General features: G+C 41.1%; 86 protein-coding genes, 2 pseudogenes and 1 CRISPR repeat array. Of the genes and pseudogenes, 70 read left to right on the forward strand and 18 right to left on the reverse strand.

From position 1 onward, the window contains the following. The first annotated feature begins 261 nt into the window (after positions 1–261). Positions 262–2,001: an adenine deaminase gene (gene ade, locus AC4J95_RS06755; RefSeq protein WP_494549185.1), complete on the forward strand. Its 1,740-nt coding sequence runs from the start codon at positions 262–264 to the stop codon at positions 1,999–2,001. Positions 2,002–2,047: 46 nt separating this feature from the next. Here the strand turns inward: ade and AC4J95_RS06760 are convergent, their stop codons facing one another. Further along, positions 2,048–2,305, reverse strand: a complete 258-nt coding sequence (locus tag AC4J95_RS06760; RefSeq protein ID WP_494549186.1) for a hypothetical protein — start codon at positions 2,303–2,305, stop codon at positions 2,048–2,050. A 240-nt stretch (positions 2,306–2,545) separates the two neighbouring features. Between AC4J95_RS06760 and AC4J95_RS06765 the strand changes: the two genes are divergently transcribed. After that, positions 2,546–3,076 (forward strand): 5' nucleotidase, NT5C type, encoded by a 531-nt coding sequence (locus AC4J95_RS06765; protein WP_494549187.1) that lies wholly within the window; start codon positions 2,546–2,548, stop codon positions 3,074–3,076. Positions 3,077–3,307: 231 nt separating this feature from the next. On the opposite strand, the gene AC4J95_RS06770 is transcribed toward AC4J95_RS06765, so the two are convergent. Then, complete coding sequence (locus AC4J95_RS06770) at positions 3,308–4,357, reverse strand: hypothetical protein (protein ID WP_494549188.1); 1,050 nt, start codon at positions 4,355–4,357, stop codon at positions 3,308–3,310. 590 nt (positions 4,358–4,947) lie between these two features. Here AC4J95_RS06770 and cas9 point away from each other — a divergent pair. The 4 genes from cas9 (at position 4,948) to AC4J95_RS06790 (ending at position 10,752) form a co-directional block, all read left to right on the forward strand. Beyond that, entirely contained in the window at positions 4,948–8,337 is a 3,390-nt protein-coding gene (cas9, locus tag AC4J95_RS06775) for a type II CRISPR RNA-guided endonuclease Cas9 (RefSeq protein WP_494549189.1), read from the forward strand. A 134-nt stretch (positions 8,338–8,471) separates the two neighbouring features. Next, positions 8,472–9,377, forward strand: a complete 906-nt coding sequence (gene cas1 / locus AC4J95_RS06780; protein ID WP_494549190.1) for a type II CRISPR-associated endonuclease Cas1 — start codon at positions 8,472–8,474, stop codon at positions 9,375–9,377. After that, a complete protein-coding gene (gene cas2, locus AC4J95_RS06785; protein ID WP_494549191.1) occupies positions 9,374–9,697 on the forward strand; it encodes a CRISPR-associated endonuclease Cas2 in 324 nt (107 codons plus the stop codon). Before cas1 ends, cas2 begins: the two co-directional genes overlap by 4 nt. Continuing rightward, positions 9,697–10,752: a P-loop NTPase family protein gene (locus AC4J95_RS06790; protein WP_494549192.1), complete on the forward strand. Its 1,056-nt coding sequence runs from the start codon at positions 9,697–9,699 to the stop codon at positions 10,750–10,752. Before cas2 ends, AC4J95_RS06790 begins: the two co-directional genes overlap by 1 nt. Positions 10,753–10,781: 29 nt before the next feature. Beyond that, a CRISPR array of direct repeats spans positions 10,782–12,599; the repeat unit is 36 nt; unit sequence GTTTTTGTACTCTTAAAGATTCAGTAACGGTAAAAC. 123 nt (positions 12,600–12,722) lie between these two features. Here the strand turns inward: AC4J95_RS06790 and AC4J95_RS06795 are convergent. Beyond that, positions 12,723–14,492 (reverse strand): Na/Pi cotransporter family protein, encoded by a 1,770-nt coding sequence (locus AC4J95_RS06795; RefSeq protein WP_494549193.1) that lies wholly within the window; start codon positions 14,490–14,492, stop codon positions 12,723–12,725. 262 nt (positions 14,493–14,754) lie between these two features. Between AC4J95_RS06795 and gad the strand changes: the two genes are divergently transcribed. The 15 genes and pseudogenes from gad to AC4J95_RS06870 form a co-directional block, all read left to right on the forward strand. Continuing rightward, positions 14,755–16,155: a glutamate decarboxylase gene (gene gad / locus AC4J95_RS06800; RefSeq protein ID WP_494549194.1), complete on the forward strand. Its 1,401-nt coding sequence runs from the start codon at positions 14,755–14,757 to the stop codon at positions 16,153–16,155. A 23-nt stretch (positions 16,156–16,178) separates the two neighbouring features. Then, positions 16,179–16,496 carry a DsrE family protein gene (locus tag AC4J95_RS06805; protein ID WP_494549195.1) on the forward strand — a complete coding sequence of 106 codons (318 nt, stop codon included), beginning with the start codon at positions 16,179–16,181 and terminating at the stop codon, positions 16,494–16,496. Positions 16,497–16,757: 261 nt separating this feature from the next. Beyond that, positions 16,758–18,683 carry a BglG family transcription antiterminator gene (locus tag AC4J95_RS06810; protein ID WP_494549196.1) on the forward strand — a complete coding sequence of 642 codons (1,926 nt, stop codon included), beginning with the start codon at positions 16,758–16,760 and terminating at the stop codon, positions 18,681–18,683. 4 nt (positions 18,684–18,687) lie between these two features. Then, complete coding sequence (locus AC4J95_RS06815; RefSeq protein ID WP_494549197.1) at positions 18,688–19,014, forward strand: PTS lactose/cellobiose transporter subunit IIA; 327 nt, start codon at positions 18,688–18,690, stop codon at positions 19,012–19,014. A gap of 29 nt (positions 19,015–19,043) precedes the next feature. Then, positions 19,044–19,382 (forward strand): PTS sugar transporter subunit IIB, encoded by a 339-nt coding sequence (locus AC4J95_RS06820; protein ID WP_316404416.1) that lies wholly within the window; start codon positions 19,044–19,046, stop codon positions 19,380–19,382. Between the two features lie 15 nt (positions 19,383–19,397). Next, positions 19,398–20,747 (forward strand): PTS sugar transporter subunit IIC, encoded by a 1,350-nt coding sequence (locus tag AC4J95_RS06825; protein WP_494549198.1) that lies wholly within the window; start codon positions 19,398–19,400, stop codon positions 20,745–20,747. 53 nt (positions 20,748–20,800) lie between these two features. After that, positions 20,801–21,880, forward strand: coding sequence for a M24 family metallopeptidase (locus AC4J95_RS06830; RefSeq protein WP_494549199.1), 1,080 nt, complete (start codon positions 20,801–20,803; stop codon positions 21,878–21,880). Further along, positions 21,867–22,913 (forward strand): M42 family metallopeptidase, encoded by a 1,047-nt coding sequence (locus tag AC4J95_RS06835; protein ID WP_494549200.1) that lies wholly within the window; start codon positions 21,867–21,869, stop codon positions 22,911–22,913. The genes AC4J95_RS06830 and AC4J95_RS06835 overlap by 14 nt, the downstream gene beginning before the upstream one ends. Further along, positions 22,900–24,090: a MalY/PatB family protein gene (locus AC4J95_RS06840; protein WP_494549201.1), complete on the forward strand. Its 1,191-nt coding sequence runs from the start codon at positions 22,900–22,902 to the stop codon at positions 24,088–24,090. Before AC4J95_RS06835 ends, AC4J95_RS06840 begins: the two co-directional genes overlap by 14 nt. A gap of 182 nt (positions 24,091–24,272) precedes the next feature. Next, the gene (locus tag AC4J95_RS06845; RefSeq protein WP_494549202.1) at positions 24,273–25,913 is read left to right on the forward strand and encodes a BglG family transcription antiterminator; all 1,641 of its coding nucleotides are present in this window, start codon (positions 24,273–24,275) and stop codon (positions 25,911–25,913) included. After that, entirely contained in the window at positions 25,910–26,356 is a 447-nt protein-coding gene (locus tag AC4J95_RS06850; protein WP_494549203.1) for a PTS sugar transporter subunit IIA, read from the forward strand. The genes AC4J95_RS06845 and AC4J95_RS06850 overlap by 4 nt, the downstream gene beginning before the upstream one ends. Next, positions 26,356–26,637: a PTS sugar transporter subunit IIB gene (locus tag AC4J95_RS06855; protein WP_494549264.1), complete on the forward strand. Its 282-nt coding sequence runs from the start codon at positions 26,356–26,358 to the stop codon at positions 26,635–26,637. The genes AC4J95_RS06850 and AC4J95_RS06855 overlap by 1 nt, the downstream gene beginning before the upstream one ends. A 3-nt stretch (positions 26,638–26,640) precedes the next feature. Continuing rightward, positions 26,641–27,891, forward strand: a complete 1,251-nt coding sequence (ulaA, locus tag AC4J95_RS06860; RefSeq protein WP_494549204.1) for a PTS ascorbate transporter subunit IIC — start codon at positions 26,641–26,643, stop codon at positions 27,889–27,891. Then, positions 27,892–28,629 (forward strand): sugar isomerase domain-containing protein, encoded by a 738-nt coding sequence (locus AC4J95_RS06865; protein ID WP_494549205.1) that lies wholly within the window; start codon positions 27,892–27,894, stop codon positions 28,627–28,629. A 162-nt stretch (positions 28,630–28,791) separates the two neighbouring features. After that, positions 28,792–29,271 (forward strand): annotated as a pseudogene (locus AC4J95_RS06870) (dienelactone hydrolase family protein); the annotation flags it as partial. A 37-nt stretch (positions 29,272–29,308) separates the two neighbouring features. Here the strand turns inward: AC4J95_RS06870 and AC4J95_RS06875 are convergent. Further along, positions 29,309–29,488, reverse strand: coding sequence for a hypothetical protein (locus AC4J95_RS06875; RefSeq protein ID WP_494549206.1), 180 nt, complete (start codon positions 29,486–29,488; stop codon positions 29,309–29,311). A gap of 74 nt (positions 29,489–29,562) precedes the next feature. Between AC4J95_RS06875 and AC4J95_RS06880 the strand changes: the two genes are divergently transcribed. The 4 genes from AC4J95_RS06880 (at position 29,563) to AC4J95_RS06895 (ending at position 31,228) form a co-directional block, all read left to right on the forward strand. After that, positions 29,563–29,742 (forward strand): hypothetical protein, encoded by a 180-nt coding sequence (locus AC4J95_RS06880; RefSeq protein ID WP_494549207.1) that lies wholly within the window; start codon positions 29,563–29,565, stop codon positions 29,740–29,742. 75 nt (positions 29,743–29,817) lie between these two features. After that, a complete protein-coding gene (locus AC4J95_RS06885) occupies positions 29,818–30,006 on the forward strand; it encodes a CsbD family protein (protein ID WP_494549208.1) in 189 nt (62 codons plus the stop codon). Between the two features lie 138 nt (positions 30,007–30,144). After that, positions 30,145–30,609, forward strand: a complete 465-nt coding sequence (locus AC4J95_RS06890; protein WP_494549209.1) for a cysteine hydrolase family protein — start codon at positions 30,145–30,147, stop codon at positions 30,607–30,609. 19 nt (positions 30,610–30,628) lie between these two features. Then, entirely contained in the window at positions 30,629–31,228 is a 600-nt protein-coding gene (locus AC4J95_RS06895; protein ID WP_494549210.1) for a short chain dehydrogenase, read from the forward strand. A gap of 155 nt (positions 31,229–31,383) precedes the next feature. On the opposite strand, the gene AC4J95_RS06900 is transcribed toward AC4J95_RS06895, so the two are convergent. Together AC4J95_RS06900 and AC4J95_RS06905 are read right to left on the reverse strand one after the other, a co-directional pair. Next, positions 31,384–33,477, reverse strand: a complete 2,094-nt coding sequence (locus AC4J95_RS06900) for an LTA synthase family protein (protein ID WP_494549211.1) — start codon at positions 33,475–33,477, stop codon at positions 31,384–31,386. Between the two features lie 241 nt (positions 33,478–33,718). After that, the gene (locus tag AC4J95_RS06905; protein WP_494549212.1) at positions 33,719–34,447 is read right to left on the reverse strand and encodes an epoxyqueuosine reductase QueH; all 729 of its coding nucleotides are present in this window, start codon (positions 34,445–34,447) and stop codon (positions 33,719–33,721) included. Between the two features lie 265 nt (positions 34,448–34,712). Between AC4J95_RS06905 and AC4J95_RS06910 the strand changes: the two genes are divergently transcribed. The 10 genes and pseudogenes from AC4J95_RS06910 (at position 34,713) to AC4J95_RS06955 (ending at position 44,021) form a co-directional block, all read left to right on the forward strand. Beyond that, positions 34,713–35,444: a GntR family transcriptional regulator, LSA1692 subfamily gene (locus tag AC4J95_RS06910; protein ID WP_494549213.1), complete on the forward strand. Its 732-nt coding sequence runs from the start codon at positions 34,713–34,715 to the stop codon at positions 35,442–35,444. A 32-nt stretch (positions 35,445–35,476) separates the two neighbouring features. After that, a pseudogene (locus AC4J95_RS06915) lies at positions 35,477–36,780 on the forward strand (M20 family metallopeptidase). Between the two features lie 180 nt (positions 36,781–36,960). Continuing rightward, positions 36,961–37,914, forward strand: coding sequence for a glycosylasparaginase (locus AC4J95_RS06920; protein WP_494549214.1), 954 nt, complete (start codon positions 36,961–36,963; stop codon positions 37,912–37,914). 21 nt (positions 37,915–37,935) lie between these two features. Further along, entirely contained in the window at positions 37,936–38,265 is a 330-nt protein-coding gene (locus AC4J95_RS06925; protein ID WP_494549215.1) for a PTS sugar transporter subunit IIB, read from the forward strand. Positions 38,266–38,288: 23 nt separating this feature from the next. Next, positions 38,289–39,632 carry a PTS sugar transporter subunit IIC gene (locus AC4J95_RS06930; RefSeq protein ID WP_494549216.1) on the forward strand — a complete coding sequence of 448 codons (1,344 nt, stop codon included), beginning with the start codon at positions 38,289–38,291 and terminating at the stop codon, positions 39,630–39,632. A gap of 11 nt (positions 39,633–39,643) precedes the next feature. Further along, a complete protein-coding gene (locus AC4J95_RS06935; protein ID WP_494549217.1) occupies positions 39,644–40,165 on the forward strand; it encodes a GrdB-related putative oxidoreductase in 522 nt (173 codons plus the stop codon). A gap of 22 nt (positions 40,166–40,187) precedes the next feature. Next, a complete protein-coding gene (locus tag AC4J95_RS06940; protein ID WP_494549218.1) occupies positions 40,188–41,252 on the forward strand; it encodes a M42 family metallopeptidase in 1,065 nt (354 codons plus the stop codon). After that, complete coding sequence (locus AC4J95_RS06945; protein WP_494549219.1) at positions 41,252–42,367, forward strand: M42 family metallopeptidase; 1,116 nt, start codon at positions 41,252–41,254, stop codon at positions 42,365–42,367. Before AC4J95_RS06940 ends, AC4J95_RS06945 begins: the two co-directional genes overlap by 1 nt. A 108-nt stretch (positions 42,368–42,475) precedes the next feature. Then, complete coding sequence (locus tag AC4J95_RS06950) at positions 42,476–43,285, forward strand: N-formylglutamate amidohydrolase (RefSeq protein ID WP_494549220.1); 810 nt, start codon at positions 42,476–42,478, stop codon at positions 43,283–43,285. After that, positions 43,278–44,021: a class I SAM-dependent methyltransferase gene (locus AC4J95_RS06955; protein ID WP_494549221.1), complete on the forward strand. Its 744-nt coding sequence runs from the start codon at positions 43,278–43,280 to the stop codon at positions 44,019–44,021. Before AC4J95_RS06950 ends, AC4J95_RS06955 begins: the two co-directional genes overlap by 8 nt. Before the next feature lie 31 nt (positions 44,022–44,052). On the opposite strand, the gene AC4J95_RS06960 is transcribed toward AC4J95_RS06955, so the two are convergent. Beyond that, a complete protein-coding gene (locus AC4J95_RS06960) occupies positions 44,053–44,595 on the reverse strand; it encodes a helix-turn-helix domain-containing protein (RefSeq protein WP_316404978.1) in 543 nt (180 codons plus the stop codon). A gap of 174 nt (positions 44,596–44,769) precedes the next feature. On the opposite strand from AC4J95_RS06960, the gene AC4J95_RS06965 reads away from it, so the two are divergent. The 13 genes from AC4J95_RS06965 (at position 44,770) to AC4J95_RS07025 (ending at position 59,946) form a co-directional block, all read left to right on the forward strand. Beyond that, a complete protein-coding gene (locus tag AC4J95_RS06965) occupies positions 44,770–45,549 on the forward strand; it encodes a glycyl-radical enzyme activating protein (protein ID WP_494549222.1) in 780 nt (259 codons plus the stop codon). A 26-nt stretch (positions 45,550–45,575) separates the two neighbouring features. After that, positions 45,576–47,978: a trans-4-hydroxy-L-proline dehydratase gene (gene hypD, locus AC4J95_RS06970; protein WP_494549223.1), complete on the forward strand. Its 2,403-nt coding sequence runs from the start codon at positions 45,576–45,578 to the stop codon at positions 47,976–47,978. Between the two features lie 693 nt (positions 47,979–48,671). Beyond that, positions 48,672–49,601 carry a thioredoxin-disulfide reductase gene (gene trxB / locus AC4J95_RS06975; protein WP_494549224.1) on the forward strand — a complete coding sequence of 310 codons (930 nt, stop codon included), beginning with the start codon at positions 48,672–48,674 and terminating at the stop codon, positions 49,599–49,601. Positions 49,602–49,742: 141 nt separating this feature from the next. Further along, positions 49,743–50,060, forward strand: a complete 318-nt coding sequence (gene trxA / locus AC4J95_RS06980; RefSeq protein ID WP_494549225.1) for a thioredoxin TrxA — start codon at positions 49,743–49,745, stop codon at positions 50,058–50,060. Positions 50,061–50,106: 46 nt separating this feature from the next. After that, the gene (gene grdA, locus AC4J95_RS06985; protein ID WP_494549226.1) at positions 50,107–50,571 is read left to right on the forward strand and encodes a glycine/sarcosine/betaine reductase complex selenoprotein A; all 465 of its coding nucleotides are present in this window, start codon (positions 50,107–50,109) and stop codon (positions 50,569–50,571) included. A gap of 82 nt (positions 50,572–50,653) precedes the next feature. Further along, the gene (gene grdC, locus AC4J95_RS06990; RefSeq protein WP_494549227.1) at positions 50,654–52,189 is read left to right on the forward strand and encodes a glycine/sarcosine/betaine reductase complex component C subunit beta; all 1,536 of its coding nucleotides are present in this window, start codon (positions 50,654–50,656) and stop codon (positions 52,187–52,189) included. A 4-nt stretch (positions 52,190–52,193) separates the two neighbouring features. Next, entirely contained in the window at positions 52,194–53,351 is a 1,158-nt protein-coding gene (gene grdD / locus AC4J95_RS06995; protein ID WP_494549228.1) for a glycine/sarcosine/betaine reductase complex component C subunit alpha, read from the forward strand. Between the two features lie 305 nt (positions 53,352–53,656). Next, complete coding sequence (locus AC4J95_RS07000; protein WP_494549229.1) at positions 53,657–54,982, forward strand: glycine/sarcosine/betaine reductase component B subunit; 1,326 nt, start codon at positions 53,657–53,659, stop codon at positions 54,980–54,982. Between the two features lie 19 nt (positions 54,983–55,001). Further along, entirely contained in the window at positions 55,002–56,321 is a 1,320-nt protein-coding gene (gene grdH / locus AC4J95_RS07005) for a betaine reductase selenoprotein B (protein WP_494549230.1), read from the forward strand. Between the two features lie 72 nt (positions 56,322–56,393). Then, positions 56,394–57,884 (forward strand): glycine betaine uptake BCCT transporter, encoded by a 1,491-nt coding sequence (locus AC4J95_RS07010; protein ID WP_494549231.1) that lies wholly within the window; start codon positions 56,394–56,396, stop codon positions 57,882–57,884. A gap of 194 nt (positions 57,885–58,078) precedes the next feature. After that, positions 58,079–58,777: a GntR family transcriptional regulator gene (locus AC4J95_RS07015; RefSeq protein ID WP_494549232.1), complete on the forward strand. Its 699-nt coding sequence runs from the start codon at positions 58,079–58,081 to the stop codon at positions 58,775–58,777. Positions 58,778–58,819: 42 nt separating this feature from the next. Beyond that, positions 58,820–59,377: a DUF3841 domain-containing protein gene (locus AC4J95_RS07020; RefSeq protein ID WP_494549233.1), complete on the forward strand. Its 558-nt coding sequence runs from the start codon at positions 58,820–58,822 to the stop codon at positions 59,375–59,377. Then, the gene (locus tag AC4J95_RS07025; protein WP_494549234.1) at positions 59,335–59,946 is read left to right on the forward strand and encodes a DUF3841 domain-containing protein; all 612 of its coding nucleotides are present in this window, start codon (positions 59,335–59,337) and stop codon (positions 59,944–59,946) included. Before AC4J95_RS07020 ends, AC4J95_RS07025 begins: the two co-directional genes overlap by 43 nt. A 43-nt stretch (positions 59,947–59,989) precedes the next feature. On the opposite strand, the gene abc-f is transcribed toward AC4J95_RS07025, so the two are convergent. Continuing rightward, positions 59,990–61,483, reverse strand: coding sequence for a ribosomal protection-like ABC-F family protein (gene abc-f / locus AC4J95_RS07030; RefSeq protein ID WP_494549235.1), 1,494 nt, complete (start codon positions 61,481–61,483; stop codon positions 59,990–59,992). Between the two features lie 567 nt (positions 61,484–62,050). Between abc-f and AC4J95_RS07035 the strand changes: the two genes are divergently transcribed. The 8 genes from AC4J95_RS07035 (at position 62,051) to AC4J95_RS07070 (ending at position 72,771) form a co-directional block, all read left to right on the forward strand. Further along, complete coding sequence (locus tag AC4J95_RS07035) at positions 62,051–63,799, forward strand: glycoside hydrolase family 13 protein (protein WP_494549236.1); 1,749 nt, start codon at positions 62,051–62,053, stop codon at positions 63,797–63,799. A gap of 75 nt (positions 63,800–63,874) precedes the next feature. Then, entirely contained in the window at positions 63,875–64,072 is a 198-nt protein-coding gene (locus AC4J95_RS07040) for a DUF1304 family protein (protein WP_494549237.1), read from the forward strand. An 11-nt stretch (positions 64,073–64,083) separates the two neighbouring features. Continuing rightward, entirely contained in the window at positions 64,084–64,260 is a 177-nt protein-coding gene (locus tag AC4J95_RS07045) for a DUF1304 family protein (protein WP_494549238.1), read from the forward strand. A 148-nt stretch (positions 64,261–64,408) separates the two neighbouring features. Next, positions 64,409–67,024, forward strand: coding sequence for a pyruvate, phosphate dikinase (ppdK, locus tag AC4J95_RS07050; RefSeq protein WP_494549239.1), 2,616 nt, complete (start codon positions 64,409–64,411; stop codon positions 67,022–67,024). Positions 67,025–67,652: 628 nt separating this feature from the next. After that, on the forward strand, positions 67,653–69,071 hold the full coding sequence (gene pepV, locus AC4J95_RS07055; protein WP_494549240.1) for a dipeptidase PepV: 1,419 nt from the start codon (positions 67,653–67,655) through the stop codon (positions 69,069–69,071). A gap of 85 nt (positions 69,072–69,156) precedes the next feature. After that, the gene (locus AC4J95_RS07060; protein WP_494549241.1) at positions 69,157–71,076 is read left to right on the forward strand and encodes an OPT/YSL family transporter; all 1,920 of its coding nucleotides are present in this window, start codon (positions 69,157–69,159) and stop codon (positions 71,074–71,076) included. Then, positions 71,069–71,434 (forward strand): PqqD family peptide modification chaperone, encoded by a 366-nt coding sequence (locus tag AC4J95_RS07065; protein ID WP_494549242.1) that lies wholly within the window; start codon positions 71,069–71,071, stop codon positions 71,432–71,434. Before AC4J95_RS07060 ends, AC4J95_RS07065 begins: the two co-directional genes overlap by 8 nt. A 176-nt stretch (positions 71,435–71,610) precedes the next feature. Then, positions 71,611–72,771, forward strand: a complete 1,161-nt coding sequence (locus AC4J95_RS07070) for an MFS transporter (protein WP_494549243.1) — start codon at positions 71,611–71,613, stop codon at positions 72,769–72,771. A gap of 18 nt (positions 72,772–72,789) precedes the next feature. Here the strand turns inward: AC4J95_RS07070 and AC4J95_RS07075 are convergent, their stop codons facing one another. Together AC4J95_RS07075 and AC4J95_RS07080 are read right to left on the reverse strand one after the other, a co-directional pair. Next, positions 72,790–73,287, reverse strand: coding sequence for a hypothetical protein (locus AC4J95_RS07075; RefSeq protein WP_494549244.1), 498 nt, complete (start codon positions 73,285–73,287; stop codon positions 72,790–72,792). A gap of 103 nt (positions 73,288–73,390) precedes the next feature. Then, positions 73,391–73,669 carry a zinc ribbon domain-containing protein gene (locus AC4J95_RS07080; RefSeq protein WP_494549245.1) on the reverse strand — a complete coding sequence of 93 codons (279 nt, stop codon included), beginning with the start codon at positions 73,667–73,669 and terminating at the stop codon, positions 73,391–73,393. Positions 73,670–73,917: 248 nt separating this feature from the next. Between AC4J95_RS07080 and AC4J95_RS07085 the strand changes: the two genes are divergently transcribed. From AC4J95_RS07085 to AC4J95_RS07100, 4 genes are all read left to right on the forward strand, one after another. Then, positions 73,918–76,308 carry a Xaa-Pro dipeptidyl-peptidase gene (locus AC4J95_RS07085; RefSeq protein ID WP_494549246.1) on the forward strand — a complete coding sequence of 797 codons (2,391 nt, stop codon included), beginning with the start codon at positions 73,918–73,920 and terminating at the stop codon, positions 76,306–76,308. A gap of 197 nt (positions 76,309–76,505) precedes the next feature. Beyond that, positions 76,506–77,414 carry a DMT family transporter gene (locus AC4J95_RS07090; RefSeq protein ID WP_494549247.1) on the forward strand — a complete coding sequence of 303 codons (909 nt, stop codon included), beginning with the start codon at positions 76,506–76,508 and terminating at the stop codon, positions 77,412–77,414. A gap of 79 nt (positions 77,415–77,493) precedes the next feature. Further along, positions 77,494–78,438, forward strand: coding sequence for a TMEM175 family protein (locus AC4J95_RS07095; RefSeq protein WP_494549248.1), 945 nt, complete (start codon positions 77,494–77,496; stop codon positions 78,436–78,438). A gap of 97 nt (positions 78,439–78,535) precedes the next feature. Continuing rightward, on the forward strand, positions 78,536–79,084 hold the full coding sequence (locus AC4J95_RS07100) for a hypothetical protein (protein ID WP_494549249.1): 549 nt from the start codon (positions 78,536–78,538) through the stop codon (positions 79,082–79,084). Positions 79,085–79,467: 383 nt separating this feature from the next. Here the strand turns inward: AC4J95_RS07100 and AC4J95_RS07105 are convergent, their stop codons facing one another. Next, positions 79,468–79,797: a hypothetical protein gene (locus tag AC4J95_RS07105; RefSeq protein WP_316404920.1), complete on the reverse strand. Its 330-nt coding sequence runs from the start codon at positions 79,795–79,797 to the stop codon at positions 79,468–79,470. Positions 79,798–80,034: 237 nt separating this feature from the next. Here AC4J95_RS07105 and AC4J95_RS07110 point away from each other — a divergent pair, with 237 nt between their 5' ends. Further along, positions 80,035–80,529, forward strand: coding sequence for an Lrp/AsnC family transcriptional regulator (locus tag AC4J95_RS07110; RefSeq protein ID WP_316404918.1), 495 nt, complete (start codon positions 80,035–80,037; stop codon positions 80,527–80,529). Continuing rightward, entirely contained in the window at positions 80,526–81,689 is a 1,164-nt protein-coding gene (locus tag AC4J95_RS07115; RefSeq protein WP_494549250.1) for an aminotransferase class I/II-fold pyridoxal phosphate-dependent enzyme, read from the forward strand. Before AC4J95_RS07110 ends, AC4J95_RS07115 begins: the two co-directional genes overlap by 4 nt. 187 nt (positions 81,690–81,876) lie before the next feature. Here the strand turns inward: AC4J95_RS07115 and AC4J95_RS07120 are convergent, their stop codons facing one another. Next, positions 81,877–82,632 (reverse strand): AI-2E family transporter, encoded by a 756-nt coding sequence (locus AC4J95_RS07120; RefSeq protein WP_494549265.1) that lies wholly within the window; start codon positions 82,630–82,632, stop codon positions 81,877–81,879. 313 nt (positions 82,633–82,945) lie between these two features. Between AC4J95_RS07120 and AC4J95_RS07125 the strand changes: the two genes are divergently transcribed. Beyond that, the gene (locus AC4J95_RS07125) at positions 82,946–84,073 is read left to right on the forward strand and encodes an AI-2E family transporter (RefSeq protein WP_494549251.1); all 1,128 of its coding nucleotides are present in this window, start codon (positions 82,946–82,948) and stop codon (positions 84,071–84,073) included. A gap of 98 nt (positions 84,074–84,171) precedes the next feature. On the opposite strand, the gene AC4J95_RS07130 is transcribed toward AC4J95_RS07125, so the two are convergent. Beyond that, the gene (locus AC4J95_RS07130; RefSeq protein WP_494549252.1) at positions 84,172–85,566 is read right to left on the reverse strand and encodes an amino acid permease; all 1,395 of its coding nucleotides are present in this window, start codon (positions 85,564–85,566) and stop codon (positions 84,172–84,174) included. A 400-nt stretch (positions 85,567–85,966) separates the two neighbouring features. Here AC4J95_RS07130 and AC4J95_RS07135 point away from each other — a divergent pair, with 400 nt between their 5' ends. Then, positions 85,967–86,935, forward strand: a complete 969-nt coding sequence (locus AC4J95_RS07135; RefSeq protein ID WP_494549253.1) for a hypothetical protein — start codon at positions 85,967–85,969, stop codon at positions 86,933–86,935. 17 nt (positions 86,936–86,952) lie between these two features. Here AC4J95_RS07135 and AC4J95_RS07140 read toward each other — a convergent pair whose 3' ends face one another. Continuing rightward, positions 86,953–87,918: a response regulator transcription factor gene (locus AC4J95_RS07140; RefSeq protein WP_494549254.1), complete on the reverse strand. Its 966-nt coding sequence runs from the start codon at positions 87,916–87,918 to the stop codon at positions 86,953–86,955. A gap of 273 nt (positions 87,919–88,191) precedes the next feature. Here AC4J95_RS07140 and ptcA point away from each other — a divergent pair, with 273 nt between their 5' ends. The 4 genes from ptcA (at position 88,192) to arcC (ending at position 92,747) form a co-directional block, all read left to right on the forward strand. After that, complete coding sequence (gene ptcA, locus AC4J95_RS07145) at positions 88,192–89,211, forward strand: putrescine carbamoyltransferase (RefSeq protein WP_494549255.1); 1,020 nt, start codon at positions 88,192–88,194, stop codon at positions 89,209–89,211. A gap of 122 nt (positions 89,212–89,333) precedes the next feature. Continuing rightward, positions 89,334–90,755, forward strand: a complete 1,422-nt coding sequence (locus AC4J95_RS07150; RefSeq protein WP_494549256.1) for an APC family permease — start codon at positions 89,334–89,336, stop codon at positions 90,753–90,755. Further along, positions 90,709–91,806, forward strand: coding sequence for an agmatine deiminase (aguA, locus tag AC4J95_RS07155; protein ID WP_494549257.1), 1,098 nt, complete (start codon positions 90,709–90,711; stop codon positions 91,804–91,806). The genes AC4J95_RS07150 and aguA overlap by 47 nt, the downstream gene beginning before the upstream one ends. 11 nt (positions 91,807–91,817) lie before the next feature. Further along, entirely contained in the window at positions 91,818–92,747 is a 930-nt protein-coding gene (gene arcC, locus AC4J95_RS07160) for a carbamate kinase (protein WP_494549258.1), read from the forward strand. 134 nt (positions 92,748–92,881) lie between these two features. On the opposite strand, the gene AC4J95_RS07165 is transcribed toward arcC, so the two are convergent. Both AC4J95_RS07165 and AC4J95_RS07170 read right to left on the reverse strand, forming a co-directional pair. Then, entirely contained in the window at positions 92,882–93,313 is a 432-nt protein-coding gene (locus AC4J95_RS07165; RefSeq protein ID WP_494549259.1) for a hypothetical protein, read from the reverse strand. A 76-nt stretch (positions 93,314–93,389) separates the two neighbouring features. Continuing rightward, positions 93,390–95,963 (reverse strand): transglycosylase domain-containing protein, encoded by a 2,574-nt coding sequence (locus tag AC4J95_RS07170; protein WP_494549260.1) that lies wholly within the window; start codon positions 95,961–95,963, stop codon positions 93,390–93,392. A gap of 180 nt (positions 95,964–96,143) precedes the next feature. Here AC4J95_RS07170 and AC4J95_RS07175 point away from each other — a divergent pair, with 180 nt between their 5' ends. Continuing rightward, a complete protein-coding gene (locus AC4J95_RS07175; RefSeq protein WP_494549261.1) occupies positions 96,144–97,094 on the forward strand; it encodes a hypothetical protein in 951 nt (316 codons plus the stop codon). A gap of 550 nt (positions 97,095–97,644) precedes the next feature. Further along, the gene (locus AC4J95_RS07180; protein WP_494549262.1) at positions 97,645–99,603 is read left to right on the forward strand and encodes a fibronectin type III domain-containing protein; all 1,959 of its coding nucleotides are present in this window, start codon (positions 97,645–97,647) and stop codon (positions 99,601–99,603) included. 134 nt (positions 99,604–99,737) lie between these two features. Here the strand turns inward: AC4J95_RS07180 and AC4J95_RS07185 are convergent, their stop codons facing one another. Together AC4J95_RS07185 and AC4J95_RS07190 are read right to left on the reverse strand one after the other, a co-directional pair. Then, complete coding sequence (locus AC4J95_RS07185; protein ID WP_316405472.1) at positions 99,738–100,274, reverse strand: prolyl-tRNA synthetase associated domain-containing protein; 537 nt, start codon at positions 100,272–100,274, stop codon at positions 99,738–99,740. A gap of 70 nt (positions 100,275–100,344) precedes the next feature. Further along, on the reverse strand, positions 100,345–101,796 hold the full coding sequence (locus tag AC4J95_RS07190) for a helix-turn-helix domain-containing protein (RefSeq protein ID WP_494549263.1): 1,452 nt from the start codon (positions 101,794–101,796) through the stop codon (positions 100,345–100,347). Between the last annotated feature and the right edge of the window lie 339 nt (positions 101,797–102,135).

Here is a 102,135-nt window from a genome sequence, read left to right on the forward strand (position 1 = left end):
CTTTTTTTCATCAAAAAGGATGTGTATCATGGAAAGAAAATTACAATATTCGCTGGTATCGACAGTCGCGTTTAGTCTCTGGGTGATCTTGTTGAAATACAATCTGGTGGAAAAAGCAGTAGTGTAAGATTTTTCTTGCCGATCAGAGCAAGCACTCCTCCATTAATTTAGAATTATTTCAAAAATAAAATGATTTGCTAATGAAACGCCAGAGCAACCCTGCTATAATAGAAAAAATATTTACAAAAGGGAGCGAAGGAAGTGGATAAAAAGGCATTAAAGCGATTGATCGATGTAGCAGCGGGGCGTGAACCGGCTGATTTAGTTTTAAAGAATGCAAATGTGATTGATGTGTACCAAGCACAAACGATTTCTGGAGATTTGGCGATCGTTGATGGAAAAATCGCTGGAATCAGCGGCGAGTATCATGGGAAGGAAACGATCGACCTAAAAGGAAAATTTGTGGCTCCGGGATTTATTGATCCCCATATCCACGTGGAATCTTCCTATGTGACACCGGAGGAATTTGGCCGGTTGTTGGTCCCTCACGGAACGACGACCGTGCTGGCTGATCCCCATGAGATTGTCAATGTGCTAGGTTTATCAGGCTTGGATTATATGGTGGAGGCGGCGAAAGAGACCGCTCTGGATATTCGTTATATGATGCCTTCCTGTGTGCCGGCAACGAATATGGAAAATGCCGGTGCAGTGGTGGAAGCAGCAGATATGATTCCCGCTTTTGAAAAGCAGCAGGTTGATGGATTGGCGGAATTCATGAATTTTCCCGGCGTAATCAATGCTGAAGATGCGGTGTTAGATAAGTTGTTAGCGGCAAAAGCTCGGGGCTTGCGGATTGATGGTCATTCACCGATGGTCTTCAATGAGGAGCTGAATGCTTATGCGGCGGCGGGAATCGCCAATGATCATGAGTGTTCAACGGTCGAAGAGTTGAGAGAGCGGATCGCTCGCGGGATGTACGTCTTCTTACGAGAAGGCTCGGTTACTCAAAACCTGCGGACTTTGTTAAAAGGTGTCACAGATAATAATTATCAGCGCTGTGTCCTGTCTGCGGATGATTTGCAGGCAAAAACGATGCTGGAAAAGGGACATCTGGACAACAGCATTCTCATCTGTATCGAAGAAGGCGTATCACCATTTCGGGCGATTCAAATGGCGACCATTAACGCTGCGCAATGCTGCCAGCTGAACGATCGCGGTGCCATCGCACCAGGATTGAGAGCTGATTTGGTGATTTTCTCTGATTTGGCTCAACTAGAAATCGAAGCGACCTATATTGCGGGTGAGTTGATCGCTGAAAATGGCAAGTATTTGCCAGCGGTCAAACGTGTTGCCACTGAAAATGTGCAATCCAGTGTCCATATTGATAAATTCCAGCCGGAACAATTGACGCTGACTTTGACCAGTGACAAAGCCCGCGCCATAGAAGTGATTCCACAAGAGGCTTTGACCAATGAAGCGATTGTTTCTATTAAAAGAGATGCACAGGGCCAGTTCGTTTATGACCCACAGCAGGATGTGACCAAGATCGCGGTGATCGAGCGTCATCACAATACTGGCAATGCCTTTGTGGGATTATTGAAGGATTATGGCCTGAAAAAGGGTGCGATTGGCTTATCGATCGCTCATGATTCCCATAATCTGATTGTGACAGGAACGAATGATGAAGATATGGCTGCAGCTGTTCAAGCACTCAAGAAACAAGAAGGCGGCGTAGTGCTGATCGAATCGGGAAAAGTCATCGGCAGTATGGCGTTGCCGATCGCCGGATTGATGAGCGACCTGACCGGCGAAGAAGTAGCAAAACAAGAAGCCGAGATCAATCGTCTGGCACATGAAGTATTAGGTGTGTCGGAAAAAGTTGATCCGATCATGACGCTAGGCTTCATGTCCTTAGCGGTGATTCCGAATCTGAAGATCACGGATATTGGATTGGTCGATGTGACGAAGTTTGAAGTCGTGCCGGTGTCGGTGGAAGACTAATAAAAAAGTTAGGCAAAAGATCCTCAAAAGAATCTTTTGACCTAACTTATTTTTTTGCTTTAAAGAGTGCTGGTAAGAAAATAAAGAATGAAAGAATCAGTACGCTCGCCCCAATCGTTAACAGTAAATTCCCTAAGTTCATCTGGGATACGCTGGCGATGTTGCCGTAAATATTTGTCAAAATTACTGCTAGACTCACAAGTAAGGTGGCGATAATTGCTTTTCCACGTTCTCCACGTTTTTCAAAATGATTAATCACTGAATAAAGTCCCCAACCCAACAAAACAATCGTAAATGTATCCATATTTAACAACTCCCTCTCTTTGATGTATTTATCATACCAAGGAATCGAGCAAGAAAATACTTACGAAAGAGTGGGTAAACTTACGATCGTGAAAGGTTCAAATGAAGAACTGAAAATTGGTACCGATCATTTGTTGACTAGGGCGGTCTATTAAGAGAAAATGTTCACAAATAGAGTATCTTGTTTAAGAAGAGCTGTTTTGTCAGCTCCGCATAGTCTAAATTTAGAAGGAGTGGGAAGATGGTACGGATAGCGGTTGATATGGACGAAGTGATCGCGGATTTTATTGCAAAGCAATTAAGACTTTTCAATGCTGCAAATGGAACGGAATATAGTGAGCAAGATTTAGCTGGTACAAAGCTGCGGCTAATGCACCCGGACCAAGCGGAAAGTATTCAAGTGATAGTAAGCGATGAGAGCTATTTCGCAGACTTGCCCGTGATGGAAGGTGCCAAGGAAGCACTGGAAAAATTGGCAAAGAAGCACGAGATATTTATTACTACGGCGGCAATGGAGTTTCCAACCTCATTCGATGCTAAATATGCTTGGCTGAAGGAGCATTTCAGCTTTATTCCAGAAACCAATTATGTTTTCTGCGGCGACAAATCAATTATTTCCGCGGATTATTTGATCGATGATCACATGCGGCATCTTGAAAATTTCCAAGGACAAGGCATCCTCTTCGCCGCCGCCCATAACTATTATGAAACCTACGAACCCAAAATGAAAAATTGGGATGAAGTGTATCGTTATTTTGAGGAGAGGTATTAGTATAATGGGTTGAAGCAGCACTAACATTCCTATTTACTTCATAACGTTTGGTCCAGCACGAAAAAACGGGTAGCGAGATACTCGTTTTTTCGTGCTGTTTAGTTATAGTTACTCCAGAGCATTAAAATGTAAACGATCAGCCGTAAAATTCCCCATACTAAATAAACCTTGTCCTCACGGCTTTTTTGATAAGAGTGAACGTTTAGAAAAGTCGGTGAACATCAGGAAACGTCACTTCTTCTTTCTGTTTCTCCAGCCTAAGAACCGTTCGAATTTCTTCTTCCTCTTCCTTGCCTCACGCTCTTCTTTGATCTGTTCCTCTGTCTTGCCATAGCGTAGGCTAGGAGTATCTAGGGGCTCAGGATGCTTGACTACCTTTTTGGCAGGTGGTTTCTCTGTTGTGGTTGGATTTGGTGCGGCAGAGCAGCTCTTTAGCTTAGCTGGCGGAGCTTCCTCTGGCAGCGAGAGCAACTTGTTTGAATTTGTGGCGAGCGATTTTTTCGTGCTGACAGTGGCTGATCCTGAACTTGGGGCTTTTTGAGATGTATTGTTTTCTTTATTAGTAGCAGCTTGCGATTGTTTGATTGTTGTTGGCTCAGCAGAAATTTGGGCAGAAGTCGCCGCTTTTGGTTGAGCTGCGGTTACTTCATACTCGACATCGGTACGAACTCGTTGACTTTTATAGGTCATGCATTCCGTAAACCGACGAACGCCAGCAGGAGTCTCAAAAATCGTCAAGGTCGTCATTATTTTCAATAACTCAGCGACCTCAGTCTGGTCTTTTTCAGAGTCTTTCGGGATTTTTTTCGTATTAGACAGAGTCCAAGTGTGTTTTTTCCCGGAGGCGTCCATAAACACCGAGACGATTTTGAACTGTTCTTCGGATTCTTCTGCTTTTATCTGACTTCTCTTCATCAAGAGTTCATTATATAAACGAGTCTCCTTGGTAGCTTCACGAAAATGTTCCTCGTTTTGAAAAAGGCGTGAGATGACGCTCTGCCATTGTTCTTCACTAAAGAATTTCTGGAAGTAAACAGCGTGTTGACACAGGACGTCATTGGGTTCTGAGGTAAGGAAGATCTGATGGATCAGGCCTACGACCAGATCAAGAGAATAGTCTCCGACACAAAGAGCCTCGCGTAAAAGAATCGAAACAAGGCACTCTACAACTTCCGCGGCATTGCCTGTTTGTTCATATGATGTATGAATTCGTTTCATGAGATTTTCTTTCTTTGTTCCAAATAGGGTTCTCTGTCCAATTTTCACGTTAACTAAAGTCATTTAATCCAACCTCCAATTTTTCATTTTCCAGCAAGCGGTTACATTCTTATCCACAGCGATAGGATAACACGTATTTTTTGGAAATTGAATAGTAAAACGTATATACCTTTATACTTTATTTTTTATAAAACTAGTGGGTTATGACTTTTATAACAGATATAATGGAATAAATAAGTTTTGGTTTTTAAATTATAAATAACAATAATTTGAATATTTATTATAGAATAAAAAGAGGGAGAAGATTATTTGATTTTTTCAAATCTTTCTACCGATTTAGCTAGGACGATTGTTAAAATTATGACAAAAAATTATCGGCAGTATCGACAAAAAAAGTTCCATTTTTATAAGATTTCTAATTGATTTCAAGCTTGTTTTGCTAATGCTGATTGAAAAACAGCAACAATTTAAAATAAATCAAAAAAAATGTACAAATATTTGGTGGATGCAGATGAAGTGAAAAACCATTAGAAAATTTATATGTTCATAGGTCAAGCTTCTTGAGTTAGGGGCCTTATTTTTAATTAGTGTTCTTATTTAGTGAGAACTTTGGTAAACTTTTAGTAAGCGGTTACTTTTCTAGGAGGAATATTATGAATAATTATGAAAATGCTGTAAATATTGGTTTTGATATTGGGATCGCTTCGGTGGGTTGGTCTGTTTTAGACACACGCACTGGGAAAATCATCGAGACAGGGGTAAGCGTATTTCCAAGTGCTTCTGCAGCAAAAAATGTCGAACGTCGAGAGTTTCGTCAAGCAAGGCGCTTGATAAGAAGACGAAAAACACGATTAAAGGATTTAAGATCATTGCTTGAAGAAAATAATCTTACAATCAGTGAAAGATTTGTTTCAAATCCATATGAGTTACGTGTGCGTGGATTGAAAGAAAAATTATCAAAAGAAGAATTGGCAACCGCCTTATTTCATTTGGCTAAGCGCAGAGGAATTAGTTACGCTTTGGATGATGTGGAGGACGAGGACAGTACGACTGGTTATAAAGAGAGTTTGTCCAAGAACAAACTATTATTGAAGGAAAAATTTCCTGCTGAAATTCAATTAGAGCGGCTACAAAAATTCGGTAAAGTTCGCGGACAGGTTAAAAATGAAAGCTTAAATCAAGTATTACTAAATGTCTTTCCAACGACTGCGTATTTGGCTGAGACTAGAGCTTTATTGGAAAAGCAAGCAGAGTTTCACAGTGAAATTACCTCACAATTTATTGAAGAAGTGTGTACTCTTATTGAACGCAAACGAGAATATTCCAAAGGGCCTGGAAAGATCAACTCGCCGAGTGATTACGGCATCTATAAAACGAACGGTGAGGTACTAGAGAACATTTTTGAAATTCTTATTGGAAGAGATAGTATTTTTCCAGATGAATACCGAGCGGCAGGAAGCTCATATACTGCTCAATACTTTAATGTTCTAAACGATTTGAATAATTTACGGATTGATTCTACTGAAGATGGAAAATTATCAAAAGAACATAAAGAGCAAATTATTCAAGAGTTGAAAGGCGCGACTAAAAAGCCCAATATGATGAAGCTGATCTCAACTGTCACTGGAACGAAAGTAGAGAATATTAAGGGATACAGAATTGATCGAAAGGATAAGCCAGAATTTCATACGTTTGAAGTCTATCGAGCAGTAAATAAAAGATTTATGGAAGAAGATATTGACGTAACCACTTGGCCTGTCGATTTATGGGATCGCCTTGGATATATTTTGACACTCAACACAGAAAAGGGAGAGATCCGACGTTCGATAGAAGAAAGATTATGTCCAGAATATGCATTTTTATCAGGAGAAGTGGTACAACTTATTGTTGATAATAGTGGTTTGTTCAAGGTAACTAGTCAAAATAAATGGCACCGTTTTTCTTTGAAAACCATGCATATACTGATTCCAGAAATGGAGCGTACTTCAAAAGAACAGATGACTATTTTGAATGAAATGGGATTACTGAAAGAGCACAAACGGGATTACCATAGTAAACAGCGAATCAACAGTAAAGATGTCTGCGCGGATATCTATAATCCTGTGGTCAGAAAATCTGTTCGACAAACGGTCAACATCTTTAATGACTTATTTAGAAAGTATCTTAACATCTCTTATATAGTTATTGAAATGCCAAGAGAATCCAATGAAGAGGAAGAACGAAAAAATAAAAAAGACTTTCAAAAGAAAAATGAAGAAGAGAAAAATGATGCAGAAAAGGAATTTTTAAAGCTTTCAGGAGTAAGCGAATCTCAGCTAGAAGCTCAGTATAGAAAATTTAAACAGCTAAGAACAAAAATTCGGTTATGGTATCAGCAAGAAGGAAAATGCCCATATTCAGGTAAAACAATCCGAGCAGATGATCTATTCTTCAAAAGTAATTTATTTGAGATTGACCATATCATTCCGTTATCTGTTTCATTCGATGATGGGCTTAATAACAAAGTTCTATGTCTATCAAGCATGAATCAAGAAAAAGGACAACAGACACCCTATACCTTTATGATTCATGGAAAAGGTCAAGGATTTTCTACAATGACAGCAATGATTAACGCCAACAAACGAATGAGCTCTGCGAAGAAGCGCAATCTGAAGTTCTCGGATAATTTAGAGGATATCGATGTTCGTAAGAGATTTATCGCTAGAAATTTAGTAGATACACGTTATTCATCGCGAGTACTCTTAAATGAATTTCAACAATTTGTTCAAAGCAAAAAATTAGATACAAAAGTAACAGTCGTTCGTGGGAAATTCACCAGCACATTAAGAAATAAATGGCATTTAAATCTTGAGAAAACACGGGATACTCACTATCATCATGCAATTGATGCCTCAATAATTGCTGCTTCGCCAATGCTAAAACTTTGGAAACGTAGTGAAACAATTGTTCCAAAAAAAGTTGGAGAGAATTTGGTTGATACAGAGACGGGTGAGATCATTGGCAATGCCCTATATAAAGAAGAGGTTTACCAGCTACCGTATGAAAGATTTGCGGATGAGGTACGTAATCAAGAAAAAATCGTGAAATTCTCCCACCAGGTTGATAAAAAGATGAATAGGAAAGTAAGCGATGCAACGATCTATTCCACTCGATCTGCTTCTGTAGGTAAAGACAAGAAAGAGCATGATTATATTTTAGGAAAAGTAACTGACATTTATTCTGAGACTGGCTTTAAAAAGTTTAAACAAGTTTACGAAAAGAAGAGTCAAGAATTTTTAATGGAAAAAAATGATCCAAAAACCTTTGAAAAATTAGTCAATATTTTACAAACCTATCCTGAATTTGATGAAGTTATTCAGGACAATGGTACTGTAAAACAGGTTGCAATCAGTCCGTTTGAATTGTATCGAAGAAAAAATGGTCCTATTACTAAATACGCAAAGAAAAATAATGGGCCTGCAATTAAACAGGTTAAATATTATGACAGTAAATTAGGATCGCATATTGATATCACACCAGAAGAAACTAAGAATAGAAAAGTAGTTTTACAATCTCTGAAACCTTGGAGGACAGATTTTTATTATAATCATGAGACCGAAACCTATGAGATTATGGGGATTAAATATTCTGATTTGAAGTATGGTAGAAAACAACAATATGGAATCTATTTTGAGGATTATAAACGTATTATGAAAGATGAAAAAATCTCTTCAAAATCAGAATTTGTTTTTTCTTTGTACCGAAATGATCGTATTAAGGTTATTGATACGATCAACAATGAGGAAATCGAATTACTTTTCGGGTCGAGAACAAAACCAGCAAATCTCGGTTATGTTGAGCTAAAACCAATTGATAGAGCGAAATTTGGTTCAAATGAAGTGTTAAATGTTTTTGGGAAAGTACCATCTAGTGGGCAACTACAAAAAAATATTAGTAAAAAAGGCTTCAAAATTTTAAAGGTAAATACGGATTCTTTGGGAAATCCGTTTTACATCAGTAAGGAACGTGAGTCGCCCAGAGATATTCTTGACAACGCTTTCTAGCGTTGGTATGATTATCTTGTGAGCGACGGCTCACCCGTTACTGAATCTTTAAGAATCTACAAAAATAAGGCTTTATGCCGAACTTCCCATTTCTGAAAAGAAATGGGTTTTTTGTTTTTTTAGGAGGGATAAATATGACTTGGCGAATTGTCCATGTAAAAGAAAGTGAATTCATGAAGTTGAAGCTGGATAATTTAGAAATTTCTAAACGGGGTCAAAAATACTATGTTCCATTATCAGATATCAGCATTCTGATTATAGAGGGAAACACTTCCGTAACAACTAATTTATTATCCGCATTTACCAAAAATAATATTGCTGTTGTGATATGTGATGAAAAATATTTACCAACAGGATTGCTGCTTAATTATGGGAATTATCATCGTGCCTCGAAGCGAGCATTGCAGCAAACATTGTGGGATCAGCAATGTAAAAAAGAAATTTGGCAAAGGATTGTTGGTCAAAAGATCGTGAACCAAATTGAGTTTTCAAGAGTTAAACAGGTTTCGGATGATCGTTTAGAAATTATGGTTGATCTATACAACCAGTTAACTCCTGGGGATGAAACAAATCGTGAAGGACACGTCGCAAAAGTCTATTTCAATTCACTTTATGGTATGGACTTTACGCGAGATGATTATTGTTTACAAAATATTGCGATGAATTACGGTTATGCAATCGTTCGTGCGGCAATAGCTAGACTGACAGTTGGGCAAGGACTTATGACTATGTTAGGGGTTTTTCATTGCAATGAATACAATAGCTTCAATCTAGTAGATGACCTGATGGAACCCTTTCGACCGATTATGGATTACTGGCTAGATAAAGAAATTTATTCAAATCATGAGTATCTAAGTTATGAATCCCGTTTAAGGATTATTGATTTTTTAAATCAACCTATGCGCTATAAATCAACCAAAAGTACTGTAGATCAGGTGATGAACAAGTACGTGAATAGTTTTACAAAAGCGATGATGAATAATACCCCGCAAGAAATATACGAGGTTTCTTTGCAAGATTTTATGGAGGTAGAAAGATGAGGTATCAACAAATGCGTGTTTTATGTATGTTTGATTTGCCAACTGAAACCAAAAAGGATCAGCGGAATTATAGAAAATTTCGCAAAGAGCTACTAGCAAATGGGTTTGTGATGCTCCAGTATTCTGTTTATTATCGAATAGTTCAAAATCGTTCGGCAGGAAAGAAATTTGAAGGAATTTTGAAACGTATGACACCACCATCTGGAGAAGTTCGACTGCTATATGTCAGTGAAAAACAATTTGAGGAAATGCAACTTTTAGTGGGCAATCGGAGTCATCAAGAAGAAACAGTCGGGAACAATCGATTGGTGGTGATCTAATGCAAATTTCTTTAGAATATGAACACGGGAAATTTATCGATCTAGAATTGCGTGATGTAAACTATTTCTTAGGACCAAATCATATGCTAAAATGGAAGCTTTATCGTGGTATTAAACGATTTAGTACAGGTAAAAATCTTTCAGATTTAGAGGAACATGTATATGGAGATGATGGCATCGTCATATACTGTGATGAAAAGAAGATGAAGTCAAAAGATTTGCCGATTTATTATCTAGATTGCAGAGAAAGCTTTTTAAAACAGTACCAACAAGGCAAAGGAAATTTAATGGATAATGAAATTCAGTCGATGGAAAATCTTTTCGAAGTGAATCGTGGATTAGAGACAATAAACAACGAGTTGTTGAAATTTGAGATGCAGTTCACTGATCTGTTTAGGGAGAAATTTGCTTACGTTCAGCCGAATCTGAGAGAAATGAATTTTACTGATGTCACTAAATACTTTCTTATGCTTAGTTTTTATGAAAACGAAGAAACCTATCCAGTTGAAATGATGGATATAGAAAAATTAATCGATGATTACTGTCAATTATTGACCGGTGAGTTAAGAAGAACTCAAAAGATGACTTGGTTATGGATAAGCAATCCCAATGCGTTTATGTCTAAAAAGGTCTTTAGAGTATTTCTACAAAAATTAGGAAAAATAGCTAATGATAGTGGGTTATTAAAGATTTTTATACTCAGTGAAGATTATTTAGAGCTGAATTATCAAGAAAATGACATTGAGGCTACTGTTCTATTGTATGACGAGTATCAACAGTTGCCGGATTTTTCGATATTTAGAGAAACAATCGAGCGTCATTATCCTGATGAGATTAGTCAAACAGATGAAATCATGATTTCTCAGCTTTTTCGAGTTTTTCCATATGTTGGACAATCAAGGAGTGAGGAAGAAACTATTTATCTGAGGGATAAAGATGTAGTATTATTAAGAGTAGTTGATGAGTTACTAGGGTATGATCATTTTCCTGAATTTCAAGCCGGGTATCAACCAATGACGGCGTTAGAAGAAAAATTTCTCATTGACAAAAAATAGTAAACCAAAAGTGGAGACGTCCATTTGAGGTTTTTGTACTCTTAAAGATTCAGTAACGGTAAAACATAATATTAAGAAGTGATTTATAATGATTGGTTTTTGTACTCTTAAAGATTCAGTAACGGTAAAACCTCTTGGGGAGAACATAATTTATTAGGTGGGTTTTTGTACTCTTAAAGATTCAGTAACGGTAAAACTATTGCCGATTACACGGCACACCTAGCAAAGTTTTTGTACTCTTAAAGATTCAGTAACGGTAAAACAATGGATACTTGTATTCTTCGGAAATTCCGGTTTTTGTACTCTTAAAGATTCAGTAACGGTAAAACATACCTAAGCGCCGCCACTCTTCACCATTTGTTTTTGTACTCTTAAAGATTCAGTAACGGTAAAACGATGGGTTCGACTATGTATATGGTAAGCCGGTTTTTGTACTCTTAAAGATTCAGTAACGGTAAAACAAGCGTAGCGGATGAAACCGAAAAAAGAGCGTTTTTGTACTCTTAAAGATTCAGTAACGGTAAAACTTTCAATTCCCTATGAGAATTTGAATGTCGGTTTTTGTACTCTTAAAGATTCAGTAACGGTAAAACTGTGATCGATCGATTCAAGAATGGCCAGATGTTTTTGTACTCTTAAAGATTCAGTAACGGTAAAACAGGTACAAATAATAAGTGACTACGGAGGTTGTTTTTGTACTCTTAAAGATTCAGTAACGGTAAAACTTTGCTAAGTGAATTAAATGAAGGCGCGCTGTTTTTGTACTCTTAAAGATTCAGTAACGGTAAAACAAAGTGGAATTAAGGAGGGAATCAATTGAGGTTTTTGTACTCTTAAAGATTCAGTAACGGTAAAACTGTACCTATCAACATGAATCTAACAAAAAGGTTTTTGTACTCTTAAAGATTCAGTAACGGTAAAACAGGCTGGTATCCGCCTGTGGCATCTACATAGTTTTTGTACTCTTAAAGATTCAGTAACGGTAAAACTTTACGGACAAATCGGGTTACATCAAATCGGTTTTTGTACTCTTAAAGATTCAGTAACGGTAAAACTGATCTACTGTTTGAATGTTTCTTGGGCTAGTTTTTGTACTCTTAAAGATTCAGTAACGGTAAAACGTTCTTCTCGCTGCTTGGTTTCTTCCTCTTGTTTTTGTACTCTTAAAGATTCAGTAACGGTAAAACCATCTGTCGTTTCTTCCGTTGGCTGTATGAGTTTTTGTACTCTTAAAGATTCAGTAACGGTAAAACATATCAACGGCTAAGCTAAGCAACTTTTCTGTTTTTGTACTCTTAAAGATTCAGTAACGGTAAAACTTTACAGCATTTCGATTTTCGTCACCTTCAGTTTTTGTACGCTTAAAGATTCAGTAACGGTAAAACTAAATTCTTGAATCAAATAGATCCAAATCTGTTTTTGTACTCTTAAAGATTCAGTAACGGTAAAACAGTATTTGAGACCTTCAACTTTGTTTTCCGGTTTTTGTACTCTTAAAGATTCAGTAACGGTAAAACTGCAGTTACAAATTATTGGTTCTGGCACATGTTTTTGTACTCTTAAAGATTCAGTAACGGTAAAACAGAAGACGAAACCTTTCGTGACCTTGTAGAGTTTTTGTACTCTTAAAGATTCAGTAACGGTAAAACCAGAAAAGATGGTTGATCTCAGCCTATCAAGTTTTTGTACTCTTAAAGATTCAGTAACGGTAAAACCCAGATGCGTTCAGAAAACGTCGCAGAATGGTTTTTGTACTCTTAAAGATTCAGTAACGGTAAAACATGTAACTAATCCGGAGTTACAGGAATCAGGTTTTTGTACTCTTAAAGATTCAGTAACGGTAAAACAATATCTAGTAAATAGAGTTAAGCTCTTTGGTTTTTGTACTCTTAAAGTTTCAGTTATATAATTGCACACCAAAAAACGCAACCTCCTTCTCTTTCAAGAAAAGCAGGTTGCGTTTTTTTCATCTAATCTAATACTTCACCATTACCGGTGATAGAATCATCAGAGGCTTCTTCCTCTGGTTCTTCGTAGTGGAAGTTGGAGGTATCGTATTTGAAGTTGTATTTGTTCCCTAAGAAATACTTGGCGATATGAAGGGTGCGGTCGCTGGAACGTTCAAGGTTGGAGCTGATATCGATCAGCAATACACCGTCCGCGGCACGTCCTTCACCGTTCGTCATTAGCTTGATATATTTCTTCCGCAGCAATTCAACCAGCTGATTGATTTCTTCTTCACGATAAAGCATTTTTTGTGCTAGTTCGATATCGTCGTTTTCCAAGACCTGCAGCGCATCGCGAATATTTTTCAGCACTTTATCAAAAAGGAGCTCTAGATGTTCATCATGTAGTAAGAAGGTTTGACGGTTGTTATTAGATTTGGTTTTATTGCGTTTATCTTTGGCCCGTTGTTTTTCTTCAAGGGCAATCGATTCTTCAACGTAGCGAATGATGTTCATGGAATGATCACCGATCCGCTCAAAGTCTTTAGTAAATTCTAAGAGCATCGCCTGTTCCTGACTTTGTAAAGGAGTCAGATAGGTTGCCGAGATCTTTACTAGATATTCGGTTAATTCGATATCGCATTGATTGATGGCATCTTCATATTGCAGAACATCGTCACGCCATTCTTCTTTGGTATCGTTGTAGTATTTACGTGCCGATTTGACGGAAGAAAGTACGTAATTTCCCATTTGAATGACTTCGCCTTTCGCTTGTTCGATCGCCATCACTGAAGAGGTATGGATGATCGGTTCACTTAATGTGACTGGGCGAATGTTCAGATTCTTCTCGCTGCCAGGTACGATCTTCTTCACTATCATCTCGATCTGCGGAATGAACCAGAATTGGATCGCCAGATTTGAAAGGTTGAAGAGACCGTGAGCAAAGGCGAGCTGCATGGCGGGATTCAAGCCTAATGAGTCCGCGAAAAATACGACGACCGAAGTGAAGGGCGTCAATAAAATCGTAAATATCAGTGCTCCAACAAGGTTGAAGATTACGTGAGAGGCTGCGGTACGTTTAGCCGCGACACTAGCACCGAGACATGCGATGATCGCTGTGATTGTTGTTCCGATGTTATCACCAAAAAGAATCGGCAGGGCGGCACCTAAGGTAACACTGCCTTGCATGTATAACTGCTGCAGGATTCCGATCGTCGCACTAGAGCTTTGCAGAACCATTGTTAATAACGTTCCGATACCAACACCAAGTACAGGGTGATGGGAGACGTTAATCATCAATTGATTAAATTGCGGCAGCTCTTTCAAAGGATCCATGGCTTGTCCCATTAATTTCAAACCAAAGAACAGAGCGCCAAAACCAAAGAGAATCTGACCGATGGATTGCAGTGAATTACGTTTTGCAAAAAAGAGTAAAATCGCTCCGACACCGATGATCGGCAGCGCGTATTCGCTTAAATTAAACCCGATAATGAAAGCGGTAACGGTTGTTCCCACGTTCGCCCCCATGATGACACCAATCGCTTGTCTGAGGGTCATAAAACCGGCACTAACCAGTCCGACAGCTAAAACGGTTGTACCAGAGCTACTTTGAATCAATCCGGTTACAATGATCCCAGCTAAAACGGCACGAAAAGGCGTTGAGGTGAATCGATTTAGGATTTCTCTCAATCGGTTTCCGGCAGCTTTTTGTAAGCCGTCTCCTAAATACTTGATCCCGAAAAGGAAAATTCCCAGTCCACCTAAGAAGGTGAAAAGCATTTCTTGATAAGACATAATGCGTCCTCCGCTAAATTTTTTTGCATGCTACTACCAAAATAATAGATTCACAAGTAAAAAGAAAGTCTTTTATTTAAAAAAGCGCTAATTTTTTTGAAATAGTCCATTTATTCTGCCTTGAATCGAATTAAATCTAAGAGCAATCGGATAAAAGGAAGGAATTCTTTTGAATTTTTTAGCGCTTTCAGCTACTCTTAAAGTAGAAGGAAATTTTGTAGGATCGGATAAACGGGGCAATTTTAACAGAGGACGTGATCGGATGCTTTATGGAAAAAAAGATCGGCGGGAAGCAAGCTATTTGGAACCGATTTTTGGTTCAGCCAATGAAGATGAGGTGTTGCCATCGTATCATTTAGGGGAGAAATCGATCGAACCGCGGATCGCCTATCAAATGATCAAGGACGGTTTGTTAGATGAAGGGAACTCACGACAAAATCTTGCGACCTTTTGTCAAACGTTTATGGAGCCGGAAGCGGTCAAGCTGATGAGTGAGACCCTCGATAAGAATATGATCGACAAGTCGGAGTATCCACGGACAGCGGAAATGGAGAATCGCTGCGTGAACATCATCGCCGATCTGTGGCATGCGCGAGGACCGGAGAAATATATCGGAACCTCAACAATCGGTTCATCCGAAGCCTGTATGCTGGGCGGGATGGCGATGAAATTTGCTTGGCGCAAACGAGCGGAGAAGCTGGGTGTAAATATCCATGCGAAGAAGCCGAATTTGATCATTTCTTCAGGTTATCAGGTTTGCTGGGAAAAATTCTGTGTCTATTGGGATATCGAGCTGCGGGAGATTCCTATGTCAGAGAGTCAGCTATCATTAGATGTTGAAAAAGCATTGGAAGCAGTCGATGAGTACACGATCGGGATCGTTGGAATTTTAGGGATTACTTATACAGGTCAGTATGATGACATCAAGAAGCTGGATCAATCAGTCGGAGAGTACAATCAGCAGACGGAGCATAAGGTCTACATCCATGTAGATGCGGCATCAGGCGGATTGTATGCGCCGTTTGTCGAACCGGAGCTGGAGTGGGATTTCCAATTAAAAAATGTCATTTCTATCAATACTTCGGGTCACAAATATGGATTGGTCTATCCCGGTGTTGGTTGGGTCATCTGGCGGGATGAACAATATTTACCAGAGGAATTAGTCTTCAAGGTCAGCTATCTAGGTGGAGAAATGCCGACGATGGCGATCAATTTCTCACATAGTGCTTCGCAAATGATTGGTCAGTATTACAATTTTGTCCGTTTTGGCTTTGACGGCTATCAAAGCATCCATCAACGAACCCACGATGTAGCCGTTTATTTAGCAAAGGAGATCCAAAGATCCCGTCATTTCGAGATAATTAATGATGGCAGTCAATTGCCATTAGTCTGCTATAAACTGGCACAGGATGAGGATCGCAGATGGACGCTTTATGATCTGTCAGATCGGTTATTGATGAAGGGCTGGCAGGTGCCTTCTTATCCGTTGCCTAAAAATTTAGACAACCAAGTGATTCAGCGTGTCGTGGTGCGTAGTGATTTTGGCATGAACATGGCTCATGATTTTATTGAGGACTTAAAAGAAGCAATTAAAGAATTGGAACATAGTCACTTAGTTTTTCACGAGGAGATCGAAATAAAAAATTATGGCTTTACCCATTAGGAAAATCAAAGGAGGAGTTACAGATGAAAGTAGTTTTTCATGTTGATGAGTTAGGAATGATCAGAGAGGCGCGCCATGATATCGAGCACATCCTATTATCGGAACCCAATGCGGACATCGTGCTATTAATGAATGGCGAAGCGATCCAGGGATACTTGCTGCCGCGAGTGATCAAGTTTATGAAGGAGTATCCAAACATCACTTACCAAGCCTGCCATCATTCGATGCGAACCTTCCATGTCCGTTCTAAACAAATGCATGAGCAAGTCGAGATCATCGAGTCTGGTGTGATTGGTCTAGTTGAGCTGCAGGAAAAGGGATATTCTTATATTAAGTGTTAATTTCTACGCTACTAAATAGGAAAAGATTAAACTATAGACGACATTCGTTTTATCAATGTTGTCTATTTTTTTGCAATTGTTTTAAACGGAAGGATAATAAAGGGAATTACAGTATTGCTGTAAGGTAATGAGTCAGGTAATATGTGAACTTGCACACGAATTTTTCAAATCAGTTTATTTTTGCATTTTTAATTTGAAAAAGTTGCCATTTTAAGTAAAGGGCTTACATTGTATAGTTTTATTTGTAAGCGGGAGGTAGTTATGAGACAAGAAAAAATTGTTGAATACTTATATGCGAAGAAGCAAGCGATTGCTCCCAAGGCATTGGCCGCTGCATTTCAAATATCGGAGCGAACCCTCGCGAATGATATCAAATGGTTGAAGGAGATCGGTTCAACAGAAGGGTTTACCATCGAGCGGGTTCGTTCGGCAGGTTATCAGTTGAAAATTCTCGATAAGACCAAGTTCCGAATCTACTTGTCGCAATCAAAGCAGCAGGAGCAGGTGGACAACTCAAGTCCGCAGGAGCGAATCAAAAACATTGAGCTGCTGCTGTTGTTTCATGAGGAGTACATCACGATGCAGCAGATCGCGGAGTGGCTGGATGTCAGCCTGTCAACAGTCAAGGCGGATATCAAACAGGTCGAGCAGTTTTGTGAAGACTACGAGCTGTCACTTTTCAGCAAGGCCCATTACGGCTTGAAGATTCTGGGGACGGAAAGCAAAAAGCGGCGGGCGATTTTATATTTAATCCGTAACACTATCCATACACCGGTGCTGACGGAAAAATATAAAGAATTCAATTTCGTTTTTGACGAAGCTGATCTGCGGTGTTTTTTACAGGAGCAGCTCCAGAAGAATCAACTGAAGATCAGTGACATCGTATACGAGAACATCGTTCAGCATATTCGCTTACTGAGTTTTCGAATCATGCAGGATAATACGTTGAGTAATGATGAGGCTGAAGACACGACGATCATCGACAGCTACGATCGTTTGACGGAAGAGTTGGTGGCGTACTTAGAAGCAACCTATGAGCTGGCCTTTTCAAATGCCGAAAAGAATTATTTGGAAGAGCAGCTGCGGGGAAAATTCAATGTTCTTGAGGCGGCCGATGGGAATCAGCAGCTGAAACAGGCGATCGAAAAAGCCTTGGAGCATGTGGATCGTCATTACCATACAGCATTTCGCGAGGATCAGGATTTGGCGAATGCACTACTGATGCATGTGGCTCCGTTGCTGCAACGGTTGTATACCGGACACCAGCTGGAAAATCCGATCATTGAAGACATTTACACCCAGTATGCCAATGTATTCAATGTGGCGCTGGTCTTCATTAATGAGTTGAACAAAGACTTAGATGCAGATATCAGTAAAGATGAGATCGGTTATGTCGCCATTTATTTTGCGGCAAGCTTGGAAAAGCAATCCAACCAAGTGATTGATGATTATCAGAAAATCGCGGTGATCTGTTCGACCGGCGGCGGGGCGGCCTACTTATTGAAAGTCAATTTGGAACGGCTGTTCAGCAACGCCGAGGTTGAAACCTTTGCCTTAAATGAAATCGAAAAGATTGATACAAGCTTTGATCTATTGATTTCGACGGTACCACTTGAACAAAAGGATTTTGCGATCCCGATTATTTACACAAAAACGATTTTGAGCCAAGCGGAAATTACGAAGATCGAGAAGGATCTGAATCTGCTGCGAGAATCACAAAATAGAGTCTTCGATGTACATCAATTTATTCTCAGCTTATTCGATCCCAAGTGGTTCGAGATCAAAGAGCAGGCGAATGACTACCTGCATGTTTTGAAAAATGAAGGCGCTCGCTTGGAGGAACAGGGCTGGGTCGAAGAAGGGTTTAAACAAAGTGTTTTAAATAGAGAGAAAATGATCGATACGATTTATCAGCAAGGGATCGCCGGGCCCCATCCGATGGAGCAGATGGCAGTCAAAGAGGTCATCGATGTGATCCTGTTGAAAAAACCGCTGACGTATCGCGAAAAACAAGTAAGAGTCATTTTTCTGATCAACATCAAAAAGGATCACCTGAATCTGCATAAAGAAATCAGCCGTTTGATGATCAAGATGATGGATGATCCGCTGCTAGATACACAGTTAACGAAAATTGCGAGTTTTCAAGACTTTAAGTCTTATATGAAAAGCTTAATGAAAGAAGGATAACGAAATGAACGAGCAAGAAATGGATATTTTTAAAATTATTTCCGCGGCAGGTGATTCACGAGGATCCGCGTTTGAAGCGCTGCGCTTGGCCCGCAAAGGAAAATTCGATGAGGCAGAAGCAAAGATGCAGGAAGCCAAAGAAAAAAGCATCGACGCCCATGATGTGCAGACCAAATTGATCACAGGTGAGATCAACGGCGATAAGACGGAGACGAGCTTATTGATGGTGCACGCACAGGATCACCTGATGACCAGCATCTTGGCTCGTGATCTGATTGAAGAAATGATCGGTATGTTAAAGGAACAAAGCGAAGCAAAGGCTTTGCATTAAGATAAAAATTTAGTAGGAGGATTTTGAACATGAAAACATTACTAGTTTGTGCAGGCGGCTTCTCAACCACCATGATGATGGAGTCAATGAAGAAGGTGGTCAAAGAATCAAAAAGCTTGGACGAAAAGGACTATCCAATGGAAGCCATCGGAGTCGACAAGTTGGAGCGCTACATCAATGATTACGATGTGATCTTGGTTGGTCCGCAATTAAGCCACAAATATGATTTTATCAAAGGCGAAGCAGAGAAGGTTGATAAACCAACTGTTCTATTAACATCAGATATCTATGGTTCAATGGACGGTGCTACGGTAATGAAGCAAGCGTTAGTTGCTTATCGAAAAAATCAAGCGTTAAAAACAAAATAGTTAGGAGTGTAAAAAATGGAAAATCCTAAGAAACAGGGTGCTTTTGAAAAAGTAGAAGCATTTATCCGTAAAACATTGGTTCCAATTGCTAACAAGGTTGACAGCAATCCTTACTTAACGGCTATTAAAAAAGGAATGGTCGTGATGACTCCGGTACTGCTGTTGGGTTCGATTGCGGCAATCTTTCCATCGATTCCAGAGTTTATCAAAACGCAAGGGGTTGCGAATTGGTTTGAGAATTATGGCTATGTCTTTAGCATTATTTCTAAAGTTTCATTAGGTCTTGTTGGGTTATACGCAGTGTTGGCGATCTCTTATTTCTTAAGTGAACACTACAAATTGTATACCGTTGGCTCCATGATGCTCTCAGCGATTGCCTTTCTCATCGTGGCGATGGATGTTGATGAGAATGGGAACATCATTGCCGGCTATCTGGATTCAAAAGGACTATTTACGGCAATATTCGTAGCAATTATTTCTGTTAAGCTGTATCAGTTCTTTACGAAGCATAAACTGGTGATCAAGATGCCTGAAGGGGTACCGGATTTTGTTTCCAGTTCTTTCGAATTGATCACACCAACGGCAGCGATTGGGGTCTTGTTCATCGCTATACGTGCGATTACTGACAGCTTGTCTGGCGGTATCTTGCTGCCGCAGGTGATTATGAACGTATTGGCACCGGCGATCGGCAGCCTTGATTCATTAGGCATTATTTACTTGGTCTTAGTATTGCGTTTGGTTTTCTGGTTCTTCGGGATTCACTCAGCTGTATTGTCTCCGATCCTTTCACCGATCGCTGTCCAATACTTGTCAGAAAATATTGCTGCGCATGAAGCTGGAAAGTCATTGACACATGTAATCACAGGTGGAACATTATCTACCTATGCGAACTTTACTGGCTCAGGGGTGACGATCGGTTTAGTGATGGCGATGCTGATCAGCAAATCCATGCGCTACCGCAAAGTTGGAGCAGTAGCCTTACTGCCATCACTATTCGGGATCAACGAACCAGTGCTTTTCGGGGTTCCAATCATTTTGAATCCGGTCTTGATGATTCCGTTCATTTTTGGCGGTGCGTTAGTGGGAATGTTCCCAATGATCTGCATGAAGCTCGGCTTGCTGAACTTCCCAATCTTTGATCCGCCATATGTTCCGGTATTTATGGAAGGATTCCTGACCGGCTTTGACTGGCGCTCCATTATTATTCAAGTGATTCAAGTTGCGATGTCCTTTGGTTTGTATCTGCCGTTCTTCAAAGTCTTGGAAAAGCAAGAATTAGAACGCGAAGCATTATTAGAAGCTGAAAAAGCCAACTCTGTCATTTCAGATGACGATGAACAATATTTAACAGATATTGATTTCTAGCCAAAAGGGACAGTAATCACTGTCCCTTTTGCCATTTTGAGGGGTACGATAGTATGAAAATTGAAGAATTACGGAAAAGATTAGCTGAAAAAAATCTAGCCGGATTGCTGGTAACAGACAAGATCAATCGCCGTTACTTATGCGGCTTTACCGGCTCAAACGGTCTACTTTTGGTTACGGAAAACAACCTGCGCTTATTTGTCGATGGCCGCTATACCCAACAGGCTCAGCAGCAAACGACCGAGGTAGAAATATGTGAGATACCGGTTGGCGGAAGTCTGATCGAAACGCTGCGACCATTTGTAAAAGGGTTGTCGTTAGGCTTTGAAGCTGGAACGATCTCTTACCAAGCCTTTACAGAGTTTCAAGCGTTGATAATAGAGGTTAACGGTGAGTTAGTCGCAACGAAAAATTTCATAGAGGGCTTGCGAATGATTAAAACAGCGGAAGAAATCGCCGCAATCAAACAAGCCGCTGCGATCGCCGACCAAACATTGGAAATGATATTACCGATGATCCGCGTCGGAATGACAGAATTGGAATTAGCCAATGAAATTGACTACCATAGCAAAAAATTAGGCAGTGAGGGACCGGCGTTTGAAACGATCGTGGCTTCAGGTGCGCGTACTGCTTTGCCTCATGCCCATGCCAGTCAAAAGAAAATCACAGCTGACGAATTGATCATGATCGATTTTGGCGCGATTTATCAAGGCTATTATTCAGATATTACACGTACCTTTGCTTTTGGCGAGGTCCGTGAAGAGATCAAGGAAACCTATCAAAAAGTGCTGACCGTTCAAAAGCAGGCGATTCAAGCAGTCGCGTTAGAGAAAATATTAGGCGATATCGATCATACCGCGCGACAGGCTTTAGAACAGGAAAATCTAGCCCAGTATTTTAGCCATAATTTGGGGCATGGAATCGGGTTGTCTTGCCATGAGTATCCGGCTTTAGCACCAAAAGAAGGCTTACCCATTGAGAAAAATATGACCTTCACCATTGAGCCGGGTGTCTATTTGCCTGATTCCGAATTTGGTATTCGGATCGAAGATGACATCGTGGTAAATGAGGCAGGACATGCTGAGCTTTTGACGCATTTTAACAAGGAGTGGATGACAATTGACTGCGACTGATGAATTATTGATGAAACTATCCAATTTAGACGCTTTGCCAGGACAGGAAGCTCAGGTGCAGCAGGCGTTGCAGGACGTGATCAAAGAACCGTCTACGCAAGATGCTTTCGGCAATCTTTATTTTGGCGATCTCGCAACCAATAAAAAGAAAGTGGCGCTATACGCCCATATGGATGAGGTAGGCTTCTTCGTTCATCGTATCACGGACGATGGTTTTGTTTATTTCTATCCAATTGGCGGATGGTGGGGACATGTGATTTTAGGTCAGCAGGTCAGGGCGACCTGTCGCAAAAATGGGGCTGTTTTGGAAGGAGTCGTGGGAACACTGCCCAAAATCAGTCACAAACTGTCCGAAGTTGTTCCAATCAGTGAGATGTACATCGATTTTGGGGTACATTCAAAAGCTGAATTAGCAGAAGCCGGTCTGCAAATCGGGGATATGATCCTGCCGAATACCCAGGCCAAGAAAAGCTTCAATCAAAAGAAGATCATCGGCAAAGCCCTAGATGATCGGGTGGCTTGTACTGTGATGGCGCAGGTCAAAAACCAAGTAAAAACAAAGAATATCGAAGTCATCGGTGTTGGAACAGTCCAAGAAGAAGCCGGAACACGCGGCTCAAAAGTTGCGGCGGCACAGGTCAAAGCAGACATCAATATCGTGATCGATGTCGCGAACGGAAAAGACACACCAAAAGCAGCAGAATTTCCCAACCGTATTCAAGGTAAAGGCCCCGGTTTAGTTTTAGCAGATAAAACCGCACTGGGAAATATCAAGTTGCTAGATTACTGCAAAGAAGTGGCGGAAAAAAATCAGCTCCCGTGGCAATATGATTTGTTGGGTGGCGGCGGCACGGACGCCGGTTCGGTCCAATTATTCGCTGGCAAGCCAACTTTAGTTTTCTGCGTTCCGACTCGCTATTGCCACTCATGGAATTCCATTGTCGAGATTTCCGATGTGGAAGCGACGATCGATCTGCTATCGGCGGTAATTGGTTCATTGGATGAAGGAGGAATTAGCCTTGAGCAATTTTAATCAGCAGCGTTCTCGTTATGGTACCTATTCGACCCAGTGGGATTACGTTCAAGATCGTTTTGGTGAAAAGGACCTACTGCCCTTTTCTATTTCTGATACAGATTTTATGATTCCGGATGGGACGATCGACGTGTTGGATCAAGCGGTTACGCGCGGATTTTTTGGCTATACCCGCTGGAATCATTTGGATTATAAGGAGAGCATCAGTCGTTGGTTCCAACAAGAATTTGCTTGTCCGATTGATCCTGAATGGTGCGTTTATGCGCCGAGTGTGATTTACAGTCTCTCCGTTTGTATCCAGCTGCTGAGTCAAAAGGGTGATAAAGTCGTTACCTTCACACCCTGTTACGATGCCTTTTTCAATTGTATCAGCGGCAATGAGCGAGAACTGATCGCTTTTTCACTGACAAGCAAAGATGAACAGTTTTCGATCGATTTCACCGCATTGGAAAAAGTATTCGCGGCGGAAAAACCAGCGCTTTTCTTGCTGTGCAATCCCCATAATCCAACGGGTCGGGTGTTTACCGAGGACGAGCTTACCCGCTTGATTGCTTTATGTAATCACTATCAGGTCGCGATCATCAGCGATGAGATCCATATGGATGTGCGTCGACCAGGCAAAAAACATCTGCCGATCTTGACCTTTGCTGATCAGATCGACGTTCCAGTGGTGTTGCTATCTTCTGCCTCTAAAACATTCAATACACCGGGGCTAGGCGGCTCTTACGGAATCTTTTCTGATGAAACGCTGCGGGAAAAATTCTTGAGTATTTTAAAAGGACGCGATGGCTTATCTTCCATTCCATATCCGGCTTTACTGGCGACGATGGATTGCTACAACAATCAGAAAAAATGGGTGGAAGAGCTGAATCAGACCATTGATGAGAATTTCGCTGAACTGAAAAAAATCTTAGCCGACGATCCGCGGATTCACTTTGAGATTCCTGAAGCAACTTATCTTGGCTGGATCAATATTGAAAATCTGCCATTTACAATGGACGAACTCCAGCAGGTTCTAGTCAAACAGGAAAAAGTCGCCATCATGAAAGGCGAAACCTATGGCAAAGAGGGTGAGCACTACTTGCGTTTCAATCTAGGTGCACCCAAGGAAAAGATTATTGACGGCGCGGAGCGGTTGATGCGGGCGATACGATATTTAGATGAAAGATCCTCTTAGTTGAGGGTCTTTTTTAGTTTGGTGCTGAAAGTGAGATCAGCATGTTATATTTAAAGATACATAGTATAAACATTAGCAAGTTTATCTGAGTGTTCAGCGTTCTTTTATTCCAACACTTACTTTTTTTGGTCTACTTGCGAAATCTGGAGCGTGATACATTAAGGATGAAGGTGAGGATGATAATGACTAACGATTATATAGACAGTAAACAGCGGAAATTTTTGATTATCAAACGTTTGCTGAAACAAGAACATCTCAGTTATCAGCAATTATCAGAGGATTATTATGTTTCTCGAAGCAGCATTGCGAATGATATTTCTTATATCAAGGAGCTATTCGCAAAAGAGGATTTAGCTTTGAATTTTGACAATTCAGGGACCTTTTTTAAAGGCTCCGAGGTTCAAATACAAAAGATCATGAAGCGAATCGTCCTCAATCAGCTGAATAATGAAGAATCGACTGAGCTTTTTATCGATGAAAAGCTGATGGATCAGGTCTCCCATGGATTTTATCAAGCTTTGAATGAAAAGCAAATCGAGATTCCTGAAAGCTACACACAGAATATTATTGTTTCTATTATACTAATTATTCAGCGAGCAAGGGAAGGACATCATATCCATTTAGAAGGCACGAATCAATACGGGAAATTTTTCCTGGAGTTTGATAAATACCCATTGGTCTATGGTCTTTTAGACGAGCTGCAGGAACAAAAAATCTATAGCTTTTCGCAAGAAGAAATTCAACATCTAACCTATTTGATTGTTGGAAGCGGTCTGCGTTTCTTCATGAAGGAGGATGCGATCCCCTTTGCTTTTCGCGGAAAGGTTCGCTACCTAATCCAAAAAGTTAGTGAAGGGATGCAAACGGATCTGACCCAAGACGGGCGCTTGGAGGAAGATTTAGTGGTTCATTTGTATCAGCTGATTTTACGGTTGGAGGCACAATCCTCTGTCATCAATCCGCTGATTGATGAGATCAAACAAACTTATCCTGCTCTGTATGGTGTGGTCTGGTTCGCGATCGCCGATTTTTGCAAACCATATCAAATCGATCTATCTGATGATGAAGTAGGCTTTGTCAGTATCCATTTTCAAGCAGCGCTGGAACGAGTTAAAAAAATGCATAAGATTCTCTTTGTTTGCCCGAATGGGATTGGTACAAGTTCCTTTGTTTCGGCGAAGATTCGCAGGATTCTGCCTGATATCAACAGTATTGAGACTGTATCGACCGCAACCTTGGAAAAAATGGACCTTTCGGATGTGGACTTTATTATATCCACAGTAGAAATACCGATCACTAATAAGCCAATTGTTCGAATCAGTCCCATGGTGACCGTGAAAGACATGAAGCGAATCATGAATCATTATATCGACTTGATCGTCGCACGAGAGAAAAAGAATACACCTAAATTAGAGGTCGCCAGTGAAACGAAGAATTTTATTGCCAGAAATATTTTATTTCAAAATTTTACAACTAAGAAAGCGGCGCTGGATTATTTAATCGCTCAACAGGATTTTACGGATCAAGAATTGAAGGAGAAATTCAAAGCGTCCGTTTGGGAACGTGAAAATCTGCAGTCGACCTATTTAGATAATGGGTTTGCGATTCCTCATGGTTCACCTGAATTTGTTGAGAAAACAGCGATTTCGATCTTGATTTTGGACAAGCCGATCAATTGGGGGAATCAAAAGGTAGATATTCTTGTTTTATTGATGATCAAGGAAGAGGATGTTCGAAAAGTAGAGCCGGTGATGGAATTAATCATGCAGGGAATTGAGGATAAAAACTGGTTTATATCAAAGATGATGGAGGTTAAAGAATGAGTTCAGTAAAAACGATATTGCCAAGAGATCAAATTCAGGTTGCAGAAGCACTGGAGAATTGGCAAGCAGCGGTCAAACTTGCGGGTGGGCCATTGTTAAGACAGAAATTTATCACGGAGGAATATGTCCAGTCAATGATTGACAGTGTGAAAGAGCATGGACCGTACATGGTGATTGCTGATTATTTTGCATTGATGCATGCCAAACCGGGAGTCGGAGTTAATCAGCAAAGTATGAGTCTGCTGGTAGTTAATGAGCCAGTCAATATGTTGGAGAAGCCGGTGAAGATATTCTTAGTTTTAGCAGCCAAAGACAATCGGAGCCATTTGGAAAGTTTGCAAAGCATCATGGCGATTTTTATGGATGAAGAGAAATTTCAAGTGATTTTGGAGGGAAACATAGAAGCGATCGCACAGTTATTTAATCAAGGGGGAAATGAATGATGAAAATTTTAGCAGTATGTGGATTTGGTGTGGGCAGTTCAATGGTGTTGAAAATGTCGATCGATAAAGTTGTAAAGGAGCTGGGATTAAAAGCCACGGTAGAAAATACGGATCTTTCCACCGCCAAAGCAACACCGGCTGATGTTTATTTTACCAGTAATGAATTGTTAAATGAATTGAAGGCCTCGGTCAAAACACCCGTCTACCCGATCAAAAAATATATGGATGTCGCAGAGGTTCGCTCGCAAATGGAAAAATACTTAAACGAAAGAGAGGGTTAAAAAATGAGCTTTATTACAGATCACATTCTAAAAAATCCGCCCGTGCTACTAGGATTAATTGCCTTGATTGGATTAGTCATCCAACGCAAAACGATTTCTGAAATTATCAAAGGTTCAATGACTGCGGCTTTTGGGATGGTTATTTTAACGGCAGGAGTCAACATGCTGGTGGGAACGATCGCACCAATCAATGCAGCTGTTCAAACGCAATTAGGGGTAAAGGTAGCAGAAGGACTCTCTGATGTGACCTTTACCGCAGAATATGGCGGGACAGTTGGTTTAGCGATGTTCTTAGGTTTGATCATCCATCTGCTGATCGCACGCTTTACACCAATCAAGACAATTTTTTTAACCGGACACATGCTTTGGTGGTTCCCGTTTGTGTTAGTAGCTGGTGGAGTAGAGGCAGGATTGAAGGGTACGATGTTGATTGTTGTTAGTGCAGTTTTGTCAGCTGTCTATTGGTCAGTTATGCCATGGATTATGCGGAAATATGTTTGGGATGCGACAGGAGATGACTCGTTCTTGATTGGTCACCCGACTGGAATCTTATCGTTGATCTCTGGCTTCGTAGCTAAACGAGTTGGGAACAAGGAAAGATCAACAGAGGATTTGAATGTACCAGAAAGTCTGTCCTTTTTTAGAGAAATCTCGATCACTGGTGGTTTGGTGATGTTCCTGATGAATCTCGTGGTAGGAATTATTGCGCCTGTTTTGGTCCCAGAAGGTGGAAACTTAGTGATGTTTGCGATTGAAGCAGGCTTGAACTTTGGTGCCGGTTTACTGATCATGCTTTATGGTGTTCGTTTATTGATCAATCAAATCATCCCAGCCTTCCAAGGGATCGCTGAGAAAGTCGTTCCTGGAGCCAAGCCAGCATTTGATGTTCCAATCCTGTTTAACTATCGTCCAAATGCTGTAATCATCGGTTTTATCGTAGCGATGGTGACATCGACCATCATGGTGATTTTGGTGAACAGCTTTGATCTATTTGGTATTTTAATTGTTCCTTTAGTGATTACCAGTTTCTTCGAATGTGGCGGCGCGGCTGTTATTGGTGAAGGTCAGGGCGGACTTCGCGGTTCGATTATTGGAACGGTCGTGGCAGCGATAGTCATGGTGCTTTTAGTCGGATTCTCAGCTGTTATTTTCAGTACCACAATCCAAAACTGGATCTTGATCTTCGGCGGAAATGATTTGTCACTATGGGGAATAGTTGGAAAACTCATCGGCAGCTTGTTTGGAGGGTTATAGATGTTTCAATACTTTGAGCGGATACAGGAAATTTTAAAAAAAGTCGAAATTACTGAAGCCGATGCAATCAAGCAAACGGTGGAGTTGTTGACAGACGCGAACTTAAATAAAAAGGGGATCTTCATTTTTGGTGCTAGCCATGCCGGGATTTTAGCAGAAGAATTATATTACCGAGCTGGTGGAATGATGACAATCAATGCAGTCTTTGGACGCGAGTTGATGCTGGACCATTCACCGATCACTGTTACTAGTAAAATGGAACGCTTAGAAGGGTACGGAACGACACTTGCTTCAACGGTTCCTTTCAAAGCCGGTGATGTCTTGATTTTGCATTCAGTGTCCGGCAGAAATCCAGTGACGATTGATCTGGCGCTGGCGGCGAAAGAAAAAGGTGTGAAGATCGTAGCCTTGACCAATTTACAATACTCAAAACAGGTTTCTAGCCGCCATTCATCGGGAAAACGCCTGTTTGAATTAGCCGATATTGTTTTGGATAATCATGGCGATACTGGTGATGCGTGCTGCTCTATTCAGGGGATCGAGCAAAAAGTTGGTCCTAGTTCAACGGTGGTAGGTGCCACGATTCTAAATACCATCATTGTTGAAGTGACAAGGAAATTAATTGAACAGGGAGTCGAATATCCGCCGATCTTCTACTCGGCAAATCTTGATGGTGGTGATCAGTTGAATCAAGAACTGTTTAAAAAATATGAGAAAGTCATTCATTACAGCTTATAAGACTTTTCGAAAAGACCGCTGAAAAATTTTTTACCAGTTTGCTAAAATGGACTAAAAGTGTAGGTGATTTTTATCAGCAGAGCCATTCTACTTCTTCATGAAATTTACGGTATCAATGATTTTTTGATGAAGCAAAGCGAATTTTTTTAAAACGCCGGATTTACCGTCTATTGTCCGAATCTGTTGAAGCGTCCAGCATTTTCCTATCAAGAAGCTGAACAGGTTTATATCTATTATTATTCTCAGGATTATTCAAAAATGACGTCATACATTTTTGAATATATTGAGCAGTTATCTAAGCTTCACGATCAACTTTTTGTCTTAGGTTATAGTGTCGGAGGCACATTAGCATGGCTTTGCAGCGAAAAGGCTGAGTACAGAGGCATCAATGCCTGTTACGGTTCACGTATCAGGGATCAGCTTCAAATCGTGCCGAAGTGTGAGACGCTGCTGCTATTTTCTCAGAAAGCAACTTTTTCAATTGAGGAACTAGCTGTGGAATTAAGAAAAAAGCAGAATACTAGCGTTCATCTGTTTGATGCTAGTCATGGATTCTTAGATCCTTATTCAATAAGCTACAATCAAGCTATGGCAGAAAAAGCACAGACTGAAACACTTGAATTCTTCAAGTCAGTTGTCTAATAATCTAAAAGCAGAGAAGCAGCCAACAAATTTCGGCTTACTTCTCTGCTTTTTCGTTCCATTTTTTTGGGCTCCAGATATTGCCCTCCAGCGCGACCTGCAAACTTTCGTTGTCGTCTTCCAGCTGTTCAATATATTTGACCGCTTCAGCCACGATAAATTGGTATTTTTCCTCTGAAATTTCGGCTAATTGCTCTTGCAACCATGTGTTTCGCATTTACTTCACCTCAAAAGCAGTGTAGCATAGAATTAATTGATGGTCGGTGTGTGATGCTTGGGAGGAAATATACAATGGAGATAAATGAAAGCGTTCTTTCGGAAGTAAAGGCTGAATTAGCCGCAGCGAAAATTGAGCTTGAACGGTTAAAACAGTTAGAATTTTCTAGTGAATTAAAAGAAGAGCGAATCAAAACGCTAAAACAGGAAATTCAACAAGCAGAAAGTCTGCTAGCTTCACGAACAAATTTTTAGCCTTCTAATTTTTCGGGTGGTAAAATTAATTTAGAAACAATAGTGATTATTTTATCATATGAAGGAGGGTTCATTATGGCAAACTACGATGAACTAAAAGGTAAAGTGAACGAAGCAAAAGGAAAAGTTACCAACGATGAAACAACAGAATTAAAAGGTAAAATCCAACAAGGCTTTGGTAAAGCCAAGGACAAAGCAAAAGAAACAGCGGATGATGTTGCTGGTAAAATCAACAAAAAGCTCGACAAAGAAAAAGAAGATTAATGAATGAGAAAAGCCGGACAATCCTTTACTATCCAATTTCGATAGTAAAGAGGATTGGTCGGTTCTTTTTGTAAAGTATTCTTCCAAAAAACTTCACGACTACTATATAATAGAAAGAAAAGTGAAGGATGGGTTAAATTGTCGCAAACTGCGTTGTTGGTAATAGATATTCAAACAGGAACATTAGCGCCGCTGATCGGGAAAGAGCGGCTCGTGGAGAATGTGAATACATTGATCGATCATTTTCATAAAGAGCATCTTCCAATTGTTTTTATCAAAAAAGTAGGCTATGGCGAGCTTTCGCAAAAATTACATCGTGATGTGAATGATCTGGCAGTCACGAAAACACAGATGAATACATTCAAGGCGCCAGATTTTAAAACCTTGCTCTCTGAACATGATTTTACCGAGTTTGTGGTGGTTGGTTTGATGAGTAATGCCTGTGTCCAAGCCACTTGTAAAGGGGCTTTAGCGGAGAGTTTCCCGGTGACCTTGATTTCGGATGCCCATGATTCCGTGATTAAGCCGATGCGGAATGTTTGGAATAAGAAGCTGAAAAATGTTGGTGTGATGACTATGACAACAAAAGAATACATAAAGTAGTAAAAAGGAGCGAAATCTTGTGAGAATTTTAGTAGTTGGTGGTAAAGGAACGATCGGTCAAGCGGTCGTTGAAAAATTGAAAGACAAGCATGACTTGATTATTGCTGGCAGAACTAGCGGAGACGTAAATGTTGATCTGACTTCGGTAGAAAGTATTGAAGCAATGTTCAAAAAGGTCGGCCATGTCGATGCGATCGTGAATGCTTCGGGAGCTGCCAAATTTCAATTAATCGAAGAAATGACACCAGAAGATAACATGGTGGCGGTTCAAAGCAAACTGTTAGGACAGATCAATCTCGCATTGATCGGGCAAAAATATTTACGGCGGGACGGCAGTATCACACTGACCACTGGTATCATCAAGGATGACCCAATCCCTGGCGGGGCTTCTGCCGCAATGGCCAATGGCGGTGTGACAGCCTTTGTAAAATCAGCCGCGATTGATTTCACACAAGGAGTTCGGATCAATTGTGTCAGCCCAAATGTCTTAGTAGAGTCCTATGACAATTACCAAGATTCCTTCAAAGGCTTCGTACCAGTATTGGCTGAACGAGTAGCGATGGCGTATGTCAAAAGCGTGGAAGGCAAACAAACTGGTCAAGAATATCAAGTTTATTAGAAAAGAAGATCACTTTTGCATGGGCAAGAGTGATCTTTTTGCGAGTGCCACGGATGTGCCGATTGATCAAGCCGCGAAGGTGTTAGAAAAAATCCTTGACTAAGGAAATCAGAAAAAACGCGAAAACAGTCAAATCAAACTGTTTTCGCGTTTTGCTATTTATTCGCTTCTTCGGCATATTCCTTGAAGGATTTTGTCTTGTACAGTTCTTCTGTTGACTGCCGTCCGTTTTTGGAATAGATACTGGTGGATTTGTCCCCCAGTTTTTTCTCGATGCTGTTCAAGGTTTTGACCGAATTCTTATAGTCAAACTGTTCTGTTTTGACTGGGCTGAGGCCGCTGTCATAATAAAAGCGCAATAGATCGCCATTATTGATCTGATCGGAGGCATCCAACTGTTCATCAACTTTCTTTTTAACTTCCTTTGCTTCTTCAAGCACTTCCGGTCGACTAAAGTTCAACAGTTCTCCTGTTTCGTTATCATAGGCATCGCCTTTGTGATACGAATATTCCTTTGTAACAAAATCGCGGTTTCGAAAGGCGACTACTTCCTCTCTATTGGGAGAAAGCAAATCGTGGCCCAGCAGCATCAAGTCGCTTGGATCGTAACCGATCAAGTTCAACAATGTAGGCAGCACATCAATCTGACCGCCATAGGTATGGTTGACTATTCCTTTTTCTTGTCCAGGGATATGGATGATCAAAGGAACTTTTTGTGCCTCGATTGTGTCAAAGGTCGTCCAATCCTCTTTGCCAAACAATTCTTTGGTATCCTCGATTCGTGAATCTGAAATGCCGTAGTGATCGCCGTAAAGCACAATCATAGAATTTTCGTATAAACCGCTGACTTTGAGGTAATCGAAGAATTCCTTGATGGCGGTATCGGTATAATTCGCCGTGGCAAAATAGCCGTCGATCGTCGAATCGCCCGTATTCACTTTAGGGAAACCATTCTCCGCCTCTGGTAATTCCGAAAATGGATAATGGTTGGAAACCGCTAGAAACTTGGCATAAAAAGGCTGCTGCAGATGCTCCAAATACTTCACCGATTGCTGGAAAAAGGGCTTGTCATGCAATCCATATTGGAAGGAGTTTTCATCATTTAATTTATAGTAGCTTGAATCAAAGAAATGCTGGTAGCCGAATCGTTTGTACGTTTCATTACGATTCCAGAAGTTGCCGGCATTTCCATGAAATGCCGCCGTTGTATAGCCGAGTTTTTGATCCAAAATCGCTGGTGCGGCATTAAAGGTATTCTTTCCGCCTAACTGTGAAAAGAGCGACCCTTGGTTCAATCCAAATAGTGAATTTTCCAATAGTGTCTCAGCATCGCTGGTTTTACCGGCACTGACCTGATGGTAAACGTTATCGAAGCTAAAGGAGCTATTACTGTGATATAGACTGTTCACGAAGGGCATCACTTCATGCTCAACCCCGTTTTCATCCTTCACCTTATAGTCAATTAAAAATTGATGGGCACTTTCTAGGTGAACATAAATGATGTTCTTATCTTTGGCAATCCCGAAAGTAGTTGGATCTTTTTCCTTCGGCTGCTGCTTCAATTTTTCCGCTAAAACTTCCATGTCATTGGGGCTGGCCTGCGCCCGAATTTGCGAGACTTGGTAGGTCTTGATGCCGTCATAAACGGTATAGGCATTGATCCCTAAGTATTTCACCAAATAATCTCTGGAAAATGTTCGAGTTAGTAGACCGGGGCGACTTGTTTCCGCTAAGGCAATATTTCCCGCTAAAAATAGCAACGAAAGCACCGTTGTCGTAAAAGCCAGTTTTGCCCGAACCGGTTGGATGTCCAGAGGAAATTTCTTTAAAAGCAGGGCAGACAATACAGCGATACAATCTAGAAAGTACAAAATATCATGGGGTCGGAATAGACGAATCGCACTCTCACCAAGTCCGCTGGCGACTTTTCCCGCACCTAGAATCGTATCAATCGTCAGGAAATCCGTAAATTCCTGATAATAAACGACATTCGCAAACAGCAGGATGCTCAGTAGTAAATAGATGAGATAGCCTGTGATGTAAGCGGCTCGCGTTCTTCGAATAAATAAAAAGATCGATAAGAAGAGCATGGTCGTTGCCACTGGATTGATCAGCAGGATAAAGACTTGAAGCGCATTATCCAGTCTCAAGTCAAAATCGATAAAATAGGCAAACAGATTTTTTGCCCATAACAAGATGGTCAGTAGTAAAAAGAAGCCGAATCGTGAATTCAATTTGCGTTTGATCATAAAAGAACCTCTCTTAATCAGCTTTGTAATTAGTTCATTGTACCGAAGAAACCGCTATCGTGTAAAGGCTATCATAAATGTTGACAGCAAATATTATAAAAAAAGCAATGGTCAATGGCAAAAGGCTAGATTTACTATTGATTTTGAATTTTTGTCTTAAATTCATAGAAAAGGAAAATCCAAACTCGTCGTTTGAGCTTGGATTATTTTTTACTGACAATTATTTCTATGTTTCTGTTGGTTATTTCTGATGTTCTTTAACAAAGGCCTTTGCTTCTTTATTGATGCTTTTCAGATCACAGCCTTGTTGCTTCGCGGCAAACACACAGCCACAGTAGCATTGACGATAGACATCGTATTCTTTGCACAGCTCAATCGAACGCTGATAGCCGGAATTTTTCTTGAAATCACTCGGCAGGTAGTGAGTGTTGTAGATTTTTTGGATATCCATGCCGATTTGATTGATCAATTGGCTATTCTTTTTCGGGGAGATTGTCAGCGCGCTGCCGAAATAATCATACCCGCGTTCCAGTGCTTCCTTCGCCGCCAAATCCAGCCGCATATTGAAGCACGCAGTACAACGTTTGCCGCCTTCCGGTTCTTCGGTTAGCTCTTTTTGCTGCATCAATTGAATGAACTCATTGGGTTTGTAGTCGTCGATGATCAGATCGACCTGATTACCCGTCGACGCATTAAAGTCATTGATAAATTTTTCTTGGACTAGAACCCGACGCTGATATTCACTTTCTGGATGAATGTTGGAATTCGAAAAGAAGATCGTCACATCTGCATGTTGGGTCAAAAATTCCAAGGTATATGTACTGCAGGGCGCGCAGCATGAATGAATCAAAATGCGCGGGCGCACGTCTTGTTTTTCCCACGATTGAATCATTTTGTGCAGCACACGATCATAATTTATTTTTTGATTGTTCATTTTTTCAACGATTTCCGTTGCATCGATAGTATTCATAAAATCACCTGAAGATATTATAAGCGAGAGGATTTTAGAAAGAAAGGTTAGATAGGGTTCAAAAAGATTAGAATTGTCTGTAAGGCGGCTAAAAAAAGTGGAAAATGATTGAATTATCTTATTTTCTCGATATAGTATATACTATAAGGTATATACCGGATGGTTAATCAAAAAGTTCATCTAGCCAAGCGGATCAAGAATCAGTATAGTGAAATTGTAGATTGCTTCGTTAATAAAGAGATAAACATCCGGAAAGGGAGAAATTATGGAAGATAAGAAAAAAACAAAGGCCAAGTTTGATCAAGTGTCCGCTGAGATCGAAAAGCGAATCCATGATGGTGTGTATGTCAGCTCACAGAAATTACCATCTGAATACGATCTAGCAAAAGAGTTCGACTGCAGCCGCTTGACGATTCGTAAAGCCATTGATGATCTGATTAGCAAAAATGTTTTGGTGAAACGACGCGGCAAAGGAAGCTATGTGATGTCGCAGCCAAAAATCCAAAGCGGACGCTCCGGCCTTCAGGGGTTTACCGAAGCCGCGAAGGACTATGGGAAAACCAGCAGCACAGAAGTGATTTCATTTCAAAAAGTCAGTGAACCCTCAGAAGAAATTCTCGATGCTCTTCAATTAGAAGAAGACTACCCAATTTATGAGCTGGTACGGCGACGGATATTGGATGACGAACCAATGACCGTGGAAAAGATTTATTTGTCTGAGTATTATGTCAAAGGACTGAAGGCAGAAGACTTTAGCGGCTCTTTATTCAAATTATTGGAAGAAAAGACGGAAATCGCCTATTCACATCAAGAAGTGGAAGCTATTTTAGTTAAACCGGAGCTGTCAAAATTATTGGATGTTCCGATGGGTGATCCGTTACTTCAGGTTTTTTCAGTGACTTACGCCTTAGATGCAACGCCGATCTTTTACGATATTTCCTACTATCGTTCAGATCGCTATGTATTTAAGACGACACTTACGCGATATGGAAAATAAAAATAGCTCGTATTGAAACTAGGAGGCTTCTCATGTCAATTGATTTTAGACAAGTGATTGAAGAAAATAAAGAACAGTTTTATCAGGATCTTGATCAAGTGATGCAAATTGAAAGTGTTAAGGGGACACCAGCGAAAAATGCACCATTTGGCACCGGACCGAAAGCCGCATTAGAAACAGTGATAGCACTAGCTCAAAAATACGGCTTTAAAACAGCGATCGTTGATGATGCGGTGGGTTATGCACAATGGGGCGATGACGAAGATTATATTGGTGTGGTCGGTCATTTGGATGTTGTACCTGCCGGCGATGGTTGGTCGTTTCCGCCATTCAAATTAAGTAAAAAGGATCAGCGCTTCTATGGGCGCGGAATCCTAGACAATAAAGGACCGATCTTATCGTGTCTATTTGGCTTAAAATTGTTGAAGGACCTGAATCTGCCAATTAGTAAAACGATCCGGATCGTTTTTGGCACGGATGAAGAAAGCGGCAGTGGAGATATTCCACTGTATTTAAGTGAAGAAAAAGCACCACAATTCGGCTTCACACCAGATTGCAAATATCCCGTCGTTTACGGCGAACGTGGGATCGTCAATTACGAGATTTTAACACCATTTTCAGAAGAAGAACTGAAAAGTTTAGGCGATTTCACATCGGCGATCAAGCGCGGGATCATGTGCCTGATGAGTTGTCTGTGACTATTGACGGTAAGAAGGTCAGCGTAACTGGTAAAAGAGCCCCTTCCAATGCACCAGAGCTTGGGGAAAATGCTATTACGTTGTTGGCGGAGAAGATTTTGCAGGAGCAGGCACTATCAGGAAAGCTTGCTGAATACTTTTCGTGGATCGTGGCAAGTTTAGCTGAGCAGCATTATGGTGAAGGGCTAGGAATTGATTTTTCAGATGCTGACAGTGGAAGATTAATGATTACACCTTATGAATTAATCAAGAAAGATAATCAACTGTCACTGTCGCTCGCTATCCGTTACCCCGTTTCAGTTAAAGAAGCAGAAGTAACGACAGCACTGGAAAAACATCTGCCGCCTAAGAGCGAGTTGACGGTTGTTCGTCGTATCAAAAGCAGCCATTTTCCAAAGGAAGACCCTAACGTTCAAGTATTATCTGCTATTTATGAAGAAGTAACTGGATTAGATGGCACACCTGTAACGACTACAGGAGCAACCTATGCCCGTTTTGTTCCAAACATCGTCGCATTTGGCCCTTCGTTTCCGGGGCAGAAGGGGATCGCCCACAATCAAGACGAATATATGGATGAAGAAGATCTATTACTAAACATGGAGATCTATATGCAAGGAATGTTAAAACTAATTGAATAGTTGATTTATAAGGCTCAGCAGTGGCTTGCTGGGTCTTTTTTTTCGATTTTATCTTTTTTTGCTGAGAAAACGCTAAAAAAAGATAAAAAAATTTCAAATTTAGTATATACAAAACAGTATATACTATCTATAATGAATTCAGATTTTGAAAATGTAAACGGTAACGGAAGGAGCACAACGATGGCGTGGGGAGCAATTGCCACATGGCGAATGGCACACGATGGTGTAGCAGAAGCATTGCGTTTATTAGAAAAAAAAGAAGAAGCCGGTGACGCGGTGGAAACCTTGATCAAAACAGTAGAGGATTATCCTTACTATAAATCGGTCGGTTATGGCGGATTGCCAAATGCAGAAGGAATTTTAGAAATGGATGCAGCCTTCATGCACGGTGATACATTTGAAATCGGCGCAGTTGCTGGGATTACTGATGTAAAAAATCCAATCTCGGTTGCTCGCAAACTCAGTAAAGATAAGTTCAACAGCTTTCGCGTAGGGGAGGGGGCGACCAAATACTCCATGCTGGAAGGTTTTGAAAGGAAGAGTATGCTGACCGAACGTGCCCATAAAATTTGGGAAAAACGCCTGAAGGAGATTCACGAGAACAATCTGAATCCATACGATGGTCACGACACGGTCGGTGCGATCACACTAGACCAAATGGGGACCATGACAGCAGGAACCTCTAGCTCTGGACTGTTCATGAAAAAGCCAGGACGGGTAGGTGATTCACCATTATCCGGCTCAGGATTCTATGTTGATAGCAAAATCGGCGGAGCCGCTGCCACCGGCTTAGGGGAAGATTTGATGAAGGGCTGCCTATCCTATGAAATCGTCCGTCTGATGGGTGAAGGATTGGAACCGCAGGCCGCTTGCGATAAAGCCGTCTACGAATTTCATGATAAGCTGACTGCTCGCTATGGGAAAGCTGGGGCCTTTTCACTGATCGCGATGAATAAGAATGGCGACTGGGGCGTAGCAACAAATGTGGAATTCACCTTCAGTGTGGGGAACGATCATGAAGCACCTCAGATTTACATTGCTAACATGGGGCCTGATCATACCACCGATATCCAGCCTATTACACAGGAATGGTTAGAAGCATATGAAAAACGGATAAAAGCACCAATTAATTAGATTTAAGAAGGAGAGAGAATTATGAAGAAGAAAGTTTATTTATTTTGTAGTCAAGGAATGTCAACAAGTATGCTAGCTCAAAAAATGCAAAATGTTGCGGATCAGCACAATTTACCAATGGAAATTGCCGCGTATTCACATGGATTGCTTAATCAAATCATTACTGAGAAACAACCAGATGTCATTATGCTTGGTCCTCAAGTCAAATACTTGTATGAAGATACTATCAAAAACTTTGGTTCTTATGGGGCACCAATCTTAATGATCAGCCCAGAAGATTATGGTGTGATGAATGGAGAAAAAGTGTTGAAGCAAGCAATCTTGGCTTTAAAAAAGAAAAAAGCACAATAAAAATCATTTAAGGGGGATGTCCGATGTTTGATGCATTAGAGAGAACTATGATGCCGTTAGCAGAGAAATTAGGAAAGAACAAAGTTTTAGTCGCAATCAGGGATGGTTTTTTAATCACTACACCACTGATTATCGTGGGCTCTTTATTCTTATTATTCAGTAATTTTCCAATTCCGGGATGGGAAAGCTTCTGGACTGGAATTTTAGGTCCACAGTGGAGCTCTTGGTTTAGTAATGTCTCAGGTGCAGTTTTTGATGTTGTTGGTTTCTTGTCATGTTTAGGTACAGCTTATGCCTACGGTAGAGAGTTAGATGTTGATCCGATCCAATCCGCGGCAGTGGCAGTTGTTGGTTTCTTAATTTTAACACCAATGAGAATGACTGTTGAAGGAGCAACTGATCCTGCAGGTGCGATTGATTTACAGTATCTAGGAACTAATGGCATTTTCTTAGCTTTAGTAGTTGCGATTGTCTCTGTTCTAATCTATACGTTTGTATCAAAAAGAGGTTGGACGATCAAGATGCCTGATGGTGTACCGCCGGCGGTAGCGATGTCTTTTGAAGCGCTTATCCCAAGTGGAATCGTTATGTTATTATTTTTCTTCATAAGAATTGGATTTGAATTTACACCCTATGAAACAGTGCATAATTTTATTTTTGAAATCCTACAAACACCGCTAAAAGGTGCAGGAAATACTTTATTTGCACAAGTTATTTATTCAATCGCATGTACTGTTTTCTGGTTCTTTGGAATCAATGGACCGGCTGTAGCAAATTCTGTTTTTGCTCCAATCCTAAAAGTGTTGACGTTTGAAAACTTAAACGCTTTCCAAGCAGGCAAAGAATTGCCTAATATTTTCACTGATCCTTTTTCAAATTTCTTCACTAATTTTGGAGGCGGAGGCAGTACATTATCACTTGTAATTGTCATGGTTCTATTCTGTAAATCAGAACGGATCAAAAAATTAGGGAAACTTTCCCTTGTTCCAGGGTTCTTTGGTATCAATGAACCAATCATCTTTGGATTGCCGATTGTGCTGAACCCAATCATTATTATTCCATTTATTCTGACACCAACAATTAATTTATTACTATCTACTTTAGTGACTAATCTTGGTATCATCCCTTATACCAATGGCGTAGCATTACCATGGACCACACCAATCGGGTTTTCAGGATACTTATCAACGGGGAGCTTTGTTGCAGTTATTTGGCAATTCATGTTATTGACTTTGGGTTGTGCTATTTACTATCCATTTATTAAAACTTTAGACAAACAGTATTTGAAAGAAGAAGCAGAAGCCAGTAGTAAAAAAGACGAGGAAGAAGACATTTCATTTGATGACCTATCTTTTGATGACTTGTAGAGAGGTGTAGTATGAAAATTTTAATGATATTTGATCAGATTCAGGCAGGTTTTGGTGGGAAAGAGAACGGTGATCTGGAACTAGGTGGTAAAAAAATGCCGATTGGTTCGGCGAATATGTTTGAAAAGTATTTAGCCGATGTTAATGGGCAAATCGTTGCAACACTATATTGTGGAGATGATTTCTATTTGAATAATAAAGAACTGGTTACTAAAAAGTTAGTGGCAATGACCCAAAAAATTGATCCGGATGTCGTAATTTGCGGTCCAGCATTTAATTATGAAAAATATGGTCTGATGTGTTCCGAAGTTGGTTTCGCAATTGAACAGCATACGAATATTCCAGTTGTTGTTGCTATGTCGGCTGAATGTACAGATGCTATCGCTACGCATAAAGATGATGTAACGATTGTAAAGATGCCGAAAAAAGGTGGAATCGGTTTGACGGATTCACTAAAGAAAATCCTAGAGTTGGCATCATTAAAAGTGACGAACCAATCAATCGAAGAGTTTGCTCAAAAAAACTGTTATTAGCTTAAGAAGAGAGGAATAATTGATGACTTTAGATGAAACTTTACTTAACAAGTTGTGTGAGATTGACAGTGTTTCAGGAGATGAAAAGGATCTTTCACTTTCGCTAAAAAAAGAGTATGAACAGTTAGCAGACACAGTTATCTATGATAACTTGGGATCGATTTTTGCAGTAAAGAAAAGCAAACAAAAAAATGCTCCACGAGTAATGGTTGTCGGACATATGGATGAAGCTGGATTCATTGTCAAAAAAATCAATCAGAACGGTACAATAAAAGCGTTAGCTCTTGGAAATATTGTCGCTACTAGTCTTTTGGGGGCCACTGTAAAATTAAAAACAAGAGAAGGAAAAACAATCATTGGAACTCTGCTTGCTTATAATGAAGCAGGACACGTTTTAGATGAATCAAAAGAAGTTTTAGTAGATTTTGGCTTTGAAACTGAGGAAGCAGCCAAGAGAAGTAATGTAACTTTTGGGGACCGGTTGTCTTTTGTAAGCCAAATTAAAAAATCATGGAACCAACAACGGATTTTTACGAAAAATTGGGATGGTCGTTACGCTCCATTAATGGGGATTGAGCTATTAAGAGCTGTAAAGGATCTTGAGTTTGATTTCGATTTATATGTTGGCTGTACTGTTCAAGAACAGGTTGGGTTTCGAGGAGTACAAACGGCTACAAATCTTGTGAAGCCGGATCTGGGGATCGTTCTGGATACTAATAAAGCTTTTGATTATCAATCTGATCTTAAAGAGAAAAATGGCGAACTTGGCAAAGGTGTTCTAATTAATTTTTACGATACAACTGTTTTACCTAATCGTTTGTTGTTGAACACGTTAAAAAAAATTTGTAAAGAAAATGACCTATCGTACCAGTATTACTATTCAATGGAAGGCTCCGATGCGGCCTGGATCAATAAATTAAGAACAGGAGCACCGACACTTTTTGTAAATGTTCCAATAAGAAACATGAATACTCCGTGTTCGATTTTGGATGTCAGAGATTATCAAGCAGCTAAAGATGCTTTGCTTCTATTTTTAGAACACCTTAGTGTTGAAAAAATTCAAGAGTTCAAAGAAGAAAATCGTTGATGGAGGAGATTGGTATGACGAACTTCAATGAAATTGATCTCGATTTATTAAAGCAACTCTCTGAAGCGGATGGCATTGGTGGGATGGAAAGAGAAGTAAGCAGAATTGTTACCTCTTATGGGGGAAAAGATTGCGATGAAATTCAATACGATAATCTTGGATCGGTTATTCTGAAAGCAACTGGTGAAGCGGATGGCCCTAAAATAATGCTTTCCAGCCATATGGATGAAGTTGGTTTTATGGTTAGAAGTATAACTGATGATGGGTATGTTAATCTTTTGCCGGTGGGGGGCTGGTGGGGTCACGTCATGCCCGCGCAAGAAATGAAAATAACTACTGCTAATGGGGATAAAATCATTGGGGTAGTCGGTTCAAGAGCTCCCCATGGATTACCTGCTGAAATAAAAAATAAAGTCATTCAACCCATGGACCTCTATTTTGATTTAGGAGTTAGTTCAATTCAAGAAGTTGAACAATTAGGCGTTGAAATCGGTGATATGATTACACCAAGTATCTCTTTTAGAGAGCTGAATGATGCCAACTATCTTATGGGAAAAGCATGGGATGATCGTTGTTGTGTTGGTGTAGGATTGGAAGTTCTAAAAAATCTAAGCAAAAATGGTCATCGAGCAAATGTTTATTTTGCAGCAACAACTCAGGAAGAAGTAGGGATTAGAGGTGCTAGAACAGCAGTCCATACGATAAAACCTGATATTGCGATTGCTTTAGATGTGACGACAGCTACTGATACACCTTTTGATAAGAAAGGAATGAAACTAGGTGGCGGTGTCGTTTTATCAGTTTTAGATTCACTGACGATTGGTAATAGTGGGTTAGTCCAAATGATGGAGGAAATCGTAAAGGACTTAGACTTAGATGTTCGTTATGATTTTATGACTGTCGGCGGTACAGATGCTTGTAACATTCATAAGATGATGGAAGGTGTAGTGAGTATGACCTTATCCATCCCGACACGATACATGCATTCACCCCGACTGATTATCCACAAAGAAGACTATATTCAAACGATTAAATTGGTCACTGAGTTTTGTAGAAGATTAAACTGGGAAAAACTAAATCAGCTAAAATCTTCGGTAGGTATTTCAATTGATTAAGTTTTTAGAATCCGGCAAAGACTCATTTCTTTGTCGGTTTTTTGTATTCATAAAAACAGAGGAAACATTTATAATCAAGTGGAGCCTAAGAAGAAAGCTAGGAAGTCGATGAAACCATTCACTATTTATAATGAAGAAAAAAACGTATATCCAATAATTATCAGCCTGCCTCACAGTGGTACATGGCTTCCTGTGGAAATGCGAGAAAGCTTGCGGGAAGAGGCTGTTTTAGCGAATACCGATTGGTTTTTACCCGAGTTGTATCAGTTTTTAATTAAGAAAGGTTTCACAGTGATCGAGAATCAAGTGAACCGCTATGTTGCTGATCCAAATCGTGAGAGCCAAATGGCGGGAGAGAATTATCAAGATACGGTCATCTATCAGCAGAATACGTTTGGTAATCCTCTGTACTCCGAAACTTTGTCAAAAGAAGTTATTAACGAGCGGCTGGAAAACTATTATTGGCCGTATCATCACGCGCTGCAAGAACTGATCAATCAGAAGAAACAGCACTTCGCTAAAATCTATCTCTTCGATCTTCATAGCTTTGCGGAATATCCCAATAATGACGAGAGAGAACCAGCAGATTTCGTGATCGGCAATCAAGCGGACCAAACATCTAGTGCTGATTTGCGAGAGAAGTTGTCGCAATTATTGGAAGAAACAGGCTATAGTGTTTCAAATAATCATCCGTTTCGCGGCGGATTTATCACTTGTCAATATGGGAATCAAGCTGGAATTGAAGCATTACAGTTAGAAATCCGCTACAATCAATACATCGAGAAACGTTCATTTGGTGAGGAAGAATTGACTGAGTATAATCCAGAATTATTTTCAGCAACACAGGAAAAATTAGACCGGTTTTTTGAGAAGTTGGTAGCAAAACTTTCGAATAGAGGAGACTGGAACAATGAATGATCGCAATGCGTTTACCCGAAAATTACTGCTTGATTCGGGTTTAAAAGAAGGTATGAGAATTTTAGATGTGGGCTGCGGCAACGGTGAGGTTAGCTTTTTAGCACAGGACTTACTGAAGGGTACTGGTGAAATCGTTGGGATTGATATGAACGAAGGGGCAATTATCGCCGCACAAAAGACTGCTGCTAAGAAACAGCTGAGTAATACCCAATTCATGACAATGAAACTGGAAGAGGCGGCAGAAAAGTTAGGAACGTTCGACGCGGTCATCGGCAGAAGGATATTGATGTATCTGCCCGATCCGTTTCAGGCAATCAACGATCTGATCAAATGCTTAAAGCTTGGTGGGCAGATGATTTTTCAAGAAAGTGATGCGCTTGGTGCTGGAGCACTAACTGAAACATTTCCGTTGCACACAAAAGCTCAGCAATGGGTCTGGAAAACAGTAGCCCAGGAACAAGGAAATATCCACATTGGTTCAGAAATGTATTCCTTGTTTACAAAAGCCGGGCTGCAAGTAAAGGACGTTCGTGCTGAGGCAGTTTTACAGACGGCTGAGACCGGCAGCGATCTTGCGTGGCTGCTGCAGGTGATGGAAAAGCGGATTATTCAAGCTGGAGCAGCAAAAAAAGTTGAGCTGGAGAGTATCAATGAAGAAAAACTGACAGAAGAAATGAAAAGGGCACAAGCCGTCTTCATCAGAGATATGAATTTCGGGATTTGCGCCTCAAAATAAAAGCGTTCGATCATTTTTGATCGAGCGCTTTTTAGTAGTCATTTGGATAATGTACGACGATGAATTTCACGACATTGCTAGTTTGGTTATCCCAATTGTGGTCGATCGTCGAAAAATAATGAGCAGAATCACCAGGGTAAAGCTGATAGGTCTTTTCCTCGATCACTAAGGTCAAGATTCCCTCCAAAACATAAACGAATTCTTCTCCGTGATGCGGATAAGTGGTCGGCAATTCCCGCTTTTCATGAGGCATAATCTCGATCATCTTCGGCGCGATCTTCTTATCCTGCGGTGTGCGACTCAACTGTTTGTAAATCATATTGTTCAGTTTATGAATTACCGGCTGGTCGTACCCGCGAACGATCGGTTCGATCTCGGGTTCTTCTTCAAAGAAGTAATTGATCTTTACCTTGAATAAAGCCGCGATATTAGATAAATGCTCCACCGCAATAGTAGTGATGCCTCGCTCAAACTGAGACAAAAAGCCGGTCGATAAGCCAGTAGCTTCGGAAAGCTGCTTGAGGGTCATACCCCGTTCGTTGCGCAGGTTTTTCACTTTTTCCCCAATGTTCATGTCTGATCCCTCACCTCGATTAATTAATTTTAGTATACCCGAAAAGTAAGTAAATTTCTATTCATCATTTAAATGAAAAACTTAACGAAGATTAAAATAAAAAATTCATTATTATGAATAAAGCGCTTGCAACTGAATCTCTAGGACTTTATAATTAAGACGGGAGGGAAGTACGTGAAAAAGCCGACGATTTTTAATATTCAGAAGTTTTCGACTCATGATGGGCCGGGAATTCGTACGACAATTTTCTTCAAAGGGTGTCCCATCAGATGTGAATGGTGTCACAATCCGGAGAGCCAAGTGTTTGGCCCGGAAATCATGCTAAACAAATATGGCAAAGAAGAGCTGATCGGGAAAGACTATACGATTCGCGAGTTAGTAAAAAAGATTCAGGCCGACCAAATCTTTTATGACCAGTCAGGCGGTGGGGTAACCTTTTCTGGCGGTGAGGTGATGGCCCAAAATATGGATTATGTAGTCGAACTAGCCAAGGAATGTCAGCGACTAGGTATCTCAGTTGCGATCGATACCTGTGGTGTAGCGCCGACAGAGAATTATCGGCGAATTTTGCCGTATGCAGATTTATTTTTATACGATTTAAAGTTCATTGATTCACATAACCATCAGCTTTATACAGGCGCAGGAAATCAGCTGGTATTGGAAAATTTACGTTTCTTATCAGAGCAGCAGGCGGAGATCAATCTGCGTTTGATCTTATTAGATGAGATTAATGCCGAAGAAGTCGATGCAGAGGAAATCATTGAGTGGTTAGCAAAAGAAAGAATTCATGTGAGTGAAATATCCTTGCTGCCGTATCATGATTTTGGCCGTGACAAGTATGAGCGATTAAAACGGGTATGCACACAGAATTTTAGCAAACCAGCCGACGAGAAGGTTGAGCGGCTGCAGAAGGTTTATCAGGATGCAGGATATCAAGTAACGATTGGCGGATAATCGACCAAAAAATAGGAGGAAGATCAATGGCAGAATTAACACTGGAACCAACTAGAAGGGGCAGTACCGAACGAATCAAACGATTGCGGGAGATCAGCGACAAGGAATGTACACCAAGTATTTCGATGGAACGGGCAGTTCTTTTGACGGAAGCCTATAAGAAATGGGAAGGAAAAGTTTCTGCACCAGTTTTACGCGGAAAAGCCTTCAAGTACATCATGGAAAATCGGACGAACTATATTGAAAAAGGGTCGCTGGTTTTAGGTGAAAAAGGGGATAAGCCTTGGGCGGCACCGACATTCCCTGAATTATGCTGTCACACGCTGGATGATTTTGAAAACATGAACAATCGCGAAAAAGTTTTCTTCCGCGTGAGTGATGAGGACCGCAAGATTCAAGAAGAGGTGATTATTCCTTATTGGCATGAGCGGGCGATGATGACGCGGATGAATCGTTTATTACCGGAAGAGTGGCATTTGCTATTTGATGCTGGACTATATACCGAGTTCTTGATGCAGCGCGGTCCGGGACATACGGTAGCGGACGGAAAAATGTATCAAAAAGGCTTTGCGGACTTTAAGGCGGAGATTCAACAAGAAATCGACAACTTAGATTACAACAACGATATGGAAGCCTTGAATAAGCGGGAAGAACTAGAAGGCATGAAACTGGTTTGCGAAGGTATGATCATTTATGGCAAGCGCTATGCACAGGAATGTCGTGAGTTGGCTGAAAAGGAAACTGATCCGCAATGGAAACAGGAATTGTTAGATTTAGCAGAAGTCTGTGATGTGGTTCCAGAGCATGCGCCGCAAACCTTCCGTCAAGCGATTCAAATGTATTGGTTTACTCACATCGGAGTGACGGTCGAGATGAACAACTGGGATGCCTATTCACCAGGAAAATTGGATCAGCACCTAGAACCTTTCTATGAAAAAGATATTGACGAAGGGCGTTTGACCAGAGAAGAAGCCCGGGAACTATTGGAAAATCTCTGGATTCAGTTCAATAATCAGCCAGCACCGCCAAAAGTCGGGATCACCTTGAAGGAAAGTGGAACCTATACGGATTTCTGTAACTTGAACACCGGTGCTTTACGGCCAGACGGCACGAGCGGCGTCAGTGATGTGAGCTATTTAATCTTGGAAGTCATGGATGAAATGAAATTATTGCAGCCAAGCTCGAATGTTCAAATTTCTCGCAAGTCACCAGAAAAGTTCCTGCGTGAAGCATTGAAGGTTTCTCGTAAAGGCTGGGGTCAGCCGGCGATGTATAACTCTGAAGCGATCTTAGCAGAATTAAGCTATCTTGGAAAATCGGTTGATGATGCCAGAGAGAGCGGAATTTGTTCTGGTTGTGTTGAAGTTGGGGTGGCCGGAAAAGAGGCCTATGTATTGACTGGCTATCTAAACATTCCGAAAATCTTCGAATTAGCGATGAATCGCGGCTACGATCATTACACGGACAAGCAGGTCGGGATTGATGTAGGTGATTTCACCAAGATGGAAACTTATGAGGAGATCTTTGAAGCCTTCCATCAAGAACTGCAATATGTCGTGGATGTGAAGGTCGCAGGCAATAATTTAATCGAACGGATGTATATGGAATTCATGCCAGTTCCATTACTTTCAGTGATGTCTGATGACTGTATCAAAGTCGGTAAAGACTATAATGCCGGCGGTGCGCGCTACAATACCAGCTACATCCAGTGTGTCGGCATCGCAACAATTACCGATTCCTTAGCAGCCATCAAACACAATGTCTTTGAAGAGAAAACGATGACGATGGAAGAATTATTGGCTGCTTGTGAAGCGGATTTTGAAAATTATGATGAGATTTATGATCGAGTGTATAACGAGACACCAAAATATGGCAATGATGATGATTACGCGGATACGCTGTTACGCGATGTGGCAGCATCCTTACAAGAGGTAATCGCAGGGCGCCCAACACCAAAAGGATCAAAAACGGTTGTTGAATTTTTACCAACGACTTGTCACGTTTACTTTGGTCAAGTGATGGAGGCTTCACCAAATGGCCGCCATAAGGGGATTCCATTGCCAGATGGCATCTCACCAGAAAAAGGCGCTGACCGCAATGGACCGACCGCAGTGATCAAGTCTGCATCGAAAATTGATCAGACGAAAACAGGCGGAGCCTTGTTGAACCAGAAGTTCACCCCTAGTGTAGTAGCTGGAGAAGCAGGAATTACTAATATGGCCTCCCTTGTGCGCAGTTATTTCGCGTTGGATGGGCACCATATCCAGTTCAATGTGATTGACCGGGAAACATTGCTAAAAGCACAAAAAAATCCGAAAGAATATGAGAACTTGATTGTACGGGTAGCAGGCTATAGCGACTACTTTAACAATCTGGAAAAAGCTCTGCAGGATGAGATCATCTCAAGAACGGAGCAAGCATTTGGGTAAATAAAACACTTCAATAGAATGATTTAAGCCGGAGATTTGATGCTCCGGCTTTTTCTGCTGACTGCGCAAAATTTTATTAATTGATAGAAAATTTGAAACTAGAATAATCATAAGAAAATAAAAAAACGCTCTCTTTCTGTTTAAGAAAACAGAAAAAGAAAAGACAATTTACCGCCCAATCAATTATTTACCGATTACCTTTATAAAGGTTGCTTAATAATATACGAAAAGGGTCAGAACAAAAGGCCAATCCAGTCTTCTGATCGAAAAGTGAAAAGTTATAATTCAGTGGAATTAATTCTAAAGTGAAATCAATAACTAATAGGTGGAAAATGTATAACAATTTGAGCAATTTAAAATCCTGCAGCACATAAAAAAACATACGTAATATTAAATTGATAAAAAAATAACGGAAAAATTGAATTCAAAACAGATTGCATCACTTGCTTATAGCTGTTAGAATGGGTTTGAACAAATTAGTCGTTTGTCGACAATCGACTAATAATAAGGATAGACAACGTTTGAGAAAAAGGAATCTATTTTATGGTCATTGATCATCTGATCGCAATGAAAGACTCTCGTAATTTGCTATTTACGAAATATGAAAAAAGTAAACGCTATCAAAAAAGTGCGTTTTAGAAAATCACGATGATTAATCATCGTATTTTATAAAGAAAGGGATGGAGGATAGCTATGCAAGTGTATGACGTAATCATCATCGGTGCAGGACCAGCAGGTTTGTCAGCAGCCATTTATGCCGGTCGGGCGAGACTAAAAACACTACTGATTGAAAAAGGAAAGGATGGTGGACAGATTATTCTGACCTCTGAGATTGAAAATTATCCAGGGAGTCTTGAAAAGGAATCTGGTCGCTCGTTGATTAAGCGAATGACAGAACAGGTGGCCTCTTTTGGGGTTGAACGGGCAGCAGATACGATCGTTGAAGTGGATTTGTCGGATGACGTGAAGGTAATCAAAGGAAACAAAGAAGAATATCGTAGTCGTTCGGTCATTATTGCTTCTGGCGCGTTTCCGCGTCCGATCGGCTGCGAAAATGAGAAAGAGTTCATGGGTAAGGGCCTCTCTTATTGCGCAACCTGTGACGCAGCCTTTTTCGAAGACATGGAAGTCTTTGTGATCGGCGGAGGGAATTCAGCAGTAGAAGAAGCAATGTTCTTGTCGACTTTTGCCCGCAAAGTGACGATCATTCAGAACTTGGCCGAGTTGACGGCGGATGCCATCGCGATCGAACAAATAATGGCAAACGAGAAAGTCCACTATGTGTACAATTCGGTGGTGGAAGGTCTTGAAGGCGACGGTATCGTTGAGGCAATCACGATTCGTAATACCGAAACAAATGAAACGACCTGCTTCGAAGCTGACGAAGAAGATGGGCTGATCGGTATTTTCAGTTTTATCGGCTATTTACCTCAGTCGAAAGTATTTGAAAATGTCGTTGAGATGGAAAATGGCTACATCAAAACCGATGAAAAAATGGCGACGAATGTTCCAGGCGTATACGCAGCGGGAGATGTCCGTGTGAAAAATGTTCGTCAGGTAGTGACTGCCAGCGGTGACGGCTGTACGGCAGCTGTCGCAGTCGAAAAGTATTTGCATCATTAGAATTTTTCTTGAAGTGTGGATAAGAATTTGGAATCAGAATGTCCGTTCTGCCTTTTGCAGAATGTTATACGGCATGAAAATCAAATTCATTTTTCTCTGAGAAAAATGAGTACTTTAATCTGAATAAGGAGTAGTGAAGATATGAAAGTTTTAGATAAAAAGAATTTCGAAGCGGAGGTTTTACAGAGCGAAGGTACGATGCTAGTAGACTTTTTCTCAGAAACCTGCGAACCGTGTCAGGCGTTGATGCCCAGCATCGAAGAATTCGCTGATAAATATAGTGAAAATATTCCCTTCGCAAAACTAGATACGGCGAAAGCCAGAAGAGTGGCGATTGGACAAAAGATTCTTGGAATACCAGTCATTGCGATCTATCAGGATGGGGAAAAGGTCGAAGAATTAGTCAAAGACGACGCGACTCCCGAAAATATAGAAGCAATGATCAAAAAGTATATTTAACGGGTAAAACCGATTAAATAATATAAAAAAACAAGGAGGAATCAAGATGTTGCTGAAAGACAAAAAAGTTATCATCCTCGGCGACAGAGACGGCGTTCCTGGTCAAGCCATTGAAGAATGTGTGAAACCACTAGGCGCAGATGTAGTATTCTCATCCACAGAATGCTTTGTCTGAACGGCCGCGGGCGCAATGGATCTGGAAAACCAAAAGAGGGTAAAAGAATTTACAGAGGAATTCGGTGCTGAGAATATCGTTGTTGTTCTCGGTGCGGCGGAAGGTGAAGCTGCTGGTTTAGCAGCTGAGACTGTAACTTTAGGAGACCCTACGTATGCCGGTCCATTGTCAGGAGTCCAGTTAGGACTTGACGTATATCATATCGTGGAACCAGAAATGAAAGAAGCGATCGACTCTGAGCTGTATGAGGAACAAGTTGGAATGATGGAAATGGTACTAGACGTTGACGATATCATCGATGAAATGACTTCAATTCGAAGTCAAATAGGTGAATAAGTTCAATGTACAGCTTTTTTGATGATGCTGGACATTGACTTGTCCCGCATCATCCACAATTTTGAAAAGAAAGGATGTTTCTATGTATAGCGTATTGAAAGGGTCGAGCTATTTTCTTGCACATACCCCAGATATGGTAGTCCATAACGGCACTACTCAAACACTTCAAAGAAAAATTGATCCTGATTCAGAATACTTGAAAGAAATAAGCAACCATTTACGTGATTACGAAACTTGCGTATCCTATCCACCGAACCAAGTCTATATTGGCAATATGACACCAGAAGAGCTCGAAAAAATCGAGACTCCTTGGTACGACAAAAAGTCTGATGAGAAACGCCAAGGAGCTTTTGGTGAAATCATGCCTGAAGATGAATTCATCGGGATGATGAAATATGTCGATGTCTTTGACTTGGTCAAATTATCTGATGCGTTTAACAAATCAGTAAAAAGCAAACTAGATAACCATCCATTATTGGATAAGAAAATTTTGGCAAAGTTTTCAGAGGAAGTTTCTTCTGAAGAAATCTTAGGTTTCATCGAAAATGAAAACGCGGAACCGATCTATTATAACGGTGAAGTCGTAGGCTGTGTAAAAGCCGCTCATAATTTGGATGATACCTTATTTGCCCATGTCATTTTTGAGAATCTTGTTTCAAAAGCATCTTGTACGATCGCGATCTTGCATTTACTGCAGCAGACTGGCATTGATCCAAGCGAAGTTGAATATGTTTTGGAATGTTCAGAAGAAGCCTGCGGAGATATGAATCAACGAGGCGGCGGGAACTTTGCGAAAGCAGCAGCGGAAATGGCTGGCTTGGAAAATGCAACAGGCAGCGATGTTCGCGGTTTTTGTGCTGGACCAACCCATGCTTTGATCCAAGCAGCTTCACTGGTCAAATCTGGTGTTTTCAAAAATGTAATCGTTGCCGCTGGTGGCTCTACTGCGAAGTTAGGTATGAACGGAAAGGATCATTTGAACAAAGGTGTACCGATCTTAGAAGACTGTGTTGCTAGTTTTGCGGTATTGATCTCTGAAAATGATGGTGTCAGTCCAGAATTGAATATCGATATCGTCGGACGACATACCGTTGGAACAGGAGCGTCACCACAGAAGGTTATCTCGTCACTAACTAGCATCCCATTGGAAAATGCCGGATTAAAATTAACAGATATCGACAAGTATTCTGTTGAGATGCAAAATCCAGACATCACCAAACCAGCGGGAGCAGGGAATGTACCAGAAGCGAACTACAAGATGATCGGTGCTTTAGCGGTCATGAAAAAACAGATCGAAAAATCCGAATTGGCTGACTTTGTTAAGCAGCACGGAATGGTTGGATGGGCGCCGACTCAAGGGCATATTCCATCTGGTATCCCATATCTTGGTTTTGGGCGAAACGATATTATGGCTGGTAAGGTCAATCGAGCAATGTTTGTTGGAAAAGGCAGCCTGTTCTTAGGTCGAATGACAAACTTGTTTGATGGAATTTCATTTGTAATGCAAAAAAACAGCGGAAAACAGGAAGAAACTGTTTCCGAAGATCAAATTAAGCAATTGATCGCGGAATCTCTCCGGGATTTCGCGAGCCATCTTGCTGGAAAGATAGAGGAATAATCCTATGGCCGGAAAAGAAACAAAACAGATGATCGCTGATGTGTTTCAAGAACTTGCGGATACGTTAGAGACCGGCCGAAGTGTTTCATCAACGGTAGCCTTGACTGCTTTGGGAAGCGAACACGATGAAGCAGAGCTGATTGATGCAGCAAAAATGGCCGCGGATAAAGGGATCTCTGTGAAAGTCATCGGGACGCAGGAAATCGATTATTCAGGCATTGAAAGTCTTTTGGTTTCAGATGCAGATGAAGGGCATAAGAAATTAGAAGAGCTGTTGACTGAAGGCATTGCGGATGCAGGTGTTACGATGCATTATCCGTTTCCAATCGGCGTTTCCACCGTTGGCCGAGTGCTTACGCCAGCCAAAGGGAAGCACATGTATCTGGCAACGACGACAGGCACTTCTGCGTTAACACGAGTTGAAGCGTTAGTGTTGAATGCACTATACGGCATTATCACGGCTAAAGCCTGCGGGATTGCGGAACCTACCATAGGATTATTAAACATTGATGGCGCGCGTCAAGCGGAGATCACTTTAAAAAAACTGGCGGAAAATGGTTATCCAATTCATTTTGCAAAATCAAATCGCAGCGATGGCGGAGCAGTCATGCGGGGTAATGACGTGCTTGCAGGGACTTGTGATGTCATGGTGATGGATTCCTTAACGGGAAATATTTTGCAGAAGATCTTTTCTTCCTATAGTACTGGCGGAAATTATGAATCTCTAGGATTCGGCTATGGCCCCGGCGTAGGAGAAGGAATGGATAAGCTGATTATGATCGTATCCCGTGCTTCAGGAGCCCCTGTTGTGAGCGGTGCGATTGAATTCGCGGATGAATTGGTTCGTGGAAACTTCCAGCAAATTCAAGCAGCGGAGTTTGCCAAGCTGAAGCAGGCTTCTTTAGACACGCTGTTGAAGGAAGCGCAGCCGCAAAAGGAAGCGGTGGAGGAAGAAGTTGCCCAGCCTGATAAAGAGATCGTAACTGAGGAGATTCATGGAGTTGAAATTTTGGATTTAGAAGATGCTGTCCAACATTTGTGGAAGCAAGGAATATACGCTGAGAGCGGTATGGGGTGTACTGGTCCAGTGGTGATGATCGCGGAAAAACGCTTGTCTGAAGCGAAGGCTCACTTAGTTGATGCCGGCTATATCGGCAGCTGATCCAGCGCTCGTGATTTTTTAAACAAAAAAGTATCTGAATTTTACTCTATACAAAAGCATTCAAACGTTATGCATTGATTTGAGCTGGGATACCATTTTACCTGATTCAACCGGAAATAGTATCTAGCTCGAAATTGAGAAAGGATTTCAGTTCCTCTTTTCGCAGGATTCATAATCAAAAAAACGATTCATGAAAATGACGGACCTATGAATCAAGCGGTATAGAGGAATGACATACGGCTCGAAGATAAGACTAATTTTTCCCAAGAAAAATTATTTCCTCAAAATGAGAAAGGAGCAAGCAAATGAAATTAGATATCGCAAATTTTCACGTCAAAGATATTCAATTCGGTGAGAAAACAGAATATGTCGATGGTATCTTGACGATTAATAAAAAGGAAGCGTTAGAAGTTGTTTTAGAAGACGAGCACATCACAGAAGCAGAGCTGCATATCGTAAATCCTGGAGATGAAGTCCGGTTAGTTCCAGTCAAGGAAGCGATCGAACCTCGTTATCGTGTCGGAGGCGGTCCGGTATTTCCTGGTGTGACAGGAAAATTAATGCAAGCGGGCGACGGTGTGACTCACGCCTTAAAGGATATGAGTGTCCTAGTTGTCGGTCAGCATTGGGGTGGATTCCAAGATGGGCTGATCGATATGAGCGGAGAAGGGGCGAAATATAGCTACTATTCGCAGCTTAAAAATGTCGTTTTGGTCGCTGATACCGATGAAGAATTTGAATGGCATGAACAGCAAAAGAAAAATCATGCTTTGCGTTGGGCAGGGATGCGTCTTGCTGAATACATTGGAGCAGTGACCAAAGGTTTGAAATCCGATGAAGTGGAGACGTATGAACTGGAGCCAGTTACCAAACGTAGTGAAGCAGTGAATAAATTACCGAGTGTGGTCTTTGTCTTACAGCCGCAATCACAAATGGAAGATTCAGGCTACAACGATTTGAATTACGGCTGGGACTGCAATCTGATGCTGCCGACCTTCATGCATCCGAATGAAGTATTAGATGGTGCAATGATCTCCGGGTCCTTCATGCCATGTTCATCAAAATGGTCAACCTATGATTTCCAAAATTTCCCGATGATCAAACGCTTATATGAAGAGCACGGAAAAACAATTAACTTCCTAGGAATTATTATGTCGAATCTGAACGTTGCCTTGGAACAAAAAGAACGTGCAGCATTATTTGTCGCACAAATGGCGAAAAGCCTAGGTGCTGATAGTGCAGTGGTTGCTGAAGAAGGATACGGCAATCCGGATGCGGATTTCACTGCGTGTTATGTGGCATTGGAAGATGCTGGCGTGAAGACGGTCGGATTGACCAATGAATGTACAGGGCGCGATGGCGCAAGCCAACCACTAGTATCGATGGATGAAAAATGTGATGCGATTGTTTCTACGGGGAACGTGTCTACTTTGATCGAATTACCGCCGATGAAGACTGTTTTGGGAGAGTTGGAAGCATTGGCTCGCGATGGGCTTTCAGGCGGCTGGTCAAATGATGAGATCCTTGGCGCTTCAGTGAAAGAAGACGGATCGATCATTATGGAAAACAACGCGATGTTCTGCGGCGACCAAGTCGTTGGGTGGTCAACAAAGACAATGGTTGAATTTTAGAAAATAGAGGAGGGAAATTATGAAAGCGATTTTATATCTCAATCAATTTTTTGGACAGATTGGCGGCGAAGAATTCGCTGGTCATGAGCCTGAGATCAGAGCAGGAATTGTTGGCCCGGGTATGGCATATAACAAAGCTTTAAAGGGTGAAGTCGAAATTACTCACACCATTATCTGTGGGGACAATTTCATGGGTTCAGAAACAGATGAAGCAATCAAGCGTATTCTTGAATTTTTAGATGATAAAGAGTTTGATATTTTCTTTGCCGGTCCAGCGTTTCGTGCGGGACGTTATGGTGCGGCGTGTGGTCACATCTGTTCAGCCGTTCAGAAGAAATTTGGAGTACCAGCAATCACATCGATGAATGAAGAAAATCCGGGTGTTGAAATGTATCGTAAAGAAATGTACATCTTCAAAGGCGGAGCAAGTGCGGCAGCAATGCGCAAAGATGTGGCGAAGATGACAGATTTTGCGTTGCGTCTATTGTTTGGGGAAAAGCTGAATTCTGCTGCAGAAGAGGGCTACTTTGGTCGCGGTATCCGTGATCAAATTTGGCTTGACCCACCAGTACCAGCAACAGACCGTGTCATCGATATGTTGCTGAAAAAAGTCAATGGGGAAGAATATCAATCTGAGTTGATCATTCCTAAATCAGAGCGGGCACCAATCGCTCCAGCTATCCCAGCTGAAGAGTTAGCCAAGATCAAGGTTGCCTTAGTGACTTCCGGTGGAATTGTTCCGGTTGGGAACCCAGATCGTATCCAGTCAGCATCGGCAACGAAATGGGGCAAATACAATGTGGATGAGATGGACGAGCTGAAAAAAGGCGAATTCATGACGATCCACGCCGGGTTTGACCCGGCCGCAGCCAATGATGATCCAAACGTGGTACTGCCACTTGATGTAATGAAGGAGTATGCGAAAGAAGGAAAAATCGGCGGTGTGTATCCATACTTCTATGCGACAGTTGGAACTGGAACGACCCAAGCTGAAGCTACTCGGATGGGACAAGAAATTGCTCAGGAATTGATTGATGATGGGGTTAAAGCCGTTATCTTAACCTCCACCTGAGGAACCTGTACTCGTTGCGGTGCAACGATGACCAGAGAAATTGAAAAAGCCGGAATTACGATCGTTCAGATGGCGAACCTGATTCCTGTCGCTCGTACAGTAGGTGTGAACCGAATCGTTCCGACGATTTCGATCCCATACCCATTAGGAGACCCAGCTACACCGAAAGATGTACAACACAAGCTCCGTTACCATCGTGTGGGAGTTGCTTTAGACGCGTTATCCACTGAAATCGAAGAACCTCGACTCTTTGAAGTAAAAGTTTGATTGTCAAAAATAATGGCGAGCTGCCAATCAGCAGCTCGTCGAACAAAAAAACTTTGAAGAGGAGACGTTCGGATGAAAAAAAATATCGTTTTTTACGTATCTCTATTGATTACAGCTGTTATCGTATTGATTGGCCTAGTCGCACCAGATCCATTTGCAAAAGCGATGAATAGTACAAAAGCCTTTTTGGTAGACAAATTTGGTTGGTTTTATTTAATAGCTATGTTTGTTTTTGTCGTCTTCTCGTTACTGATTGCTTTTAGTCGCTTTGGCAAAATAAAACTGGGTCCTGATGATTCTGTGCCTGAATATAGCAATAAATCTTGGTTTGCGATGCTATTTGGAGCAGGGATGGGGATCGGTTTGGTTTTCTGGGGAGTTGCAGAGCCGCTGAATCACTTTACAACTTTTGGCGGAACTGAGGAAGCTGCAAATATGGCAATGCAGAAATCTTTCCTGCATTGGGGCTTTCATCCTTGGGCGGCTTACTCGATTATTGGAATGGCCTTAGCCTATTTCCAATTTCGGAAAAAGACTCCCGGATTGATCAGCAGCATTTTCCTGCCGATTCTCGGAGAAAAAGGAGTTCGAGGTCCGATTGGAAAACTAATCGATATCTGTGCGGTCTTCGCAACAGTAGCCGGTATCGCCACGTCGCTTGGTCAAGGAACCTTGCAAATCAACTCAGGATTAAACTATCTGTTTGATATTCCTACTACGCGTTTAGTTCAAATCATCATTATCGTCGGTTTGACAGTGATTTATACGTGGACAGCGGTCAGTGGGATCGATAAAGGAATCAAGCTGTTGTCTGATATCAATCTTTATCTGGCGATTGCTATATTGGCAGGCGCCTTCTTGATTGGTCCGAAAATTATGACCCTAAACATTTTTACCAACTCTTTTGGAGGGTATGTCAATAATATTATTTCAGAAAGCTTTTCGATCAATCCGTTCGGGGATAATTCGTGGTTTGGTTCATGGACGATCTTCTATTGGTCATGGTGGATTGCATGGGGACCATTTGTTGGGACCTTTATTGCTAGAATTTCTAAGGGAAGAACGATCAAAGAGTTTGTTCTTGGGGTTATGATTGCTCCTTCAATGGTCTCTTTCATCTGGTTCTCAGTTTTTGGTAGTCTTGGACTTAACCTTGATATCGGGATCATCAACAAAGCCAAAGAAGTAACTGAAACAGCTCTTTTTGTGGTCTTTGCAGAATATCCGATGGGCATGGTCTTTTCAATTATCGCTATTTGTCTTTTGTGTACTTTTTTCATCACTTCGGCCAATTCGGGGATTTTCGTTCTATCGATGTTTTCGTCGGAAGGGGACTTGAATCCGGGTAATGATAAAAAAATTCTGTGGGGTGTGATCCAAGCGCTGCTTGCATTGGTTTTGCTGATGACAGGTGGTCTAGATGCATTACAAACCTGTTCCATCGTAGCCGCGTTGCCGTTGACGGTGATTATGCTGCTATGTGCCGCCTGTTTATTCAAGGCCTTGATGCAGGAGAAAAACCAACCAGATAAGATATCAGAGCCGCCTGAATTAGAGCAATAGACCAAGTTAAATTATCATGTGAATAAAGATACAAGAAGAGAAGAAAATCAGCTGCTTCGTCAAATCAGTGGATTTGCTTGTAGACTCAGCAACGCTGAAGCGATTGAAACGATCAAATACCGAACGACAAGAGACTTAGTAAAGGCTTTCTGATATAATTAATGAGTTATATCGGAAGGAGTGCTGATTTATATATGGATATTATGCCTAGATACGAAAAACAAAGTTTAAGTGATATGGTCGTGTCCTATGTTAAAAATAGAATCTTGTCAGGAACATTAAAGGGTGGCGATCGTTTAATCGAGACAGATATCTCAACTCATTTTAATATTAGCCGAGCTCCGGTTAGAGAAGCGATGCGTATCTTAAATGAACAGGGATTGATCACCTTTTCCCCTCGTAAAGGAAATCACGTGATCGAAATGGAACCTGCTGAAATAATGGAAGTATTTGAAATTCGGACCTCACTAGAAACACAGATTCTGCGTAAATTATTACGCAATCAAATGATTAAGGAAGAAGATTTTCAACGGCTGACAGAAATTGCTTTAGAGATGAAGGATGGCGAGAATCGCTGTCGAACAGAAGAAGACAAGGTTTATCTATTGAACACCTTGGATATTTCTTTCCATCGATACATTTGGCAATTGTCTGGAAGTGTGAGACGAGCACAGATATTGGAAAGCTTGTTTTATCAGCTGCTGATTGTGATGAATGAAGATCTATCTTCTCTGGGAATCCTTGAGAAAAAATCGGAGGAGCATTTGGTTTTTGTCGAGGTTTTGCGGAAAAATGAACTGCCTTCTGTCGTTCGCGAATTTCATAATCATATTCAAAATTACGTGAAGGCTACTTTGCCGGAAGAGGAACAGAATTTTTGTTTGGATTGCTAAGAGCAAACTACCTTTAGCCTATTTCTGATTTTTGGAGGAAATATGACAAATAAAGTTAAGGTTTGGACCAAACAACACAAGAATATTTTGCAAGTATTGAAACAATCTGGCAGGTATATTGCGAAAAGGGAATATATCGAACAGAAGATGGAGGACCACAGTAATCTTTATTTAGGTGTGTATGAGTGGTATGTGCATGCGGCTTCACGATTTGTCCCACCGCCTCCAGATGTGAAATATCCTATCTGGGTCTCCTTGTCAAAAGAGGAGAGCATTCAAAATAGTGAAGGAAATGCTATTTTGGAGATTGAGCTTGATGAGGATCAGCTGATCATCGTGGACTTGTTGAAATGGGGCAATATCGTTAATCATCTGTACATTCCTAAAGATCTTGAGGATCAAAAGAAACACAATAAGATGCTGGAAAACTATGGAATTGATGACATTACTGCTTTTATGACGCCATTTTATCCTAATATTAAACGGAAAATCGAACAAAGCCATGAGCGGCTTTTTGATGATACCAGTGTGTTGGGGGATATGAAAGTGGGGACGATATGGGAAATTCGCGAAGAATGGATTACTCAGATAACCAAGTGACATTGTACACTTCTCAAAGCCAAGTGGTCGTTGATAAAATGCATAGATCAGGCAGACACGTTGTTGAGAACGCTTATATCAAAGAAAAGTATGGCGAAGCTTCGCACGTCTTTTTGCAAGCGTATAGCTGGTATCGTCAATATGCTGCGACTGTCGTAGAGTGGCCTTCTGATGCGGAGTCCGCCATCTGGACATTTTTGGATGTCAAGTACCTTGATTATTCCGCCGATTCGCAAATCATCAAGCTGCGTGTGCCAATCGAGAAGGTTGTTTTTTTTCGTATGTCTGATTGGAACAAGATTTTGAACTTGCGATTGCTGGGCACGGAAGAAGAGCAGGAAAAGTATTCTGAGAAGCTGAAAAAGTATCAGGTGGCCTATGAAGGTGATGTCTATACGACAGCATTTTACCCTCATTTAAAAACAGAGTTGGTTCGCAGCTGGCAAAAGTTGTTCCAATACGATCAAGCAATCAAGGAGACCAAAACACTGCCATTTGAAGATATTCAAGGCGGTATCTGGGAGCTTCGGAACGATTGGGTCGAATCCTTTATAGAATGGAAAATATAGGAATAAAAAGAACCGTCCAAAGCTGATTTTTGGACGGTTCTTTCTATTTTTGTAAGGCGATTTGATTGGCGTGAACATTAGTTAAAAAGGTTTGATCATGCTCCACAATCAGCATTGTTGGTTTTACTTGTAATAACAGGTCTTCAAGCTGCTTTTGGTTAAAGACATCTAGATAATTTAATGGTTCGTCCCAAATGTAGAGCTCGGCTTCTTGGGCCAGTGATTTGGCTAGCTCAACCTTTTTGCGCTGTCCCATGCTCATTTCCTCGATCTTATTTTGAAAGACATTCCGTTCCATACCAAGTTTTCGCAGATTGTTTAGAAAAGCAGAGTAGTCCAATTGATTTGCCTCAGCGAAATCTTGGAGGTTGCCACGATTGCTCTCATAATTTTGCCGAACATAACTGATTTTTGTGTTCGGTCGTAGAAGTTCGCCGGTTACTTCACCTGTGAATGTTCCCAATAAGTAGTGTAAAACGCTGGATTTGCCAATGCCGTTTGGTCCAGTTAGTGCCGTGATTTCTCCGCGTTTCAGCTCGAAAGACAGCGGTGCGAAGAGGGATTCTTGTTCTGCATAATTCAGAGCTAGATTTTCAACTTTTAGCAGCTGTGCGTGACGGCTTGGTTGATAGTTCATCGTCAGGTGATCAACATCTTCTAGATCTTTTAACAATCCTTCTTTGGCTTCGATTTGATCGTACATCCGATTTTCGATATTTTTTGAACGTTTCATGGTACGGGCGGCACGAGCCCCGATGAAGCCTGTATCGTAGATCCCACCACTGCCTTTTTCGGAGGGCTTGCCATATTTATCTGTTTCCCGTGAACGCGACCACTCCGCTTTTTCTGCGGCTGTTTTCTTCAAGCGTCCAACTTCTTTTTTAATTTTTCTGTTTTGGGCTAGTTCAAATTCGTCCCGCAGTTTTTTTTGTTCTTCATAGGTCGCGAAATTTCCTTGGTAAAGCACTAGCTGGCTTTTTTCGATCGCGAGGGTATGATCGGTGACTTGATTCAAAAATTGCCGATCGTGACTGACGACGATAAAGCCATTTTTGTTCTGCAAATAATTGGCGACGTGTTGGCGTCCTTGCAGATCCAAATGGTTTGTCGGTTCATCGATCAATGGGAAAAGGTCTTCTTGCGTAAACAATAGAGCTAATAGTACCTTGGTTTGTTCGCCCCCAGAAAGGGTTTGATACGGCTGCCATAAGACTTGCGGATCTAATTGGATCAGATTCATTTCCCGCTCAAGTTCCCAGAGTTCAAAATCAGCGACTTCCAGCAGCGCGTAATACGTTAATTGATCGGACTCGTCGACCGTTGCCGGAAAATAAACTGGACGTAGTGGAAATTGGATTTCTCCTTGATAAGCATATTTTCCTAGCAACAACTGTAACAGTGTCGTTTTTCCACGACCATTGCGACCGACTAGTCCCAGCTTCCAACTACTGTCGATCGTCAAGTTGGCATCTTCGAATAATAGATCGACTTGTTTATCAAAGCCGAAGGTCAAATGTGTGATTTTAATGGTAGACATAAAAATTCCTCCTTTTTGTTTCTCTAAGGAAACAAAAAAATCCTAACCAATTTTCAGGAAAGGATAGGAGGTTGATGGTTTTTGCGAAGTTAACCGTCGAACTGACAGCTAGCTCATTACGTAGAAATTATTTTTCGTACGCATATCATTTTCTAACCGGCTAAAGCAGGTTAGAAAAACTGACAAAGAGACCATCCCTTGAAATCCTAAGCCAATCCTGAAAATCTGCCCACTAATCCAGTTGATTCGATATCAATCAATCTATGATCGGTTTGCAGCTTCCAACATTCGCTTAGTTTTTCAATGGCATGATCCCTCGTTTCTGTTTTTATTAACTTTATTAAAACAAAATTTTCTGGCTTTGTCAAAAAAATACGGACGCAGCCGCTTCCCCAAACATGCTACGCCCTGGAGTGATCCTCGATAAACGAGGCGAAGAAAATTTTTCTTCTATCATTATATTAGCATATTTTGGCAAAAAAAATGTGTTGGAACCCTTGGGAAATGTCTGAGTGGAGACGCTGTCAAAGTTTTTGGTACAATGAGAACAGAAATGGAGGTGGAGGGATGAATTATGCAGGAATTTATCATCGTCCCGAGAGCGAGTTTGCCTATCTGTATATGAAGGATTCAATGCGGATTCGCTTGCAGACAGCACGAAATGAAATAAAATCCGTTGGGTTGATCAGCGGAGATTTTTATACGTTCGCTGAGGAAAAATGGTATCAAAAGCAGCAATCAATGAACAAAGCCTATACGACGGATAATCATGATTATTGGGAGATCGAAGTGACTGCTCCGCACCATCGTTTGGCATACGCATTTTGTATTACGGACTATGCGGGCAAGAAAGTATTTTACACCGATCAAGGAGCTTTTGATTTTGAGGAGCAACGCTTGAACCGCGACAATCTTTATTTTCGGATGCCTTATTTCCAAGAGATTGATCGATTTAAGGTACCGGACTGGGTGGCGAAAACGGTTTGGTATCAAATTTTTCCAGAACGCTTTTATAATGGCGATCCTTCGAATGATCCCGATGATGTTTTACCTTGGGGAAGTGAGAAGCCGACACGGGAGAACTTTTTTGGCGGTGATTTACAGGGAATCATTGATAAGCTTGATTATTTGGAAAACTTGGGTATAAATGGCTTGTATCTCTGTCCGATCTTTACTTCGCCTTCGAATCATAAATATGATACGGTGGATTATTATGAGATTGATCCGCATTTTGGGGACAAACGGCTTTTTCGTGAATTGGTGGAGAAGGCTCATGAACGGGGAATTCGGGTCATGCTGGATGCCGTGTTCAATCATTTAGGCGCGAGCTCACATCAGTGGCAGGATGTCGTGTTGCATGGGGAAGAATCAGCGTATGCGGATTGGTTTCACATCGATTCTTTTCCGCCGCGCTACACAGCAATCCCGGATTCGGAAATGGCAACAAATTTGAATTATGACACCTTCAGCTTCAATCCTCATATGCCAAAATTGAATACGGCCAGTCCAGAGGTGCAAAAATATTTACTGGAGATCGCGACCTATTGGATTCGTGAGTTTGATATCGATGGCTGGCGCTTGGATGTGGCGAATGAAGTGGATCATCATTTTTGGAAGGAATTTCAACAGGCGGTCTTAAAGCAAAAAGAGGATTTGTACATTTTAGGTGAGATCTGGCATACTTCTCAGCGCTGGCTGCAGGGGGACGAATTTCACGCAGTCATGAATTATGCCTTTACCGATAGTATCAAAGCGTACTTTGTTGAGCAGTCGATCTTAATCTCACAAATGATCTTCGGAATGAATCGCCAGCAATTGTTATATCGCGATCAAACAAACGAAGTAGCCTTCAATTTACTGGACTCTCATGATACACCGCGAATATTGACCTTGTGTCAAGGGGACAAAGCGTTGCTGAAGGCAGTCTTGACCTTCATGTTTATTCAAAAAGGGACACCATGTATTTATTATGGTACTGAGGTAGGCATGAAGGGCGGAATGGATCCCGATTGCCGCCGTTGTATGATCTGGGAAGATCAGGATGAAGAGCTTCTAACATTTGTGAAGCAATTGATCGCTTTACGCAAGCAATTTTCGGAGGTATTCAGCTATGGCTCGATGTCATGGCATTATGATGATGACAAAAAAGCCTTTTCTCTTACTCGCAGATACAAAGAAAAGACATTGATCGCAACCTTCAATGAGGGAGAATCCTTTGAAGTAGATAAGACGGGTCGCAGATTGTTTGCTCAGAATTATCATGAAGGGAACACCTATCAGTTATTGCGCCACGGATTTGTCATCGAAATGCAATAGCTGTAAGTCGTTTTGATTGGAAAAAGTAAAAAAGATGAATATAGTAGTAGAATCAGTTGAAAAGAGGTTACTACCATGGAATTTTTCATTATTTTACTTTCAGGAATTATCGGCGTACTTCATTTAGTGATTATGGGGTTGGAAATGTTCGCGCCAGCGGAGAAGCAGGCAAAGACACTCGAAATGCCAATGGAGTTTGTCAAACAAAAAAATGCTCAGATCGCCTTGAAGAATATGGGGATCTATAATGGCAGCTTTATAATGGCAGCTTAGGGTTAGCGTTATTGACAAGCTTGCTCCTGTTTCAAGGGGATGCCAGATTAAAAGTCCTGTTGCTACTAAATCTGTTTGTGGTGATCGTAGGGCTCTACGGTGGGAAAACGGTGACAAAATCGATTTATTTGATTCAAGCCTTGCCGGCGTTGATCACTGCTCTCTTGATTCTAATCCAAATCTTTTAAAAGAAGCTTCGACTAGGAAATCTCTTAGTCGAAGCTTCTTTTGCATATATGTGCGTAATTAAAATATATAAACATCTTATTGACTTTGTATAAGCGTCATATTACACTGTTGTTAGGTTAAATAAAACTTTTTTAAGAGGAGAAGCGCATGAATCGTTGGGTTTACTTATTTTCAGAAGGATCTAAAGAACAAAAGGATTTACTAGGCGGGAAAGGTGCCAATCTTGCGGAGATGACCAAATTGGGTCTGCCAGTTCCGACGGGCTTCACTGTAACGACAGAAGCATGTTTACATTATCTAAATCACGGCAATCAGCTGATCGATGAGATGAAAAATCAAGTCATGGCTGCCGTTGAAAAATTATCTATTAAAACAGGCAAGAGATTTAACGACTTAGCGAATCCATTATTAGTTTCTGTTCGAAGCGGCTCAAAATTTTCAATGCCAGGAATGATGGATACGGTCTTAAACTTAGGCTTGAATGATCAAACAGTGGCTGCTCTTGCTAAAAATAGTCAGAATGAACGCTTTGCATATGACTGTTACCGTCGCTTACTGCAAATGTTTGGCAATGTCGTGATGGGTTTGGATAATAATGACTTTGAGCATCGCATCACTGCGCTGAAAAAAATCAATGGTCTGTCCTTTGATAATGAACTGACCGCAGATCATTGGAAACAAATCGTAAGCGAATACAAAGAAATCTATCGAAAAAAATTGCAGCGGGAATTTCCGCAAGATCCGATTGAACAATTATATTTGGCGATCGAAGCAGTGTTCGGAAGCTGGAACAATCAGCGAGCCAAAACCTATCGCCGGCTCCATGATATCAGCGATGATCTGGGAACTGCTGTCAATATCCAAGAAATGGTCTTCGGGAACTTCGGTGAAACATCAGGAACGGGTGTAGTATTCTCGCGGAACCCATCATTGGGTGATCCCGGTCTATTTGGTGAATATTTAATCAATGCCCAAGGTGAAGATGTGGTAGCCGGTGTAAGAACACCTAAGCCGATCCTGGTTCTAGCTGAAGATATGCCAGAGCAATATAAACAACTAAAGGGTATCTGTGAAGATTTAGAGAAGCATTACCACGACATGCAGGATGTCGAATTCACGATTGAACGTGAAAAATTATTTATCCTGCAAACCCGCAGCGGGAAGCGTACCTCCAAAGCGGCTTTAACAATCCTGTTGGATTTTTATAAGGAAGGGATCATTGACGAAAAGGAATTAGTTAGTCGGATCGAAGCGAAGGATTTGGAAGCAGCCTTGCATCCGAACTTCGATGAAAAAGAATTGAAGAACCATGAATCATTTTTGTCTGGATTAGCGGCTAGCCCGGGCGCTGCTACAGGAGCGGCATACTTTACTGCCGAAGCAGCGACCGAGGCGAAAGCGCGGGGAGAGCGAGTGGTCTTAGTTCGTGAAGAAACATCCCCTGAGGACATCGAAGGAATCGCTGTTGCTGAAGCGGTAATCACTAGCCGTGGCGGCATGACCTCACACGCCGCAGTGGTTGCTCGCGGAATGGGTATCTGTTCAGTCGTGGGGTGTGAAGCACTGACGGTATTGGAAGGAAATAAGGCGACGGTTGGCGACAAGGTGATCGAAGAGGGGACAATCTTGTCTGTTGATGGAACTGCCGGGGACATCTATTTTGGCGAAATTCCGATGCAGGAAGTAACGAATACTGTCGCCTTAGACGAACTCCATGTGATTTGGGATCGTCACGCGAAGATCAAAGTTCGTGCCAACGCTGAAACACCAAATGATATCGAAACAGGAATGTCTTTAGGGGCAGTCGGTATCGGGTTGGCTCGGACAGAGCACATGTTCTTTGAAAAGAGCCGACTACTACAATTCCGCCAATTGATTCTAGCAGACAGCTTGGAAGAACGTTTAGCAGTGCTGAAAGAGTTGAAGGAGGTTCAAAAACAAGACTTCAAATTCATGTATGAAGCCGCTAAAGGTAAGCCAACAACGATTCGTTTACTTGATCCGCCGTTGCATGAATTTTTACCGAAGGGGGCTGACGAGTGCCGCGAAGTGGCGAAAGAATTAGGGAAGACGTATAATGAAGTGAAACGGAAAACCGATAATTTAGCTGAGGTCAATCCGATGCTGGGCTTCCGCGGTCTACGTTTAGGTGTTGCTTATCCAGAAATCTACCAAATGCAGGCAGAAGCAATCATTGAAGCGGCTTGCGAAGTAACCAAAGAAAATGAGTTTTCGATTCAACCAGAGATTATGATTCCATTCACTATAGATGCGGACGAGTTCGCTCGGGTACGTGCATCAATTGAAGAAGCGATCCAAAAAGGCCTGGAAGAAAAGAAACAAGCGATCGACTATCAAATTGGAACGATGATCGAGATCCCAAGGGCTTGCTTTGTTGCCGACGAAATCGCGAAGCATGCGGATTTCTTTAGTTTTGGTACCAACGATCTGACCCAGATGGCGCTTGGTTTGTCGCGGGATGATTCGCCGCGAATCATCAATCAATACATGGAAGCGGAAATTTTTGAGGATGATCCGTTCCAAGTCTTGGATGAAGCTGGGGTCGGAGCATTAATGAAGCTGGCGATCGAAGGCGGAAGAAAGGTCAATCCGAAGTTGAAGATTGGAATTTGCGGTGAAGCAGCAGCTCATCCTAAGTCCATTAACTTCTTAAATAACTTGGGAATTGATTATATTTCTTGTTCGCCATTCAGAATTCCGCAGGCGAAAATGACATTGGCACAAACTGCGATTAAAGATTAGGGTGAATCAGGAATAAAAAAACAGCTATATGAGTTTTTGATTAAAATATAATAGGAATTAAAAAAGAGATAGTCTTTTAATAGGCTATCTCTTTTTTGTTATTAACAAGTTAATCCAAAAACTTAAAATTAATGATAGATAACAAATGGATGAGAAAGAACGTAGTTAAATGAATGAATTATAATTTGTAAACGGATTCAGTCTTCGTTATACTTCTTGTAGGGTTTAAATGTGTCATGTCATAGTAGAAATACCTCTTTTTTTGACTTGCTTGAATAACATAAGTTTTTTAGAAAAAGCTTTATTTTTGATGAAAATCATCTTATTTCTGTTAAATGATAGTTTTTTCACAATGACTTATGAATAAAAATGCGGTATAATGCTGAACTGGGAGGTGAAACAAACTGCGGAATTAGGAATCATAGAATAACATTTCGGCATTCATAAACGGTCTTTTCCGTTGATTGTTTTGACGTATTGCATTCTCATAAAGGACGATGATTTTGTCTTTTTAAGGATATTTATTCTAAGCTGTCAAAATTTGAAACTATATTTAGACATGATCTTTCTAATGTATCTAACAGGTTCAAAAACTTGTTATAAAAAAAAGAAAGCAGGGATTAAAACAATGACAATTGATTGGCAAAAAGAAGTAGAAGCACGCAAAGACGACTTACTTAAGGACTTAGGCGATCTTATCCGTATCGACAGTGTTCGCGACGTGGAACATGGGACTAAAGAAGAACCTCTTGGACCTGGACCAGCGGCGGCTTTACGTAAAGTATTAGAATTTGGTGAACGTGATGGTTTCGTTACTAAAAATATCGAAAACGTAGCAGGCCATATCGAATACGGCGACGGAGAAGAAATGTTCGGATTATTAGGACACGTTGACGTAGTTCCTGTTGATGATAACTGGGATACAGATCCATTTGAACCAGTAATCAAAGATGGAAAATTATTTGCGCGTGGTTCAGCTGATGATAAAGGACCTTCAATCGCTGCTTATTATGCAATGCGTATCATCAAAGATTTAGAATTACCGATCTCTAAAAAAATCCGCTTCATCTTCGGTACTGACGAAGAAAGCGAATGGGTAGGGATCCACCGTTATATGGAAGTGGAAGAAATGCCTAAAGTTGGTTTTTCTCCAGATGCTCAGTTCCCAATCATCAACGGTGAAAAAGGAATCTTATCTTATGAGTTAACGTTCGCGCCTAAAGACGGTGCTGAAGCTGGTGACTTTGATCTAGTAAGCTTCAAATCAGGCTTGCGTACAAACATGGTACCAGGAGACGCAACAGCTGTTCTTAAGGTCAATGACGAAGCAAAAGTTGCTGATATGAAAGCTGCTTTTGACGCATTCATCGAAAAATCAGAAGTGAAGGGCGAATTTGCTGAAAACAATGGCGAAATCACCATCACTGTCATCGGTAAAGGTGCTCATGCCCAAGAACCGAAATTCGGTGTCAACTCTGCAACGTTCCTAGCTGCATTCTTAGTTGACTACAGCTTAGACGGCAATGGTGCCAACTATATTCATACAACCGCTGAATACTTGCACCTTGATTACAATGGTAAGAAATTAAATGCTTACACAAAACACGATGTAATGGGTGAAACGACTTCATCAGCGAACTTGTTCGACTATACTGCTGAAGGTGACAAGAAGATTACGATTAATGTTCGCCATCCAGAAGGTATCGACAAAGATACGATCTTAGCCAACATGCAGGAAGTTCTTAAAGACGCAGATGTTTCAATCGCGATCATTGGTGACGTGAAAACTCCTCATTATGTTCCAGCAACGGATCCATTAGTGAAAACTTTATTGGACGTTTACGAAGAACATACTGGTCTTGAAGGCCATGAAGAATCAATCGGCGGGGGTACTTACGGACGAATCTTGGAAAATGGTGTCGCATACGGCGCAATGTTCCCAGGAGAAGAAAATGTAATGCACCAACCAAACGAATTTATGCCTATCGATAGTCTGTTCAAAGCAACAGCTATCTATGCTGACGCTATTTATCGCTTAGTTAAATAGTCGGTAATGAGTGTTAGGAATCCTGATCTTACAGGATTCCTCCTCTCATTTTGGAAATGATAGTAAGGAAGGAATTTCAAAGATAATGAAAAAACTCTCAAAAGACGCTTTTGGTGGAGTAGCAGGGAAAGATTACGTCCCTTATGTAGCTGATAAGCCTAAAAAATCAGGCTCACCGATCATTATGATCTTAGGTATTTTATTAGCTGCACTATTTGCTGCGTCAACCGCTTATTCAGGTATGAAAGCTGGTTTGACCGTAGCTGCAGGTATTCCAGGCGCAATTATTGGTTCAGGGCTAGTCGCTCTGTTTGTAAAACCTAAAACCATTTTAGGCAAGAACTTATTGCAATTGATGTCAAGTGGTGGGGAATCTGTAGCATCAGGGATGATTTTCGTATTACCAGCCGTGATTTTAGTCGGCGGTAAAGTGAACTTTATCGAAGGTGTCGGAATCGGAGTTGGCGCTGTTTTACTAGGTGTCGGCGTATTCTCAATCGTTCAAGATTACATGCTGGTTAATGAGCACGGTAAACTAGTTTACCCTGAAGCAATGGCAATCTCTGAAACATTAGTCGCTTCTGATACTGGTGGTGATTCACTTAAATACATGGGAATCGGTTTTGGTATCGGCGGTATCTTAACTGCTTTAACTGGTTCTGTATTTGGTGTTATGAACAACGTCGTTAGTTTTGTAAATGAAAGCTTCTACAAATGGAAATTTGAAACAGAAGTAAACCCTTTGTTAACAGGTATTGGTTTCATCGTTGGGATGGACGTGTCTGTCTTGATGTTTGCTGGTTCAATCTTGGCAAACTTCGCAATCGCACCTTTACTTGGTTACTTCATGGGTATGGCTGACAGCAGCGCGCACGTTTGGGATAATGCTTCTCAATTATTAAGTGCTTCAAACTTTGCTGTGATCTCAGGCTCATATGTTAAATACATTGGTGCTGGTATGATGATCTCTGGTGGTTTGATCGGTGCGATCAAACTGATCCCAACAATCGTTACTTCGATCTCTGCAACCTTAAAAGGTCGTAAAGAAGGTGCTGAAGTTGAAGGCGGCGGTATGCTACCATTAGTTGTCGGTGCTGTAATGGGTATTGTAATGGGATTTGTGATTACTGGAAGCGTGGCAATGGCACTTGTTGCTGGTATCTTGTCAATCATTTTAAGTTTCCTATTCGTTATCGTAGCAGGTCGTTTGACTGGTACAATCGGTACATCAAACTTGCCAGTATCTGGTATGACAATCGCGTCAATGGTTATCTTGACGTTAGTCTTCGTTATGATGGGCTGGACTTCAGCTGAAAATACACAACAATTACTATTATTCGGTACATTCATCGTGTTAGCGATCTCTGTAGCGGGTGGTTATTCTCAATCACAAAAAGTTACTTTCGTAATGGGCGGAAACTTCTCAGAAGGTCGTCGTTACTTCTTGATTTCTAACATCGTTGGTGTCGTTATCGTTACTGGTATGATGGTAATCTTATCTCCACAATTAGCAATTACTGGATCAAATCCTCCATTTGGTTTGCCACAAGCGAACTTAATGGCGACATTGACTTCAGGTATCACTTCTGGCTCATTGCCATGGCACATGGTAATTGCCGGTATCGTGATGGGTATCGTGTTGCACTTCATGAAAGTGCCAATCATGACCTTCGCGATTGGTTTCTACTTGCCAATCTCAACAACTTCAATCATCTTGGTTGGTGCGTTGATCCGTCAATTGATCGATGTATTGAACAAAAAAGAAACAGAAGAAGTTGCTGAAGAACGTGTAACGCTAGGTGTCAGCTTGTCATCTGGTTTGATCGCTGGTGGTTCGATCATCGGTTTGATCGGAATCATTTTACAAGTAACTGGCGTGATCACTCCTGGAACTCCGACTGGATTCTTAGGTTCTAATGGAGCGGCATTCCTACTACTTGCAATCTTAGTAGTTGCGATCATTGTTCCTTTGTTAAGTGTAAAGAAAGTGAAACACAATGACTAATGAACAGCAAAATGCTGTAAACCCTGAAACAGAAGAGCTGCTACAGCGTGTTTATCGTCTTAAAGAAGACTTGCATTATGAAGTTCGTGATGGCATCGTTTTTGTCATCACCGAACAAAATGCATGGATCCAACGAGTCTTGCGTAAGATTCATTATAAGATCCCAGAAACCTCTGAGATGGAATTAGACAAGTACGGCAGCTTCATTCTTCAACAAGTCGATGGGAAACGGACGGTCAAAGAAATTGGTGAAAACCTTGGCGCAGCCATTGAAGAAGCCAATAATCAATTATATGATCGTTTGCTGATCTATTTGAATCATTTGGAGAAGAATGAAAAATATGTTGAATTAGTTTAATTCGGAGTCCTTCAAGCGTATTCGCTTGAGGGGCTTTTTTGTATGGACGTTTTTTCTGTTAGGAGAATCATTTCAATATCTAGCGAAAGTACCTTTTAAAAGTTGAAGGCTCAGGTACAATAGATAGTAGTGATTTCTCTTCAGTGAATTCTAAGAAGAGGCAGAGAGAGGGACGTATGAAGAAAAGTATTCTATTTTTAGGTTTGATTTATCTGATATTTATTAGCTTAGGCCTGCCGGATTCGATTTTAGGGGTTGCTTGGCCGAGTATGAACAATGAATTTCATGTCGCCGCAAGTTCTGCCGGAATCATTGCGATGGTCATTTCGCTCGGGACAATCCTGTCTAGTTTCCAGACCAATCGCATGATTCAAAAGATCGGTGTCGGCAACTTGATTGTGTGCAGTATCTTTTTCACAGTACTTGGCTTATGCGGATTTTCTTTTTCGCGAAATTTCTTCTTTTTAATCATCAGTGCGATCCCACTTGGTTTGGGCGCAGGAGCGATTGATACAGCGGTGAATGATTATGTCGCTCTGCATTATAAGGCTCATCATATGAATTGGCTGCATGGCTTTTGGGGGATCGGTGCAACGCTGGGCCCTATAATTATGGGTTTTTATTTGAAAAATCAGAACTGGCGGGGTGGGTATCTGATCCTAGCTAGTCTGCAATTTTTACTGGTTATTGTTGTCTTCTTTTCGCGAAAACAATGGCAGCAACCCCAAAAAACAACTCATTCTAGTGAGAAACAAGATTCCATGTTGAGATTAGTCAAGCAATCAGGGGTTCTTTTCTCTTTGCTTTGTTTCATTTTTTATATTGGCATTGAAGCCTGTATGGGCTTATGGGGGAGCAGCTTTTTAGTCAGAGTGAAGGGGATTCCGGTTTCGACAGCAGCATTTATGACATCAACTTATTATGCCAGTTTGACTTTTGGACGCTTGGCGGCGGGGTTCATCACGTTTGTTCTTTCGAGTCGGAAACTGCTCTATCTCAGTGAATTATTATTGCTGCTAGGTGTTGTTTTCTTATCTTTAGGCAGCGGAAATTTCGCAGTTTTAGGTTTTATCTTCACAGGACTAGGATCGGCGGCTATTTTTCCGACGATGCTTCATGAGACACCAGAACGCTTCGGAACAAAAAATTCCGCATGGATCATGAGCTTGCAACTGGCATTGGCGTATACAGGGACGACGTGTTTGCCGCCTTTATTAGGTTTTCTAGCCGATCGCTTCAGCTTAGTAATTTTTCCGTATCTGCTATTTTTATTCGGTCTTGTCTTGTTCTTTTCGACTATTGTTTTAGAAAAAAAGGTGAGGGATAATCGAAATTAGTCGATTGTCCTTCACCTTTTAGCTTATCATCTCTATCAATACCACAAAAAAGGCCGAGATAAGGGCCACAAAAAATCCGATTAAACCGCCTTTTAGAGCACCGATGATGTGATGTGTTGGATTTCTGTAGTCCTTGATCATATCTTCGGTACCTGGAATCATTAGTTTTTTACTATGACAGAAGATGATCAAATCAAGTACGATCAAATCATAAAGATTCACAGCTGAAAATAAAACAAACACGTGGACAAAGGCAGTCGTGAAACTTCTTTTTCCAGAATAGAATGCAATCACGGCAAATAGAAGGGTCACGAGCAGGCTGCCCAGAATTTTGCGTTTCCAATTTTTCTTCTCTATTTTATGAATGGAACTTTTGTATTGAGGCAGGCTGTAGACCCGCTGTCGGATCTTTGTTGGATAAGAGGCAAACTGGGAGAGTGGATCACGATATTGTGCTGGCAAAATAAGAACTGTAAACAAAATGCATAGTATCAGGTATTGAAGGAATAAAAGCATGATTTTTTTTCCTTTCCAAATCACGTAGTAGAAAATTGCGTTCTATCATAAAAATAGAGCTGCATTGAAAGAACCCATTCAATACGGCTCTATTCAGACTGTATTAGTTGGATTTTTTCCAGCGTTTCAACTCTGGGAAGAAGCTGTTCAAAAATTCTAATGTTTCCTCTTCGGTTTTACCTTGTTCCTCTAAAATCCCGGCTTCCTTCATGTGCTGCAGGCTGATGGCGATCATCTCTTCCATCGTGCAATCATCCACAAAAGCTCCGTGTTTATAGCAATAAAGGCAGTACTCGTTATTTTGAGAGCCATCGTGTTCCGTCCCGAACGTTCCTTTAGTTAAGGGCATCCCGCAACTTTGGCAGTAAGTCATTTTTTCCATTATGTCTCCTCCTTAAGTAAAATTAAGTAATCGTTTTCATTGGACTTTAACCGAACTTGTTGGTAGTATTTGTTATAATTATTCTATCAGAAAAAAAGCAATGCCAGACCTACTTTTTAAAATTCATTTATTAATGTGATCGTTTATATCACAACAAGGGTTAAAAAGCAGCTGGAGGGCAGAAAGAAGGACCATTGGACTTATTTTTCTGAAAAAATGACTATTACTATGAGCAAGGAGAGAAGTCAATGAAAATCAATCAATTTGGTTTAAAACGAGTCACGCTTGAGGAAGCAAAAAAGGAACTGACACAAGCGGGCTTTTTGACCATCGATTCAGCAAAGGATGCAACGAAATTATGGTTTGAGAGTTTGCGGAAAAGCTTTCTGACAGTTCGTGATGAGAGCGGCTTTATCAATAAACTTGGCAACTTTTTGGCGGATGAACAGACGGATCTTGCTGATTTTTATCAAGCGGGTTCTTCTTTGACGAAAGAAGTTTTTTATACAGTGGGTCTGCAATTATTGGAGTTTGAACCGACGATCGACTTTAAGCTGCAGAATGTGTTGGCAGAAGCAGAGAAGATCGGAATTCCCTTGATTGAAGGTGATTTTTCTACGAAGGAGACACTGATAGAGGCGTGGTATCTACTATTAACAAGTCATACGAAAAATGGCTTGACCTACTTAGATAAGTTAGCATCAGAAGGCTATTTTGAGGACAAAAAAGTGAGTAAGCCTTTCTTCTTCAACGGGAAAGCGCAGGCAGTCTTTGATACGTCCAAGCTGATCCGTGAAGTTGTTTATGTAGAGGCACCGTTGGATACCGATAAAGACGGAAAACGCGATCTATTAAAATTAGAAATCTTGCGACCAGCCGAAACGGAAGATGGGCTGCAGGTCGCGACGTTGTTTACCGCAAGTCCTTACAGCCAAGGCGTCAATGGACCAGCAGGGGAAGAGCTGACCTACGACGTCAATGTGCCATTGGAACGTAAAGAACCGACAGAAACGACTTATGAGGATATCCAATATCACTCACAACCAGTTGAACTGCCGCCGGAGCGAGAAGTGAAGGGCAAAAAAAATCACGCGACCGAGACATTTACTCGGGAAAACAGCCATAGCTTGAATGACTTTTTCTTAGCTCGCGGTTTTGCGGTAGTCTATGGGGCAGGGATCGGAACTCGCGATTCTGATGGGATTCAAACCTGTGGTTCGGTGGAACAAACGACTGCGATGGTAGCTTATATCGAATGGTTGGCCGGCAATCGTCGCGCCTTCACGAATCGCACGGATAACATTCGAATCAAAGCTTGGTGGAGCAATAAAAAAGTAGCCATGACCGGAAAATCTTATCTTGGTACCTTGGCAACGGCCTGTGCAACACGCCAAGTGGAAGGCTTGGAAACGATTATTTCTGAAGCAGCCATTTCTGATTGGTATCAATATTATCGTGATAATGGCCTTGTGATCGCACCGGGCGGATTCCCTGGTGAAGACGCGGATGTTTTAGCGATTGAGACCTTCAGTAAAATGCGCAATGCCGGTGATTATCTCCATAGTAAGAAATTTTTCTCGGATTACTTGAAGGAAATGGCCGAGCTGCAAGATCGCAGATTCGGCAATTACAACACCTTCTGGGATGAAAGGAATTACTTGCCATTCATCAAAGATATCAAGTGCGATGTGGTGATGGTGCATGGACTGAATGACTGGAATGTGAAGCCGCGCCAAGTTGCCGATCTATGGGATGCTCTGAAAGACGTGCCGGTAGCGAAGAAATTGATCCTGCATCAAGGGCAGCACATTTATATCAACAACATGCCGTCAATCGACTTCCAAGATATGATGAATCTCTGGCTGAGTCATAAGCTTTACGGCGTAGAGAACAATGCTAAAGAAATTCTGCCGGATATTGTTTATCAAAAAAATACAGCTGCTGAAATATGGTCTACCTTAAAAGACTGGGCACCTGCTGAAGAAAAGGTCTACCATTTAACTGAAAAAGGGTTAGCAGAAACACCAGCAGCAGGACAGTTCACCTTTAGTGATCAATTGCCGGAGCAACAATACCAAAGCTACACAAAAAATATTGATTTGTGGGAGAAAGAGCTTAAGGAAGAAGGTCCAATGGATGGGCATCGCTACTTAGCAAAAACAACAGCTTTAAATGAAGAGATCTTTTTAAATGGTCGTCCAACCGTCAAGCTAAAAGTTGCTTCAAGTGTAGATCTTGGCATGCTGAGCTTTGAACTGATCGACTTTGGTAACGCCAAACGGTTAAAACCTGTGCCGGATGTTATAGCTTTACATGGGTTGCCATTAGGTCGGAATTGGCGTGAAGACAATTTAGTGGAGTTCAAGCTAGGAGCAGAGGACGAGTACAAGTTGATCACTCGTGGACATATCAATCTACAAAATCGTGAGAATCCTTGGAAGAACGATGATCTGAAAGCCAATGAGTTTGTGGAGATTGAAGTGGTCTTGCATCCAACGATGTATCATTTGCCAGCCGGTCGACAAATCGGTTTGGCCGTTTATGGAACAGATTTTGGCATGACCGTTCGCGGCAATCAGGATATTGATTATACGATTGATTTGGCTGAATCTAAATTGATTCTGCCGATAGGAGAATAGGGAATAACGAAGAAGAACTTCAAAGATTAGTCACACCGACTGATCTTTGAGGTTCTTTTAATGATAAGGAAAACATTTTGTGTATGTCTGAAGAGCTCAAGACAATGCTATAATAAGAAAAATAAAAAGGATGGCAGTCCTACTTTTACAGTTGAAGCAGGGAAAAACTGCTATAAAAAATAGTTAAGGAGCAAGCAATGAAAATTAGGGGTGTGCTACTGGCCTGTTCGGCAGGTGCTCTGTGGGCGCTGTCGGGGATCATGTGTCAGATTCTTTTTGACGATTATCAAGTTTCGCCGGAGTGGCTGGCGAGTGTCCGGCTTTTTTCGGCAGGTGTACTGCTGATCGTTATCAGTCTTTTTCAGCGGAATGTACCGCGTAAGAAGTTCTCAATGAACGACCTCTTTAGCTTGGTATTGTTTTCGGTGATCGGTATGTTGGGCGTTCAATACACTTATTTCAAAGCAATCCAGTATAGCGGAGCAGCGATCGCCACGATTTTACAGTTCACGGGTCCGATCTTTATTTTCATTTATTTAGTCTTGAACAAAGAAAAGCAAATCAAGCTTATTGAAGTACTGCTGATGGCAGCAACCTTCATCGGAGTCTTTTTAATTGTGGCAGAAGGCAATCTTCAAACCCTGAATATCTCAACGATGGGCTTCGTGATGGGGATTGCCTCAGCAATTACGTTGGCATTTTATACGTTACAGCCGCGGAAATTATTAGTGAAGTATGGCGCGATGCGGATTTCCGGCTTGGGAATGTTTATTGGGGGAATTGCTTTTCAGCCAATACGTCCGATCTGGCAGCCGGGATTTCAAATGGACAGTTTTTCGCTGGGATTAGTATTAAGTATCGTCCTATTTGGGACCGCTTTGCCTTTTTTATTTCAATTATCCAGCTTGCGGTTTATCGAAGCGTCGCTAGCAAGTGTTTTGACTGTCGTTGAGCCAATTTTAGCGACGATCTTGAGTGTGCTGTTGTTTAAGAGCCGATTCGCCGGAATTCAGGTATTAGGTTTCGTGGTGGTAATCGGTTCGGTGATTCTTTTGACTCGGTTCTCAAATAAGAAGGTTCTACCAGAGGATGAACGAATGGACTAAAAACCGATTTTCTTAAGCCCACCTTATCAGTACTCTTTTTAATCGCTTTGGTATATGATTAGTCAGAGGAGTTGAGGATATGAAAGAACGTGTTGTAGTCTTTGGTGATGCGATCATCGCGATTATTCTGACGATCATCGTCTTGGAATTACCGATTCGAACAGCGGCCAATGGTGCCGTTGATATGTATTCCCTGCTTAGAGCAGTAGGGATTTATTTTATTAGTTTTTGTTTTGTGGCAAATCTGTGGTTTCAGACTGGATATGCGTTCAATAAAATCGATCAGGTGAAAAATAAAGCCTTGGTCGCCTATTTACTGCTTTTATTTTTCCTATCGTTAGTACCATCTGCTACGCGTTTGCTGATTGAGGACACGACAAAGCAAACACTGATGATTTATGGGGTATTGACTCTGATCGTGACCTTAATAATGAGACGTTTGATCGTCGCGTTAACGGAGCAGTCATTGAAGGACGAGGAGCAGCGCAAGCGTCGCATCAGTGAACTGAACAAACAGGATATGTTGGCAATCGGTTTTCGGATTGTATTATTGATTTTTGGCAATTTTTTTGTACGACCTGCTTTGATCATCTATTTGATTCTACCGATTATGGCTTTTTTACAAAACATTATTGATCGCGAAGAGGATAACCTGGTTGCTACTTTAGATGATGAACAGCAAGCGGACTATTTTCAAGATCGGAATCAGGTTTGGGGCAATTCAATGCGCAGGTATTCGAGCTTGCTGCGGGATTCACTGAAGGCCAATGACGATCAGGACCCAGATCGCTGGCAGCAAGTGATGGCTGATTGGGAAGGTCATATCAGTAATGAAATCAATGAACGAAAACAGCGGCTTTCTTCAATGAAAGAGCATGATAGACGTCGGGCTGAAGCGGAGATTTCACGTTTAGAAAAGCAAAAACAGCGGATGACGATGCAAAAAGCGATGACTGAACGGCGCTTCAATCAACAAAAAGACAAGCAAGATCCCCGTTTGAAACAACCGACGAAAAGAAATTAATTTTCCAAGGCGAAAAGCAACAGTTTTTTCGTCTTGGTATTTTTTTCGCTTCATAATATAATGAAGTATAAATATCGCAGGGGAGATAGGTGGTAAAATGGCAATCACTATAATCGAACATCCAATCAAAATGTACATTCGACGTGATCTGGGTATTACCGTTGAACAATTTGGCAAACTGGCAGGCATTCCCCAATCAACTTTAGCAACATGGATCAAACGTGAACGTCGAGTAGAAAAATTACCGATTGATTTCTATAGCGCTCTAGCGACAGTCCGCAAAGAGAAAATCGAAACCGTTTATGGCGAGCTGCTGGAGTGGCAGCAGCGTTATGACCGTTACAAGCAGGAAAGCCTGCAATCAATCGCAGAGGAGCAGCCATTGTTTTCGTTAGCAGCAGAAGAAGGGCGAGCGGTTTATCGGATTTATCGAACAAAACAAATGGAGAGCCAACTGCTGGAGCCGTCGAGACGCTTGCGAAAAGCCATCGACCAATTAAATCCTCAATTGTTCATCCAAGTCATGATCGAGATCTACGGAACAGTTGAAATGCCGATGCCGACTTGGATCGCAAAGTCTTTTAACAAGAGCGAGCTGAAGGAAATCGGTCAGGCGTTTTACAATGAACTATTAATGAAAGGATAAACTCCTGGCAGATAGTATGATTTTTTCGAACACTATCCAGAAGGCGAGCTATTATGTCACCAAATCTCAAAGAAGCTCACAATTCTCAGAGCTTTTTGATTGGAGAATTGTATAATTGATGTAGTCATTTGATAGTAATACTAATTGACACGAGAGTGCGTGCTTTTTTGGGAGTCGTTGTGATGTGTATTGTTCAGGTTGGGAGTTTAGCTGATAAAGAAATTCGATATCGATAGTCCCAACAGAAAGAAAAAAGTACTGAGAGCTCAAAAAGAGAGAATTGGGTGTAGAGCATTTTAGGATAGAATGAAGCATCATTATAGGGATAAGAGGATTTATCGCAACTCAAAAGAAGAACTCAAAAGAAGCAACGATTCGCTTCTTTAGAGTTCTTCTTTTACTGTTTTGCTGATTTTTTTGAGTTCATCAGTCATTTGACCAGAATGCTTGATGATATCTGATACTCGCAAGAAGCTGTTTTTATACATCGCTACTTCGCGGAATTTTTTATATTTTTCTTCAATCTCATTAAAGCTCGCTGGTTTGCGGTCGTCTTTTTCGACAGTTTCTGAACCATTCACATAATGCATCCCTAAAAATGAGAGAGCATCATTGATCCCATCTAAAAAAGCCTCATATTCTTCTTGGCGGATCTTACCGTCTGCTAAACGCTGCCTCTGTTTTTCAATAAACATCTCGATTACTTGTTCCATTCACAATCCTCCTACCTTTACGCATTTTGCTTGCAGCTCATCCCACTTATTGTACTATGAAACCCAGTATTTGTGTTATAAAAAAATGGAAAAATTTTGAGTAAAAATGGAATTTTTTGTCAATTTACCGTTGATCAAGAAATTTTCAAAATAATTTGACAGTTTTTCTTTTTTTGGGAATAATAAACGAAAGATTAAAAGTAGCTAACAAAATGTAAAATTGAAGGAGACGTTCATATGGAACAAAGTAAACGCAAGCAACTATTGAAGCTAATCGAATCCGACTGTCGGTTGAGTATTGAGGAATATGCGGTGATGCTGGGCGAAGATGAAGTGATCGTTTCTGCTGAAATCAAACGACTGGAACAAGAAAAAATCATTTGCGGCTACAAAGCGTTGATTGATTGGGACAAAGTGGAGGATGATTGGATCGAAGCACTAGTTGAAGTCCAAACGATTCCAAAAGGTGAAGAAGGCTATCGTGAAATCGCTGAACGTGTAAGAAAGTTTCCTGAAGTCAAATCGTTCTTTTTTGTCAGCGGCGGCTTTGATTTTATCCTGCTACTGCAAGGGCGCAACATCAAAGAAATCTCAAAATTCATTTCTACAAACTTAGCGTCAATTCCCGACGTTTCTGGAACCCAGACGCATTTCTTGCTAGACAAATACAAGGAGTGGGGCATCGACATGTATCAGGATGACTCTGATCCTAGAATTCAGGTGAGCCCATGAGAAATTTTTTAACGAAGAAAATCACGGATATTCAACCATCCGGCATACGAAAATTTTTTGATATCGTTTCAGAACAGCCCGATGCGATCTCTCTTGGTGTGGGAGAACCAGATTTTGATACACCGTCTCACATGGCCCAGGAGGGCGTTCGATCGATCCAAGAAGGTCGCACCTTCTATACCGCTAATGCGGGTTTGATCGAACTGCGGGAAAAAATTAGCGACTATCTGCTTTATCGCAATAAAGTTAAATACGATCCGAAGACAGAGATCGTGGTTACGGTCGGCGGTAGTGAAGCGATCGATATCGCTTTGCGCACGTTTGTTGATCCCGGGGATGAAGTGATCATTCCACAGCCTTGTTTTGTGTGTTACGAACCCATCACACAAATTGTTGGAGGCACCCCAGTAACGATTGATCTGCAGGCGGAAAATCAGTTCATGCTGACACCTGAAGAACTGGAGAATGTTATTACTGAAAAGAGCAAAATCTTGATTTTATCCTTTCCGAATAATCCGACTGGCGGTACGATGGATCGCGAAGCATTGATCAGGATTGCAGATGTCGTGAAGAAGCATGATCTGTTAGTCATTAGCGATGAAATCTATGCTGAGTTAGTCTATGATGATCCCTTCACCAGCATTTCAGAATTACCGGGGATGCGTGAGCGGACAATTGTCATCAATGGCTTCTCGAAAGGCTTTGCTATGACCGGCTGGCGTTTAGGTTTTATGGCTGGACCAGAAATGTTTATGGAGCAGCTTTTGAAGCTGCATCAATACACGATCATGGCGGCGCCAACAGCAAGTCAATATGCTGCGTTGGCAGGGTTGAAAAACAATTGGCAGGAAACAGTGGAACGGATGCGCTTGTCCTATGAAGAGCGTCGAAATTACTTGCATCATGCATTGGAAAAGATGGGTCTGCCTTGCTATAAGGCAAAGGGCGCCTTTTATCTATTTCCAGATATCAGCCAATATGGTTTAAGCAGCGAGGAGTTTGCTTTGCGGTTATTAGATGAAGAAAAGCTGGCGGTCGTTCCCGGCTCGGCTTTTGGAAAAAGCGGGGAAGGATTTTTACGACTTTCTTATGCCTATTCGATCTACGAGCTAAAAGAAGCAATCCAGCGTTTGGAACGTTTTGTGATACGATTGAAATAAAAACAGTAAAAAGGAGTGGTGGGATCCACTCCTTTTTTGCGCGTTACGCTTTATGCAAATGATTTGGAATGTATTTTCTTTTAAAGGGCACGTACTAAACAATGAATGGAGTAGTTCAGTGAAATTGTATGCGTACGAAAATAAAGCTCATTTTTTCCTTTTCTAGAAAAATGAGCGAGCGATACACTTAGTTATTGGGATATTCTTCTTGAGAGAATTCGGTGTTTTCATATTCTCCATCATCCTTACCATAATAACGATTATTGCGCTGCTTGAATTTACGGAACAGAAAAACGCCAAATGCTTTAAAAACAGTGTACGTTGGGATACCGAAAACGAGCCCAAATAATCCAAACAGGTTTCCCATGACCAATAAAACTAACACAATGGTGACAGGATGGACCTTCAATTGATCACCTAAAACTTTCGGTTCAATCACATTCCCATTCAAAACTTGTTCTACGATCCAGACGATGATCAGACCGATCAGCATTTGAAAGGAATGCAACAGGGCGATTACCCCGCAGGGAACAAAGGCAATAAATGGACCGATGTAAGGAATGATTGAAGTGACCGTAACCAGAATAGCTAGCGGAAGGCTGTAAGGCATACCGATAAGTAAAAATCCGACAAAGACAATCACACCATTAGCTAAAGCGACGATGAATTGCGCCTTTAAGTAGTCGCCAATTTGGCTATTCAAGATCGCCCCCAGTTCATTGGAGTCATCACGAAACTTTGGCGGCAACAGCTTCAAGAAATAGCTGTGAAAATTGTGAGCATCCTTTAATAAGAAAAAGGTGATGATCGGTGCCGTGAACAGGATGACAAAAAAGCCGCTCACCGTTGAGAAAAGACTTCCGACAAAGGTCTGAATATCACCTAGAGAATTAGACAGAGTGTTAATGATCTGATAGACGACATCCTCTAAGGAACCAAAGATTTCTTCTACCGGACTCTCAAGGACTGTCCCGGCCGCCGATAAACTTGATTCAACGGGTCGCTTTTGTCGATGGTCGTTCCATTAGTATCAAATCCTTTTTTTTAATTGTAACGAAGAAGGAAACAGGACACAAAAATTAGGCTTGAACCGTTTATTTATTAAAAAAGGATCGAAAAAGTCCCCATCCTTGGACAAAATTGCCGCTTATATAAAATTTCTCTATGATTTTTACGAAAACCGTGTTTGCTTTTACTCATAAATGATAAGATGAAGCCATATCCTGGGGGATAAGAATTTTTTTAAGGAGGCTTTTATGCTGTCACGTTTCAAGCAATCAAAATTGTTCTTTTGGACTGCTGAGATTGTCTTAACTATTATCGGAATTTATTTTCTTTTGCAAATGCCGAATATCTTCAAACCAGTCGTTGGGATGGCTTCTGCGATTCTAATGCCGTTATTGATCGCGGGATTTCTATATTATATGTTTGATCCGATCGTTGTTTTTTTAGAGGAAAGAGGCGGACTTCCACGAGTTGTAGGATTTTTAATTTCCTTTGTCGTGATTATGTTCATCATCATATTGATCATGATGAACGCTGTTCCCAAGATGATCGAGCAAACGGTCCAGCTTACACAGAATCTTCCGGTCTATGCGGAGGAAACAGGCCGGTGGATCAATGAGCTGGCTAGCCGAGAAGAGTTCAAGAACTTTAACCTAGAGGAGCAATTGGCTTCAGCGAATTTGACGATCAATAACTTGCTTAGAGTGGGGATCGTTAGTGTCACCTCAAGTTTGTCGCGAATCGTAGGTTTTGCAATGAAATTCTTCGTTCTTTTGTTCACAGTACCATTCATTTTGATTTTTATGTTCAAAGACGGGCATAAATTTTTGGATGCCGCTTCGCAGTTTTTCCCTTTGTCTATTCGCAAAGAGCTGCGGCAGACGGTTCGCGAGCTGAATGAGACTCTGTCTGCTTATATCAGTAGTACGGTTTTAGACGCTTTTATCATTGGGATTTTGAGCTTTATCGCCATGACGATCTTCAAGCAGCCCTATAGCGTGCTGCTGGCCATCTTCTGCGGAGTCACCAACATTATTCCCTATGTCGGGCCCTTTATCGGAGCTGTACCTGCTGTGATCGTCGGGTTGTTCATTTCACCGCTACAGGCGCTTTATATGGGAGTATCAATCTTGGTGATCCAACAGCTGGATGGAAACCTGATCAAGCCGCTGTTGTTTGGCAAGTCATTGAATATTCATCCATTGACGATCATTTTAGTTTTGATTGGAGCTGGCAGTGTAGCTGGTATCGTAGGGATGCTGATCTGTATCCCGGTGTATGCTGTGATCAAAACGTTGATAATCAATCTCCACAAAATCTATCAACTTCGCCGTGAGAGTCATTTGTTCAAGGACACTGGCGATGGACCAATAGAATAAAAATCATGAAGAACCGCCAACCAAAATGCGAGTCATTTTGGTTGGCGGTTCTTATTTGTGAAATTTCTACATGTACAGTGATGAAAAAATAACTACTTTTAATTACGATTGTCAGAATGATGCAAAAATTTGCTAAATATCGGTTTATTCCGTTCGAATTTGAAATGATAAATCGCTAGAAGTGCGATAAACCAGATTGGTGAAAAGATCAGCGCTTCACGAGTATCAGCGGCTAGTGCCAAAACAAACAAGACAAATGCTAAAAATGCGAAGATCAGATAATTCGTATAAGGAAAGAGGGGTAGTTTAAACGAGCTCTTTGCAGCTAACTCAGGAGTTGTTTTACGATAGCGCATGTGAGTAAAGACGATCATACCCCAAATAAAGATAAAACAGATCGTCGCAATCGAACTAATCATCGTAAAGATGTGGCTAGGGACGAAGAAGTTCAAGATTACTGCGGTAAAAATGACGAGAGTCGAAAATACCAATGCGCTTCCGGGCACACGATTACGAGTTAGTTTTGTAAAACGCTTTGGCGCACTGCCTTCTTGAGCTAATGAACGCACCATTCGACTGGTACTGTATATAGCACTGTTGCAGGCTGACATAGCAGAACTTAAAACAACTAAGTTTACAATCGAAGCGGCTGCGGCAATCCCAATTTCAGAAAAGACTTGAACAAATGGACTTTGATCCGCAGATAAACTTGACCAAGGATAAATAGACATAATCATGAATAGTGATCCAAGGTAAAACAAAATGATTCGAAGCGGGATGGTGTTGATGGCTTTTGGAAGCACTGTTTTAGGATCTGATGTTTCTCCGCCAATCAATCCAACGAGTTCAACGCCACAAAATGCGAAGGTTGCCATCTGGAAGGAGAGCATAAAACCATTTATCCCTTTTGGAAAGAAGCCGTGGTGACTCCAGAGGTTGCTGATAGATACAGGACCAGCACTGGTCTTGAAGCCGGCAAAAATCATAATTGCTCCAACGATGATTAACGCGATGATGGCAACAACCTTGATCAGGGCAAACCAAAACTCCAATTCACCGAATAGTCCAACCGCTACTAGATTCAGTCCGAGTAAAAGCACCAGTGCGACAATTTCCGGCAGCCATTGGGGGATATGGGGCAGCCAGTAGCTAACATACAGACCTGTTGCCGTTAAGTCAGCCATGGCGATGGCGATCCAGCAAAACCAATAGGTCCAGCCCGTTACAAAGGCTGCTTTATTTCCTAAGTAATCTGCAATGAAATCTAAAAATGAATGGTAATTTAAGTTCGAGAGCATCAATTCACCTAAAGCCCGCATGATTAAGAAAATGATACAGCCGGTGATCGTGTAAGATAGAAGAATCGAAGGACCTGTTAATTGAATGGTTTTCCCAGCGCCAAGAAATAACCCGGTACCGATCGCTCCTCCAATTGAAATCAATTGGACATGCCGATTTTTTAATCCTCTATCCAATTCTTCATGTGTTTCCAATAAAATCAGTCCTTTTTTTAAGAATAGAACGAGTTTATCAAAATTTTGGAGATAGGTTAAAAATTTACCCTTTATATAATAAAACGGTTATAAACCTCTAATAAATTTAAAATAACAAAAAAATAAAAAGAGTTGCTAAAGATTTCACTATAACCGATGTTTTGTAAAAGCTAAAATGCTATAATGTTGGCAATTGCCAGTTTTATTTCTGACTTTAGTCAGCTAGTAAAATGGTATTTGCGGCGAGAATAAGACTCTTTTTTCAATGAAAAAAGAATTCATAAAAATCGAAATAGCTGCCAGTTTCATCGTTGATATTTTTCATAGGCACTGGTTAGAAAAAGTCATATGCTGCTTTTAGTGACATGACAATATAAATAGTGAATAAGGGGGACCCGCTTTGAACAAGAAAACGATCGGTTGGGTGATATTAGGACTGGTTGTGTTCGGCGCTGTCAGTTTTGCCAGCTACCACATCTTTCAAGACAGAATGAACCAAACGGACGAGGAAAATAAGAAGGTTCTGAATGAGCGCTTAACAGGTCTATATGAAGACCAAAAATCTGGCTATTTTAAAGCTGATATCTCAGCTGAAGCCTTTGACGAGCTAGCTAATGAGGTCAAAAATCAGCGTGGTGAAAGTCAGACACTAGAGGATATTGATCAAGCAAAGAAAAACTTTCAGCTTCAAGTGGATTTGAATGATTTATTTGAATCGGATGTTTTAAACGGCTTGGACTTATCCGCACAGCCGATTTTGAAAAAGCCTGAGGAAAATAAGATCAAGGAGCTAAAGGAAGAGTTGGGTCAAAGTACGGCGAAGGACAAGGATTGGGGTCAGGACATCCAGATGATCCTGAATATCGCCGAGGCTCAGTCCAAGGATTTCGTGAATGGCGAAAACGAGGTGAATAATCTAGTCAACAAGGGGAATAATTTGACCTTGTCGGACTACTTATCAGGGGTGAAAACACTCGCGATCCTACCTGACGGGAAATTTAAGCAGCAGCTCTTGGATGAACTGACGCCTGTTAAAAATCAACTGTCGAATGAGAATAGCAGCTTTGCCTCCCAAATCCAGCAAAGTGACGCATCCATGGCAGCTGCTGAACGAAGCTATCAAGAACGACAAGCCAAGGCTTTGGCTGAGCGTAACAAGGAATTGAACGAATTGAAAAAGGATTTGGCTGAAAAACAGGCGACCTATGATTCCTACAAGGATATCTTAGATTCAATTGACGAAAGCAGAGAGGAAGAATCCTCTCGCAAAAAGGCGGAGTCAGACTCGCGTTCTCGCGAATCGGATTCTTCCAGCTCATCAAGCTCATCAAGTTCATCAAGTTCTAGTTCATCGTCAGAGGATGATTAGCAAAAGAGCAACGATTCCTATGAGAAATCGTTGCTCTTTTTTAGGGTCAGTTTTTCGTTGGATGCTGACTGATATTCTTCAAATAAGGGGAAGATCTGTGTCCGCTTCTTGATGTCTAGTTTGATGAATATATTGTGGACATGTGTTTTAACCGTTCCTAGTGAGAGAAACAACCGATCAGCAATTTCTTGGTTGGTGCAGTGGAACAAAAGTAATTCAAAAATCTCGGATTCTCGTTGCGTGAACTGGTGAGCATGACAAAATCTCTTAATCAACATAGCTTCTTCTTGCTCTTCAGGTGTTTCTTCCTCTTGAACTTGACGGTCTTTCAAGAAGAAGTGAATCATCAATAGACAGACCACGATGGAGAAAATGTCTTCGGAGATACTTCGATTGTATATCTTGGTCGTTAAGGAGCTGTACTGGTCAACGTTGAAAATCACAAAACTGTCTTCAATAACGATCAGAATACTAAACAAGAAGCTGATGATCGACAACTTCTTCAAGTAGCCTTTATTGAGAGCGGGAAGCTCCTTCTTTGCTCCAAACCAGCAATAAAACCCTAAGTAAAAGAGAAAAACCTGATTTCCTAAGTAGTAAAGCCAAACTTTAAAGGCTGAATTTGGCAGTAGTGGGATCGAGATCATCCAAACAGCCAAAGCAATCAGCAGAGCATAATGAAAAGGTTTCAGCTTTTCATTCCGTAATTCCGCAATAATAGCAACAGAAAAGAAAGCATTTCCCATAAAGATGATAGTCTTAACTGCAGGTGCGCTCATAAACGCCTGGTCATAGCTTTGGGCAAAGGTATTGATAAATTCGGTCATATAAATAATGATGTTGTCAAAAATAAAAAATGCCAGATAGAGACTAATCAATAGAAATATTTTGTTTTTTTCTTTTAAATAGAAATTTATTGCAAATGCCATGGTTATGGAATAAAGAATGATCAAAAGGATATTGTAAATAAAGATAGCTATCATATTGTATCCCCTTTCATTTTGAAATCAAAAGAACTGGTTCTTGATTTAAGTATAACATCATTTATTCCTACTTCGCCTCAAAATCCACTAAACTTTTCCCTAAACTTTTCTAAACCCTTGAAAAATAAAAGGTTTACATCTAAAAATAAACCAGCGGTATAAAGGTCACAGCTCAAAATGATAGCGTTTACATCCTTTGGCTTATCGTAAACTTGTACTTTTTCTCCTAAAGTAAAGATGCAAAAGCAAACAAATTACTTAGGAGGCGTCAACATGGCAAAAAGAGATTTCATTACAACAGAAAATTACACGAAGGAGGAGATTCAATACATCGTTGATTTATCACTGAAAATCAAAGCTTCTATTAAGAACGGTTTTTATCCGCCATTATTAAAAGATAAAGTGTTAGGCATGATCTTCCAACAATCTTCTACTAGAACACGGGTTTCATTTGAAACAGCGATGACTCAACTCGGCGGACACGCAGAATATTTAGCGCCAGGTCAAATTCAGTTAGGCGGACACGAAACAATCGAAGATACGAGCCGTGTTCTATCTCGTTTAGTAGATATCTTGATGGCACGTGTTGAACGTCATCATAGTGTTTATGACTTAGCGAACAACGCAACAATTCCTGTTATCAACGGAATGTCTGATTTCAACCACCCTACACAAGAATTGGGCGACCTTTGCACAATGATCGAACATTTACCAGAAGGCAAGAAAATTGAAGACTGCAAAGTTTCCTTCATTGGTGACGCTACACAAGTATGTTTCTCATTAGGTTTAGTCGCAACTAAAATGGGCATGGAATTTGTACAATTCGGTCCTGAAGGGTTCCAGTTGAATGATGACCACCGTGCAAGATTAGATAAAATCTGTGAAGAATCTGGTGGTTCATATACTGTCTCTGATCAGATCGAAGTAATTGAAGGTTCTGACTTTGTCTATACAGATGTTTGGTACGGCTTATACGAAGCAGAATTATCAGAAGAAGAACGTATGAACACCTTCTATCCTAAATATCAAGTAAACGATGAATTAATGAAACGTGCTGGCGAAAATGCAAAATTCATGCATTGCTTGCCTGCAACACGTGGGGAAGAAGTGACAGATGAAGTAATGGATGGACCAAACTCAATCTGTTTCGATGAAGCAGAAAACCGTTTGACTTCGATTCGTGGATTGTTAGTTTACTTGATGCATGATTACGCAGAAAATAACCCAATTGATGAAAAGAAAAAAGCAGCAGCAAAAGCAGATTTGGAAGTCTTTTTAGGCAAAGCACTATAGACCCCAGAGGTGAGGACGGAAATGATCTGCAGCTATAAGCAAAATTCATCAAGATTGTTTCCATTCGGGGATTGAGGAAATCCTCAATCCCTGTTTCCCTTGTACCGGAAAGGAAGAAAACAATGGGAGAAAAGAAGAAAAAGTTTAGTTTGATGAGTGCAATCTTATCCGTTATCTGTGTCGTATTCGTGGCAGAGGCAGCGGCGCCGGTTGCGGCGATCGGAAATTCACAGTTTTTTTGGTGGATCTTCCTATTAATCGCGTTCCTTTTGCCATACGGTTTGATTTCTTCAGAGTTAGGAACGACCTATATTGGTGACGGCGGTATCTATGACTGGGTTACCCAAGCATTTGGACACCGTTGGGGCTCGCGGGTATCTTGGTATTATTGGATCAATTATCCTTTATGGCTGGCTTCATTAGCAGTTGTTTGTCCTGACTTGTTAACGACGATCACAGGAATTGAATTTTCAACATTACCAGCAATTTTAATCGAATTGGTCTTTATTTGGGTCATTGTTTGGATCAGTTTTTATCCAGTCGCTGACAGCGTATGGATTTTGAATGGTGCGGCTGTAATCAAGATGCTTTTGGCAATTTTGATCGGTGCTTTAGGGCTTTATACGTTTGCAACAAAGGGTGCGGCAAATGAGTTCACATTATCATCAATGCTGCCAAGCTTCGATCTGAACAGCTTATCCTTTATTTCGGTTATCATTTTCAACTTATTAGGTTTCGAGGTTATTTGTACCTTTGCGGATGACATGGAGGATCCAAAGAAACAAATTCCGCAATCAATCATTGCCGGCGGGTTAGTAATCGCAGCAATCTACATCTTCTCAGCATTCGGGATTGGTGTGGCGATTCCAACCGATCAAATTAGTACCGGCAGCGGACTGATGGACAGCTTCAAGTTATTAACTGGTTCAACTGGCGGCTGGTTCATCATTGCGATGGCCTTCTTATTCTTACTGACATTGTTCGGTAATATGATCTCTTGGTCACTAGGGGTAAATAATACGGCTTGCTACGCAGCTGAAAATGGCGATATGCCGAAAATTTTCGCTAAACGCGGTGGAAAAGACGAAATGCCAATTGGTGCGGCGATCATGAATGGGATTGTTGCTTCAGTAGTAGTAGTGATTGCACCAATTTTACCGAATCAGGATCTATTCTGGGCCTTCTTCTCATTGAACCTAGTAATGTTCTTGATGTCGTATGTACCAGTATTCCCAGCATTTTACAGACTACGTAAGATTGATCCAGATACACCACGACCATTTAAAGTCGGTGGAAGCGACGGTTTATTGAAAATTTTGGTTGCGTTACCAATGATCATGATCGTGATTTCATTGATCTTTACTGCATTACCACTACAATTTGATGCAGAAACATTAAGCCAACAACTACCGATTACGATCGGAGCTGTCGTCTTCACCTTATTTGGTGAAGCGATTATATGGGTGAAAAAAATCAAGAAAGAAGGAGTAATTTACAATGGCGAAGAGAATCGAAAAGACAACACCGAAACAAGACGGGTTTAGAATGCCCGGTGAATACGAACCACAAGAAAAAGTTTGGATGATTTGGCCTGAGCGTCCAGATAACTGGCGTGACGGAGGAAAACCTGCACAAGAAGCGTTTACCGAAGTGGCGAAAGCTATCAGTAAATTCACGCCAATGAATGTGGTAGTTTCACAACAACAATTCCAAAATTGTCGCCGTCAGTTACCAGATGATATCACCGTATATGAAATATCTAATAACGATGCATGGATTCGCGACTGTGGACCAAGCTTTGTAATTAATGATAATGGTGAACTTCGCGGAGTTGATTGGGGCTTCAATGCTTGGGGCGGACTTATTGACGGGTTGTATTTCCCATGGGATCAAGATGATCTGGTTGCTCAAAAAATCTGTGAAATCGAACATGTGGATTCCTACCGGACAGACGATTTCATTTTAGAAGGCGGCTCTTTCCACGTTGATGGTGAAGGAACTGTTTTAACAACTGAAATGTGTTTGTTGAGTGAAGGTCGTAACCCGCATATGAGCAAAGAAGAAATCGAACAAAAATTGTGTGAGTATTTAAACTGTGAAAAAGTACTTTGGTTAGGGGACGGGATCGATCCAGAGGAAACCAATGGTCATGTGGATGACGTAGCCTGCTTCGTTCGTCCGGGTGAAGTGGCTTGTATCTATACGGAAGATGAAAATAGTCCGTTCTACGAAGCAGCACAGGATGCTTATAAACGTTTAAATGAAATGACAGATGCGAAAGGTCGTAAACTAAAAGTTCATAAAATTTGCTGCCCAATCGAAAACGTGACAATCGACGGCAACTTCAAGATTGATTATGTAGAAGGAACGATGCCACGTGAAGATGGCGACATTTGTATCGCGTCTTACATGAACTTCTTGATTACGAACAATGGGGTAATCGTACCGCAATACGGCGACAAGAATGACGCTTTAGCGTTAGAACAATTAGAAATGATCTTCCCAGATAAAGAAATCGTGGGCGTAAATACTGTAGAAGTTGTTTATGGTGGCGGAAATATTCACTGTATCACCCAACAACAACCGAAAAGATAAGGGGGATACACATGTCAAAAATCGTTATCGCACTCGGTGGAAACGCCCTTGGCAATTCTGCCAATGAGCAGCTGACTAAAGCCGAATTAGCAGCAAAATCCATCGCTAATTTGATCACCGCTGGACATCAAGTCGTGATCGCTCACGGCAATGGCCCACAGGTCGGAAAAATCCGCTTGGCTTTTGAAGAAACCAGCCAAAAACCAGAAGATACGATGCCGTTTCCAGAATGTACAGCAATGAGTCAAGGCTATATCGGCTATCACTTGCAGCAGGCGATCGATGAAGAGTTGGTTGCGCGGGGATTAGGGGACATTCCAGTTGTGTCAATGCTGACGCAGGTTGTCGTTGATCCGAAAGATCCGGCATTTGCGAATCCGACAAAACCGATCGGTGGCTATTACACCGAAGAAGAAGCCAAAAATCTGATGGATGAAAGCGATGATGTTTATGTTGAAGACGCAGGTCGCGGTTGGCGACGTGTCGTACCTTCACCAAAACCAGTGGACATCTATGAAAAAATCAGCTTAAAAACCTTGGTCGACGCGGGGCAAGTCGTGATCGCCTGTGGTGGAGGAGGCATTCCAGTAATCTATGAAGGCACACGTTACAAAGGCGTAGATGCCGTGATCGATAAGGATTTTGCTGCAGCGAAAATGGCTGCATTGATCGATGCCGATGTCTTCATTATTCTAACAGCCGTGGATCATGTCTTCGTCAACTTTGGTAAGCCTGAGCAAAAAGCATTGGAAACAACGTCTGTGGCGGATATGAAGCAATATATCAGCGAAGACCAATTCGCGCCCGGCAGTATGCTGCCGAAAGTGGAAGCAGCCATCGACTTCGCCGAATCAAAGGCCGGACGTCGTGCGATCATCGCGTCACTGGAAAAAGCTTCAGAGACACTAGAGGGAAACAGCGGAACAACCGTACAGATGTAAAGATGAAAGGAGCTATGACATAAGTCTCGTCATAGCTCCTTTTCTCAAGTAAACGGTGATCCAGAAGTAATTTTTTCGGAAATAAGTCGAAAATTCTTGAAACTGGGCACTTCTGTCATAACCTCTGATTAGGTTCAATTTATACAACTCAACACTTTTTCCACATCTCTTGATATCAATCGCTGCATGCTTTCTTTATACTGACTTAAATCCAAGTTCTCGAGTTTTTCTCGAATCACAGGGCTCAATTCTGGTTTTGCTTCGGATAAATGAATCAAATAGGGGATGCATTGGCGAACGACTGGTGCTTTGGGATCGTCTAGGACCGACAAAATTTCATCGAGATGTGCTTCGATAATTTTCTGCTTATCCCAGCGTGCGTTGATCATAAAAAATTTAAAGGCACGACCGCGGCCACACGATCTTTCAGCAGTGAGGGCAGGCAGGAAGTCTGCTAATTGATCCGCATAAACCGGTTCTGCGATACATTCAGCTTCTAATTGTTTGAAAGCGATCATGGCATCCTTTGTATCTTTAGACATCAATAAATCGAGTACATTCTTCATTATTTTGCTCCTTTTCCCTTTCAAGTTTTCTATCATTAACTATAGCAAAAACAGCCGCCAATTTGGCGACTGTTTTTTAATCTCTATCTCTTTCCTTTTCAACCTGTTTTTTCAGATCATTGATTTGCTTATCTAGGTCTTTACTTTGATTTTTTGTGTCATTGATCTGATCTTTGATCGCATTCAATGCTGAGTCACGTGCCGCTTTTTCATGAGCATATTCGGCTTCCTTATTACGATAAACGTTCGTATATTGGTCAGAAAGCGTACCGCCGGAAGGCTCGACCTGTTGAACGAGGGCGAAGACCTGCTGGGCGTACTGATCAAAGGTTTGCCAGTTATCCTGAGAATCGGTCACGATGATCTCAAATTGACTGAGAGTATCGATTCGATCAGAGATCAGCTGGTTGCTGAAGGTTGTAGCTTCTTCCACCATCGGTGTATTCAGTTTGGCGGCGGTCAATTCATTGGCCTTTTGTTTCGCCAATACATCAATATTAGCCGTTGCTGTTTGTAGTGCATTTTGTCGAGTTGCTAATACTTGCTTTGTTTGACTAGAACGAGTGACTAGCTGTCCGCCAACTTTTTGTACAGAAGACGGCATTTGGAAATCAACATCTTCTTTGCCATTATTCAAGAGATCCATCGTTTGCTTGAAGATCTCTTTGGTAGCTTGACCAACACTGGTGTTGTCTTGCGGCTGCGGTGTATCATCGCCGGCCCAGACGGCTACCGTGTAATGGGGAGTGGCACCGACCGTCCATAAATCCTTTGCTTCATCGGTTGTCCCGGTCTTGACTGCCCAATATTGATTGTGTGCCAAGGTCAAGCCAGCGGCTGTTCCGTCCGCATTTTGATGGACAGCTTTCATCGTGTCGATTGTCAAATATGCCGCATCGTCGCTGTAAATTTTCTGTTGGGCAAGATCATTCTGAGAAAATACCTCTTGACCATTATCCTTGCGCTTGATGGTTTGGATGTTCATCGGTGGGCGATAATTTCCTTGATTTACTAAAGTCGCGATCCCGCTAGCCATTTCCTGCGTTGTTGCTCCGTAGGTCATTCCACCGACAGCGATAATAGGATTGTCATCTTCCACATCCAAACCTGTAAATTGCATTTGGGCAAGTGGCTGGTAGACGGGTTCCTTCAATTCGTTGCGGTTTTCATCCGCTAATTTATAAGCTACGACGTTAGAGGAAACCGCCAGAGCGTTTCTCAATGTCAAATTCCCTTTAGAGCCATTATAAACATTATTTGGATACGTATTATTCGGACGATCATCTGAGACCGCACTGGTTTCCAATAATCCCCGTTCATATGCTGGGGCATAGGACACCATTGGTTTGATCGCTGAACCAGGTTGACGGTAGGAAAGGAAAGCGCGGTTGTAATGATTGCCATCCTCGCCGCGGCCGCCGATACTGGCTACTACATCGCCTGTTTGATTATCGATCACGGTCATCGCCGCTTGTTTCGTATAAAAATTATTGTCACCGCCGCGATCCTGCCATGCATTCATGACATTGCTGACGATTCCCTGCAATTGATCGTGTAGACCCGTGTCAATGTTGGTACTGATCTGATAGCCGCCGGATAGAATCCGTTGGTAGACTTTGTTATAAGCCGTTTGATATTCTTTGTTGTAGCGATCTTCCTCTTCCTTCGAGTCAAATTGGTATTGGAAGCGGAAGTCCTGCTGGCCCATCAGAATTTTTGTTGTCGAATCAACTGCCAAAGCAACCTCGTTATTGTCTAATTGATTGTTCAAAGCGTTGCTGTGAATCTTAGCGGTAAAGTCATCTGCCACCGCTTTATCGTATTGTTCCTTTGTGATGTAACCTTGGGCGTTCATTTCCTTTAGGATCAGTTTTGCTCGCTTCAACGCATTTTTCTTGTTGGTCGTTGGATCAAAGATGCCGGGATTGTTAGTAACCCCTACCAGAGTCGCTTTTTCTAAAAGACTGGTATCGTTGATGGATTTACCAAAATAGACTTTCGCTGCGGCATTGATCCCATAGGCGCCGTGACCGAAGTAAACGTTATTCAAGTAGTATTCCAAGATTTGATGCTTCGTAAATTTCTTTTCTAATGACTGAGCCATGACCATCTCTTCGATTTTACGAGAAATCGAGACTTCCGGTGTCAAATAGATATTTTTCACCAGCTGCTGGGTGATGGTAGAAGCTCCGCGGACGCCGCGGCCAGTCGCTGCATTTAGCGCAACAGTCAGTAACCCTTGCGTGTCGACGCCGTTATGTTCATAAAAACGTTTGTCTTCAATAGAGATCAATGCTTGGGAAACTAATGGGTCCATCTTGTCATACGTCAAATAATCGCGTTCCTGTGTTTTCAGTTCCTTAATGACCTGCCCATTTTTATCCAAGATCGTTGTAGGATGGTACTGCTTGAAGTCACTCTCTTGGATCTTTGCCGCATGTTCCTCGCCCGCATCGATCGCTGCTGTAACCTCTTTGCCATATTTTTGGAAAAAGAAAATCGTCCCAGCAATCACCATCAACAGCATCACTGCAAGTACACTTAGCGAAATCTTGGTTGATTTTGCCAGCTTTTTGCGTGGTTCTTTTGTCTCTGCTGTTCGGTCTTTCTTTTCTTTTTTTCTTTGATGTCGTTCTTGTCTATTTGCCATATCCGTCTATCCTTATAAAATCATTTCTTCTAGTGTAATAGAAAATGACAAGAATAACTATCATAATCATATTTTTCCAAGAAAAATTTAGATTATTTCATAAAAATAGGCTAGTATTCATCAGAAATACTTGACGCTCGCTTAATTAGTCGCCACAATAAGTAAGAGAAGAGGTGACCCATGAACACATCAAAAAAATGGTTGATCTTTTGGGGCGTGCTGGCTGCTTTATTTGTCGGGATTTTTGGCGTTGTCCTGAGCGGGAACTTTCCACAATTCACGATTCCCTTCAGTGTCTTCGCTAGTGACGATAAAGCTAAAAAGAAAGAAGAATTACCGAAATTAAAAGTATTGGCACTAAGAGATATCAATGATCAAACATTATTAGAAGAACAAACAAAAAAAATTGAAGACTTAAATAAGGAATTTGAAGACAAAAACAATTTTTCCAGTTCGCAGGCGATGGCTTCTGCCATTGAAAAAGTCTATGGACCAGCGAAAAATTCAAAAAATATTTTCGATCTTTATCGGAAAATCTATCCAATGGTGAGTTCGGATGAAACCGGCTTTGTCAGTGTCAGTCTGATTGGCTTTGGTCAGCGTTTAGTCAATGATCAGCCTTTAACGACGCAGCGACAAGTCTGGAGCTTTACAGATACCAGCGGATCCCGTCACGATTATACAGTGAGCCTGCGCTTTGATGGAAAAGAATTGGCAGGTCTGACCGCTGAGGAGGGCAGTGACGTCCAATCAGTCATCACCAAGGATGATACCTATCTGGATAAATCCGCTGATTTTGAGACGGCTTGGACTGAAGTCGTTCGTCGCGGAACGGATACCCAGCTGTATCGGGAAATGAAGAAAGCTGGTATGGATAAGGAGCAAACGGAGTTTAAGGCTTTGGAAAAGAGCATTGATATTACCGATCAAAGTGGCTTTTTTGAACTATTCAGAGATACCCGCGGAGATTTGGCTCATGCTTATCTTTCTGGCTTTTACCACACGAATACACCAACGGACGGACAATCGGACTACTATTTCCGCGTGCCGACATCTAAAAAAAATATTGCAGAATTTGTGGTGGTCTATGATCGCCTGCAACAGAAGATCGTTTCGATCAATCGCCAATAATGTTAATGTGCGGTCGATCATTAACGAAAGAAGTAATTGAAAAGAATAAATACAAAAAGGAAGCAGCAAATCAATTTGCTGCTTCCTTTTTGTATTGTACAGAATGTGATAAAAAACGCTATCTTACTTAAATATCCAAGCATGTTTGATGAGAGGCAGTTGCCAATCAATTTATTAAATATATTATAAAATATATGGTATTTAGTGACATCTTTTCATCAAAATTCAAAGATTTTTTTTGAATTTTGATGGATTATAGAAATATATCACAATAATTGTTATATTTGGAGCAACAGGAAAATAACTCAAAAGATCACATTCTTAGAGGCGGGGAAATCGAGAGAGCAATTCCTGTAATCGTACATGTATATTGACATGTTTATTTGATGGGGGGTGATATATGGGACCTACTTCTGTTTTTGGCCAAAAACAACTTCCGCGAAAAATAAATAGACTACTATCATTCTTTGATAGTAGTCTCAATTGTTAGGGTAGGGTTTATTTGTCGTGTATTTTTTGCACTCGGACAAGAGCAGAAAAGGAGAACAAAATGAAAAGAAAGAGTTTAATGAAAAAGTTAAATGGGATCATGTCATTGGTAACGCTAGTGATCATGACGGTATCTTCGTTAGGGATACCGGCTCAAGTATTTGCAGCAGATAACAATGTTCCTGCAAATTTGACAGTTGAACATAATGATACGCAAAAATGGACAGTGATTCAGTTTGATAAGGTGGAGGATGCTGAAAGCTACAATATCTATCGTTCTGAAGAACAAGATGGAACATTTGAACGTATTGAAACATTAAAGGGTGATAAAACATATTGGGTTGATCCTTATATGGAGTTAAAGACAAAAGGCACATTGAAGGCCGATTATCTTTACTACTATAAAGTCTCAGCCGTTGTCGATGGGAAGGAACAGGAAGCTACTGCAGCACTAGCCAATCAAGATGTTGTCACAAAATCAAGCGATGAGGAAATTGAAGAAGCAGCGGCAGTTCCTGCAGCAGCGCCAGCTGAAGAATCTACAGAAGAAGTAAAAGAATCCGCTTCGGCTGATGTCGGTGCACAAACCTATGGCTCAAGCAGCCATGGAAAAGATTGTGACAAGAAGCATAGAACAGGAAGAAAATGTAACACAAATAACTGGAGACATGGCGAACACTGCGATAAAAAACATAGCAGTAAAAACTGTAATGAAAACAAATGGCAGCATGGTTCCGATTGCGATGGCAACCATAGCGGGAAAAACTGCAACCACAATTGGAAGCACGGCGAGCACTGTGACAAAAACCACAGTGGTAAAAACTGTAACGAGAACAATTGGAAACACGGTGAACACTGTGATAAAAACCACAGCGGCAAACACTGTAACGAAAACAAATGGCAGCACGGTTCTGGCTGTGACGAAAACCACAGCGGGAAAAACTGCAACCACAATTGGAAACACCATGAAGATTGCGACAAGAAGCACAGCGGCAAAGAATGTAATCAAAACAATTACAAAGAAAAATGGGATGCCGTGAAGAATGTTTGTGTGACGGAAAAACAACACCATTGGTTGAAACTGAGCTGGGAATCAAAAGGCAGCGACGCGGAATACAAGATTTACCGTGCGACGAAGAAATGCAACGATTACCATTCTGGCGACTTCAAGGAAATCGCTACTGTCAAAGGAAAAACAACCTATAACGACATCAAGTTGAACCATAACCAAACATACTGCTACAAAGTGATGGTGAAACGTCCAAAAGTATGTCCATATACGATCGAAACTGTTAGCAGCTCAAACATCGGTAAGTTTACGGTTTGCGCGACTACGTTGAATCCAAACATTAAAGCAACCGCTGTTTCTGATAAAGCGATCAAAGTGACATGGACAAACACGAAGAGTGACAATGCATCCACTCGCTACGCAACAAGCTATACCTTGTACCGCAGCACAACAAACAACATCAATAATGCGACTGCGATCAATGTGAATGGCAACCAAAGCGGTTCAGAAATGTCTTATACAGATGATTGCTTGAACCAATGCACCACTTACTATTACTGGGTAAAAGCAAACTACGGTCAATGGAGCAGCTGGGTGAGTCCGCAATGGGGATCAAGCTGTGCGACAACGCTTAAGAAAAAGGACATTGGCAACAATTTGAAAGGCTGCATTAAGAATGTTCTTAAATGCGGTTGTATCCCAACACGTTACTATGGTGCGCAAATTTTCTTAGGTACACAAAATCCAAATTCGTTAGACTATACGAAAGTTCGCGTTTATCGCAGAACAGCAGGTTGCGGCTACGGTTCAGCGTACAAAACCATCGATGTTCGTTATGCGAAATACATGAATGGACCTTACGGAAAAGGATATTACCTTGACTATTCATTGAGTCAAGTTTGCTTATCAAGAGGCACTTACTACTTTGCGATTCAAGCAGTTGGTTCAGATTGTGGGAAAGAAATTACTGGACCAATGAAAGAAATCGGCTGTGTGACTGTTAAATGGTAAGCTGACGATTCGTTCGTCATTAGGGTTAGGGGTTAAAAAGTGTTCAAAAAATAGGAAAGAAACCCGTTTTTGATCTTTCCATATAGCAAGATCGTCCAAAAAAAGTGTTAGGAGAGGGGTCTCCTAACACTTTTTTAATCGATAAAAATAGCTTCATGCCCAGTATAAGGCAGAAATTTCTCGAATAGATCACTCATCTTGAGCTTCATATAGTTGGTAATCGATCCAGAGCTGCATGCATACCATTCGCGCTCTGACACTGATTTATCAAACACTAATTGAATCTCGTGGTCTGGATCCTTCAGCAAGCCAAAAATCGTTGCCGCACCAGGAATCACACCTAAGCGTTCCTTCATTAGGTCAGCTGAGGCGAAAGACACCCGCGGAATTTCTAACTTCTTACCGAATTCCTTTGTGACAAACTTGAAATCGGCTGGAACAATATACAAGTAGAACTTGGTCTTTTTTTGATTACATAAGAAAATCGTTTTTACCACTTCAACACCTAAGCGCTTGTCGATCTCGATACAATCCTCCATGGTTAAGGTCTCACCAGTAGCCACTTGATAAAAAGGGATCTCCAGCTTTGCCAGTGTTTCGTACGTCTTCTCCTCTAACTTGGAACCAAACTCAGTCGGTGGGGTAGTCTGCATTTCACTAACGTAAACCATAATGGCCTCCTTCTATGTGTGATACATACTACGATACCTTTTTTTAATCAAATTCTCAACCTATTTTCATTTATTCCTTTGATTGTGCCAAATCTTTATTCACCATCGACTCAAGTATCGCTTCAATGTCCAAATAATCGGTAGCGGAGATGTTTGAGCGAATGATCACACATTTCTGTCCTTCAGACAGGAAATTTTTACAGCTTGGTGATGTGCCAATAATCAGCCGCGCATCTCGCGGATCATCAACGAAATTCAGGTGATAGCGATTTTTGAAGTGCAAATTGATTTTCTCTTGGATAAAAATCCCGAAAAGCTCACTATGTTCGGAAAAAACATATACCGATAGTTCCGGTAAACAGTTTTCAATGGAAAACAGAGTCACACAAGTTAAAAAGGAATAGATCCGTAATTGACGTCGGTCAAATCCCGGAACTGCCTGAGTAAAATCCTTCCAAAAAGCATCAAAACGCCGGAAGTAATAGGGGAAATCGGTTTGCACATCATTGAGTGCAACACTATTCCTCAGCTGATCGATCATGGGATCATTTAATCTGAAGAGGGCAAAAGCAGCATAATGCTGTCTAATTTTTCGTGCGACAAATTTTTGTTCCCGACTATTCAATGGGCGAAAATAATGGGTAAAGTATTCGATCCAGCGGGAAATAGCCTGATCAAAGAACAATTCTTGCGAAGAATTCCTAGGTTGCAATTCGAAATCATTCAAAAGCGAACTGTAAATGGCATAAAGGAAAAACTTCCATTCGTTGGTATCCCAGGTTTTTAAAAAAGTCGGCTTCTTTGGATACTTGAAGCGATTCAGCCAATCGAGTTCGGCATCATTAAAAACAAGCGTGCCTTTTTTGCTGAGGGATTGATTGGTGATTAACAACCAAAAGCTGATCATCTCGAGATTTGTCGGATTATTCATCAGTTTCAGATATTCTTCGATCTGTTGAGCTAGTTGGAAATACGTTTCTGTATTGATCCATTCAATTTGGACAAACTGATGGTAGAGTCCTCTGATAAAGATATAGTAAAAACGGCGAATGTCGATTTCTCGGCCTTTCAAACTCATTTTTGCTGAGCAAGAAATGTAGAGATCATAATCAGTCAGTTCCTGATTGATTTCTTTGATCTTGCGCCGCAGTTTTGATTCACTGATATTATTGTCCATACAAAACTGGATCGCGGATATTTTTCGCTTTGCTAGGACCGTACGAATGATTTCACAAGAGAGATCCTGTTTATATAAGTAGCTCGTTAATGATTGGAGATTGGTTGAGGAACGGCTTAATTGAATTCCACGACCATTATTCATGCGCAAGTTTAATGAATAGTCTTCTTCTGTATAGAGATCTTCGATGATCGCTTGCAGCTCTTTGCAATTCACACGGATCGTACCAAGGCTTGCGTGTCCAATTTTTTCCTGTAGCTCTTTCAAAGAAATCGGTGCCTGCAGTCCATCTAACGTCTCTATGATCTGAATCTTCAATAAGGTAGCTCTATCCATTCCGAGCATGAACTATCCCTCCATTCTTATTTAATAAAAATTAATCTCACTGATTTATATAATATATTAAAATATCATTTAACACAAATAATAATCTAATAAATGAAGAGAAATAAAAATTTATCCTAAAATATATTGAAAATTCGTATTATTAAAAATAACCCTGGTTATATTTTGGGTTTTTGAAAGTAAAACAGGATGAATTTGCAGAAAAGACAACTAACTCAATCATAAAATTCTGTAAGATTTGCGTTAAAAATAGTAGTAGGACAACCGAAATTTTCATAAATAGAATTTATTCTTAAAAAGAAATGCCGGCTAGTTTAATCATTCTGCTGTTGCTACTAT

The sequence above is a fragment of the Enterococcus sp. GPZ-007 genome (assembly GCF_059374735.1).

What these genes read in the sequence shown, in the direction of transcription:
- cas2 (WP_494549191.1), top strand. Translation starts at nt 9,374, where the DNA reads ATGAGGTATCAACAAATGCGTGTTTTATGTATGTTTGATTTGCCAACT.
- AC4J95_RS07060 (WP_494549241.1), top strand. Translation starts at nt 69,157, where the DNA reads ATGAAAAAACTCTCAAAAGACGCTTTTGGTGGAGTAGCAGGGAAAGAT.
- AC4J95_RS07065 (WP_494549242.1), top strand. Translation starts at nt 71,069, where the DNA reads ATGACTAATGAACAGCAAAATGCTGTAAACCCTGAAACAGAAGAGCTG.
- AC4J95_RS07115 (WP_494549250.1), top strand. Translation starts at nt 80,526, where the DNA reads ATGAGAAATTTTTTAACGAAGAAAATCACGGATATTCAACCATCCGGC.
- ulaA (WP_494549204.1), top strand. Translation starts at nt 26,641, where the DNA reads ATGAGCTTTATTACAGATCACATTCTAAAAAATCCGCCCGTGCTACTA.
- AC4J95_RS06825 (WP_494549198.1), top strand. Translation starts at nt 19,398, where the DNA reads ATGGAAAATCCTAAGAAACAGGGTGCTTTTGAAAAAGTAGAAGCATTT.
- AC4J95_RS07015 (WP_494549232.1), top strand. Translation starts at nt 58,079, where the DNA reads ATGGATATTATGCCTAGATACGAAAAACAAAGTTTAAGTGATATGGTC.
- AC4J95_RS07185 (WP_316405472.1), bottom strand. Translation starts at nt 100,274, where the DNA reads ATGGTTTACGTTAGTGAAATGCAGACTACCCCACCGACTGAGTTTGGT.
- cas9 (WP_494549189.1), top strand. Translation starts at nt 4,948, where the DNA reads ATGAATAATTATGAAAATGCTGTAAATATTGGTTTTGATATTGGGATC.
- AC4J95_RS07175 (WP_494549261.1), top strand. Translation starts at nt 96,144, where the DNA reads ATGAACACATCAAAAAAATGGTTGATCTTTTGGGGCGTGCTGGCTGCT.
- AC4J95_RS07075 (WP_494549244.1), bottom strand. Translation starts at nt 73,287, where the DNA reads ATGCTTTTATTCCTTCAATACCTGATACTATGCATTTTGTTTACAGTT.
- AC4J95_RS06875 (WP_494549206.1), bottom strand. Translation starts at nt 29,488, where the DNA reads ATGCGAAACACATGGTTGCAAGAGCAATTAGCCGAAATTTCAGAGGAA.
- AC4J95_RS06955 (WP_494549221.1), top strand. Translation starts at nt 43,278, where the DNA reads ATGAATGATCGCAATGCGTTTACCCGAAAATTACTGCTTGATTCGGGT.
- AC4J95_RS07070 (WP_494549243.1), top strand. Translation starts at nt 71,611, where the DNA reads ATGAAGAAAAGTATTCTATTTTTAGGTTTGATTTATCTGATATTTATT.
- hypD (WP_494549223.1), top strand. Translation starts at nt 45,576, where the DNA reads ATGGCAGAATTAACACTGGAACCAACTAGAAGGGGCAGTACCGAACGA.
- ptcA (WP_494549255.1), top strand. Translation starts at nt 88,192, where the DNA reads ATGGCAAAAAGAGATTTCATTACAACAGAAAATTACACGAAGGAGGAG.
- AC4J95_RS06795 (WP_494549193.1), bottom strand. Translation starts at nt 14,492, where the DNA reads ATGTCTTATCAAGAAATGCTTTTCACCTTCTTAGGTGGACTGGGAATT.
- AC4J95_RS06820 (WP_316404416.1), top strand. Translation starts at nt 19,044, where the DNA reads ATGAAAACATTACTAGTTTGTGCAGGCGGCTTCTCAACCACCATGATG.
- AC4J95_RS06880 (WP_494549207.1), top strand. Translation starts at nt 29,563, where the DNA reads ATGGAGATAAATGAAAGCGTTCTTTCGGAAGTAAAGGCTGAATTAGCC.
- AC4J95_RS07190 (WP_494549263.1), bottom strand. Translation starts at nt 101,796, where the DNA reads ATGCTCGGAATGGATAGAGCTACCTTATTGAAGATTCAGATCATAGAG.
- AC4J95_RS06850 (WP_494549203.1), top strand. Translation starts at nt 25,910, where the DNA reads ATGAGTTCAGTAAAAACGATATTGCCAAGAGATCAAATTCAGGTTGCA.
- AC4J95_RS06760 (WP_494549186.1), bottom strand. Translation starts at nt 2,305, where the DNA reads ATGGATACATTTACGATTGTTTTGTTGGGTTGGGGACTTTATTCAGTG.
- AC4J95_RS07140 (WP_494549254.1), bottom strand. Translation starts at nt 87,918, where the DNA reads ATGATAGCTATCTTTATTTACAATATCCTTTTGATCATTCTTTATTCC.
- AC4J95_RS07105 (WP_316404920.1), bottom strand. Translation starts at nt 79,797, where the DNA reads ATGGAACAAGTAATCGAGATGTTTATTGAAAAACAGAGGCAGCGTTTA.
- aguA (WP_494549257.1), top strand. Translation starts at nt 90,709, where the DNA reads ATGGCGAAGAGAATCGAAAAGACAACACCGAAACAAGACGGGTTTAGA.
- trxA (WP_494549225.1), top strand. Translation starts at nt 49,743, where the DNA reads ATGAAAGTTTTAGATAAAAAGAATTTCGAAGCGGAGGTTTTACAGAGC.
- AC4J95_RS07025 (WP_494549234.1), top strand. Translation starts at nt 59,335, where the DNA reads ATGGGAAATTCGCGAAGAATGGATTACTCAGATAACCAAGTGACATTG.
- AC4J95_RS06935 (WP_494549217.1), top strand. Translation starts at nt 39,644, where the DNA reads ATGAAAATTTTAATGATATTTGATCAGATTCAGGCAGGTTTTGGTGGG.
- pepV (WP_494549240.1), top strand. Translation starts at nt 67,653, where the DNA reads ATGACAATTGATTGGCAAAAAGAAGTAGAAGCACGCAAAGACGACTTA.
- AC4J95_RS06960 (WP_316404978.1), bottom strand. Translation starts at nt 44,595, where the DNA reads ATGAACATTGGGGAAAAAGTGAAAAACCTGCGCAACGAACGGGGTATG.
- AC4J95_RS06845 (WP_494549202.1), top strand. Translation starts at nt 24,273, where the DNA reads ATGACTAACGATTATATAGACAGTAAACAGCGGAAATTTTTGATTATC.
- AC4J95_RS07095 (WP_494549248.1), top strand. Translation starts at nt 77,494, where the DNA reads ATGAAAGAACGTGTTGTAGTCTTTGGTGATGCGATCATCGCGATTATT.
- AC4J95_RS06770 (WP_494549188.1), bottom strand. Translation starts at nt 4,357, where the DNA reads ATGACTTTAGTTAACGTGAAAATTGGACAGAGAACCCTATTTGGAACA.
- AC4J95_RS07180 (WP_494549262.1), top strand. Translation starts at nt 97,645, where the DNA reads ATGAAAAGAAAGAGTTTAATGAAAAAGTTAAATGGGATCATGTCATTG.
- AC4J95_RS07085 (WP_494549246.1), top strand. Translation starts at nt 73,918, where the DNA reads ATGAAAATCAATCAATTTGGTTTAAAACGAGTCACGCTTGAGGAAGCA.
- AC4J95_RS06810 (WP_494549196.1), top strand. Translation starts at nt 16,758, where the DNA reads ATGAGACAAGAAAAAATTGTTGAATACTTATATGCGAAGAAGCAAGCG.
- AC4J95_RS07090 (WP_494549247.1), top strand. Translation starts at nt 76,506, where the DNA reads ATGAAAATTAGGGGTGTGCTACTGGCCTGTTCGGCAGGTGCTCTGTGG.
- AC4J95_RS06855 (WP_494549264.1), top strand. Translation starts at nt 26,356, where the DNA reads ATGAAAATTTTAGCAGTATGTGGATTTGGTGTGGGCAGTTCAATGGTG.
- AC4J95_RS07100 (WP_494549249.1), top strand. Translation starts at nt 78,536, where the DNA reads ATGGCAATCACTATAATCGAACATCCAATCAAAATGTACATTCGACGT.
- AC4J95_RS06805 (WP_494549195.1), top strand. Translation starts at nt 16,179, where the DNA reads ATGAAAGTAGTTTTTCATGTTGATGAGTTAGGAATGATCAGAGAGGCG.
- AC4J95_RS06885 (WP_494549208.1), top strand. Translation starts at nt 29,818, where the DNA reads ATGGCAAACTACGATGAACTAAAAGGTAAAGTGAACGAAGCAAAAGGA.
- grdD (WP_494549228.1), top strand. Translation starts at nt 52,194, where the DNA reads ATGGCCGGAAAAGAAACAAAACAGATGATCGCTGATGTGTTTCAAGAA.
- cas1 (WP_494549190.1), top strand. Translation starts at nt 8,472, where the DNA reads ATGACTTGGCGAATTGTCCATGTAAAAGAAAGTGAATTCATGAAGTTG.
- AC4J95_RS06920 (WP_494549214.1), top strand. Translation starts at nt 36,961, where the DNA reads ATGGCGTGGGGAGCAATTGCCACATGGCGAATGGCACACGATGGTGTA.
- AC4J95_RS06905 (WP_494549212.1), bottom strand. Translation starts at nt 34,447, where the DNA reads ATGAATACTATCGATGCAACGGAAATCGTTGAAAAAATGAACAATCAA.
- AC4J95_RS07170 (WP_494549260.1), bottom strand. Translation starts at nt 95,963, where the DNA reads ATGGCAAATAGACAAGAACGACATCAAAGAAAAAAAGAAAAGAAAGAC.
- AC4J95_RS06930 (WP_494549216.1), top strand. Translation starts at nt 38,289, where the DNA reads ATGTTTGATGCATTAGAGAGAACTATGATGCCGTTAGCAGAGAAATTA.
- AC4J95_RS07150 (WP_494549256.1), top strand. Translation starts at nt 89,334, where the DNA reads ATGGGAGAAAAGAAGAAAAAGTTTAGTTTGATGAGTGCAATCTTATCC.
- gad (WP_494549194.1), top strand. Translation starts at nt 14,755, where the DNA reads ATGCTTTATGGAAAAAAAGATCGGCGGGAAGCAAGCTATTTGGAACCG.
- AC4J95_RS06790 (WP_494549192.1), top strand. Translation starts at nt 9,697, where the DNA reads ATGCAAATTTCTTTAGAATATGAACACGGGAAATTTATCGATCTAGAA.
- AC4J95_RS06765 (WP_494549187.1), top strand. Translation starts at nt 2,546, where the DNA reads ATGGTACGGATAGCGGTTGATATGGACGAAGTGATCGCGGATTTTATT.
- AC4J95_RS06900 (WP_494549211.1), bottom strand. Translation starts at nt 33,477, where the DNA reads ATGATCAAACGCAAATTGAATTCACGATTCGGCTTCTTTTTACTACTG.
- AC4J95_RS06910 (WP_494549213.1), top strand. Translation starts at nt 34,713, where the DNA reads ATGGAAGATAAGAAAAAAACAAAGGCCAAGTTTGATCAAGTGTCCGCT.
- AC4J95_RS07040 (WP_494549237.1), top strand. Translation starts at nt 63,875, where the DNA reads ATGGAATTTTTCATTATTTTACTTTCAGGAATTATCGGCGTACTTCAT.
- AC4J95_RS07035 (WP_494549236.1), top strand. Translation starts at nt 62,051, where the DNA reads ATGAATTATGCAGGAATTTATCATCGTCCCGAGAGCGAGTTTGCCTAT.
- AC4J95_RS07165 (WP_494549259.1), bottom strand. Translation starts at nt 93,313, where the DNA reads ATGAAGAATGTACTCGATTTATTGATGTCTAAAGATACAAAGGATGCC.
- AC4J95_RS07010 (WP_494549231.1), top strand. Translation starts at nt 56,394, where the DNA reads ATGAAAAAAAATATCGTTTTTTACGTATCTCTATTGATTACAGCTGTT.
- AC4J95_RS06950 (WP_494549220.1), top strand. Translation starts at nt 42,476, where the DNA reads ATGAAACCATTCACTATTTATAATGAAGAAAAAAACGTATATCCAATA.
- abc-f (WP_494549235.1), bottom strand. Translation starts at nt 61,483, where the DNA reads ATGTCTACCATTAAAATCACACATTTGACCTTCGGCTTTGATAAACAA.
- AC4J95_RS06830 (WP_494549199.1), top strand. Translation starts at nt 20,801, where the DNA reads ATGAAAATTGAAGAATTACGGAAAAGATTAGCTGAAAAAAATCTAGCC.
- AC4J95_RS06925 (WP_494549215.1), top strand. Translation starts at nt 37,936, where the DNA reads ATGAAGAAGAAAGTTTATTTATTTTGTAGTCAAGGAATGTCAACAAGT.
- trxB (WP_494549224.1), top strand. Translation starts at nt 48,672, where the DNA reads ATGCAAGTGTATGACGTAATCATCATCGGTGCAGGACCAGCAGGTTTG.
- AC4J95_RS07020 (WP_494549233.1), top strand. Translation starts at nt 58,820, where the DNA reads ATGACAAATAAAGTTAAGGTTTGGACCAAACAACACAAGAATATTTTG.
- AC4J95_RS07000 (WP_494549229.1), top strand. Translation starts at nt 53,657, where the DNA reads ATGAAATTAGATATCGCAAATTTTCACGTCAAAGATATTCAATTCGGT.
- arcC (WP_494549258.1), top strand. Translation starts at nt 91,818, where the DNA reads ATGTCAAAAATCGTTATCGCACTCGGTGGAAACGCCCTTGGCAATTCT.
- ppdK (WP_494549239.1), top strand. Translation starts at nt 64,409, where the DNA reads ATGAATCGTTGGGTTTACTTATTTTCAGAAGGATCTAAAGAACAAAAG.
- AC4J95_RS07125 (WP_494549251.1), top strand. Translation starts at nt 82,946, where the DNA reads ATGCTGTCACGTTTCAAGCAATCAAAATTGTTCTTTTGGACTGCTGAG.
- AC4J95_RS06865 (WP_494549205.1), top strand. Translation starts at nt 27,892, where the DNA reads ATGTTTCAATACTTTGAGCGGATACAGGAAATTTTAAAAAAAGTCGAA.
- AC4J95_RS06940 (WP_494549218.1), top strand. Translation starts at nt 40,188, where the DNA reads ATGACTTTAGATGAAACTTTACTTAACAAGTTGTGTGAGATTGACAGT.
- AC4J95_RS07110 (WP_316404918.1), top strand. Translation starts at nt 80,035, where the DNA reads ATGGAACAAAGTAAACGCAAGCAACTATTGAAGCTAATCGAATCCGAC.
- AC4J95_RS06945 (WP_494549219.1), top strand. Translation starts at nt 41,252, where the DNA reads ATGGAGGAGATTGGTATGACGAACTTCAATGAAATTGATCTCGATTTA.
- AC4J95_RS06815 (WP_494549197.1), top strand. Translation starts at nt 18,688, where the DNA reads ATGAACGAGCAAGAAATGGATATTTTTAAAATTATTTCCGCGGCAGGT.
- AC4J95_RS07080 (WP_494549245.1), bottom strand. Translation starts at nt 73,669, where the DNA reads ATGGAAAAAATGACTTACTGCCAAAGTTGCGGGATGCCCTTAACTAAA.
- grdC (WP_494549227.1), top strand. Translation starts at nt 50,654, where the DNA reads ATGTATAGCGTATTGAAAGGGTCGAGCTATTTTCTTGCACATACCCCA.